Source organism: Micromonospora sp. DT229 (genome assembly GCF_049844505.1).
Taxonomy (GTDB): Bacteria; Actinomycetota; Actinomycetes; order Mycobacteriales; family Micromonosporaceae; genus Micromonospora.
The window spans coordinates 1-113,589 of sequence record NZ_JBNCLD010000010.1 but is presented as its reverse complement, the minus strand read 5'-3'; the positions used below and the strand labels follow the sequence as shown (position 1 = coordinate 113,589).

The window sequence follows — 113,589 nt, the reverse complement described above, 5'->3', positions numbered from 1 at the left end:
GTGGCGGCCATCCGGGCGCAGCTGGGCGAGGCCGGAGCGGGGGTCACGGTCGACACCGCCAACCGCCTCCAGGGCCGGGAGTACGACCTGACGATCGTGCTGCATCCGCTCTCCGGTCGACGCGACGCGACCGCCTTCCACCTGGAGTCGGGGCGGCTCTGCGTGCTCGCCTCCCGGCACCGGCAGGCCTGTGTGGTGGTGGCCCGCGCCGGCATCGGCGAGCTGCTGGACGCCCACCCCTCGACCGATGTGCCGCAACTGGATGTGCCGGTGAAGTTCCCGGACGGCTGGGAGGCCAACCAGGCCATCCTGGCCCAACTGCGGGAAACCGCGGTGCCGCACTAGAAGGCCGGCGGTCGGCTCGGTCTGCTCGACCCGACCGCCGGGCCGGAACTCTGTCGCCGGCTGTCCACCGACCCCGTGCCGTGGCGGCTGTGACCGGCCTGCCCGCCACGGCACGGGGTGTCTGATCAGCGGCGGTTATAGCGGTACATGGTCAGGGTGCCGAACACCGCGAGGAACAGGGCACTCCACACCACCATCCAGGTCATGCTCGACATGTCCGTCGTACCGCCCATCACGGCCCGCACCGACGACACCAGGTGGGTGATCGGGTTGGCCTTGACGAAGGCCTGGAGCCAGCCGGGCATGGTCGAGGGGTCGACGAAGACATTGCTGAGGAAGGTCAGCGGGAACAGCACCATCATGCTGGCCCCCATCACGGACTTCTCGCTGCGCAACACCAGCCCGAAGAAGGTCCACACCCAGGAGAACGCGAACGAGAAGACCACGAGCAGACCGATCCCGGCGAGTACCCCGAGCACACCCCCGTCGGGGCGGAAGCCCAGCACCAGCCCGACGGTCAGGATCACCACCGCGGCCAGTACGTAGCGCAGCACATCCCCGACGATCATGCCGACCAGGGCGGCGGGTCGCCATACCGGCAGGGTCCGGAACCGGTCGAAGACCCCCTTCTCGATGTCGGTGTTCAGCCCGACCCCGGTGTACATGGTGATCATCACGACGCTGGTCACCATGATGCCCGGCAGGAAGAACTGGAGGTAGTCACGCGGGCTGTCGGCGAGGGCCCCGCCGAACAGGTACGTGAACATCAGCACCATGATGATCGGGAAGGCCGTCACGTCGAACAGTTGCTCCGGCACATGCTTGATCTTCAGCAGGGCGCGCCAACTGAAGGCCAGGGAGGCGGCCAGTGGACTGGGCCGGGGCGGTCGCCCGCCCGGGGCTAGCACGGTCGCCAGCGCCTCGGTCGATGGCACGTAGACCGTCGGGGCCCGGCCGGTCGAGGTGGTGGCGTCGCTGCTCATCGGGCTACCTCCACGGGGTCGCGCTCGGCAGACGTCGATACGGCGGGTCGGTCGGTCAGGGCCAGGAAGACCTCGTCCAGGCTCGGCTGGCCCAGGGAGAAGTCGTCCACCACGATCCCGGCGCGGGCCAACTCACCGAGCGCCCGGGCCGCCTGAGCGCTGGCGTCCAGGTCACTGCCGTCCCCACCGACCCGGGCGGTGATCGCCACCGGGTCCGGCTCCAACTGCACCGGCACGCCGAGGGTGGTCTGCAACAGTTGTGCGGCCTCCGGCCGCTTCGCCGCGTCCCGCAGCCGCAGGTGGACCGTGCCGGAGCCGACCGACGACTTCAACTCGCCCGGGGTGCCCTCCGCGATCACCCGGCCGTGGTCGACCACCGCGATCCGGCTGGCCAGCTTGTCGGCTTCGTCGAGGTACTGGGTGGTCAGCAGGACGGTCGTGCCGTGGGCCACCACCGCCCGGACGATCTCCCACACCTGGTTGCGGCTGCGCGGGTCCAGCCCGGTCGTCGGCTCGTCGAGGAACAGCAGGTCGGGGGTGCTGAGGATGCTCGCCGCGATGTCGATGCGCCGCCGCATGCCGCCGGAATACTTCTTCACCTGCCGGCCGGCGGCCTCGGTGAGCCCGAAGGCGGCCAGCAGTTGCTCGGCCCGCTGACGGGCGGCCGTTCTGCTCAGGCCGATCAGTCGGCCCAGCAGGATCAGGTTCTCCGTGCCGGTCAGGTCCTCGTCGACGGAGGCGTACTGGCCGGTCAGGCTCACCCGGGCGCGGACCGCGTCGGCCTCGGCCACCACGTCGTGGCCGAACACCCGGGCCTGTCCGCCGTCCGGGCGCAGCAGGGTGGCCAGTACCCGGACCGCGGTGGTCTTGCCGGCACCGTTCGGCCCGAGCAGCCCGTACACGGCGCCGGCCGGCACGGTCAGGTCCAGTCCGGCCAGCGCTCGGGTCTCACCGAACGACCGGGTCAGCCCCTCGGCCTCGATGGCGAGGCCGGTGGCGCGTCTATTCATGATCTCGTTGTCCTTCCGTTCGGGATTCCTGTGGATCACAGGCACACCGGTGGTGTGCCTGTCCTCTCGACCCGGATGCTGCCCCACCCCAGCGCACCCGTACGACAATTCCGCGCGACGGCCGCCCGCCCCCTACAACAACGACGGCGGCCGGTGGTTGGTCAGCTTCGCCTTACCGGCGCGAGACGGGCCGGCCGGTGTTGATCATTTGTCGGCGATCACCCGCTTGCACCTGAACTCGGCGTCGTCCGGTGCTGTTATGGTTTGCGCACGTCGGCCGTGCTCTGTGGGGGAGGGAATGCGGCATGGTGGTGGCCTTCCGCGATGCGCTGACCCAGATGTTCAGGGCCCGGTTTCCGATTCTCTACGTCGAATCGCCCGAGGAACAGCGGGTCATCGCCGAGGTCTGCGCCATCGCCCAGGACGCCAACCTGGTGCGTACCCCGCGCGCCGTCTGGACCTGGTCGCTGACCACCGGGCTGGTGGCTCCGGACGGCACCTCCCGCCAGGGCACCACGGACTGCGAGGCCGCCCTGGACGCCGCCCTGCGGGTGGACCAGCCGAGCGTACTCATCTTCAAGGATCTGCATCCGGCCCTCGGCGCCGATGGTCGACCCGGCAGCCCCGGCCTGATCCGGCGGCTGCGGGACCTGGTGGCCGCGTTCAAATCCGGCCCGGTGCCGCGCACCCTCGTACTGGTCTCCCCGGTGCTGCACATCCCGGCGGAACTGGACAAGGAGGTGACGATCGTCGACTTCCCGCTGCCCACCGAGGCGGAGATCCGGCAGGTGCTGGACGGGATGATCGCCGCCAACTCCGCCAGCGGCCGCATCCAGATGGTGCTGGACGAGCGCGGCCGGGAACGGCTGGCCAAGGCGGCCCTGGGACTGACCCTGCACGAGGCGGAGAACGCCTTCGCCCGGGCCATGGTCAACGACGGGATGCTCGACGGCCACGACCTCGAGGTGGTGCACGAGGAGAAGCGGCAGACCGTACGCAAGTCGGGGCTGCTGGAGTTCGTCGACGCCGACGTCAACCTCGACGATGTCGGCGGGCTGGAGAACCTCAAGCGGTGGCTGGCCAAGCGGGACGGGTCCTGGCTGGCGGAGGCGGCCGCCTACGGGCTGCCCGCGCCACGAGGGGTGCTGATCACCGGGGTGCCGGGCTGCGGCAAGTCACTGACCGCCAAGGCGATCGCCGCCGCCTGGGGATTGCCGTTGCTGCGGCTGGACATCGGTCGGGTCTTCGCCGGGCTGGTCGGCTCCAGCGAGCAGAACATGCGGACCGCCCTCCGGACGGCCGAGGCCAGCGCCCCCTGCGTGCTCTGGATCGACGAGATCGAGAAGGGCTTCGCGGGTGGGACCGGCGACTCCGGCACCTCCACCCGGGTCTTCGGTTCCTTCCTGACCTGGATGCAGGAGAAGAAGCAGTCCGTCTTCGTCATCGCGACCGCCAACAACATCGAGGCGCTACCGGCGGAGTTGCTCCGCAAGGGGCGCTTCGACGAGATCTTCTTCGTGGACCTGCCGACCCGCGCCGAACGGGCCTCGATCTGGCGGGTGCACCTGGCCCGGCGGCTGCGCAACCCGGCCGTCGCCGGTGAGCTGACCCTGGACGACCCGCTGCTCGCCGAACTCGCCGGGCTGAGCGAGGGCTACTCGGGGGCGGAGATCGAACAGGCCGTCGTCGGTGGCCTCTTCGACGCCTTCTCCGAGCGGCGTCCCCTGCGCTCGGACGACCTGGTCCAGTCGGTGGCGAGCATGGTGCCCCTCAGTGTCACCCAGGCCGAGCGGATCGACGCCCTGCGGAGCTGGGCCGACACCCGGGCCGTCGCCGCCACGGCCGCCGAGGACTGGGATCGCGGGGCCCGCGACACCGTCCGACCGCCCACCATCCCACCCGCCTCGCGCGGGCAGGGTGGACGAGCGGTGGAGTTCTGAGTTCCGCCCGAGGGAGAACGGAAGACCGATCATGAGTATCTCGCTGGTACTGCTGCCGCTGGCCGTCGCGGCCGTGGCGGCGGCTCAGGGCGTCTCGGCCAGCCGTGACGGGCAGGGCCGGGTGGTCTGCCAGGTGCAGACTCGGATGCGGGACGAGAACCTGCTAGCCGCCGCCCTGCAGGACACCGCCGCGGTGGTCGGCGTCGACGGTGAGGTGATCACCGCGGACTGGGCCGGGGTACGGGCCAGGTTCCAGCGCGGTACGGACGGCATCTGGTCGGCCCACTTCGCCGGCGAGGTGGACGAGCAGCGGGCCGTCGAGGTGGTCCAGGCCATCGATGTCGCGTACGGACGGCAGGTGCAGCGGGCGGTGCTGGAGCGGCTGCGTCAGCAGGCCCCCGCCGCCGGTCTGCGGTTGGAGTCCGAACAGGTGGTCGAGGACGACAGTGTCCGACTGGTGTTCGCCGTGCAGGGGCGGTCCTGATGACCGAGCGACCCCGGATCGTGATCACGGTGAGCAGTTCGGGTGAGGTCAGCGCCGAGACCCACGACATCCTCGGCGACCAGTGTCTGGACTATGTCGCCGTGCTGGAGGATCTGCTGGCGGCCCGGGCGGTGCACAGCGCCTTCACCGCCGACCACGCCCGTACCCCCGCAGTTCTGCGCCAGGAGAACCACGATGTCGAGCGGGCATGACCCGCGAGGGTGGCCGCCCTCCGAGGGGTACGCGCCCTCCACCGGTTATCCGGCGGCTCGGCTCATGCCGGCCGGGGAGCCCTCGCCGGCGTCGAAGTTCAGTTGGCGTCTGCTGCACAGTTGGTGGCTGCTGCTGCCGATCCTCGGCCTCAGTTGTCTCGGCGGGTTCGGCTTCCTCTACGTGGGTCTGCGGGCCCGTCGACCGGCCTGGTGGCTAGCGGGCTGCTGCTATCTGGTGGTCGGCTGGGCGGCCTTCATTCTGACCGGGTCGTCCGACTCGGAGAGCGCCTTCTCCGACTGGATGGTCGGCCTGATGCTGGCCGTCTGGATCGCCGGCATCGTGCACGCCTGCCTGATCAACTCTGCCTGGCTGCGTCACCTGGCCGGTTACCGCCCCTGGTACGAGCAGCCGATCGGCGGGTACCCGCCCGGCACCCTGGCACCCCCACCGAGTCTTAGCCCGGGCACCCCGCCCACCTACCCGACCTACCCGTCGACCTCGCCCTCGTACCCCTCGGCCACGCCGGCCTACCCGTCGACCTCGCCGGCCTATCCGCCGACCACGCCGGTCGATCCGCCGACCACGCCGACCTACCCGACCTCCGGGTGGTATCCGCCGACGCAGTCGACCGGACCGGGGTATCCGGCCGCGGACCCGACCTTCGCGGCCTATCCGCCGCCCCTGCCGACGGACTACCTCGGACCGGCCGCAGGGTCGGTGCCGGACCAAGTGACCCCCGCCGGGCCGACGGATGCCAACACCGGGCCGCTGGAGGTGAACACCGCCGGCCTGAACGACTTCGCCGCCCTGCCCGGGTTCGATTCGCAGCGCGCCGGGCAGGTGCTGACCGAGCGGGACCGGCGGGGTGGCTTCGGCAGCCTTTCGGAGTTCGTCGCCGCCGCCGGACTGGCCCCGCACGAGTACGCCCGGCTGCGGGACCGGCTGGTCTGCGCGCCGCCGCCCCAACCGCCGTGGCAACCCCCGCAGGGACGCGTACTGGATGTCTGAACCTGCTCCGATTCCGCGCTCCGGCGCGCAGACGGTGGCCCTGGCCCGGTTCGTTGCGGCCACCCGAGCCGAGGGGCCGGGGGAGCGGACCGCCATCTGGGTGCAGGGCTGCGCCATCCGCTGCCCCGGCTGTTTCAACCCTCACCTGTGGGGGTTCCGCGGCGGCGAGCAGGTGGCCCCGCGGGAACTGGCCCGTCGGGTGCTCGACGCCGGCACCGAGGGGCTGACCCTGCTGGGTGGGGAACCCTTCGACCAGTCGGCCGCCCTGGCCGAGGTGGCCACCGAGGTGGGTGCGGCCGGACTGTCGGTGATGACCTTCACCGGCTACACCCGTACCCGGTTGACGGCGGCCGTCGAGGCCGGGCGTACGGATGTGGCCGCCCTGCTGGCGGCGACCGACCTGCTGGTGGCCGGCCCGTTCGAGGCGGACCGGATCGACACCGTCCGCCCCTGGGTGGGTTCCACCAACCAGGAGTTCGTGGTGCTCAGCGACCGGTTCCCGGGCCTGCTGGACGAACTGTCGGTCAATCCGGACCGGATCGAGATCACCGTCGACCCGGCCGGGCGGGTCGCGGTGAACGGGTGGGCCGACCCGGACTCCCTGGACGAGTTGCTGGCCGGCCTGCGGGGCCCGCGCCGCTGAACCCCCGTTGACCTGCCTCAATCGGTGCCATCGGGTGCCGTTGCTGTCAGCAAATCACCGAGGCAGATGGCGTACTGGAACGAACGTCTATGCGACTCGACTGAACAGATGCTTTGCCGTGTCCTGTTCGGTGCAGCAGGATTGCCACAAAACATCCGGCGCACGGGGGTGCGGGGAGCCGGATCTCCACAGAGGAAGGACGTGGCACATCGTGGTGCCTTTCTCAGGTAGGCGGGTGGTTGCCGCTATCGCGGCCAGCACTCTCCTGGGCACGATGGCGCTGGCCGGCCCGGCGCAGGCCAGCCCGAACAACAACACCGTCGCCAAGCTGACCAAGGCGGTGACGGTCAAGGAGGTGCTCAAGCACCTCGACAAGTTCCAGGACATCGCGAACGCCAACGACGGCACCCGCGCCTCCGGAACCCCGGGTTACGACGCGAGCGCGGACTATGTGGTTCGGCTGCTGAAGAAGGCCGGTTACCAGGTGACCCGGCAGCAGTTCGACTTCGCCTTCTTCGAGGAGTTCGGCTCCTCGTTCGCCCAGGTGGCGCCGACGGCCACGACCTATGTCGACGGGGTCGACTACCACCTGTTGGACTACTCCGGCGCCGGGGTCGCCGAGGGGCTCGTCGTCCCGGTCGACCTGGCCCTCGATCCGCCGCGGGCCTCGACCTCGGGTTGTGAGGCCAGCGACTTCGCCGGGGTGGACGTGGTCGGCAAGATCGCGTTGGTGCAGCGCGGTACCTGCTCGTTCGGTGACAAGGTCGCCAACGCGGAGGCCGCCGGTGCGATCGGCGCGATCATGATGAACCAGGGCAACGGTACTCCGGAGGCCAACCCGGACCGGTACGAGCTGATCGCCGCCACCCTGGGCGGTCCGGTCGGCATCCCGGCGGTCTCGGTGTCCTACTTCACCGGTGAGCAGTTGGCCACCACGCCGGGCGTGACCGTGCGGATCGAGGCCGACACCACCTCGGAGATCCGCAGCACCGAGAACGTCATCGCCCAGAGCAAGCACGGCCGCACCGACAACGTCGTCGTGGCCGGGGCGCACCTGGACTCGGACCCGGCCGGGCCGGGCTTCAGCGACAACGCCACCGGCAGCGCCGCGCTGCTGGAGGTGGCCCTGAAGATGGCGAAGGTCAAGCCGTACAACGCGGTCCGCTTCGCCTGGTGGGGCGCGGAGGAGGCGGGTCTGATCGGCTCGCAGTACTACGTGGACAGCCTCAGCCCGCAGCAGGTCGACGACATCGCCCTCTACCTGAACTTCGACATGATCGGCTCGCCGAACTACGTGTTCGGGGTGTACGACGGTGACGACTCGGCGCAGCAGGGCTCGGGCCCGGGCCCGGAGGGTTCGGCGGAGATCGAGAAGGTCTTCGAGAAGTTCTTCGCCTCCCGGAAGCTGCCCACGGTGGCCTCCGACTTCACCGGCCGGTCCGACTACGGCGCCTTCATCGACGTCCAGATCCCTGCCGGTGGTCTCTTCACCGGAGCGGACGGGGTCAAGACGGCCGAGGAGGCCGCCCTCTTCGGTGGCATCGCCGGGGTCACCTACGACCCCTGCTACCACCTGGCCTGCGACAGCCGTACGCCGGTCGCCGACGGGGCGGACCCGGCGTTGTACAAGTCGCTGGGCAAGAAGTACAAGCTCCACGGCAACGTCAACGTGTTCGCCCTCGACGTCAACTCCGACGCCGTCGCCGCCGCGGTGATCACCTTCGCCTTCGACACCTCGGCCGTCAACGGCGTGCCGGGCAAGGCCCCTGGCAAGGGCAAGGGCAAGGGCAAGGGGCACAAGCACCACCACAAGCACGGCCACAAGCACCACTGGAAGTAGGTCGGTCAGCCTGACACCGGGCCGGGTCCCTGCCAGGGGATCCGGCCCGGTGTCACCCGTTCCAGAGCGCCTACCGGGGCGAGTGGTCCGACCGGGTCAACCGCCAGTACTGGCGCTTGTCGTCGTCGCGGACCACCACGCCGTAGCGGCCGAGTTCCGCGCGCAACTCCCTGGCCTCCTCACCGCGATCGTCCGCCAGAGCCTCCTGCCGGGCCCGCAGCAGGGCCTCCGCGCCGGCCGGCAGGCCGGGCAGGTCCGGCACCCAGCGTCGGTACTCGTCCCGGTGCGGATCGGCGTCCGTCCAGGGCCAGCCGTGTTCCCGGAAGGCCGCGGTCAGTCGGTCGGCCGGCAGGTCGGAGCGCTGACGGGTCAGTTCCCTGGTCTCCCCGTCGAGCAGCACCAGGTCCTTGCCGTCGACGAACACCATCCGGGTCTGCGACCGGGCGATGTCCTGATCCTTGCCCTGGTGGCGCAACCGGACCCGGGTGCCGTCCACCGTGACCTGCACCCGGTCGGCGGTGCCCATCGCGGCGACCACCAGCCCGGCCAGCACCCCCAGCCCCACCCCGCCACCCAGGGCGTACCCGTCGGGCAGGCCGTCGATCAGTCGGAACAGCCCTTGCGCGGGTGCCCAGGCCAGGTCGGTCACCCAGCCCGCGCCGGCCGCCAGCAGCCATCCCGCGGCGGCCCCGACGATCGGGAACCCGCCCCAGAGGAGCACCAGTTCCGCGACACCGTCACCGACCACGGTCGGCTTCCCGTACGCCGTCACGTAACCTCCTGACGCATCGTGCGGACCAGACCGGCGACCAAGGGTACGACCAGCCACAGCAGCAGCGACACCGCCAGCCGCTGCCACTGGCCGCTGGTCATCTCGGCAGTGAACAACGGCTCCATCGTCCGGTTGGTGTCCAACCACTCCCCGGCGCGGTACAGCGGTTGGACCAGAGCGCCCAGGATGGACCACGCGATCGGCAGCACCAGGTAGGCCACGACGGCCAGTGGGGTGTGCAGCAACAGCAGGCCGAAGGCCACCCCGATCAGGGCGGTGGACACCTGGAGCACGACGGCGTGCACGATCAGCATCCCGTCGTGACGCCAGGTGCCCGCCCCGCCGGTCGCCTGGGCGATCAGTGTCGCCACGGCCGCCACGGCCAGGCAGACCAGCACCGAGGCCAGCGCCGCCAGCACCACGGCGACGAGCTTGGCGATGATCACCCGCTCCCGGCGGGGGACCAGCGCGAAGGTGGTCAGCGCGGTGCGCTGCGACCACTCGGTGGTGACCGACAGGATGCCCAGCACCGGCAGCAGCACCCCGACCGGGAACAGGGCGGAGACGAAGAAGTTGGCGAAGGTCTGCTCGTCGTCCGGCGCGTACACCAGTTGCAGGGTGATGATGGCGGCGGCGACCAGCCCGATGGCGATCAGCAGCCAGCGGCCGGCCCGGGTGTCGACGAGCTTGCGCAGCTCCACCCCGGTCAGCCGGGCCAGGGAGGGCTTCCGGACGGCGGCCGGGGCGGGCGAGTCGACGGACCGGGCGAGGGTGGTGGTCATCGGCGAGTCTCCTCGGTCGGTGCTACGGGGGCCAGCGGGCCGACGGGTCGGTCCGGTCCGGCGGTGAGGGTCAGGAACAGTTGCTCCAGGCCGCCGACGCTGGCCGGCCGCAGCTCGGTGAGCGGCACCCCGGCCTCGGCGGCGGCCAGCCCGACCGCCTCGCCGTCGGCGTCGACCAGCAGCCCGTCGGTGCGGTCGCTGACCGGCAGCCCGGCCCGTCGCAGTGCCTCGCGCAACGCCTCCCGGTCGCGGGCCCGCACCAGGGTGCCGCTGTCGGCCAGCAGTTCCTCCGTGCTGCCCTGTGCCACGATCCGGCCACCCCCGATCACCACCAGCCGGTCCGCGACCGCCTCCACCTCGCGGAGCAGGTGGGAGGAGAGCAGCACGGTGCCACCCCGGTCGGCGAAGTCGCGCAGCAGTCCGCGCATCCAGAAGATCCCCTCCGGATCCAGGCCGTTGGCCGGCTCGTCCAGCACCAGGACCTGGGGATCGCCGAGAAAGGCCTGGGCCAGGCCGAGCCGCTGCCGCATACCCAGGGAGTACTTCCCGACCCGGCGGCCGGCCGCCGCCCCGGTCAGCCCTACCCGGTCGAGCAACTCGTCCACCCGCCGCCGGTCGACCCCCATGGTGGCGGCGGCCAGGATCAGCGCCTCCCGGCCGGTCCGCCCGGCGTGCTGCGCGGAGGCGTCCAGCAGTACCCCGACCGTACGGCCGGGGTTGGGCAGGTGGCGGTAGGGGTGACCGGTCACGGTGGCGGTGCCGGAGGTCGGTGGGGTGAGTCCGCAGATCATTCGCATCGTGGTGGACTTGCCGGCCCCGTTGGGGCCCAGGAAGCCGGTCACCGTGCCCGGCTCGCAGTGGAACGACACGGCATCGACTGCGGTGTGCCGTCCGTATCGTTTGGTTAGCTGCTGTACCGCGATCATGCCGATCAGCCTGCCCAGGCCATCCGGTCGAGCACAGCGGCCGAGGGTCTGTCGTCGCCTCGACCAAGGTAGGCACCGAGGTGTCGACTTTGGTAGCTGGTCCGACTCTCCTGAGGCTGCCTACCATTGCGCCTGTGACCAGCGCCGTCATCCCCGAACATCCCGGGTTGCTACCGGGGGCGCTCGATCCCACCCGTCCGCGCTTTCGGCGTACCACCCGGGACTGGCTGGTCGACAGCCTCTGCTTCCTGGTGGCCATCGGCTGGGTGGTGGTGGCCACCCTGGACGCGGCCTCCCCGAGGCCGACCTACGCCGAGCGGCTGCCGTACCCCTGGGTGATCATCGCGGACGCGGTGATCGGGGTGGCCTTCGCGGTGGCCCTGTGGTTCCGTCGCCGCTGGCCGGTCGGGCTGGCCGTGGCCACGCTGCCGTTGTCGGCGTTCTCGATGACCGCGGTGGTCTCGCTGCTGGTCATCTACTTCACGGTCGTGGTGCACCGGCGTACCGCGGTGGCCCTGGCGGTCACCGCGGGTGGCCTGGTCGCGAACATGTTCTTCGGGCTGCTGCGTCCCGATCCCAACCTGACCTACTGGCCGACCACCATCTGGGGGGTGGTGATCACCCTGCTGGTGCTGGCCTGGGGGATGTTCGTCCGGGCCCGGCGGCAGCTGGTGCTGTCTCTGCGTGAGCGCGCCGAGCGGGCCGAGGCCGAGCAGCAACTGCGGGTGGCCCAGGCCCAGCAGGTGGAGCGCACCCGGATCGCCCGGGAGATGCACGACGTGCTGGCCCACCGGATCTCGTTGCTGAGCCTGCACGCCGGCGCCCTGGAGTTCCGTCCGGACGCCCCCGCCGAGGAGGTGGCCCGGGCCGCCGGGGTGATCCGCAGCAGTGCCCATGCCGCGTTGCAGGATCTGCGCGAGGTGATCGGGGTGCTGCGGACCGAGGGTTCGCTCGCCATCGAGCCGGAACGTCCCCAGCCCACCATCGCGGACCTGCCCACCCTGGTCGCCGAATCCCGGGCCGCCGGGGTCCGGGTCGATCTGCGGGACGAGGTGTCCGACGCGGCGGAACTGCCCGCCGCCACCGGTCGGACCGTGTACCGGATCGTGCAGGAGGGGTTGACCAACGTCCGTAAGCACGCCCGGGGGGCGGCCGTCACCGTGGGGCTGCGCGGCGCACCGGCCGAGGGGTTGAGCGTGGAGATCCGTAACCGATGGCCGGTGGGCGAGCCGATCGGGGAGTCCATTCCCGGCGCCGGCACCGGCCTGATCGGCATCGCCGAGCGGGTGCACCTGGCCGGCGGGCGGCTGGAACACGGCCGCGACGGCGGTGGTGACTTCCGCCTGGCCGCCTGGCTGCCCTGGCCGGCGACATGACCGCCGAACAGCAGCCCGGTTCGGGTACCCGACCGGTGCGGATCCTGATCGTGGACGACGACGCCCTGGTCCGGGCCGGGCTGTCGATGATCCTCGGGGGTACCCCCGACCTCACAGTCGTCGGGGAAGCGGCCGACGGCAGCGAGGTGCTGGCCGCGACCACGGCCTGCCGGCCGGACGTGGTGCTGATGGACATCCGGATGCCCCGGGTGGACGGGTTGGCCGCCACCGAGCTGTTGCGGGCCCTGCCCAAGCCGCCCGAGGTGCTCGTGCTGACCACCTTCGACGCGGACGAGCACGTGCTGCGGGCGCTGCGCGCCGGTGCCGGTGGCTTCCTGCTCAAGGACACCCCGCCGGCGGAGATCGTGCGGGCGGTACGCCGGGTGGCGGCGGGGGAGGCGACCCTGTCCCCGACGGTCACCCGCACCCTGATCGCGCACGTCACGGCCGGTACGGTCGCCGATCCGCGGCGGGATCGGGCGGCCCGGCTGCTGGCCGGGCTGACGGAACGGGAGCGTGCGGTGGCGGTGGCCCTGGGTCGGGGGCGCACCAACGCCGAGATCGCCGCGGAGCTGTTCATGAGTGTCGCCACCGTCAAGGCGTACGTCTCTCGGCTGCTGACCCGCCTGGGCCTCAACAACCGGGTGCAGGTGGCCCTGCTCGTGCACGACGCCGGACTGGTCTGACGCGAGAACTCGTCCGTGCGGGCGGTTGAACCATCCCGCTGCGGGGACCGTACCAATGATTGAGGTGCGCTGCTCAAGCGCACCGCCACCGGAGTTGCGGGAGGCCTGCCGTGCGAGTTGATGAGCAGTCGACGGATCCCATCGATCAGATTCTGGGTGAGTTGCCGGTGCCGACGCCGCTGACCCCCGAGGATGTCCGGCTGGCGGTCCGGGCGGTGGTGGTACACGCGGCCGAGGAGTGGCCCTCCGGGGCGCTGTGCCGCAACGACGGATCCCGGTTCCCCTGCCGCCTGCACCGATGGGGCCGGCAGGTGCTGTTGAACCACGGGCTCAACGAGCGGCAGCTCGACGCCCTCATCCGGCACGGCAACCCGTTCGTGCACGTACCGTTCCCGTTCCTGGTGAACGGGCCCAACCCGGGACGTACCCCGGCGGCGCGTCCGTCGGGCGGCGACCGGACCGTCTCCCACCCACCGCGGACCGACCGGGCCGCCGGGTATCCGCCACACCAGGGCCACGTCACCGGCTATCCGGTGCGTGGTCAGGTTCCCCGGGTGGCGGTTCCCCCAGTGCGGGCCGGTGCCCGCGCCGCCGGGACCGGCCGGCCGGTGGCACCCCCCGCCACCGCGCCGCGCTGGCCACGGGCGAGTTGAGCGGGCTCGCCCACCGGCGGTACGACGTCGGCCCGGGGCGCGGGTCGTTCCCCCCGCCTGGCCCCGGGCCGACGTCGATGCTTCAGCGGTTACCGGGTGCGATCCCGCAGTCCGGGGCGGCCCAGTAGGTGCTGTTCGTGGTGTTGTCCCGGTTGTTCTCCCGCCGTGAGTCGACATGGACGTGGGTGTCGTGTCCGGACACCCCGGGGCCGATGATGCCGCTGAACCCGTGGTTGCGGGCCGCGCGGGCGAGGTCGCACAGCGGTTGGTCCCGGGAGATGAGGTCGGCGGCGTTGCCGTAGAGGTGTTGGCTGTTCGAGGCGCCGCCCACCTGGTTGTTGCAGGTGCGGCTGCGGAAGCCGCTGGTGACGATGATCGGCTTGTCGCCGAGGCTCTTGCGCAGGGCCTCCAGCTTCCACATCGTGCGCAGGGCGTTCTGGCGGGTCTGTGCCGTGGTCAGCGGGCCCCCGGTCCAGCCGCCCCGGCCGCAGCCGTCGTCCATCTCGGCGTAGCTGAAGTGCCGGGGTGTGCAGTTGTCGTCCTGGATCTGGTACAGCTTGGCGAAGGTCTGCGGCCCGGCGATGCCGTCGGCGGTGAGGCCGTAGGCCGACTGGAACCGGCGGACCGCGGCGGCGGTCTTCGGACCGTACCGGCCGTCGAGTTCCACGATGTCGCGGTTGCCCGCCCAACCGGCCACCCGCAGTTGCAGCTCTCGTACGTCGCTGCCGGACCGCCCCTGGTAGAGGGTGCGGTCCCAGGTGTAACAGGCGTCGGCGTGCGCCGCCGGTGCGGCGACCACCGAGGCGATCGCGGCGCCCGGCAGTGCCAGGGCCAGGGCGACCAGAGCCCGTTTCACGTTGTGTACGCGCACAGAAGTCCTCCCGATAGAGCGACAGGGATGGTGTGCGGGAGTTTGGCCAGGGTGGTCCCGCACATTCACCCTCGCACCTGGGAGGCGGATTCGCGGCGGTTAACGCGAATTGTCCTCGGAAATCGGCTTACCTGACGAATCGCTGTGAATTGTCGCCGTTTCCGCAATCGGACAACCCGGCCTAGCGTCGCCCACCGGGAACTGTCGGTCCACAACCTCCCAGCCGGCCCCGGCCATTGTGCGGTTCCCTGGCAGTGGTGATCCCGGTAACGTCAGCGCGAGTTGCGACGGGAGGCGGCGTGGCGCGCGGTGGCATCTTCTGCGTCGAGGGTCAGTGGCACCGGGATCTCAACGAACGAGGGTCCGTGCTGCCCACCCTCGAACTGCTCGAACGGCTCGGGCGGATCCGCTTCATCCACAAGGACGCCGCCACCCGCGACGAACTGTTCTACTTCGTCGATCGCTGGCTGCTCAAGCAGTACGCCGACTACCGGCTGGGCTTCTTCGCCATGCACGGCGAGCCGAACCGGCTCTGTCTGACCGACTGGCACTCCGTCGAACTCACCGAGGTGGCTGAGCGGATGGCCGGGCGCTGCGAGGGGCGACGGCTCTACTTCGGCAGTTGCTCCGTGCTGCGCGCCCCCGAGTCGGTGCTGCGCGAGTTCCTGGCCGTCACCGGTGCGGCGTTGATCTGTGGCTTCACCCGCGAGGTGGACTGGGTGGAGTCGGCGGCGTTCGAGACCGTCCTGCTCGACGTGTTGGCCAACGGCCAGCGGCACAACGCCGCCGAGCTGCGGATGGGTTCGGCGCACTGGGCGCCGTTGGCGTCGTACCTGGGGTTCCGGGTCATCTACGCCAACGGGCGGGCCTGGCGGCCCTCGGTACGCCCTCGGGTGCCCAGCCAGTCCTCGGCCGGTCGGGTCGGCTGATCGGCGCAACTGCCCCCGAACGGGGGACGGGGTGCGGCCGACCGGCCGCACCCCGTCCGAGATGTTCCGAGAGATCAGGCCCGCGCGGTCGCGTACGCGGCGGTGCCGATCAGCTCCATCGACACCTGGAGACGCTCCAGGCTGATGTTCTTGGCGATGGTGTCCTCCGGGGTGTGGTACGGAGGCTCCAGCAGCGCCGGGGACTCCTCGCCACGCCAGGAGAAGTTGGCGCTGGCGATACCGACCTCCTGGAAGGACTGGTGGTCGCTGGAGCCGCGCTGGGTCACCGGGGAGATCTGCGGCTCGTAGCCGAGGCGGCGGGCCGAGGCGGTGACCTCGGAGGTGGCCCGGTTGTCCTGGCCGTCGAAGGAGAGCAGCCAGTACCTCGTCGCCGGGTCCCAGCTGGTGGCGACCATGTCGTTCTGGTAGACGGCGAGGATCCGGTCCCGCTCGGCCTGCGGCATCTGGCGGACGTAGTAGCGCGAGCCGATCAGGCCCTGCTCCTCCGAGCCCCACAGACCGAACCGGATGGTGGCGTTGGTCGGGATGGCCTTCAGCACCCGGCCCAGCTCCATGCAGAGCGCGGTGCCGGAACCGTCGTCGTTGGCGCCCGGGGCACCGATGACGGTGTCGTAGTGGGCGCTGATCATGACGATCGGGCCGTTCTTCCCCGACCGCCCGACGCGCTCGGCCAGCACGTTGTTGGAGGTCAGGTTGCGGTGCGCCGTGGTGGCGGCGGTGAGGGTGAGCGGACCGGCGGCCAGCAGCGCACGCAGCCGGTTCTTCTGGGACTGCGCGACGGCGAGCACCGGGATCGGCACCGGGTTGTTGGCCGACCCGGGCAGGGTGGGCGAGAAGGTCCCGGCCAGGCGCGGCGGCGCCGCGTCGGCGGCCATCAGGATCACACCGGCGGCACCGGCGGCGACGGCGGTGGCGACCACCTGCTCACGCCGGGCGGCGACGTAGTCCACCAGGACGATCTTGCCGCGCACGTCGGCCGGGTAGTCGCTGGCCGCGCCCGCGCGGACGTCGACCACGGAACCGGTGACGCTGGTGTTCAGGGCCGCGTGGGCGCTGGCCCCGGTCTGCCAGTTCAGGTCGGTCGGCAGGCCCGCCGGCGAGCTGAGCTGGCCGGTGAACTTGTCGGCCACCGTGAACGGCTGCAGGGTGGTGTCGTAGCCCAGCTTGTCGAAGTGGGCGGCGATGTAGTTGGCGGCCCGCCGCTCGGACTCGGTGCCGCCGATACGCGGCCCGATGCCCTCCGACAGCGCGACCAGGTGCTCCAGGGCCCGGCGCGAGGAGATCTGCGCGATGACCTTCCGGTCGTCCGAAGTGAGCTTCGGCGCCTGGTGTGAACCCGGCCGCTTGTCGTTGGCGGCCCACGCGGGCACGGGCAGTGCGACCGTGGCGGCGGCGCCACCGAGGGCGACGGTCAGCACCCGGCGACGATTGAGGAACCCGGACCCGATGGAGTTGGACGTTTCGTGTAGGGGTGTCACGGTGTCGTCGAATGAAGACAAGGCTGCGCCTCCTGAATTGCGGTAGAACCGGGCGCAGAGGGGGTGCCGCCCGGGTCATGGAGGCTTGAATCTAACTCGCGAGCTGCTGTTACTCAAGATCAGGGGGTCAGTAAGCGACAGTGAAACGGGAATCCCGGAATTGCGGATTCTCGATTTCATCAATGATCGCGACAGCCAGATCCTCATAGCTCAGTGCGCATCGGCCTTCAGCGTCGGTAACCGGGCTGTCGGTTCCGGTGCGATATCGCCCGGTACGTTCACCTGGATGGAACTCCAGCGGCGGCGGCGAGACATAAGTCCAGCTCACCCCGTCGGCATCGGAGCGGTAGAGCTCCAGCGCCTCCGCCTGACCGAGAGCTGCGTCACGATACTGCTCGGGAAAGTCGGGCTCGTCCAGCAGGCGACCCCCCGAGGGGGACAGCAGGGTGGCCCCGCCACCGATATGGATGACCCGGGGCGCGGCCGGCATCCCCCGCAACCCGTCGAGCAGGGCCCGGGCCGCGTCGGGCCAGAGGGTACGGTCGCCGCCGCCGATGGCCACCACCAGGGCATCCGCCATCGGTGCCAACTCCCGTACGCTGCGTTCGCTGGTGGCGTCGCCGGTGACCACGCGTACCCCGGCCGGCAGGTAGGTGGTGGCCTCCGGGCGGCGTACCGCGGCGACCACCCGGTGACCCCGGTCGAAGGCCTCGGTGACGATCCGCGAACCTGCGGTGCCGCCCGCACCGAACACGACGATCTCGCTCACGCCCCCAGGCTATGGAGCGAGCCGGGTCGCCGTCGGCGGAACGCCCGATCCCGGCGGCCCGGGTAGCTGCTCAGCCGACCAGCGCGGCGTAGACCAGTTGCCGCAGCTGGGGGCGGATCGGCCAGGTGCTCGACGGCATCAGCTGGGTGAAGAACATGGCCGTGACCTGCTCCACCGGGTCTACCCAGAAGGCCGTGCTGGCCACCCCGCCCCAGTAGTACTCCCCGACACTGCTCGGCACCCGGCTGGGGATGGGATCCTGCACCACCGCGAAGCCGAGACCGAAGCCGACCCCCTCCAGGTTCGTCTCGGCGAATCCCCCGGTGGACAGGGCGCCCAGGTCCCGGCCGCCGGGCAGGTGGTTGCTGGTCATGAAGCGCACCGTGCGGGGGGCGAGCAGACGCACCCCGTCCAGTTCGCCACCGCGCAGCAGCATCTGGGTGAAGCGGTGGTAGTCGGCGGCGGACGAGATCAGGCCACCGCCGCCGGAGAGCAGGGTGGGCTTCTCGTACGCCATCGCACCGAGGGCGTCGTGGCGCACCGCCCGGCCGGTCGCCGGGTCCGCCGCGTACAGCGCGGCCAGGCGGGCGGCGTCGGCCCCGTCGACGTACCAGCGGGTGTCCTCCATGCCCAGCGGGCGCAGGATGCGCTCGGTGAGGAAGGAGTCCAGGCTCTGCCCGGAGACCACCTCGATCAGCCGGCCCAGCACGTCCGTGGCGACTGAGTAACCCCAGGCGGTGCCGGGCTGGAACAGCAGCGGCAGCTCGCCGAAGGCCCGGCAGGCCCCGGCCAGGTCGACGTCCGAGGGCGGGTACAGGTCGTAGCCGGCGGCCCGGTAGAGGCCGTCGACCACCGAGGTCTGCATGAAGCCGTAGGTCAGACCGGCGGTGTGGGTGAGCAGGTGCCAGACCCGGATCGGTTCGACCGCCGGCACGGTGTACGGCTTGAGGGCCGACCCCTTGGAGTAGACCCGCATGTCGGCGAACTCCGGCAGCCACCGGCCGATCTCGTCGGTCAGCTCGAACCGACCCTCCTCCCAGAGGATCATCGCGGCCACCGAGGTGATCGGTTTGCTCATCGAGTAGATCCGCCACAGGGTGTCCGCCTGCACCGGGGCACCGGACTCGCGGTCGCGCAGCCCGTAGGTCGAGCAGTGCGCGACCTCGCCGCGGCGGGTGACCACCACCTGCCAGCCGGCCAACCGGCCGTCCTCGACGTACCTGCCGAAATGCTCGTCGATCCGGGCCAGCCGGGCCGGATCGAAGCCGACCTGGGCCGGGTCGGTGCTTCGTGCGATGCTCACCGGTCGAACCTACCGACCCGGTTGGTGCGTGCGGAAGATGGTTGTCGGTCGGGTTGGTTAACCTCCCGGTATGCCGGAACCGATCGAGGATGTCACCTTTCACGACGAGGACTGGTACGCCGAGGACCTGGCCGACCGGCACTACCTCGGCTGCGCCTTCCACCGGGTCGACCTGACCGAGGCGACCAGTCGGGGGGCCACCTTCTCCGGCTGCACCTTCGGTGACGTGCGGTTCAACATCTCCCGGCATGTCGACTCGGCCTTCACCCGCTGCACCTTCGTCCGGTGCAACCTGTTCGAGGCCGAGTTCACCGGCTGCAAGTTCGTCGGCAGCACCTTCGACCGGTGCGACCTGCGCCCCCTGACGGTCACCGGCGGCGACTGGTCGTTCGTCAATCTGGCCGGGGCCGACCTGCGCGGCACCCGGTTCACCGGGGTCCGGATGCGCGAGACCGATCTGGCCGGTGCCGACCTGACCGCAGCGACGATCACCGGCAGCGATCTGTCCGAGGTGAACTGGCGCAACGCCCGACTGTCCCGGGCCGACCTCCGGGGCAGCGACCTGACCGGCCTGGACCCCACGGCGGTGCAGCGCGCCGACACCCTGGTCGATGTCGGGCAGGCCATGGCCCTGGCCCAGGCCCTCGGCTTCGACGTCCGCGCCTGACCTTTCCGGCCGCCCCATCCATCGACTGGCGTCAAGGGTGTCCGTAATGTCAAGGTGAGTCGGCCCGTGTCCGGGTCGAGCAGACCGGTGCGAGTCCGGTCCGGCAGAAGTGGAGAGTCGGTGGCCGAGGAACCCGCCGCACCGACCGGCGCGAGATCCCCCTCGACCCGAGGGACGCGCCGCCGAGGCAGTGCCCGGCACCGCTCGTACCTGCGCCCCGAGCAGCCCTCCGGATCGCCGGCCACCAGCCGGGCCGCCAGGCGGTCGGCGCGGGCCGGTCGGCGACGCCGGTACGCGATGGAGGCCCTGGCCGCCTTCGCCGGTCTGCTGGCCCTGGTCGCCTTCGTCGGCTGGTGGTCCGAGCCCGCCCGGCAGGAGCCGCCGCAGCCCGGCGGTCTGCCGGCGGTGGTCGGTCGACCCAGCCTGCCCGGCCCGGTGCCCACGGCCCTGGCGGTACCCGGTCTCCGGCCCCGTGAACGGCCACCCAGCCCGAGCCCGAGCGCCGGCCCGCCGTCGCCGGCACCGGTGGCCGTGCCGACGACCCTGACGGTCAGCCAGGCGGACATCCCCGACACGGTGCACCTGACCGAGACGGGCCGGCGCGACTGGATGCACTGGGGGCTGGGCGGCGCCGGGGGCACGGTACGCAAGCGGGACGGCACCGGTGAGCTGCGGGACCTGGGCGGCCGGGGTGACCGCAGCGGCTGGGACGGCAATCAGGAGCTGTTCCGGTGGCGTGACGGCGCGCCGGTGAAGTCCGTCGAGGCCACCGCCGAGGGGGTCTACGTCTGCGGTACGGGCAACGGCTTCCAGTTGGCCGTCGCCGCCGATGGTCAGCCGCGTACCGCCACCGTCTATCTCGGCGTGTGGATGGCGCGGGGACGGCTGGACCTGCGGTCGTCCGACGGCGGCCCGAGTCGCACCGTACGCCTGGAGGAGCGGCACACCAGCAGGTCCGCGCAGGTCACCATCCGGTTCCAGGCACCTGAGGGGACCCGGCTGCTGCTCTCCTGGACGGTGGAGGAGACCTTCACCCCGCACTGTGGCAACGTCGGCCTCCAGGCGGTGGCGCTGCGGTGAACCTGGGTCCGGCCGCCGATCGGTCAGTAGCGTATGTCCGGTGATGACCATCATCCAGGAGGACCGATGAGCGCCAGTGAGCAGGTGTTGGACAGCCCGACGGGCTGGGTGGCCGAGCATATCGACCGGTATGTCGCCACCGACGGCAGGCAGGGACACGAGTGGCGTCCGGGTGTCTTCACGCTGCTGCTGACCACCCGCGGCAGGCGCAGTGGGGAACTGCGCCGTACCGCGTTGATCTACGGGCGGGACGGGGAGGCGTACGTGATCGTCGCTTCCCAGGGGGGAGATCCCCGGCATCCGGCGTGGTATCTCAACCTTGACGCCGACCCGACCGTCCAGGTGCAGGTCGGCCCGGAACGGTTTACCGCTCGGGCCCGGACCGCCACGGCCGAGGAGAAGGCCCGGCTCTGGCCGACCATGACCGACATCTGGCCGGCGTACGACGACTACCAGGCCAAGACGGAGCGGGACATCCCGGTGGTGCTGCTGGAACGGGCCTGACGCAACCCCCTCTGATACCCGCGATCACGGTGTCCACACCCGCAACCCCATTGGAATCAGCCGATTTGACGGATGGCTCGACGGGGGGCACCGTGGGCAGTGGAGGGGCCCTGAGCTGCCCCGATGCGACGGTGTCTGGCCGTCCTCCGGCGCCCGCGTCGGCCCTGGCCAGCACCGGCCGCCGCCACATCTCCGGCGGCGGATGGCGGGTTGTCCGCCCGTGAGCGACACATCCCGCGTCCGTGCCGGAGCCGAGTGAAAGCCACGAGGAGTTCCACCATGCTCACGATGACCGACAACGCTGTTCTGGTGATCCGTGACCTCGCCGCCCAGCAGGACGTGACCGAGGGCGGTGGGGTGCGCATCGCGGCCGACACCCAGGCCGGATCGCTCACCGTCGAGCTGGTCGCCGCGCCCGTCGAGGGCGACCAGGTGGTCGACACCCAGGGTGCCCGGATCTTCCTCGACTCCGACGCCGCCGACCTGCTCGGGGACGCCTCGGTCGACGCCTCCGTCGACGACGAGGGAATCGTGCAGTTCGGGTTCACCGAGAAGCAGTAGTCCCCAGATCATCCGACGCGGCGGGTCTGGCCGCCGCGCGGTGCCCGACTGCGCGGCGGCGGCGGGCCGGGTCGCCGGTCCCCGCCCCGGGTCGGTCGGCGCAGCGCCGCCAACACCTGGGCCAGGTGATGGGACGTGCTCCAGGCCAGCCAGTTCGCCGTCGAGCCGGCCCCGGCCACCCCTCGGGCCCGCCGGAGGATCTCGTGGTCGCCCCAGGAGAAGTCCGCCCCGGCCGGCGGCCAGTGCGGAGCCGACACCAGGGCCCGGCACAGGTCGGCCACCCGCTCGTCACCCCGCCCGCCCCGCCGGGACCAGCGGTAGATCCACCAGGCGTCCTCGTCGGTGTAGCGCAGGGTCGGCAGCCGGTCGCCGGGCAGCCGGTCGCCGGGCACCGCCGACATCACACCGTAGTCGCCGAAGCCGACGTCGAGGTCGGCCAACGCTTGCCAGAGCAGCCAGTCCCAGCGGCACACCCGCACCGGCTCGTCGGTGGGTAGCCGGGACAGGGCCGGTGGCATACCCCCGGCCGCCACGCTGACCGAGCACCAGGGATGCCGGCGGGCCCACTCCAGCGCCCGGCGGGCCCGGGGCTCGACGGCCCGTAGGTCCGCCCGGCAGACCACCTCCCCGCAGTCGACCAGCAGATCGCACTGCTCGGGAGCCAGCCGGGCGTACCGCCAGATCCGTTCCACGGTCGCGGTGGTGGCGTGCGGCCCCGCCCGGTCCTGGCCGATGCGCAGTCGTACCACCGCCCGCCCGGCGTACGCCCGGGCGGTGATCCCGTGCGCCGCCAGCCGCCGTTCACCGTCGCTCAGACAGATCACCGGCATCAGCGGTACGCCCCAGCGGGCCAGTTCGGTCTCCACCCCGTCGGGCAGGGCGCTCACGTCGATGGCCGGCACCAACCCGGCAGGGAGTCGGTGCAGCGGACCGGGCATCGATAGATCTGCTGTGGACAGTTGCAGGATCGGGACGACAACAGGGGTGTGGACGCCGTCGAGGTGACCGAGCGCTTCGAGTTCCCCGCGGGTGGCGGTGAGCAGGGGGCGATAGACTGGTTGCGTCACCCGTCCTGCGCGGGCGGGCATCATAATTCAATGTAGCCAGCTGATTACCCAGCTCACAGGGCAAACGGTAAGGAAATCCCGGGACCGTCGGCGGCTGCCGGGATTATCGTCACCGGGTGCCCGATTCGCCGACCCGCTACCGATCCGTCGATGAGGACAGCATCCGTTGGCGTGGATTCCCGCTGCGTCCCGGTGACATCGTGATCAGTACCCGCTCCAAGAGCGGCACGACCTGGATGCAGATGATCTGCGCGTTGCTGGTCCTGCGTACCCCGGACCTGCCGGCACCTCTGACTGTGCTCTCACCCTGGCTGGACTGGCTGGCAGAACCAGCAGACCAGGTGTACGCGCGGCTGGCCGCCCAGCGGCACCGCCGATTCATCAAGACCCACACCCCACTGGACGGTGTGCCGATCGATCCGCAGGTGCACTACGTCGTGGTGGCCCGTCATCCGCTGGACATGGCGGTCTCCCTGTTCCACCAGGGCGGAAACCTCGATCGGGCCCGGCTGGCCGAACTCACCGGCCAGCCCCGACCACCGGAACCGGACCAGCCTCGCCCCTCCATCGAGGAGGCGCTCGTACGCTGGATCGACGCGGACCCCGACCCGCGCGAGGAACTGGACTCGCTGCCCGGCGTGCTGTGGCATCTGCGCGACGCCTGGGCGCGACGCGACCAGCCCAACGTCCACCTGGTCCATTACGACGACCTGCGCGCCGACCTGGCCGGACAGATGCGTCGCCTCGCCGAACTGCTGGATCTCGACCCGCCGGGCCCGGAACTGGTGGTGGCCGCCACCTTCGACCGGATGCGCGCCCGAGCCGACCGGCTCGCCCCGGATCCGGCCGGAGTGTTGAAGGACCGGCAGGCATTTTTCCGTACCGGCCGCTCCGGCCAGGGCAGCGCCCTGCTCGGCGCGACCGACCGGGCCCGCTACCAGGCGCGGGCCGCCGCGCTGGCCCCGCCCGACCTGCTCACCTGGCTGCATCACGGTCGCTGACCGCGCCCCCCGGAGGCCGCACTCCGGTCGGGTCCTCCCCCCGAACCCCCGGCCCGATCCGGGCGGGGGCAGGGTCGTGCTCAGCCGGAAGACCGTGCGCAACCAGGCAGGGTCGGGCTGCGATGCCCCGCTGCTGCACCGCTGGGTGGCCCACTCGAAGGCGGGCTTCTGGCTGATGCCGCCGAAAAAGGGCCGCCCCGGCACGGCGGATGCCATGCCGGGGCGGCCCCGTCAACGCTGCGATCAGTCGTCGTCCTGGTCGTCGTCATCATCGTCGTCATCGTCATCGTCATCGTCGACCGGCTCCTGCTCGGCCTTGAGCACCTCACCGGTCTCCCGGTCGATCTCGATCTCGTGCTCGATGTCGCCGTTGACGAGCTCGACCTCCCAGACCGGTCGGTTGTTCTCCTGGTCCCGGTCGACCTCGGTGATCTGACCGCCGCCCACCTTGGCCAGGGCGATCTCACCGGCCCGCTCGGCGCTCACCGCGTCCTGCCCGCTGCCCGGGGTCGCCCCCTCGGTCGGCACCACCGGGCTGGTCTGGGGCGCGGCCGGGTCACTCGGGGCGGCCGGGACGGTGGCGGCCGGGTCGCTCGGCGCGGCCGGGGTGGCGTCGTCGTCCGGTACCCCTGCGGTCGTCGGGGCGCTGGTCGCGGCGGTCAGCTTCGTGGGCCCGGCCTGGTTGCCGTCGGCGGCGGTGATACCCAGGAACACTCCGGTCGCGGCGAGCACCGCCGCCGTACCGCCGACCGCCGCCAACAACAGGGGGTTGCGCTTCATCGTCTTCACCCTTCCTCGGTTCATGCCTTAGAGGATCGGTGCCGGCGTGATAGCCGCGCGCTGTGCGAACACTAAGGCCGGGTTAAGGACCCCGGTCTGCGCACCGTTTCGCCGAAATGGCGGTGTCCGAGGCGGTGGGACCCCGCCGTTACGGCGAAACGGAGTCGATCAAAGCGGCTGGCGGGCGTCAGGTCTTCGGGGGGCCCAGGTAGAGGGTGACCTCGGCGCCGCCGCCGGGGCGTTCACCCAGTTCGAGGTGGCCGCCGCTGGCCTGGGCGGCCCGGCGGGCGATGTCCAGTCCCAGGCCGGTGGAGCCGGCCTGGCTGGCGCCCCGGCGTACCGAGTCGGTCGCGATGCCCGGTCCCTCGTCGGCCACGGTCAGCGCGACCTGGTGGTCGGCGGGGGCCAGCCGTACCGCGAAGGCGGTGCCGTCCGGGGTGTGCGCGAAGACGTTGCCCAGCAGCGCGTCGACCGCCGCGGCCAGCTCGTCGGCGGGCACCCCGACCGGTAGGGGACCGGGGGCCAGGTCCAGCCCGATCGCCCGGCCGGTGTCCTCGGCGAGCACCGACCAGAAGGCCACCCGGTCGGTCACTGTCGCCACGGCGTCGGTGGCCACCGCCCCGTCGGCCGGGGTACGCCAGCGGGCCTGCCGGATCAGCCCGGTCACGGCCCGTTCCAGCCCGTCCACCGCCTCGGTGACCCGGGCGGCGTCCTGGGGGTCCCGCAGCGACTCCGCCTCCAGCCGCAGGGCGGTCAGCGGGGTCCGCAGCCGGTGGGACAGGTCCGCCACCTGCTCCCGCTCCTGCACCAGCAGTTCCTGGATCCGGCCGGCCAGATGGTTGAGCGCGCCGCCCACCTCGCGCAGTTCCGCCGGCCCGGCCGGTTGCACCCGGGCGTCCAGTTCGGCGTTGGCCAGCCGGTGGGACACCGCGGAGAGTTCGCCGATCGGCCGCACCAGGGTCCGGGCCAACCGGTCGGCCACCGCCAGGCCGATCAGCACCAGCACCACCCCGAGCAGGGCCAGCACCAGCCAGGCCCGACCCACTCCGGCGGTCATCTCGGCGGAGGGCACCACCGTGCGGATGACCGCCGTGCCGTCCGCTCGGCCCAGCACCGCGATCACCACCTCCCGGCCGTCGGCGGTCTCGGCGGTGAGGCTCTGCCCCCGGGCGGCCAACTGCACCGCCGGGGTGGGTTCGGCGGGCGAGCCGAGCACCGTGCCGTCGGGCAGGAACACGCTGACCGGTCGACCGGACTCGGCGACGAGCTGGTCGACGGTCAGCCGGATGGTGTCCGGGTCGGCGGTGCCGACCACGGTGGCGAGGCTCTGCGCGTCCCCGGTGGCGCGTACGGTGGCCCGTTCCTCCGCGGCGGTACGCAGCAGCAGGGCCAACGGCACCAGGAAGGCGATCACGATCAGTACGCTGACCGCCGCCACCAGCAGCGCCAGGCGGGCCCTCACCCGAGCACCTCCGGGGCGACCAGGCGCACCCCGACCCCCCGTACGGTGTGCAGGTAGCGCGGCTGCTGGGCGTTCTCACCGAGCTTGCGGCGCAGCCAGGACAGGTGCACGTCGACGGTCTTGTCCGCCCCGCCGTAGGGGATCTGCCACACCTCGGTCAGCAGTTCCCGCTTGGTCACCACCTCACCGGCCCGGCTGGCCAGGTGCCGCAGCAGGTCGAACTCGCGGGGGGTCAACTCGACCGGCGTCCCGTCCAGGCTGACCTGCCGGGCGCGGGGGTCGATCCGCAGGCCCCCGACGACCAGGGTGGGGTCCTCCTCGGCCGGTCCGCCGGGCCCCCGGCGCAGCACCGCCCGCACCCGGGCGTCGAGTTGGGCCGCGGTGAAGGGTTTGACCACGTAGTCGTCGGCCCCGGCGTCCAGCACCCGGACGATCTCCCGCTCGTCGTCGCGGGCGGTCGCCACGATGACCGGCACCGCGCTGACCGCTCGCAACATCCGCAGCAGCTCCCGGCCGTCCAGATCCGGCAGGCCGAGGTCGAGGACGACCAGGTCCGGCCGGTCGTCCAGGGCGTCGCGCAGGCCGGTCATCGCGGTGGAGGCGGCGGCCACCGCGTGGCCCCGCTCACGCAGCGCCCGCACCAGCGGGGTACGGATGGTCAGGTCGTCCTCGATCAACAGCAGGCGGGCCACAGCAGGCAGGGTATCTCCGCCGAGGCCGCGAAACCGGTGACGTTAACCCGTTCTTAGGGTTGGCTGAACCTCGGCCCAACCGGCGATCGGGGATAGTCGGGTCATGGGCCGTCGTACTCTCCTCGCCGTCGCCGGGTGGTTGGCCACCGCGGCCGTCGCCATGCTGATCGGGGTCGCCGCGATCCAACTGGTGGGGGAGAGCCTCACCGGCACCCCCGGCGGGGTCCGCAGCCAGGAGGAGGTGGCCCGGGCTCTGGCCGAGCCGCCGCCGGTGGCCCCCGGCGTCCCCACCTCCGCTGCACCGACCCCGGACCCGACGGCGTCGACCGGTACGCCCGGCTCCCCGGCCGACCCGAGCGCCGAGGCCGGTAGTCGGCGCAGCTTCACCGGGCCCGGCGGCAGCGCGGTGGCCGAATGCGTACCGGGCGGGGTGTACCTGGTGTCCTGGACCCCCCGGCAGGGCTATCGGGTCGACGACTACGACCGAGGGCCCGACGACGACGCCGAGGTGAGCTTCGTCGGCCCGAGCGGCGAACACGAGCTGTCGGTTCGCTGCGTGAACGGGGTCCCGGTCCTGGAAGCCGACAACGACTGACACCCGGTGGGAGGAATGAGCGCGCGGCGCCGTTCGATCCGAGGATCGCAACGTCGCCGCGCTCGGCCGTCTCCCACCACCGCAGCCGTACGGCGGTACGTCAGCGGGGACCTGGCTCGCCGGAGCTTGCCGGCCGAGATAGCGATCCCCGTTCGAGGGCGTGACAAACCCGGGATCCGTGCCCAATCGCACCATCTGCCAGTCCCGGCGTGGCGAGCCCCGCCAGGGGGTATGTGCCGGGCATGGAGCACTTCACTATCGCGACCGTCGCCGAGAAGAGTCCGGATTTCCGCCGCGTGCTGTGGACCGGAGAACACACCCAACTGGTGATCATGACGATCCCGGCGGGGGGTGAGATCGGCGAGGAGGTCCATGAGGACACCGATCAGATCCTCACCTTCGTCAGCGGTACCGGCGAGGCCCGGGTGGCCGGTGAGAAGCGGGAGGTCGCGCAGGGCGACCTGGTGGTCGTACCGGCCGGCACCAAGCACAACTTCGTCAACACCGGCCCCAACCCGCTGGTGCTCTACACGGTCTACGGCCCGCCGGAGCACGCCGATCAGGCGGTACACCGGACCAAGGAGGAGGCCGACGAGGCCGAGGCCGCCGGGGCCGACGAACCACCGACCTCCTGATCCGCCTGCGGCCGGGGCCACTGACCGGCCCGGCTGAGATGTGAGGTCCCCGGAAGACCGGGTACGCGCGTCGGATGCAGCGGCCCATCTCCGACTACGGCTTCCTGTCCGACCTGCGTACGAGCGCTCTGGTGGGCACGGACGGCGCGGTCGACTGGTGGTGCCCGCAGCGGTTCGACTCCCCGTCCGTCTTCGCCCGTCTGCTCGACCCCGACGGCGGCCACTGGCGCATCGCACCGGCCGCCGTCGGGTCCGCCGGGCACCGGGTGCAGCGGTCGTACCTGCCGGACACCCTGGTGCTGCGTACGGTGCACCACACCCCGGAGGGCAGTGTCGCCGTCACGGACGCACTGGCCGGGGAACCGGGGGCCAGGGCCCACGAACTCGGCATGAACTCGCCGGCCGTGCTGGTGCGGGTGGTGCAGGGGCTGTCCGGCCGGGTACCGATGACTGTCGACTTCCGACCCCGACCGGAGTACGGCCTGACCATGCCGTACCTGCGGGAACGGGCCGACGGGTCCGTACAGGTGGCGGCCGGCCCGGTCGATCTTGTGCTGCGCTGCACCGAGCTGCGCCTGCGCGCCGAGGACGACCGGGTACGACAGGACTTCGAGATCGCCGAGGGTCAGGTGGTCGGCTTCGACCTGGCCTATGCCGCCGCCTACGGTGGTTCCCCGGCCGAACTGGACCCGGTCGCGGCCGTTGCCGACACCGTGCAGGCCTGGCAGGCCTTCCGGGAGAGCCACCGGTACACGGGCCGCTATCCGGAGCTGGTCCGGCGCAGCGCGACCGTGCTCACCGGCCTGACGTACGCCCGCAGCGGCGCGGTCACCGCGGCGGCTACCACCTCCCTGCCGGAGGTGATCGGCGGTGACCGCAACTACGACTACCGCTACGCCTGGTTGCGGGACTTCGCGATGACCCTGCGGGCCCTGTGGGTGGCGGCCTGCCCGACGGAGTCCTCCCGACTGTTCGCCTGGGCCACCCGCTCGATCGGCCGCATCGGCGCCGAGCCGATCCCGGTGCTGTTCGGGCTGGAGGGCGAGCGCGACATCGCCGAGCACGTGTGTCCTCACCTCGCCGGGTACGCCGGCAGCACCCCGGTGCGGATCGGCAACGATGCCTGGCGGCAGCACCAGGCGGACGTGCCCGGTGAGATCGTCTCTGCGGTCTGGCTGTTGCGCAGCTACCTCGGTGAGGAGTTCGACGCCGAGCTACGCGAGTTGGTCCTCGGGCTGACCGAGCAGGTCGCGGCCACCTGGCGGCTGCCGGACCGGGGCATCTGGGAGCCACGTGACCGGGAACGGCACTACCTGTCGTCCAAGGTGATGTGCTGGGTGGCCTTGGACAAGGCGGTGCGGCTGGCCCCCCGACTCGGGGAACGCGCCGACGTGCGGCGGTGGGCGGCCGTGCGGGACGAGATCCGGTCCACGGTGCTGCGCGAGGGCTTCCACGAAGGCCGGGGGATCTACACCGGCGCCTTCGGCTCACCGGAGTTGGACGCCGCCGTGCTGTACCTGCCGGTGATGGGTTTCCTGCCGGCCGACGACCCGAGGATGCGGGCCACCATCGCGGCCGTGGAACGGGAGCTGGGCACCGCCGGTGGGCTGGTCCGCCGCTGGCGGGACGAGCCCAGCGGCTTCCTGCTCTGCTCGTACTGGTTGGTGGAGTGCCTGGCGATGGCCGGTGAACCCGAACGGGCCGCGCGGCTGTTCGAGCAGGCCACCGGGCACGCCAACGACCTGGGACTGCTCAGCGAGCAGATCGACCTGGACAGCGGGGCACACCTGGGCAACACCCCCCAGGCGCTGTCGCACATCGGTCTGATCAACGCCGCCTGGCGGTTGACCGAGCTGGCCGGGGGTTGACCGAGTCGCCCGCCGGTCGACCCAGGTTGACCGACGCTCGGCCAGGCGAGGCCAGGCGAGGCCAGGCGAGGCCAGGCGAGGCCAGGCGAGGCCAGGCGAGGCCGGTCAGGCGGGCAGCACCGGCACCCCGGAGACGTCCACCGTGTCTGGGTACTTCACCCCGGCCCCGGTGTTGAGCACCACCACCCGTTCCCCGGCGCGGATCCACCCACCGGCCCGCAACTTGCGGGCAGCGGTCAGGCAGGCGGCCCCCTCCGGGCAGAGCAGCAGGCCCTCCCGGGCGGCGAAGTCCCGCAGGTCGGCCAGGATCTCGGCATCGTCCACCGCGATCGCGGTGCCGGCGGTCGTCCGCAGGGCGGACAGGATCAGCTCGTCGCCCAGCGGCGCGGGCACGGTGATGCCGAAGGCCACCGTGTGCGCGTTCGACCAGGGCCGCGCCCGGTCCTCCCCGGCGGCGAAGGCCCGCACGATCGGCGCGCAGCCGGTGGACTGCACCGCCACCAGGCGGGGCAGCCGGTCCTCGATCCAGCCCAGCTCACGCAGCTCGCCGAGGGCCTTGTGGATGCCGATCAGCCCCACCCCGCCCCCGGTCGGGTAGACGATCACGTCGGGCACCTGCCAACCGAGCTGCTCGACGATCTCGTACCCCATGGTCTTCTTGCCTTCCAGGCGGTACGGCTCGCGCAGCGTACCGGCGTCGAAGACGGCACCGCCGGAGGCCGCGACCAGGGCGGCGATCTGGCGCCCGGCGTCGCCGATCAGCCCGTCGACCAGGCGTAGGTCCGCGCCGGCGGCTACGCACTCTCGGCGACAGATGGCCGGGGCGTCCACCGGCATCGCGATGGTGGCCCCCAGCCCGGCTCGGGCCGCGTAGGTGGCCCAGGCGGCACCGGCGTTGCCGTTGGTCGGCATGGCGATCCGGCGGATGCCCAGCTCGCGGGCGCGGCTGATCCCCACGGCGGCCCCGCGAGCCTTGAAGGACCCGGTAGGGATCAACCCCTCGTCCTTGACCAGCAGTTCGTCGACCCCGATCCGGGCACCGTAGGTCGGTGCGTGCAGCATCGGGGTCCACCCCTCGCCCAGGGTGGTGACGTGCCGGGGGTCGGCCACCGGCAGCAGCTCCCGGTAGCGCCACAGGTCGGCCGGGCGCAACCCGAACCGCTCCGGCTGGAGCATCCCGGCCACCCGGGCCAGGTCGTAGCGGGCCAGCAGGGGTGAGCCGCAGTCGCACAGGTTCTGCGGTACCCCGGCGTCGTGTTCCCGGCCGCAGCGCGGGCATTCCAGATGGGTCAGGTACACGATGCTCCTCGCCATCTCAGCTCGCCTCGATGCGACGCCAGGCCCGACTGCGCCGACCCGGCTCGTAGACCGAGTCCAACCGTTTCGCGATCACCCCGGGTAGGCCCTGCTCACGGGCCGCGTGTCGGGCCTCGGCGCCGGTGCCGGGAAACCACGGCGGAAGCTGCCAGTGCGCACCGGACAGGGCCAGACCTTCGAGCAGTTCCCGGCGCTGCCGATAGGGCAGTCGGCCGCTGGTGGCCCCCTCCAGCCAGAGCAGGTCGACCAGGAGGTACTGGGCGTCGGGGGTGCCGCGTCCGCCTCGGGCCGGCCGGACCCGTCCGGCGCGGTCGATGCGCACCAGCACCCCGTCGAGTACGGCCTCCGTGGGCGCCAGGGCCTCGGCCATCGGCCGCAGCCAGGGGTACTCGGTGGTGATGTCGGTACCGCTGTCGGAGACCAGCCGCAACCGGCCCCCGGAGACGTACGCCATCGCCCGGACCCCGTCCCAACGCAGCTCGTACCCCCAGTTCTCGGGGTCGCTGGGGAGCCGGGCGGCCGGTGTGGTGCGCATCGGGGCGACCAGGTCGGGCATGGCGGTCCAGCCCGGCGGCGCCGGATCGGTACGCCGCACCATCCAGTCCCGGCCGTCCCGGCCGTCCCGGCCGTCCCGGCCGCCGGTGGCGAACAGCACGTACCGGCCGGTCGTCCGGTCGCCGTGCAGGTGCACGACCACCTCACGGTCCTGCCACTTCTCGCAGTGGTACGTGCCCCGGTCATGAATGATCATCTGTCCGCCGCCGTACTCACCGGCCGGGATCTCCCCGGCGAAGTCGAGATACTCCATCGGGTGGTCCTCGGTGTGCACGGCCAGGTGGTTGCGGCCCGGCTCGCGGGGCAGGCCGCGCGGCACCGCCCAGGAGGCGAGCGCACCGTCGTGTTCCAGCCGCAGGTCCCAGTGCAGGCTGCGGGCGTGGTGCTGCTGGATGACGAACCGGCTCCGGTCGCGGTCGGCGCGGCGAGGGCGCTCCGGCGGCACCGGTTCCGGGGTACGCGTAGCGTCACGCTTGCGCCGGTACTCCTCCAGCCGGTCAGCCACACCCGCATTCTCCGGCAAACCGGGCGGTCGTGCCCGCCCACCGCCCGGGTCCACCGGGCGGAGGCGGCCCGGCGGGACCGTTCTCGGGCGTGGCAGGACCCCAACGGGGTACAACGGTCGGTATGGACCAAGCTGACCACCCCACCGCCCTTCTTCCCGGCGACGTCCGGATCCCCCTGCTCGGCTTCGGCACCTGGCAGGCCACCGGCGAAGCCGGCTACCAAGCCGTCCTCGCAGCCCTGGACACCGGCTACCGGCACATCGACACCGCCACCATGTACGGCAACGAGGAGGAGGTCGGCCGGGCCCTACGGGACAGCGGGCTGCCACGGGAGGAGGTCTTCCTCACCACCAAACTGCCGCCGGAGCGGGTCGGCCGGGAACGGGAGACCATCGAGCAGAGCCTGCGCGCTCTCGGGGTCGACCAGGTCGACCTGTGGCTGGTGCACTGGCCGCCGAGCGAGTCGGGCGACCTGATCCCGGTCTGGCGGGAGATGCTGGCCGCCCGGGACGCCGGGCTGGCCCGCGCGGTGGGGGTCAGCAACTTCAGCACCGGGCAGATCGACGAGCTGATCCAGGCCACCCAGGAGCCTCCGGCGGTCAACCAGATCAAGTGGAGCCCGCCGCTGTACGACCGGCAGCGCCACCTCGAACACCGCGACCGCGGGGTGGTCCTGGAGGGGTACAGCCCCTTCAAGGCCAGCAACCTGTCCGACCCGGTGCTGACCCGCATCGCCGCGGCGCACGAGGTGTCCCCGGCCCAGGTGGTGTTGCGCTGGCACCTGGACCACGAGATCGTGGTCATCCCGAAGTCGGTTACCCCGGAACGGATCCGCGCCAACTCGGACGTCTTCGGCTTCTCGCTGACCCCCGAGGAGATGCGCGACATCGACGCCCTCGGCAAGGTCTGACCGTAGGCGGCTGCCCGCTCGGCGCGGCGTTGAAAGGGCCCCTTCCTGTGCATGAGGCGACAGGAAGGGGCGCCTCCTTCATCGGCAGGCGGTGCCGTTCAGGGTGAAGCTGGTGGGGTTGGCGTACGCCCCGTTCAGGGTGCCCTGGTAGCCGAAGCTGGCCGTACCGCCGGGGGCGATCGTGCCGTTGTGGCCGACATTGCGGGCCGTCACCGACGATCCGCTCTGGGTCACGGTGGCGTTCCAGGAGTTGGTCACCTGCTGACCGGACGGCAGCGAGTACGCCAGGGTCCAGCCGTTGATGGTGCTCGACCCGGTGTTGGTGATCTGCACGTCGGCGGTGAACCCGTTGTTCCACGAGTTGGCGGTGTACTTCACCGCGCAGGCGGCGGGACCGGACGGCGGGGGAGTGGTGACGGGCGGCGGGTTGTTGTTGCCACCGCCGTTGACCGCTGCGGAGAAGTTGGTCACCGCCAGCCCGGCGCCGCCCTGCCAGGGCTCGAAACCGGCCTGGATGCTGGTCAGGTACCAGGAGTTGGTGATCGCGCCCCGGTTACGGGTGTCGTTGATGAAGGCCAGCAGGTTGAGGTTCGCGCTGCTGATCGCGGAGGGGGCGACGTAGGAGATGACGTTGTTGCCGCCGTTGTTGCCCCGCCAGACCTCCCAGTTGCGCCCGTCGATGTTGGCGTTGCCGACCGGGGAGCCGATGGGCTGGATGGAGCCCTGCCGGTTGAGCCAGATCATGATCTCCATCTGGTTCACCCCGTCCCGCTTGGGCGAGGGGTCCAACCAGATGTCGTACGAGGCGTTGTAGATGGCGTTGCTCACGTACCGGTAGTTGATGCTGCTGGTCGCACTGCTGATCTGGCTGACCTGGATGGGCAGGTTGGTGCCGGGGGAGCAGTTGGTGTAGTGGCAGCCGAGGAAGATCGAGGGGTACGCCGTCGGGGCCCCGTTGGTCGGGTTGCTGCCGTTCTGGGTGGTGATCTCGAAGCCGTTGCTGGTGACGTTGATGCACTGCTGGGCGGTGGTGCCCCACTTGTTGTTCTGCACCACGTAGCGGTTCTGGATCACGGTGCTGCCGTACTGCTCGCAGATGACCGTGTCGGCGGCGGCGGTGCCACCGAGAGCCACGGCGACGACCGCGCTCGCGGCGAGCAGGCCGGTGGCCATCAGGGCTCGCAGGGTACGTCTCATCGGTGCTCCTTGCGCTGCGGCGTCGGGTGGACGCCGGGACGGGAGGTGCGGACGGAAGCGGTCGGGAGCGTGGACGGTGGTGGGGTCCGGGAGCGCTCCCACATTCATCGTCACATTTACATCCTTCGAGCTGTTGGTGCAACTGGCGAGGGGAAATGCGGCAGAAGGTGAGGTGTGTCACCGCTCGTACGGGTGGCTGACGGCGATCGGTGGGCATCGAGGGCGATCGGATTGCCTCTGGCGTGCACCGATTGCGCCGAGTAGTGTCTTGCCTCCGACGCGTTCCGAACTCCCCTCCGGAGGCGTACACCCCCATGCGTGGCTCCCCCCTGCGCATCCTCGTCGTCGGTGCGGGCATCGCCGGCCTGTCCGTGGCCCGGGCCCTGCGCCTGGCGGGCTTCCGCCCGGATGTCACCGACAAGGCGTCGTCGAGTGAGCTCGACGACGCCGGTCTCTACCTTCCCGGCAACGCCGCCCGGGCGCTGCGACGACTGGACCTCGACGGACCGGTCCGGCCCTTCGGGCAGGTCATCCACCGGCAACGCTTCCTGGACGCGGCCGGGCTGCCGCTCTGCGAGGTGGACCTCGACGCCCTCTGGGCCGGGGTCGGCGAGTGCCGGGCCCTGTCCCGCGCCGACCTGCACCGGGTGCTGCTCAGCGGAGCCGGGGGTGCGGTCCGGCACGGCGCCGAGGTGAGCGGCATCGAGCTGCTGCCGGCCACCGTCGGCGTCACCTTCGTCGACGGCACCCGGACGGAGTATGACCTGGTGATCGGCGCGGACGGACCCCGTTCCTCGATCCGCTCCCTGGCCGCCCTCGGCGGCCCACCCCGCCCCGCCGGTCAGGTGGTGTACCGCAGCATCGTGCGCCACGGGCCGGTGGTCCAGGAGTGGACCGCCCTGCTCGGGCAGCGCAGCGGCCTCCTGGTGGTGCCGATCGGGGCCGGTCGGCTGTACTGCTACGCCGACGAGGCCGGCACCGAACCGCCCACGGACCCCCGGGCCCGGCTGGTGGAACTGTTCGGTGACTACGGCGGGCCGGTGCCGGAGGTGCTGGAGGCCCTGGACCGGGTGCAGGTCACCACCACCGACGAGGTCGAACTCGGGCGCTGGTACCGGGGCCGGGTACTGCTGGTGGGTGACGCCGCCCACGCCACCGCCCCGACCCTGGCCCAGGGAGCGGCGATGGCCCTGGAGGACGCGGTCGTGCTCGCCGAGTCGCTCCGGGCCGCGTCGAGCGTGGAGGCGGCGCTGGCCACGTACGAGAGTCGCCGCCGGCCGCGTACCCGATGGGTGCGTGACCGCACCCGGGACCGCAACCGGACCCGGGACGTGCCGCCCGCCCTGCGCGACCCCTTGCTGCGCGGTCGCGGTGACCGCATCTTCGGCGAGCATTACCGGCTGCTACTCGGCCCGCTGTGATCCACGGCCGGTAACCCCGCGCGGCGCTCTCACCTGCCGGGGACTATCCTCCTTGCGGATGACGGCCGCCCCGACAGCGTGCCGAGCGGGACAACCCAGAACCGGAGGCCACTCGTGACCACCGTCGCACCCAAGCCGGTCGTGACCCGGCCCTGGCCGGTCCGGGAGCCGGTCAAGGGGTCGGCCATCGCGCGGCTGCTGCGGACCACGGACGCGAAGCAGATCGGGATCATGTACATGGTCACCGCGTTCGTGTTCTTCATGATCGGTGGCCTGATGGCCCTGATCATGCGGGCCGAGCTGGCCCGGCCCGGGCTGCAGTTCCTGTCGCCTGAGCAGTACAACCAGCTGTTCACCATGCACGGCACGATCATGCTGCTGTTCTTCGCGACACCGATCGTGTTCGCGTTCGGCAACTACATCGTGCCGATCCAGATCGGCGCGCCGGACGTGTCGTTCCCGCGGCTGAACAGCTTCGCCTACTGGCTGTACCTGTTCGGCGGCACCCTGGCCACCGCTGGCTTCCTCACCCCGGGTGGTGCGGCCGACTTCGGCTGGACCGCGTACACCCCGCTGAGCACCACCGAGCACGCCCCTGGCGTCGGCGGGAACATGTGGGTGATGGGTCTGGCCATCTCCGGTCTGGGCACCATCCTCGGCGCGGTCAACCTGATCACCACCATCCTGACCCTGCGCGCACCGGGCATGACCATGTTCCGGATGCCGATCTTCACCTGGAACATGCTGGTCACCAGCCTCCTGGTGATCCTGGTCTTCCCGCTGCTGGCCGCCGCGCTGTTCGCGCTGGCCGCCGACCGTCTACTCGGGGCACAGGTATACAGCCCGGACACCGGCGGGCCGATGCTGTGGCAGCACCTGTTCTGGTTCTTCGGGCACCCCGAGGTCTACATCATCGCGCTGCCGTTCTTCGGCATCATCAGCGAGATCATCCCGGTCTTCTCCCGCAAGCCGATCTTCGGCTACAAGGGCCTGGTCGCCGCGACCATCGCCATCGCCGGTCTGTCGATGAGCGTGTGGGCGCACCACATGTTCGCCACCGGCCAGGTGCTGCTGCCGTTCTTCAGCTTCCTGAGCTACCTGATCGCCGTGCCGACCGGTATGAAGTTCTTCAACTGGATCGGCACCATGTGGCGGGGCCAGATCAGCTTCGAGTCGCCGATGCTGTTCTCCATCGGCTTCCTGGTGACCTTCCTCTTCGGTGGTCTGACCGGCGTGCTGCTGGCCGCCCCGCCGCTGGACTTCCACCTGCACGACTCGTACTTCGTGGTGGCGCACTTCCACTACGTGCTGTTCGGCACGATCGTGTTCGCGGTGTTCGCCGGCATCTACTTCTGGTTCCCGAAGATGTTCGGCCGGATGCTCGACGAGCGGCTCGCCAAGATTCACTTCTGGCTGACCATGATCGGCTTCCACACCACCTTCCTGGTGCAGCACTGGCTGGGCAACGAGGGCATGCCCCGGCGTTACGCCGACTACCAGGCCATCGACGGCTGGACGACGCTGAACATGATCTCCACGATCGGCGCGTTCATCACCGGTATCTCCACCCTGCCGTTCCTCTGGAACTGCTGGAAGGCCTACAAGGCCGGTCCGGTGGTGGAGGTCGACGACCCCTGGGGTCACGGCAACTCGCTGGAGTGGGCGACCAGCTCTCCGCCCCCGCTGCGCAACTTCGACCGGATGCCCCGGATCCGCTCCGAGCGCCCGGCCTTCGACGCGAAGTTCCCCGAGCTGGCGGCCGGTCAGTCCATCGCCGGCCCGCCCGAGGGCGGCTCCAAGCCGCTGACCCGGGAGTCCGACGGTGGCGCCAGCTACACCGAGGACGTCTCCAGCGACATCGACCGCCGCTGACCCATTCCGTACGCCACACGACGGGCGCCGCCCCCACCAGGGGCCGGCGCCCGTCGCCCTTTGGGCCGTGCCCATCCCGCACCGTTGATCGTCCCCAGCGAGGCGAGCTGTGTCGGCTGCAAGGGTGCGAGTCGCTCTGGGTGATTGCCGCCTAGCCCCTGCGGGCGTTGCAGGGTGTGACGAACCCTCCAGCCTTTCCCACTTCACCTGACGTCCTTTGCTCTGCTTCAACCCACGCAACGGGCTCTGAACTGCGCATTCATGTGCCGGTGCTCGGAAGGGTTGGCGAGCTGGTGTCAAACACGGTGAACCTGTGCGTCGGTTGAAGCAGAGCAAAGGGGGCGAGTGGAAGTTGGGTCGGGGGAGGGGTAGCAACAGAGGGCGTACCTGGTGCACGCCTGCGGGAGGGGGAGTGCGCCCCGGCCGAGGAGACGGGGGTGGGCTGGCTTTCAGGCGGACGTGGACGTGGAGGCGGGGGTTGGGGTGGTGTCGGGGAGCGCGGCTGCGTCGGCGCGGCGGTGGCGCAACTCGATGGGCAGTACCGCCAGGGCCACCAGGGCGCCGATCGCGCCGATCAGGGCGAAGCCCCACAGCGGGGCCGAGGCGTCGATGACCGCACCGGTCAGCGGAGCGCCGACGGCCATGCCGATGGTGACCGCGGAACCGTGCAGGCCCATCGCCTCCCCGCGCACGCTCGCCGGAGCCAGTCGGCTGACCGCGTCGGAGGTGGACGCGAGGGCCGGTGCGCAGACCATGCCGGCGGGGATCAGCGCCAGCCCGAGCAGCCACCAGTGTGATCCGCCCAGCCCGACCGGGATGGTGAGCAGGCCCAATGCGCTGATCAGCACGACCGGGGAGATCGAGCGGTGGGCCGCGCCGTAGGCGAAACCACCCACCAACGAGGCGATCGCCCAGACCGCGAGCACCACGCCGGTGAAGGCGGCGTCACCGTTCTCCCGCAGCGCGGCGATGACCGCCACGTCGGTGCCGCCCAGCACCAGGGTCGCCGCGGCGCTCACCGCGAACACGGCGACCATCCGGGAGTTGAGCCACTGCCGGCGGGCCAGCCTGGGCTGCGGGCTGGCGGTCGCCTCGCTGGCGCTGCGTACCGGCGGGTTGAGCAGCCACAGCACCACACCGGAGCCGACGATGCCGGCACCGACCAGGTAGAGGGTGAGCCGGGCCGAGATGGTGGTGACGCCGACCGTGGCGAGCGCCGGGCCGATCATGAAGGACAGCTCGACCGACATCGAGTCCAGGGCGTACGCCGGGCGTCGCTTCTCCAGCGGCACCAGCGCGGCGATGGACTGCCGGATCACCGAGAAGATCGGCAACGCCAGTAGGCCGGCCAGGAAGGCGGCCGGCAGCAGCAGGGCGTACGGGAGCATCGGTGCCGTGAACCAGAAGATCGCCTCGGCCACCACGGTGAGCACCAGTACGGGACGCAACCCTCCGCGGTCCACCAGCCGGCCCAGCAGTGGAGCACCGATCGCGGCGCCGACCGTGATCGCTCCGCCGACCAGCCCGGCCGCGCCGTAGCCGCGTCCCAGATCCTGCACGACGTAGAACGTCAGCGTGATCCCGGTAGCGGTCAACGGTATCCGGGCCAGGATCGCCACCAGCAGCAGCGACCGCAGACCGGGTAGGGCGAGTGCCTCCCGGTAAGGCTTCATGTTCACGTCGGTCCGTACCTCCGCCGGACATCCTCGACCGGGGAAGGGGTGACCGCCAACTGATTAAGCCCTCATGCGGTACCGATCACAGCAGTGCCGTGCAGGGTGATCCCGGCTCCCTCGAACGCCCGTAGCGCGACATCGAGGGTGTCCGGTGCCACGGCTGCGGTCAGGTCCAGCAGCACGGTGGTGGCGAAGCCCTCCCGCGCGGCGTCCAGGGCGGTGGCGCGTACGCAGTGGTCGGTGGCGATGCCGACCACCTCGACCCGGTCGACGTCATGCCGGCGCAGCCAGTCGGTCAGGGTCTGGCCGTCCTCGGCCTGGCCCTCGAAGCCGGAGTACGCGGCGGCGTACTCGCCCTTGTGAAAGATCGCCTCCACCCGATCGGTGGCCAGCTCGGGGTGGAACTCTGAGCCCGGGGTGCCGACCACGCAGTGCCGTGGCCAGGTGCTCACGAAGTCCGGCGGATCGCCGAAGTGCGCGCCGGGGTCGATGTGGTAATCCTTCGTCGCCACGACGTGATCCCACCGATCCGGCTCGGTGGCCAGCAGGCGGGAGATCCCGGCGGCCACCCCCGCGCCGCCGGCGACGGCCAGCGAACCGCCCTCACAGAAGTCCTTCTGCACGTCCACGATGATCAGGGCATTGGGCACGGAATCGCTCCTCTCACTGGGCCGGTACGACGGTGACCGGGATGGCGGGATCACCTGCGGAGAGCTTCAGGCCCTCCCACGGGATGGAGATCAGGCACTGCCGCAGGTGCTCCCGCGACTCGTCCAGGGTCGGCAGGGCCACCGTCTCGCCGCCGGTCACGTACGACCGTTGCAGCAACCGGTCGTGGGGCTGCCGATCCGGCACCCCCTGGGGAACGATGATCTCCTCGGTGGCGGTGCCGGTCGGCTTGTGCCGGCGGACGGCGACCTTGCGCCCGCCGATGGTGGCCTTCTGCTCGGACCGCTTCACCACCGGGCGTCCCTCGACCTCGACCAGCTTGTAGACCAGGCCGGCGGTCGGGGCGCCGGAACCGGTCACCACGGAGGTGCCGGCGCCGTACATGTCGACCGGCTCGGCGGCCAGCGCCGCGATGGCGTACTCGTCGAGATCACCCGAAACGATGATCTTGGTCTCGGTGGCGCCGAGGGAGTCCAGCAACTGCCGGGACTGCTGGGCGATCACCGCCAGGTCACCGGAGTCGATCCGGACCGCCCGCAGCTGCGACCCGGCCACCTCGATCGCGTTGCGGATGCCCTGGCTGATGTCGTACGTGTCGACCAGCAGGGTGGTCTGACTGCCCAGCGTGGCCACCTGCGAGGCGAAGGCCGCCCGCTCGTCGTCGTGCAGCAGGGTGAAGGCGTGCGCGGCGGTGCCGGCGGTGGGGATGCCGTACCGCTGCCCGGCGGCCAGGTTGGAGGTGAACTGGAACCCGGCCAGGTACGCCGAGCGGGCCGCCGCCACCGCGGCCTCCTCGTGTGCCCGCCGGGACCCCATCTCGATCAAGGTCCGACCCCGGGCCGCGGTCACCATCCGGGCCGCCGCGGCGGCCACCGCGCAGTCGTAGTTGAGCACCGACAACACCACCGTCTCCAACACCACACACTCGGCGAAGGTGCCCGAGACGGTGAGGATGGGTGACCCGGGGAAGAACAGCTCACCCTCGGCGTACCCGTCGATGTCGCCGGTGAAGCGGTAGTCCGCCAGCCAGGCGGCGGCCGGCTCGTCCACCACCCCGGTACGCCGCAGGAAGTCGATCTCGGCCGGGTCGAAGCGGAACTCGCGGATCAGGTCGATCAGCCGGGCGGTGCCGGCGACCACCCCGTACCGGCGCCCGCTGGGCAACCGGCGGCTGAACACCTCGAACACGCAGTGGCGGTGCGCGGTGCCGTCCCGTAGGGCGGCACTGACCATGGTCAGCTCGTAGTGGTCGGTCAACAACGCGGGACGAAGGGTGTGCACGACCTCAGCCTAGAGTTCAGGTGCTCGTCGTGCCGCCACGGCCCGGGATCGCCCGCAGGGCCGCCTTCAGCTCCGCGCGACCGGTCAGCCCGAGTTTGCCGTACAGCCGTTGCAGGTGGTTCTCCACCGTCCGGGCGGACAGGAAGAGTCGCTCGGCGATGGCCCTGCTGGTCTCCCCCTCCGCTGCCAGCCGGGCCACCTCCCACTCCCGTTCGCTGAGCGCCGGTGTGGCCGCCCGCAGGGCCGGGGTCTGCACCAGGTCGCAGCAGCCGAGCAGGACGGCCAGTCGCTCGCCGGCCTTGCCGGTCTCCGGCGAGCGCCGCTGCCGCAGCAGGTGTACGGCGCCGGCGGCGGCCTCCGCGCCCAGCAGGGCCAACCCCCGGTCCAGGAAGTTGTCGGCGACCGAGAGCAGCTGTTCGGGTGAGCCCTCGACGGCGGCCCGGGCATGCTGGGCCAGCAGCGGGGGCAGGTCCCCGTCGATGCGCTCCGACAGTTCCGTCAACCGCTGGGCTACCGTACGGCGGTTGGCGTCGGAACAGGTCGGCCCGGTCGCCGCCGGGGCCGCGCCGAGCCGCACCAGGTCGTGCAGGGCCAGGGCCTCGTGTCCGGCGAAACCGTCCGCGCGTAACCGGTCGACCAGTGCGTGCAGGTGGGCGACCGCACCGGGCAGGTCACCCGTGGCGGCGAGCGTGGCGGCCCTGGCCTGTTCCAGCCAGGGGTACAGCACCGCCATGCTCGGGGCATGGGTGCGGTCGGCCTCGGCCATCGCCTCGATCGCCTGTCGGGCGTCGCCGCGCAGGGCGGCGGCCTGCGCCCGCTCGGCCTGGGCCAGTCCGGCGTAGACCCGGCTGGTCGCCAGGATCGCGCAGGCGCCGAGGGCGGCGCGCAGGGCGGTCTCGCTGCGCCCGCGCAGCCGTGCCGCGTACGCCCGCAGGATCGCCAGGTAGCCGCTGCCGAGCCGGAAGTCGCCCGCGTCGGCCAGGTCGGCGAACTCGTCCGCCACCAGCCGGTCGATGCCGGCCAGGTCGCCGGAGAGGGCCAACCGGGTGCCCCGAGCCAGCTCCACGGCCAGTTGGAGGTACGGCATGTCGGCCCGCCAACTGGCCGCCTTCGCCTGGACCATGTCCACCGTGGTGGCGCTGCGGCACAGTTGGCCCTGCACGGCCTGGAGGTGGGCCATGGTGCACCGGGCCAGTTCCCGGGCGGCCGTGCCGGCCGCGGGCCGGTCCAGCACCCCCTGGGCGAGCCGCAGGGCGGCCGGGGCCTCCAGCCGGTGCAGGCGCATGATGGCCTCGAAGGCGTGGATCCGGGCCTGGGCGGCGAGATCGGTCAGGCGAACGCCGCGCCGGGCGATCTCCTCCACCGTGGACTCCTGGCTGAGCCCCCAGTAGCTGACCATGCCGCGGGCGGTCAGCCATCGGCTGAGTCGCTCCTCGTCGTCGTCCTCGGGGGCCACTGCGTCGAGCACCCCGAGCGCCTCGGCCGGTCGGTCGGCGAACATCAGGATGGTGGCCAGTAGTTCGGCCGCGTGGAAACCCCCGTCGGCCTTCAGCGCCGCGCGGGCCAGCCGGGTGGCCAGCGGTACGTCGTATCGGGCGAACGCCTGCTCGGCGGCGCTGACCAGCATCGACGGGTCCTGGGCGGTGTCGGAGTCCAGCCGCCACACCGCCACCCGGAGCAGATCCTCCCTGCGTCGTTTGCCGGCCCCCTCCAGCAGGGCGGCCAGCTCCGCGTGTAGGCGGCGGGTCCGGCTGACCGGGCACTGCCGGCGTACCACCTCGCCGTAGAGCGGGTGAGCGAGCCGGACGTCCAGCCGCCGGTCGGACCTGACCATGGTGATCAGTCCGCGTTCCTCGGCGGTCTCCACGGCGGTGTGGTCGGCGGCCGTGTCGAGCAACCGCAGTCCCAGTGGCTCCCCGAACGCGACCAACTCGACCACGGTCCGGACCTCGGGGCTGAGCCGGCCGATCCGGACGTCGATCAGATCGGTGAGGCTGGGCGCCAGTTCCAGGCGTCCGGTCCAGGTCCAGATGCCGTACCGCCTGGCGAGTTCCCTGCTGCCCTGGGCGGCGTGCACCAGCTCGCGCAGCAGCAGCGGATTTCCGGCGCTGAGTCGGCCCAGCCGGTCCGCCGAGCCGTCGTCGACCGGTCCACCGAGGATGGCGGCGAGCAGCCCGGCGGTCTCGGTCGGCGCCAGCGGGCTCAACTCGGCGTGCTCCACCAGGCCGTCGGTCCACAGTGCCCGGATCGGCACCGGGATCTGCTCGCCGTCGCGCAGGGTACCCACCACGCAGGCGTTCTCGGCGCGGGCCACCAGGTGCACCAGGGCGGCCGAGGGCGGATCCAACAGGTGGGCGTCGTCGACCGCGAGCACGATCCGTCGGCCGGCGGCCTCCTGTTGCAGCGTCTCGACCGCCCAGCGCAGGATCCCGGCCGGCGGCAGCCCTGGGGGCTGCTCGACGGAGAGGATCTGCACCAGGCCACCGAAGGGGATGGCCGCAGTGGTGGCGCCGGCCGCGATCCACCAGACCGCGTAGTCCTCGGCGGGCAGGGCGTCCACCCCCTCCCGCAGCAGCCGACTCTTGCCGATCCCGGCGCTGCCGGCGAAGAACACTCCCCGCCCCGGTGTACCGGTCACCGCGGCCCGTAGGCGGTCGAGTTCCATCGTGCGGCCCACGAACCTCCAGGGAGTCATCCGCGCAGCATATCGACGTAGCTGCCTGACGGCGGTGGCCGCAAAGGGCGAGGTCGGGCGGTCCGCACAGTTACCGTCGGGTACCGGAATTCCTCCCGTACCCGACCTCGGGCCCCGTGCTTCTGCGGCCTCCGGAGGGCCCCGAAGGGCTGTCCGGGTGGGCCGTCGAGACCCCCTCCGGCGTTCCGGTTCCTCGATTGCGCCGATCCGGTGGCACGATGGGGGGCATGGCGGCTCCGCAGGTTGCACCGGTCGAGACTCCGGACACCGATGAGGTGCCGGCTTCGGACCGGCCGTGGGTGACGATCGTGTGGGATGACCCGGTCAATCTGATGAGCTACGTGACCTGGGTGTTCCAGAAGCTTTTCGGCTACAGCCGGGAGAAGGCCGAGCAACTCATGCTGGACGTGCATCACAAGGGCAAGGCCGTGGTCTCCAGCGGCGCTCGGGAACGTATGGAACATGACGCTTCGCAGTTGCACGCCTACGGGCTCTGGGCGACGGTGGAGCGGTCGTGAGCATGTTCCGCCGCCGGGGGGACCGGTACGTCGCCACCTTCGCCGTCGACGAGGTACGGGTGCTGCGCAAGGTCGCCTCCGAGGTGGTCGGCCTGCTCACCGACGGGTTCGACCACTCCGATCCGGTGGTCTGTCGGCTTTTCCCCGATGCGTACCCGGATGACGCCGCCGGGACCGCGGAGTTCCGCCGCTACACCGAGGGTGACCTGAAGACCGCGAAGATCGACCAGGCCGGGGCGATCCTGGCCGCGCTGCCCGGTGAGGGCGGTGGCGAGGTGCGCCTGGACGCCGAGGCGGCCGAGGCCTGGCTGCGGGCCCTCAACGACGCCCGGCTGGCGATGGGGGTACGGCTGGAGATCAAGGACGGCACGGACCTGGGCGCCGAGCTGGACGACGCGGTGGCCGATGATCCCTCCTCCAGCCGGGTGTTCCAGCTTTCGGTCTACGCCTACCTGGGCTACCTCCAGGAATCCCTGCTCAACGCCTTGATCGAGTGACTGTGACCAGCGCCGCCTCGCAAAGCGTCAGCGGCGGGCGCTAGGCTTGGCGGCGTGCTGAGCATCGACCGGTCGATCGTTGACGCGATCGTCGCCCACGCTCGTCGGGATCACCCCGACGAGGCCTGTGGCGTGGTCGCCGGTCCGGTCGGCAGTGACACGCCGACCCGGCACATCCCGATGGAGAACGCCGCCCGCTCGATGACCTTCTACGAGTTCGACTCGATGGAGCAGCTGCGGGTCTGGCGGGAGATGGACGATCGGGACGAGGAGCCCGTTGTCATCTACCACTCGCACACCGCCACGGAGGCGTACCCGTCGCGGACGGACATCGCCTTCGCCGGTGAGCCGGGCGCTCACTACCTGCTCGTCTCCACCCGGGAACCGGACACCGAGGAGATCCGCTCCTTCCGCATCGTGGACGGGGTGGTGACCGAGGAGCCGGTGCGGATTCTCGACGCCGGGGTGGATCCGCACGCCGTGCAGTCCTACATGTTCGGGCAGAGCCCGGCGACGGTCGACTACGAGTGTTCGGGCAACTGATCCCCAGCCCCGTACACCCTTTTCCGGCACGTCACCGCGCACACCTGATCGAGGAGTAAGACATCATGGCCATCGAGGTTCGCATCCCCACCATCCTGCGCAGCTACACCGGCGGTGCGAAGGTCGTCGAGGGCAGTGGAGACACCCTGAGTGACCTGCTCGCCGACCTGGACTCCCGGCACGCCGGGCTGCGGGCGCGGCTGGTCACCGAGGCGGGTGCGCTACACCGCTTCGTCAACGTCTACGTCAACGACGAGGACGTACGCTTCCTCGGCGCTCTGGACGCCAAGCTCTCCGACGGCGACAGCGTCACCATTCTGCCCGCCGTGGCCGGCGGCGCCTTCGGCTTCGCCGCCGCCGCGGCGATCGCGCAGCACAGCCGTACCTCCGTCACCGCCGGCTGAGGCGAGCGGCGATGGCGCGGTACGACAGCCTGCTGGACGCCTGCGGCGGCACACCCCTGGTGGGCCTGCCCCGACTGTCGCCGACGGTGCCCGAGGGGGCACCGCCGGTGCGGCTGTGGGCCAAGCTGGAGGACCGCAACCCCACCGGCAGCGTCAAGGACCGGGCGGCGTTGTTCATGGTCCGGGCCGCCGAGGAGGCCGGTCGGCTCCGTCCGGGCGACACCATCCTGGAGCCGACCAGCGGCAACACCGGCATCTCCCTGGCCATGGTGGCCAAGCTGCGCGGTTACCGGCTGGTCTGTGTGATGCCGGAGAACGTCTCCACCGAGCGGGTGCAGTTGCTCCGGATGTACGGCGCGGAGATCATCTTCTCTCCGGCCGCCGGTGGCTCGAACCAGGCGGTGGCCACCGCCAAGCAGATCTCCGCGGAGCATCCGGACTGGGTGATGCTCTTCCAGTACGGCAACGAGGCCAACGCGCGGGCACACTACGAGACCACCGGCCCGGAGTTGCTGCGTGACCTGCCGACGATCACCCACTTCGTGGCCGGACTGGGCACCACCGGCACCCTGATGGGGACCGGGCGCTACCTGCGGGAGAAGGTCGAGGGCATCCAGATCGTGGCCGCCGAGCCGCGGTACGGGGAACTGGTCTACGGCCTGCGCAACATCGACGAGGGGTACGTCCCGGAGCTCTACGACGCCACCGTGCTCAGCCGACGGTTCTCGGTGGGTACCCGGGACGCGGTGCTGCGGACCCGGCAGTTGGTCGAGGTCGAGGGGTTGTTCGTCGGCTTCTCCACCGGTGCGGTGCTGCACGCGGCCCTGGCCGTCGCGCACGAGGCGGTCCGCGACGGCCGCCGCGCCGACGTGGCCTTCGTGGTCAGTGACGGCGGCTGGAAGTATCTGAGCACCGGGGCCTACGGCGGCACCCTCGCCGATGCCGAAGAGGCCCTGGAGGGGCAGCTCTGGGCCTGACCCGGTGCGGTTGGTGACGGATCCGAGGGCCATCGGCGACACGCCGGTGGCCCTCGTCGCGTCGGCCCTAGCTGACTGGCCACTCAGCCAACTCGGACTCGATCGGACGGCCCGAGCGGGTGTCACGTTGATGACAACTTCGAGCGGATCATTCTTGCCCTCGCATCAGCGGGCGTAGGCTGCGCAGCGTGGCGTACGCGTCGGTTGTGATCACCACCGGAGCGGTGGCCCGGAGAATCACCACCTACCGTGACAGCGAGACAACTCGATGCGACTGACCGTCCTGGGCTGTGCGGGCAGCTTCCCCGGACCCGAGTCCCCCTGTTCGGCCTACCTGATCGAGGCCGAGGACTTCCGGCTTCTGATCGATTTCGGCCCGGGCTCGCTGTCCACCTTGCAGCGTTACGCCGGGCTGCACGCCCCCGACGCGATCCTTCTGTCCCACCTGCACTGCGATCACATCCTCGACGCCGCCTCCTACGTGGTGGTCCGCCGGTACGCCCCGGACGGCCCCTACCCGCCGTTGCCGGTCTACGCCCCGGCCGGTGCCCCGGAGCGGCTGGCCGCCGCGTACGGGCAGGTGGACGGCGCGGTGGACGACGTCTACCAGTTCTACGCGCTGGAACCGGGCACCTTCCCGATCGGCCCGTTCACGGTCACCGTCGACCGGGTGCAGCACCCCATCGAGACCTACGGGGTGCGGCTGGAGCACGACGGCAAGGTGCTGTGCTACTCCGGGGACACCGCCCCCTGCGAGACCCTGGTGCGGCTGGCCCAGAACGCGGACACCTTCCTCTGCGAGGCCAGCTACCTCGACGGGGTGGACAACCCACCGGATCTGCACCTCACCGGCCGGGAGGCCGGCGAGGCGGCGGCCAAGGCGGGCGTCGGTCGGCTGCTGCTGACCCATCTGGTGGCCGCCTGGGGCAGCGAGGCGCACACCGTGGCCGCCGCCGCCGGCGCGTACTCCGGCCCGCTGGAAGTGGTCCGCCCGGGCGCCACGTACGACATCTGAGCCGTCGGGGCGGGCACCCGGGGACGGTTCGATCACGGCACCACATAGGGTGCAGGCATGGCGCGACCTGACGGGCGGCAGCCCGACCAACTTCGTCCGGTGACCCTCACCCGAGGCTGGAGTACCCACCCCGAGGGATCGGTGCTGGTGGAGTTCGGTGCCACCCGGGTGCTCTGCACGGCAAGCGTCACCGAGGGGGTGCCCCGCTGGCGCCGTGGTTCCGGGCTGGGCTGGGTCACCGCGGAGTACGCGATGCTGCCCCGGGCCACCAACACCCGCTCGGACCGGGAGAGCATCAAGGGCAAGGTCGGTGGGCGTACCCACGAGATCTCCCGACTGATCGGTCGCAGTCTGCGCGCGGCCATCGACCTCAAGGCCCTCGGCGAGAACTCGATCGTGCTCGACTGCGATGTGCTCCAGGCCGACGGCGGCACCCGGACCGCCGCGATCACCGGGGCGTACGTGGCCCTGCACGACGCGGTCAGTTGGCTGGCCGCGCGCAAGGCCCTGACCGGCACCCCGGAGAAGGTGATGCACCGCTCGGTGGCCGCGATCAGCGTCGGGATCATCGGCGGCGAGCCGCGCCTGGATCTGTGCTACGAGGAGGACGTGGCCGCCGAGGTCGACATGAACGTGGTCTGCACCGGCACCGGGGACTTCGTCGAGGTGCAGGGCACCGGTGAGGCCGGTGTGTTCGCCCGAGACCAGTTGGACGCCCTGCTCGACCTGGCCGTCCTCGGCTGCCTGGATCTGGCCGAAGCCCAGCGGAAGGCTCTTTCCTCCCTGTGAAGCGCGAGGAGTGAGCTTGCGAGCCCCGCAGTCGCGAACGAAAGGTAGCTGAGTATGAACAAGGTGCTGCTCGCCACCCGGAACCGTAAGAAGCTCATCGAGTTGCAGCGCATCCTCGACGGTGCCCTGGGCGCCCACCGGATCGCCCTGATCGGGCTGGACGACGTCGAGGCGTACCCGGAGTTGCCGGAGACCGGGCTGACCTTCGGTGAGAACGCGCTGATCAAGGCGAGGGAGGGTTGCCGCCGTACCGGACTGCCGACGATCGCGGACGACTCCGGGCTGGCGGTGGACGCCCTCAACGGGATGCCGGGGGTGTTCAGCGCCCGCTGGGCCGGTCGGCACGGCAACGACGAGGCCAACCTGCAACTGGTGCTGGACCAGGTCGCCGACGTGCCGGACGAGCACCGGGGGGCCTCCTTCGTGTGCACGGTGGCCCTGGTGCTGCCCGGTGGCAAGGAGCATCTGGTGGACGGCCGGCAGCAGGGTCGGCTGCTGCGTGCCCCGCGCGGCGACGGTGGCTTCGGCTACGACCCGATCTTCCTGGGCGACGGTCAGGACCGCACCAACGCCGAGCTGACCCCGCAGGAGAAGGACGCCATCAGCCACCGCGGCAAGGCCCTGCGCGAACTGGCCGCCCTGGTGGCCAAGGTCCTCTGACTCCGCCAAGGCCCGCTGCCCCGCGAAGTCTCGCTGAGCGTCGGGATCTTGGTACAAAATCGCCCCTCCAGGGGCGCTGCCGTACCAAGATCCCGACTCGCCAGGCTCCACGGAGCTAGTCGAGGTCGCCGATCGCCTGCTCGATGGTGGTGCGGAGGGCGGGGGTGGCTACCACCTCGCGGGCGGCCTCCATCACCGGCGCGAGGAAGACGTCCGGGCCGGGCTCGCCGGCGATCTCGCCGAGGGCGGCGATGGCGGCCCGGCCGGCGGGCGAGGGGGTCAGCGGGGCCCGCAGTTGCAGTCCGCGTACGGCGGCCAGCAGTTCCACCGCCAGCAGGCTGGTCAGGTTGTCCAGCACGGTACGCAGCTTCTTGGTCGCCGCCCAGCCCATCGAGACATGGTCCTCCTGCATGCCGCTGGTGGGCAGCGAGTCCACCGAGGCCGGTGCGGCCAGTCGACGGTTCTCCGCGACGATCCCGGCCGCGGTGTACTGGGCGATCATCAGCCCGGAGTTCACCCCGGCGTCGGGGGACAGGAAGGCCGGCAGGTCACGGGAGCGGGTCACATCGAGCAGCCGGTCCACCCGGCGCTCGGCGATCGCACCGACCTCGGCGGCGGCGATGGCCAGGAAGTCCGCGGCGAACCCCAGCGGGGCGCCGTGGAAGTTGCCGGTCGACTCGACCCGGCCGTCCGGCAGCACCACCGGGTTGTCCACCACCGACAGCAGTTCCCGCCCGGCCACCGTACGCACGAACTCCAGGGTGTCCCGGGCCGCGCCGGCCACCTGCGGGGCGCACCGCATCGAGTAGGCGTCCTGCACGGCGTGGTCCACGTCCTCGCGGTGCGAGTCCATCACCGCGGAGTCCTGCAACAGCCGGTGGATGTTGGCCGCCGAGCGGCCCTGCCCGGGGTGCGGGCGGATGGCGTGCAGTTCCGGCAGGAAGGGCCGGTCCGAGCCGAGCATGGCCTCGATGGCCAGGGCGGCGGTCACGTCGGCCATGGTGAACAGGTGGGCCGCGTCGTGGATGGCCAGCAGCAGCATGCCGAGCATGCCGTCGGTGCCGTTGATCAGCGCCAGCCCCTCCTTGGCGGCCAGCTCGATCGGGGCCAGCCCGGCCCGGTCAAGGGCCTCGGCGGCGGGTAGCCGCTGACCCTCCGGACCCAGCACCCAGCCCTCGCCGAGCAGCACCAGGGCGCAGTGCGCCAGGGGGGCCAGGTCACCGGAGGCGCCAAGCGAGCCGTGCTCCGGCACCCAGGGGGTGACCTCGTGGTTGAGCAGGTCCACCAGGGCCGAGGCGACCAGCGGGCGGACCCCGGAGTGCCCCAGGGCCAGCGAGCGGACCCGCAGCAGCATCATCGCCCGTACCACCTCCCGGGGCATGGGCGCGCCGATGCCGGCGGCGTGCGAGCGGATCAGGGCGTGCTGCAACTCGGCGCGGCGCTCGGGAGCCACGAAGGTGTTGGCCAGCGCCCCGAAGCCGGTGGAGACGCCGTACACCGGGCGGCCGGCGGCCTCGATGCCGTCCACGATGGACCGGCTGGTGGCCATGGCCTCCAGGGTGGCCGGGTCCAGGACGACCTTGGCGGTGCCCCGGGCCACGGCTAGCACGTCGGCGGGAGAGATCCCGGTGGGCGGAATGGTCACGGTCATCGCGGTACTCCGTTGTGCAGGACCTGGCGGATCAGGGGCACCCCCGGCCGGTAGGCCAGGTGCAGGTGGGACGGGGCGTCGAGGATGATCAGGTCGGCTCGGGCGCCGGGCCGCAGCACCCCGATGTCGTCGCGGCGCAGGGCCCGCGCGCCACCGGCGGTCGCCGCCCACACCGCCTCCGCCGGGGTCATCCCCATCTCGCGTACGGCCAGCGCGATGCAGAACGGCATCGAGGAGGTGTACGAGGAACCGGGGTTGCAGTCGGTGGCCAGGGCCACGGTGACACCGGCGTCGAGCAGTCGACGGGCCTGCGGGTAGGGCGACCGGGTGGAGAACTCGGCCCCGGGCAGCAGGGTGGCCACCGTGGCGGTCTGCCCGTCGGCCATCCTCGTCGAGGCCAGAGCCTCGATGTCGGCCTCGGTCAGGTGGGTGCAGTGGTCCACGCTGGCCGCGCCCAACTCCACCCCCAGCCGTACCCCCGGACCGGGGCCGAGCTGGTTGGCGTGCACCCGTACGCCGAGCCCCAGGGCCTGTCCACAGGCGAGGATCGTGCGGGCGTGGTCGGCGTCGAAGGCGCCCCGTTCGCAGAACACGTCGATCCAGCGGGCGTACGGCGCGGCGGCGGCCAGCATCGGCCCGCACACCAGCCCAACGTACTCGTCGGGGCGGTCGGCGTACTCGGTCGGCACCACGTGCGCGCCCAGGAAGGTGGTCTCCCGGCTGAACTCGGCGGCGATCCGCAGTGAGCGGGCCTCGTCGGCGACGGTCAGGCCGTACCCACTCTTGATCTCGATCGTGGTGGTGCCCTGCCGCAACGCCTCGGCGCGCAGCCGGCGCACGGTGGCGCGCAGTTCCTCGTCGGAGGCGGCGCGGGTGGCACCCACAGTGGTGCGGATGCCCCCGCCGGTGTACGGCTGCCCGGCCATCCGGGCGGCGAACTCGGCGGCCCGGTCCCCGGCGAAGACCAGGTGGGCGTGGCTGTCCACGAACCCGGGCAGCACGGCGGCACCCCCGGCGTCGATGCGCCGGTCGGCGGCCGGGGCGTCGCCGGTGGGCCCTACCCAGACCACCTCGCCCTGCTCGATGAGCACGGCCGCCCGTCGCCGGAGGCCCAGCGGCCCGCCCGCACCCGTGCCGGCCACGTTGGTGACCAGCTCACCGATGTTGTGGACCACCAAGCTCGCAAGCTCACTCCTCGCGCTCACGGTGTCACCTCCGCGATGGCGTCGGCCAGTTCCTGCGGTACGTCCACGGTCAGGTGGCGGCCGTCGCGGACCACTACCCGCCCCTCGACCACCACCTGGGTCACATCGGCCGCGCCGGCGGCGAACCAGACCCCGGCCGGAGCCACCCCGGCGGTGCGTACGCTGTCCAGTCGTACCGTGACCAGGTCGGCGCGGTCACCGACCGCGATCCGCCCGGCGTCGGTCCAGCCCAGCGCGGCATGTCCGGCCGCACTGGCCGCGTGCATCAGCTCCGCCGGAGCGAAATGCCCCCGCTTGCGGGTACGCAGCCGCTCGTCCAACTCGACCGCGCGGGCCTCCTCGAAGAGGTCGATCACGGCGTGGCTGTCGCTGCCCAGGCTCAGTGGGGTGCCGGCGTCCGCCATCCGGCGGGCCGGGCCGATGCCGTCGGCCAGGTCCCGTTCCGTGGTCGGGCAGAGGCAGACCCCGGTCCGGCTCTCCCCGAGCAGACTGACATCGCCGCTGGTCGGATGGGTGGCGTGCACCGCCGTGGTGGCCGGGCCGAGGATGCCGTGGTCGGCCAGCAACCCGGTCGGGGTACGCCCGTGCACCGCCCGGCAGGCGTCGTTCTCGGCCGGCTGCTCCGACAGGTGCACGTGCAGCGGCGCGTCCCGCCGGTGCGCCCACCCGGCCACGGTGGCGAGCTGCTCGGCGGGCACCGCGCGCACCGAATGGATCGCCGCGCCGAGCCGGGCGTGCTCCCCGTCGGGGGTGAAGGCGGTGACCCGGTCGGCCCAGCGCAGCGCGTCCCCGTCGCCGAAGCGCAACTGGGCCCCGATCAACGGCCGGCCGTCCACCGAGGCGGTCAGGTAGCAGGTGTCCAACAGGGTCAGCCGGATCCCGGCATGCGCCGCCGCCTCGACCAGTGCCGCGCTCATCGCGTTCGGGTCGTCGTACGGGGTGCCGCCGGGACCGTGGTGCAGGTAGTGGAACTCACCGACACAGGTGATCCCGGCCAGGGCCATCTCGGCGTAGACCGCCCGCGCCAACGCCAGGTAGGAGTCCGGGTTCAGGCGGGTGGTCACCGCGTACATCCGGTCGCGCCAGCCCCAGAAGTCGCCCCGCCCACCGTGGGTGTGCCCGCGCAGGGCCCGGTGAAAGGCGTGCGAGTGGGCGTTGGCCAGGCCGGGCAGGGTCAGCCCGGGCAGCCGTACCGCGTCGGTGAGTACGTCCACCCCGGCGTGCGGCGGGCCGTCCGGCGACAGCGGGGTGACCCCGGTGATCCGACCGTTCACGGTCTCGATCAGCACCTCCGGGGTGGGCTCGGCCTGCTCGGGCAGCCAGGCGTACTCCGCCAGCCAGCGCATCGAGGTCACCGGCCCTGCTCCCGGTCGAGCTGAACCAGCTGCGCCATCAGCCGATCATGGACCGGCCGGGCGATCCCCCGGGCCGGTTCGCCCATCCTGGTCAGCGACATGTCAGCTCCTTCAACACCCGGGCCAGGGCGACCACCCCGGCGGCACAGTCGGGGTCGGTGGCCGACTCGGCGGGGGAGTGCGAGACCCCGGTGGGATTGCGCACGAAGAGCATCGCGGTCGGCACCTGGGCCGCCAGCACCCCCGCGTCGTGGCCCGCCCCGGTGGGCAGCACCGGGGCCGCCAGCAGCCGGGCCAGCCGGTCGGTAAGCCCGTGGTCGAAGGCCACCAGGGGGGTCGCCGACTCCTCGGTCAGGGCCACCTCGGTTCCGTCGCGGCGGGCCCGCTCGACGGCCTTGGCCCGGACCGCCTCGACCAGACCGGTGAGGGTCTGCGGTTCGGCGGCGCGGGCATCCAGCCAGCCGGTCACCCGAGACGGGATGGCGTTGGTGGCGTTCGGCTCGACGGTCACCCGACCCACCGTGGCGTGGGCGTCGCGCAGCCGGGCCTCCTTGTTGGCGGCCAGCACCGTGAAGGCGTACGTGAGCATCGGGTCGCGGCGGTCGGCCATCCGCGTCGTACCGGCGTGGTTTCCCTCGCCGGTGAAGTCGAAGCGCCAGCGGCCGTGCGGCCAGATGGCGCTGGCCACCGCCACCGGGGCGTCCTGCTCGACCAGGGCCCGGCCCTGCTCCACATGCAGCTCCACGAAGGCCGCGAAGCGACCCACCAGGGCCGGGTCGGCGCCCGCCGGCCGGGCACCCAACGCCTCGGCGAAGCTCACCCCGGCCGCGTCCCGCAAGGCAGCCGCCCGATCCACGTCGATCTGCCCGGTGAGCAGGCGAGACCCCAAGCAGGGTACGCCGAACCGGGCCCCCTCCTCCTCGACGAAGGTGGCGACGACCAGCGGCCGGTCCGGGGTGACCCCGGCGGCCCGCAGCTCGTCCACGGCCAGCCAGGCGCTGACGATGCCGAGCGGCCCGTCGTACCCTCCGCCGTGCGGCACGGAGTCGAAGTGGCTGCCGGTCAGCACGGCCTCGCGGCCGTCCGGGTCACCCCACCAGGCGAACAGGTTGCCGTTGCCGTCCTCGGCGACCGGCATGCCCCGCTCGTCGGCCTGGGCCCGGAACCACTCCCGCAGCCGCAGCTCCGGCTCGGTCAGGGCGTAACGCAGGTAACCCCCGCTGCGCGCGTCGCGGCCGATCGGGGCGATCTCGTCCCAGAGCACGCGGAACCTGTTAAGAAGGGGCCCTTCCTCTACCGTATGCGTTAACAAGGGGCCCTTCCTTACTCCGCCATCGGGATGCGGACGTCGGTGTGCGGGGTGGGGTAGCCGGCGTCGACGTGCCGGATCACCCCCATCGCCGGATCGTTGGTCAGCACCCGCTCGATCTTCTGCCCGGCCAGGGCGCTGCCGTCGGCCACACAGACCTGACCGGCGTGGATGGAGCGGCCGATGCCCACCCCGCCGCCGTGGTGGATGGACACCCAGGAGGCGCCGCTGGCGGTGTTGACAAGCGCGTTGAGCAGGGGCCAGTCGGCGATCGCGTCCGAGCCGTCGGCCATCGCCTCGGTCTCCCGGTACGGGCTGGCCACGCTGCCGCAGTCCAGGTGGTCCCGGCCGATCACCACGGGCGCGCTCAGCTCACCCGAGGCGACCATCTCGTTGAACCGGACCCCGGCCTTGTCGCGCTCGCCGTAGCCGAGCCAGCAGATCCGGGCCGGCAGGCCCTGGAAGGCCACCCGTTCGCCGGCCATCCGGATCCACCGGGCCAGGGACTCGTTCTCCGGGAACAGGTCGAGGATGGCCCGGTCGGTGGCGGCGATGTCGGCCGGGTCGCCGGAGAGGGCCGCCCACCGGAACGGGCCCTTGCCCTCGCAGAACAACGGCCGGATGTACGCCGGCACGAAGCCGGGGAAGTCGAAGGCCCGCTCGTACCCGCCGAGACGGGCCTCGCCCCGGATGGAGTTGCCGTAGTCGAAGACCTCCGCACCGGCGTCCAGGAAGCCCACCATCGCCTCGACGTGCCGGGCCATCGACTCCCGGGCTCGGTCGGTGAACTCGGCCGGCTTGGCCGCCGCGTAGTCCCGCGCATCGGCCGGCTCCACCCCCACCGGCAGGTACGACAGGGGGTCGTGGGCGCTGGTCTGATCGGTGACGATGTCGATGGCCACCCCCCGGCGCAGCAGCTCGGGGAAGACCGTGGCGGCGTTGCCGACCACCCCGACGCTGCGCGCCCGGCGATCCCGCTTCGCGGCCAGGGCCCGCTCGATCGCGTCGTCCAGGTCGTCGGCGACCTCGTCCAGGTAGCGGTCGCGCACCCGGCGGTCCAGCCGGGTGCGGTCGGTGTCCACGATCAGGCAGGCGCCGCCGTTCATGGTCACCGCCAGGGGCTGCGCCCCGCCCATCCCGCCGCAGCCGCCGGTCAGGGTCAGGGTGCCGGCCAGGGTGCCCCCGAAACGCTTCTCCGCCACCGCGGCGAAGGTCTCGTAGGTGCCCTGGAGGATGCCCTGGGTGCCGATGTAGATCCACGATCCGGCGGTCATCTGCCCGTACATGGTCAGCCCGAGCTGCTCCAGCCGGCGGAACTCCGGCCAGGTGGCCCAGTCACCGACCAGGTTGGAGTTGGCCAGCAGCACCCGGGGGGCCCACTCGTGGGTGCGCATCACCCCGACCGGTCGACCCGACTGCACCAGCATGGTCTCGTCGTCACGCAGGTCGGTCAGGGTGCGCACCAGGGCGTGGTAGGAGGGCCAGTCCCGCGCGGCCTTCCCGGTGCCCCCGTAGACCACCAGGTCGTCCGGGCGTTCGGCGACCTCGGGGTCCAGGTTGTTCATCAGCATCCGCAGGGCCGCCTCCTGCGGCCACCCCCGGGCGGTACGCTCCGGGCCCCGGGCGGCCCGAACGGGGCCGGGGGCTGCCTGATCGGCGTGGGTCATGGTGAGCCTCCTCCTAACCGAGGAACAACTGGCGACGGGCGGCGGAGGCTTCGAAGGCCTCCAACCGCCGCTGGGTCTCGGCCGGGGCGGCGTCGCAGATCGCCTGGAGCAGCACCATGGCCAGGGTCATCGGAGCGGTGTGTAGATCGAACACGAGTTGGGTGCCGACCGCCGCCGGCAACACCACATCGGCCAGTTCGGCGGCCGGGCTGACCGGCGAGTCGGTGATCGCGACCACGGTGAGCCCGGCGGCACGGGCCTCCCGCAGCGCGTCCAGGGTCTCCCGGGGATAGCGGGGCAGCACCAGGGCCAGCAGCGCGGTGGCCCCGGCCTCGGCGGCCTGTTCCAGGCGGTCGGTGAGCAGGCTGCCCCCGTCGTCGAGCACCCGCACGTCCGGATGCACCTTCGCGGCGAAGTACGCGAAGTAGGCGGCCAGGGGAGCGGCGGCCCGCAGCCCCAGCACCGGCAGGGGGCGGCTGGCCGCCAGCAGTCGACCGGTCTCGGCCAACTGTTCCCGGTCGGTGAGCTGCTCGGCCAGCCGGTCCAGGTTGCCGATCTCGGCGCGTACCGCTTGTTGGAGTTCGTTGCCGGCGGTGGCCGGGCCGGGCGTGGCGGCGGTCAGTTCCCGCAGTCGCCGACGCAGCGCGGGATAACCGTCGTGGCCCAGGGCCACCGCGAAGCGGGTGACCGAGGGCTGGCTGACGCCGGCCAGTTCGGCGACCTCGGCGGCGGAGAGGTAACCCACGGCGGGGGCGTGCTGCACCAGGCAGTGCGCGATGCGCCGCTGGGTCGGGGTGAGCCGGACCCCGTCGAACAGGCCGACGACCCGTTCGATCGGCGCCTTGGTATCCCCGTCATTCATCCTGCGACTCTATGCATCAAAACTTTCAGCAGGCAAGTGGTCAACCTCATTGACCGTCCTGACCTGCGGCTTCACGAGGATGAGGCCGTGTGTGTCCACCGGCGGGCAGGGTGAGGTGCGGTGGCTCGGTAGGATCCGCACGGCGGTTGAGCAGAGGAGTTGCCATGCAGCCGGAAGGCCCCTACCGGTACACCCATCTGCTGGGGGGTTCACCGGTCGGCAAGGCATGGGCAGCCCTCGATCAGCAGGGCCGGTTCGTGACCGTGGCGGTGCTGGACGCCACTGTGGCCGCCGCCCCGGGCTGGCGGGAGGCCTTCGCCGGGATCGTCAACAACCTGGCCCAGGCGCCCGCCGGAACCCCCTTCGTGTACGCCGACTTCGCGGCGGCCGCCCCATGGGTCGCGTACGGCCCGGAGGCCGGCCCGGCAGCGGAGAAGCTGTTCCGGGCGCTCGGCGTGGAGTACCGACCCGTACCCACCGCGGCCCCGCCGATGGCGTCCCCACCCGTCTCCGGCCCACCCCAGCCCGTCTCCGGGATGCCGCAACCGGTATCGGGGATGCCGCAACCGGTATCGGGGATGCCCCAGCCGGTGTCGGGCATGCCCCAGCCGGTGTCGGGCATGCCGCAACCGGTTTCCGGGATGCCGCAGTCGGTTTCCGGGGCGGCGCAGTCGGCGGGGCCGGTACCCGCCCAGCCGGTCTACCCGGATCCGGTCTCGGGCACCCCGGCCTCGCCCGGCTTCGGCCCGGCCTCGGTCGATCCGCTGCAGCATGACCCGTTCAGCTCGCCGGCCCGGCGGATCCAACCCTCCACCGCGCCGAAAAAGCAGGGTGGCCTGTGGGTGGCGATCGCCGCGCTGCTGCTGGTCGCCGCCGTCGGTGGGGGCGCCGGCATCTGGGCCATCGCGGCCGGTGACGGTCAGACCTCACCGGTGGTCACCGCACCAACCGCGGCCCCGCCCGCACCGGGGCTCAAGCCCTGGGCGGAGGCCGCGCCGCGCAGCCCGCAGGAGCACGCCCTGGCCAAGGTGGCACCGGCGATGGTCTTCCTGGAGGCCATCTACACCGGGTACGTCCGCAACAAGCAGGACGGTGCCCTGCTGCACCCCGATCCCTTCACCTTCAGCCGCCGCTGCACCGGGATCGTGGTCAACCACGACGGGCATCTGCTCACCAACGGGCAGTGCGTCGCGCCCACCTCGGAGATCCTGCTCGAACACGCGCTCGGCTCGCTGGCCGACACCCTCGTGGCGGGGGGCACCCTCAAGGCCGGGGAGGTCGGCGGCTACGTCAAGGGTCGACTGGCCAGCAGTGCCTTCACCGGCCCCGAGCGGGACACCGACCCGGCGGTCGTGCTGCACGGTCAGATGAACGTGGCCAAGGGTGACCTCAAGGCCAGCCCGGCGATCCCCGGCACGGTGGTCAAGGTGCTCCCCCTGGAGGAGGGCAACCTGGCGCTGGTCAAGCTCGACCAGGCCAACCTGCCCACCGCCGAACTGAACACCTCCGCCACGATCGCCCCGGGAACGACACTGAATGTCCTCGGCTACGCCACCACCGATGCGGAGTACCGCTCCGCCACCTACACGGTGAGCACCAAGGCCGCCGAGGTGACCGAAGTGGACCCGGAGACCTCGTTCTACCGGGTCAGCGAGGACGTCGGCGCCTACTCCCGGGGCGGGATCGCGATCGACCCGCAGGGCCAGGTGGTCGGGATGCTGGACAACGACCTGTTGGCCCCCAAGCGACCGAACCGACTCGTGGTACCGGTGCCCCGGCTGACCGGGTTGCTCGACTCCGCCGGGGTCGAGAACAAACTCGGCGAGACGGACGCGCTCTACCGCAGCGCCCTCGACGCGTACTTCACCGGCGACGAGGGGAAGGCCGCCGCACAGTTCGCCCAGGTCGCCGAGCAGGCACCCGCGAACGCCCTGGCCCTGGCGTACCGCGACACGGCGGTCGCCTTCGGCGGTAACCCGGAACCGGACCGGCCCGCCTGGGCGGTGCCGGTGCTCGTCGGCGCCGGTGTCGCCCTGATGGCCGGGCTCGGTGTGCTGCTCTGGTCTCGGCTACGCCGGACCAGGTAGTCGCCGGTAGCTGCCGGCCGGTCAGGGGCCGGCCGACTGGCGTGTCGGTTCAGTCCGAGGGGCTGCGGAGGACCGGTGCCAGGGCCTCGTCGAACATCGGGGCCAGCTTGCGGGCGTACTCGGCCGTGACATGGTTGCCGTCGCGGCGGACGATGACCCCACCGACGAAGATCGGGCATTGTCCGGCCTGGCAGAACCAGTCCGTGGTGGCCACGTGCCAGGCCCGCTTACCACTCCAGACCCGCCCGTCCACCTCGGCGTAGGAGCGGTACTCGTCGTCGAGCCGGGAGACGCAGTCCTGCGGGCTGGAGAAGCGGGTGATGCAGCTTTTCGGGTCCGGGCCCAGGGGCGGGGGTTGCAGGGCGACGATCTTCCCGGCGGTGGCCAGCCAGTTCTCCCGGGCGGTGCGGGCGGCCCGCTCCCATTCCGCCAGCGCCGACCGGCCGCCGGTGTCGGTGAACCGCTGACGGTAGGCGTTGCTCACGATCACCAGGTCCGGCCGGTGCTCCTCGATGATGCGCCGGACGGTCTGCTGGTGACCCGGGCAGGACCGGGTGATGGCGTTGATCGGCGAGGTCGTGCCCGAGGCCAGGAAAGGACAGCCGGCATAGGTCAGGTCCCGCACCGCCCAGCCCTGGGGCTCCAGGACCCCGCGTACCAACGGCAGCCAGGCGGTGGCGATGGAGTCCCCGACGACCACGGCCAGCCGGGTGGGGCGGGGTGTCCCGACGACACAGTCGTTGCCGTCCGGGATCGCCGGCCGGCAACCCTGTCCGTGCCCCTGAGTGAAGCCCCGGCGGCCCAGTTCACCGGGGGCCGGGGTCAACACCGGCCAGTCCTTCGCCGCCAGCGCCGTACCGATCTGGGCGCTCAGGTCGCTCTGCGAGGTGACCGCCGCCGTCTCGGCCGGGGCCTGCGGCGGCGGGATCAGCACCGCCACCGTGGCCGCGACCACCGTGGTGGCCACCGCCGCCACGGTGGCGTACCGGCTGATCCGGGCGATTCTGCTCTCCGGCGGCCTCCCCGGCCCGCGGGGCTCCAACCAGGAGGATCGGCGGATCGGATCCTCCACCAGGTGGTAGCTGAGCATCGAGAGCAGCACCGTACCGACCAGGGTGAGCACCACTACGGTGGGTCCACTGTCGGGCAACGCCGCGCCGAGCAGGATCAGCAGCGGGAAGTGCCACAGGTAGAGCGAGTACGAGATGTCGCCGAGGTACCGGACGGCCCGGTTGGTCAGGGGCAGCATCAGGTGCTGTCCGCCGACCCCTCCGGCGATGACCAGGGCGGTCGAGATCACCGCCAGGAAGGCACCGGGAACCGGGAAGGGTGACTGGGCGGTGATGGCCAGCACCGAGACCAGCAGACCGATCAGACCCGCCCACTGGTACGCCGGACGGGCCGGAGCCGGTATCCGGGCCAGCAGGGGTGCCGCCAGGGCGAGCAGGGCACCCACACCCAGCTCCCAGGCCCGGGAGAAGGTCGAGAAGTAGGCGACCGTGGGGCGATGGCCGACCTCCCAGAGGGCGAACAGGATCGACCCCGCCACGACCACACCGAGGACCAGCCCCACCGCCCATCGGGCGCTGCCGCCGTACCGGCCCCGACGGGCGGCGAGACTCAGCACGACCACCAGTAGCACCGGCCAGACCAGATAGAACTGCTCCTCGACGGCGAGGGACCAGTAGTGCTGCAACGGGGAGACCGGGCCGTCGGTCTGCCAGTAGTCCGTGCCGGTGAAGGCGAACCGCCAGTTGGCGCCGAACAGGGCGGCCCACAGGGTGTCCCAGGCCGTCGATCGCGCCCGATCCCCGAGGAAGAGCAGCGAGGAGGCCAGGTAGGTGATCACCAGCACCAGGATCGCCAGCGGCAGGATGCGTCGGGCCCGGCGGCGGTAGAAGTCCGCGAAGGAGATCCGGCCCCGCCGGTCGTACTCGTTGAGCAGCAGGCCGGTGATCAGGAAGCCGGAGATGACGAAGAAGACGTCGACCCCGACGAATCCGCCCGCCGGCCAGCCGAGGACGTGGTCGAGGATGACCACCACGACGGCGAAGGCGCGCAGGCCCTGGATGTCCGGGCGGAACCCGAGACCCGGGGGCGGTGGTCGCCGGACGGTGGCACGGTCAACCGGCATCGTGAGGGAGCCTGACGACATCACCGGTGGTCACCGAGGTGTCCGCCGGGTTGCCATCGGTCGATCCTAGCGTGCACCCGGTCACCACCAGCAGAGCGAAGATCCAGGTCAACCCGTCGGCCGAGAGGGGGTTCCAGACCACCTCGGTGAAGGAGTAGATCATGAACAGGGCCACCGGCGCCTTGGCGGAGAAGGCCCGGCCGTCGACCACCGGTGCCCGCAGCAGGGTGGCGATCAGCAGGCCCCACAGGGTCAACGCGATGAACCCGCCGGAGAAGATGGCCAGCACGTAGCCGGAGTGGAAGAAATGGTGCGGGGCCTCGCCCTGGTCCCGCAGGAGATACCACTTCGAGACGCCGACCCCGGTGGCCTCCGAACCCGCGATGTACTCCCGGGCATGGATCCAGATGTTGCCCCGGTTGCTCAGGGTGTTCTTCGAGGCGCTCCAGGTCAGATAGGTCGCCGTAGCCACCGCCCCGATGACCAGGGACACGCAGAGGGCGAAATTGATCTGCTGGTACGGCCGACGCCACTGGAGCAGCATGGCCCCGAGCACCCAGCAGGCCACCGCGGCCAACGCCAGGTAACTGGTCCGGGAGCCGGTCGCCACGATGACCAGCAGACCGAAGGCCACCACCGCCCACCGTTGCGCCCCACGCAGCGCGCAGACCGCGGCCACCAGGGTGAAGGAGGTGATCAGGGCGATGTAGTTCTCGGAATCGTAGAAGCTCTTGAACAGCCCACCCGCCAGCGAACACTTCTCCAGTTGCCCGCCGGTGCAGGCCCGCCAGGCCTGTCCGTAGAAGGCGGTCGGGATGGTCAGCAGGGACAGCACGGCCAGCCCGGTGTAGGCCATCGCGGCCAGGCTCATCGGGGCGCCGGCCCCCAGCAACCACACCGCCACCAGCAGCAGACCCGCGGCGGCGTACGCCGGCATCCGGGACCCGTACACCCCTTCGCCGGTGAGCAGGTCGACCCCGACGCACCAGAGGAGCAGGGCAGCGGCCAGGCACAGGCAGATCCGACGCCAGATGTCCGCAGGACCGGCCAGACCACCACGGCGTACGAAGAACAACCAGGCGACCAGGGCGAACACCAGCAGGCCGATGAGCGCGGAGGAGTTGTCTCCGGCGAGCACCGGCGCGGCGTTGGCCAGGACGGCGAATCCGATCAGCCCGATCGCGATCTTCCCACCGCCGAAGGCGGCGGCCACCGTTCGGCGCTGGTGGATCAGCCACCCGGCTACCGCGACACCACCCGCAGTCAGCAGGACACCGAAGAGTGTGGTCACCTCAGACCCTTTCCATGGAACGTGGCTGTGCGGGTGCGTCGCCCGGGTCGCGGCGGACGGCGGCGGCCAGGCTTCCCCAGAGCAGTGCGGCCAGCAGCGCGTCGCAGAACAGACTGGAGGCGATGGCCCCCTGCCAACCGTAGGTCGGGATGAGCCACAGGTTGAGTAGCACGTTGAGCACCCCGACGCCGATCTGGCAGACCGTCCGGCGCCCCTGCATCCGGGCACCGGAGAGCGCGTCGGCGGCCAGGTAGTGCAGCGACTTGAGCACCAGCAGGACGCTGAGCCCCTGCAAGGCCGGAATGGCCGCCTCGAAGTCGGCCCCGAACACCAGCGGCATCATCCAGGCGAACGCCACCAGCAGCAGGCTCACCGGCACACTGAAGGCCAGGAAGCGCGGCAGCAGGCCACGGGCCATCCGCATGGCCTGGCGTGGACCGTGCCGTCCCGCCTCGAAGAACCGGGGGTAGGCGATCGCGCTCATCGACCGGGCCGGGGTGTACGCGAGGTCGACCACCCGGTAGGCCGCGGCGTAGATGGCGGCGCCCTCCGGGGTGCCGAGCCGGGACAACATCACCTTGTCGACGTCGTTGTAGATCGACTGGGCCGCCAGCCCCACGGCGAAGAGCATCCCGGTACGGGCCTGCCGGACCGCGCCCCGGAGACTGACTCCGCCCCGGCCGCCACCGAGCAGGCCACCGGCGATCACGGGCAGGCAGACCAGGGTGGACAGCACCGCCGAGGTCACCGCCCAGTCGTGCAGGGTGACCGGCCCCTCCCCGGCGGCCAGCACGACCGCACCGGCCAACCGGCAGAGGTGCAGCAGGGCGGGGATCAACGCGGCGAGCATGATCCGACCACGGACCTGGATGGACGCCGCCACTGCCTCGATGAGTCGCCAGGCGACCAGGTCGGCGAAGGCCAGACAGAGCAGGTCGACCAGCGGGACGTCGGCGCCCCAGATGGCCAGGCCGGCGGCGGTCACCAGGACGGTGGCGGCGGTGCCGAAGATGGTGGAGAGGAACAGCCCGCGGACGAGGTGCCGGAGCCAGTCGCCCGGGGCGTCCGCGTAGTTCTGCATGATCAGGCTGGGTGCGCCCGCCGACGCGAAGGGGGAGATCACCGCGATCAGGGCGGTGACACCGACGAACAGTCCGTAGGTGCTGAGCGGCATCTCCCGCGCCAGCAGCACGAACAACGCCCCCTGGGCGAGGGTACGCAGCAGGGTGCCGGCGAAGAACTTGCCGGACTTGCGGAGGAAGCCGTCACCTCGCCCGACACCGGCCGACGAGCCGCCAGCCAGCTGCTCGGCCACCCGCCGTTCGGGGCCGTCGGGGACCGCCGTCATGTCAACGCCTCCACCCACCGGGCGCTGACCGTGGCCGGGGCCAGTTCGGTGCAGCGGGCGTGCCAGGCCTTCTCGAAGTCCGCCACACCGGGGCGTCCCTCGCCGGTCAGGGCCACGATCGCCTGGGCCAGGGCCGCCGGGGAGGTGTCCGTCGCCAGGGTGCCCGGCACGAAGGTCGGGATCATCTCGTCCAGGGCGGGGACCGGCAGGGCGGCCACCGGCAGGCCGGCTTCGGCGGCCTCCACGAGACTGAAACCGAAGGTCTCGGCGCGGGAGGGATGCACCAGCACGTCGGACTCCGCCAGCAGCCGCGCCACCCCGGGCACCCGGCCCAGGAAGGTCACCCGGTCGGTGAGCCCCAGCTGGCGGGTCCGCTCGTGCAGCAGGTCCCGCTCCTCGCCGTCCCCGGCCAGGGTCAGGTGATGGTTCGGCGGCAGCAGGGCCAGCGCCTCCAGCGCGCCGGAGTGGTTCTTGTAGGGGCGGAAGGCCGCCGTGGTGAGCAGTCTGATCCGCTGCCGGTCGGCCACCGGACGCGGGGCTACGAAGGCCCTGGGCGGCATCGGGTTGGTGATCGTCACCACCGGCTGGCCGGGGGCGAGCTGCCGGACGGTGCGGGCCACCCCCTCGGAGACGGCGACGACCAGGCCGGGGCGCAGCCCGCGGACCCGGGCCAGCCGGGCCAGGGTGCGGACCCGGCGGTCGATGCGTAGCCGCTCCGGCAGCAGCGAGTGCTCCCAGGCGACGTAATCGCGACCGGTGCCGGCCAGGGCGGTACCGACCGGCACGCTGCCCCACAGCCCGCTGGCCACGATCCGTACCTCCGCTGGCAGCCGGTGCAGTCGGCGTCGCAGCGGCGGCACCGCCTCCGCCAGCCGGGTGATCCGGGTGCCCAGCCCCAGGGTGTCGACGGCCAGGTCACTCAGGGTAGGGGGAACCTTCCCGGACAGCACCGTCGCGGAGACCTCGACCCCCTGGTCGTGCAGACCCCGCAGGAGCAGCGCCGCGGCCAGTTCCATGCCGTACAGCGGATCCAGTTGGGGGAGTACGAAGTGCAGCCGCATCAGCGGCCCCCGCCCGTGGGCAGGGCACCGTTGTCACCGGTGCTGCGGGAGCCGCGCATCGCCACCCGCTCAAGGGCCGACCGGGGCACCAGCCCCAGGGCCGCGAGGACGGCGTTGCGGGCCGAGGGGGCCCGGTTGCGGCGGATGGCGCGCACCATCTCGCGTACCCCCTCGCGGTCGCGGGCCTGCACGGCGTACCGCAGGGTCTGGGCGGCGATGAAGTCGGAGAAGGTCTCCGGGGCCCACACCCCCTCCCAGCGTCGGGCCCAGTCCCAGGAGGTACGCCAGTCGGCGCCGGCCGAGATCGATCCCGGGCTGCCGACGGTGTAGACGGCGGTGGCCTCCTCGATCTGCACGATCTTCGCCCGCGGGAGCCGCGCCGCCCGCACCAGCCAGTCCCAGTCCTGGTGCCGGGGCAGGGACTCGTCCCACGGGCACTGGCGGGCCAGTTCGGCCGTGGTCAACAGGGTCGAGGTGGGCAGGGACTGCCGACCCACCCCGAGGTGCCGTCGCCGGAAGAGGTAGTCCTCCGGCAGGGTGCCGTCGGTGATCAGGGTGGTCGGTACGGGGGTCGGCAGCGCGGCGCCCCCCGCCTTGCGTTGCAGGGTGCGGGAGGAGACCACCGGCAGCCAGCCCTGGCCGGCCAGGCGTTCCAGGACGGGCAGTTGAGCGGCGAGTTTGCCGGGCAGCCAGGCGTCGTCGTCGTCCAGGAAGGCGATGTGGCTGCCCGGGGCGGCATGGCGTACCCCCAGGTTGCGGGCGAAGGAGCCGCGCCGTCCCCCGCCGGTGCAGACGATCTCGTCGATCTGGTCCCGCAGTCCGGCGACGCCGGGCGGCACCTCGGCCAGGTCACACACGACGACCACGTGTACGGAGACGCCCTGCTGGTCGCGGGCGGTGGCGACCGCCTCCGCGAGGCTGGGCCGGCCCGTGGTCGGGATGACTACCGAAACATCCGGCATCGGTTACTCCAAGCAGTTCGGCTGAGGGTCCCCCGGGCGAGCCGGCGGTGCGGGGGAACGGCGGTGAGGGCGGGACCGGACCACGGTCCGCCCCGGTGACGGACCTGACGCAGGTCGCTCAGCGACCACCACCACGGAACACCTCGGCCACGGTCCGCAGGAGCACCTTGGCGTCCAACCACAGTGACCAGTTCTCGATGTAGTAGTTGTCGAATCGGGCCCGATCGGAGATCGGGGTGTCTCCGCGTAGGCCGCTGACCTGGGCCAGCCCGGTGAGCCCGACCGGCACCCGGTGCCGCCTGGCGTAGCTCGGGTACTCGGCGGAGAACTTCTCGACGAAGTACGGCCGCTCGGGGCGGGGGCCGACCACACTCATGTCGCCCCGCAGGATGTTCCAGAGTTGGGGCAGCTCGTCCAGGGAGGTCCGGCGCAGGAACCGACCGATGGGCGACACCCGCCGGTCGTGCGCGATGGACCAGTTGGTCTGGGACTCGTGCTCGTTGACCGGGCGCATGGTGCGGAACTTGATGATGTCGAAGGGCTTGCCGTGTCGGCCGATGCGTTCCTGCCGGAAGAAGATGCCCCGGCCTCCGTCGAGGAAGGTGAGCCCCGCGCAGAGCAGCAGGAGCGGGCTGAGCAGCAGCAGGGCCACCGCGGCGAAGACCACGTCGGAGGCGCGCTTGAGGGCCCAGTGCGGCCCGGACAGGGTGGTGTCGCCGACCTTGACGATCGGAATGGCGCCGATGTGGTCGCCGTGCGACCTGGAGCCCCAGAGCCTGGGGGCGGCCCACAGGTCGCAGGTGGCGACCTTCGGCTGGCGGAGGATCTCCATCAGCACCACTTCGGGGCACTCCGGGTCGGCGATGATCAGCACGTCGCACTCGCTCAGCCGGACCAGGTATTCGAGCTGGTCCAGGGTGCCGATCAGGGGGGTGGTGGCCGAGGCCGTCGGCGGGGGAGTGTCCACGTGCCCGACGAACCGCAGCCCGTACCGGGGATAGCGGCGCAGGAGCCGGGCCAGTTCCACTGCGGTCGGACCGCTGCCGATGATGATGGCGTTGTGTTCCACCCACCGTTGCCGCCGGGCCAGGGTGGCGATCTCCCGGGTCAGCAGGCGACCGGCGAGCACCAGGATCGCGGCGATGGCCAGGCCGCGGATGAACTCGATCAGGTATTCCGCGGAGTCGTGGCGCAGGGCGGCGATGATGACCACGATCGCGGAGGAGGCCAGTAGTCGGCCGCAGAGGCTGGGCAGCTCATCGAGGATGCTCACGTGCCGGCGAGCCTGATAGAGCCCGCCGGCGGCGAAGACGGCTACCGTCAGGACCGTCATGACCAGGGTGCCGCGCCAGTACCGATGATCCAGCAGCAGGGGGGAGAGCAGCGCGGCCACATCGACCGGCGCGGTCAACATCCAGGCGCGCAGCCCTCGGGTACGGCTGGAGGTGCGGGAACCGGGGTAGGGCAGGACCGCGGTGGCGTCCAGACCCGGGCGGGTGTCCTCGGCGCCGGTCGGGGTCGACTCCGCCCCGGCTGGGGTCCGCGGGTTCGGAGGTTCGGCCTCCTCCTCGGACTCCGCTGCCCGGGAACGCTGTGCCGGAACCGATGCCTCACCCTCGTCGGGCATGTTGGTGGCCGGGTAACCCATGACAGGTTGCCTCGACATGTGTGGATCCTCCCCCGTGGAGTGACATCCAGCGACGCTGCTAAAGCCACCGGAGCGAACGCAGGATACGGTGGCCCTGGCGACAGCCGCCAGAGCCATCGGGACAATTCATGCCCTACTTTCCTGCGCTGAGCACTTCCTTGACCGCGTCCCGGCGAAGGGCGTCGTAGAACTTCGAGGCCTTCTCCGGGTCGTCGAAGACGACACTCTCGCTGCCCACCCGGCCGGTGCCCTTGGTCGGATTGGTCATGAAGGTCAGGTCGTTGCCGCGCAGGCTGCGCAGTTCCATCGCCGTGTCCACCAGAGACATCTTTTTGTCGACTGATACGGCATTCGAGGTGGCTCGGACGAAGGAATTGAGCTTGGTGGGATTTGTCAGAATTCCGCCGGAGGCGGCTTTGTCCAGAATCGCCTTGATGACCTGCTGCTGATGTTTGATCCGGGTGAAGTCGCCGTCGGCGAACTGCTTGCGTTGCCGCGAGAAGTCCAATGCGGTGGCCCCGTCCATCTTCTGCCTGCCCCGCTCGAAGGTACGGAAGGGGGGATGGATCGAGGTGAACCGCTTCTCCGAGTTGATCTCGATGCCGCCGAGAGCGTCGATGATCTCGGTGAACCCGGCGAAGTCCACCATCAGCACATGGTCGATCCGGATCTTGGTGTACTGCTCCACGGTCTGCACCATCAGGGGCAGGCCACCCCAGGCGTACGCCGCGTTGATCTTCGCCTCGCGGCCCCCGCGGCCCTCCTTGGTGCGGGGGATCGCCACCCAGGTGTCCCGGGGTATCGAGACGAGCTGCGCGCCGGAGCGGTCCTTCGACACATGCGCCAGGATGATGGTGTCCGCCCGCGAACCGCCGGTGCTCTCCGGATCCCGCGAGTCACTGCCGAGGATCAGCATGTTCAGCGCGCCCTTGGCGACGACCTCCGGTCGGGTCTCCTCGGGTATGCCCTCGAAAGCGTCGAAGCGCTCGATGTCGGACTCGACCGACCTGAGATAGAAACCGGCGGCTACCGCGCCGCCCGCCCCGATCAACGCCAACACCAACACGCTGATCAGCGTGATCCGCAGCCACCGTCGGCGTGGTCTTCCCGCCGGGGCCGCCGTTGTCTCCGACCCGTCGGTGTCCCCCGCCGGCAGTGTCTGCTCCGGAACGGTCGCCCCGGCCTGCTCTCCACTCGACATGGGCGCGATGCTACTGAACCCCACCCACGAGCAGGTTCCCGGCGGGCCGGGAACCGACCAGATCAACCTGCATCGTGTTTCCCCAATGTTTCGGTCCGTCTGATACAACCCACGGGTGGACGCCGTCAAGCTGCGTCGGGCCATCGCCCGCACCCGCCTAGCCCCCGTCGCCGCCTTCCCCAAGCGGCTGGCAGCGGTGGCCCGCCATGACGTCAAGGTGCTGCGCATCTCGGCCCGATGGCTGCTTGCCTCCCGCGAACACCACAACTACACCTACGAGCTGACCAAGCTCAGCCGCAGCCACCTGGCCTGGTTCGTCAGCGTGGTGTGTGACCTGCCGGTGGCGCAGGTCCGCGGCTATCTGGACGAGATCGAGTCGGACGACGCGCTGCGCCGGCACATCGCCTCGGCCACCGGCAGCGCCGCCCGCCGGGGCCTGGCCGACAAGCAGGTCCGCTACGCCCGGCGCATCGGGTGGTACGCCATCGTGCGGGCCCGCCGACCCGGCCACATCGTGGAGACCGGTGTCGACAAGGGGCTGGGCAGCTGCGTACTGGCCGCCGCCCTGTTGCGCAACGCCGCCGAGGGCCACCCCGGCCGGGTCAGCTCAATCGACATCAACCCCGAGGCCGGTTACCTGGCCCGGACGGCCCCCTGGTCCGAGGTGATCGACCTGGTCATCGGTGACTCGGTCGAGTCGATAGCCGCCCTGGACCGGCCGGTCGACCTGTTCCTGCACGACAGCGACCACAGCCGAGCGTACGAGAAACGTGAGTTCGAGGCCGTCGAGCCGAAGCTGGCACCCGGGGCGATGCTGCTCACCGACAACGTCACCCACACCAACGTGCTGGCCCGGCACGCCGAGCGCACCGGCCGCAAGTTCCTCGCCTACCGGGAGACCCCGGCGAACCACTGGTACCCCGGGGACGGCATCGGCGTGGCATGGTGACCGGGTGCGGATCAGTGAGATCAACACCTATCCGGTCAAGGGTTGTCGCGGCCTGAACCACTCCGAGGCCGAGGTACGACCGTGGGGGCTGGACGGCGACCGGCGGTGGATGCTCGTCGACCCCGAGGGGGTCGGCATCACCCAGCGGGACACCACCGCCCTGGTCCGGGTACACGCCCACCCCGACGTCGGTGGCCTGTGGCTACGCGCCGCCGACCGACCCGACCTGTGGGTACCGGACCCGGCCGAGGGCGGCGCGGTCCAGGTGCGTACCTTCCGCCGCCGGGCACTGCGGGTGCCGGCCCTGCCCGCCGGGCCGGCCGCGGACACCTGGCTCAGCCACCTGCTCGACCGGCCGGTGCGCCTGGTCTGGCTGGCCGAGCCGGCCCGGCACATCGAGGCGGGCCGCAAGAAGCACGACCCGGGCGATCAGGTCAGCTTCGCCGACGCGTACCCCGTCCTGCTGACCAGCACCGCCTCACTGGCCGCCCTCGGTGACTGGCTCACCGAGGCCGGTGCGGACCCGGTCCCGATGAGCCGGTTCCGGCCCAACCTGGTGGTCGAGGGGGCGCCCGCCTGGGCCGAGGACGACTGGGAAGGGCGCAGGATGCGCATCGGCGGGGTGGCATTCCGGGCCGCCGGGCCCTCGGCCCGCTGCCTGGTCACCACCACGGACCAACAGACCGGGGTACGCGGCCGGGAGCCGCTGCGCACCCTGGCCCGGCACCGCAATGTCGACCGGCAGCTGCTGTTCGGGCTGAACCTCGTACCGCTGGAGTCCGGTCGGGTACGCCTCGGCGACCCCGTCTTAGCTTTGGCTTAGGTCGCTTGTCCGGCTCGACCCTCGTCCGGCAGCATCGGTGCGCGTGACCGACGGAACCGACGGCCCCGCCACACGGACAACAGCCCGGCGTCCCCGCAGGGGTCGCTGGCTGGCTGGCGGGGCCGTGGTCGTCGTCGCCACGGTCCTCGGGCTGACCCTGGCGCTGCGCTCCGGTGCCGCCCCCGCCTGCGCGGCCCCGCCGCGACCACAGAGCGCCGGGCTGCTGGCCCCACCCGCCGCCGGCACCCTCCACCAGGGCAAGGCCACCTTCTACGACTCGACCGGTACGGGCGGCAACTGCTCCTACCCCACCGCCCCCGCGGACCGGCTCTTCGTCGCCCTCGGCCCGGACGAGTACGCAGGCGGTGCGGCCTGCGGCGGGTACCTGGAGGTGACCGGGCCCAAGGGGAAGGTGCGGGTCATGGTCGCGGACCGGTGTCCGGAGTGCGTCCCCGGACATCTCGACCTGTCCCGGGAGGCCTTCGCCCGGATCGCCGACCCGGTCCAGGGCGTCGTCGGAGTCCGCTACCGCCTGCTGGTAGACCCGCCGCTGGCCGGTCCGCTCACCTTCCGGATCAAGGAGGGCGCCTCCCAGTGGTGGTTCGCCGTCCTGGTCGCCGGGCACGGCAACCCGCTGCGCGCCGTCGAGATCCGCTCGGGCGGTTCGGGTGCCTGGCGGGCGGCCACCCGGGAAAGCTACAACTACTGGCTGATCGACTCCGGGGCGGGTCCCGGCCCCTACCAGATCCGGGTCACCGACACCCGGGGCCACCGGGTCACCGCCACCGGCATCCGGATGGCCCCCGGCCAGGTCCAGCGCAGCACCGTCCGGATGTACGGCGGCAGCTCCGGCGGTTCCTCCACCGCTCCCGCCTCTCCCAGTGCGACCACCACCCCCGGGGTACCCTCGTCCAGCCCGAAGGCGACCGCCCGCGCGTCGGCGCGCCCGAGTCCGTCCCCGTCGACCCTGGCACCGGTGGACACCTCAGCCTCACCGGCGGTGATCGAGGCTCCGGTGGACGGGGAGGCGGTGGGGCTCGCATCGACGCGGCCCGACGCGGACCGGCGAGGTTGCACCTGACCGCGCCCGTATCCGCGGTGACCCCCGTCTGAATCCGCGGTCGACCCGTCCCTGGCTACGGCGGCCTGCCCGTGCGCGGTCAGGTCCCGGCCAGGCCGGGTGACCAGATCAGGAGGCCGAGCCTGACGTGGCCTGCTCGGGCCGGTCCTCGGTGAGGCCGAGCCACATCAGGATCTCGTCCCGGTCGTCGCCGGGGGCCACCCGGACGGCGCCGGGCCAGCGGCCCACCTCGCGGTATCCGAGTCGCCGGTAGAACCGGTCCAGCCCCTGCCCGTCGCGCACGGTCACGTGCAGCGCCGTCAGTCCCAGGTCCCGCCCGATCTGTGTGGCCGTACGCATCAGCGCCTCACCGACGCCGCGCCCCTGGGTGTCCGGGTGGACCATCACCCGGGTGAGGGTCCGCAAGTGCGGCTTCAGGTGGAACCGGGGATCGGTGAAGATCGCCATGGCGACCAGTCGGTCGTCGTCGTAGCCGAGCAGCAGTCGGTCGGGGCCGTCGGCGATGCCGGCCAGGGTCGGGTCGGCGATCGTCCGCACCTTCTCGGCTGTTACCGGTGCCACGAAGCCGACCGCGCCGCCGGCGTTGGTGACCTCCACCCAGAGGGTGACGATGTCGGCGCGCAGCTCAGGGGTCAGTTCGGGATCGAGGAGGAAGCGCAGGGTCACCCGCACATCCTGCGCCGGGCCGCCTGCCCGATGCCCGTGATCGTGACGGGCCCGACAGGGGACAGGGTGTTGGTGCGGGAGGGGGGATTCGAACCCCCACGTCCTTTCGGACAATAGGACCTAAACCTACCGCGGCTGCCATTACGCCACTCCCGCCGGCCCTGAAGAGTCTAGGGTGTCGCCCCGGCCCGCTGTCGAGGCCTCCGACTAGGTGATCGACACCGTTTCGGAGAAGTGGCGGCATCGGCCCGACCCGGAGACCGCCACTTCGCCGAAACGGAGTCGATCACACCTGCTCAGTCCAGGCCCAGGTCCCGGCGCAGCTTGGCGACGTGGCCGGTGGCCTTGACGTTGTAGAGCGCCCGCTCGATCTTGCCGTTCTCGTCGATCACGAAGGTCGAACGGATCACCCCGGTGACCGTGCGCCCGTACGACTGCTTCTCGCCGTACGCCCCGTAGGCGGTCAGCACCGCCTTGTCGGTGTCGGCGACCAGCGGAAAGGTGATCGCGTCGCGCTCGCGGAACTTGGCCAGCTTCTCCGGCTTGTCCGGGGAGATGCCGATCACCTCGTAGCCGGCGGCCTGGAGGGAGGCGAGCGAGTCGCGGAAGTCGCAGGCCTGCTTGGTGCAGCCGGGGGTCATCGCCGCCGGGTAGGCGTACAGGATGACCTTGCGGCCACGTAGGTCGGCCAGGGTGACCTGCCCACCGGTGTCGGTGGGGAGGGTGAACTCGGGCGCCGGGTCACCGGGGGAGAGGCGAGCGGGTGCGGTCATGGGCCGACCATACCGTCGCGCCGGCCACCACGACGGCGGGCTCCGGAGGGTGTCCGATGTGTCGGTAGGCGACAGGAAATTTGCTGTTGCCAGATATTGGCAACAGCAGGGGCCGGGAAATACGCTCACCCTGCCGGCGAGCGCGGGCCCGCCGTCACGTGGGAGGTCACGTGGAAAACCTGGCCATGCACATCTCCAACGGAATCATCGACGGTCCCGTCGCCGCGATCTTCGCGGTGATCGCTCTGGCGGCTCTGGCGCTCGCCGTCCGACGCGCCCGGCAGGACCTGGACGACCGACTCGCCCCGATGGCCGGCCTGGTCGCCGCCTTCATCTTCGCCGTGCAGATGCTCAACTTCCCGATCTTCACCGCCGGGGTCAGCGGTCACCTGCTCGGTGGGGCCCTGGCCGCCATGCTGGTCGGCCCCTGGGTCGGCGCGCTGTGCATCGCGGTGGTGCTGGTGGTGCAGGCCCTCGTCTTCGGCGACGGCGGGGTGGCCATGCTCGGGCTCAGCATCACCAACATGGGTGTGATCGCGGTCGGGGTGGCGTACCTGCTGATCGCGTTGCTGCTGCGGGTGCTGCCGCGTACCCCTGCCGGGTTGGCCGTCACCGCCTTCCTCGCCGCGCTGGTCAGCGTGGTGGTCGCGGCGATGGGCTTCGTGTTGCAGTACTGGCTGGGCGGCACCGCCGACCTCGGCGGCAACCTGGCCGGGCTGGCCGGGACGATGGCGGTGTCCCACCTGTTCATCGGCATCGGCGAGGGCCTGATCACCGCCACCACGGTGGTCACCGTGGCGAAGGTCAGACCCGATCTGGTGTACGCGCTACGCGCCGGAAAGCCGGTCACCCCGGCGACCGTCGCCACCCTCGGGGGTGTCCGGTGAAGCGTTTCTGGGGTTTCCTGGCCGGTGGTCTGCTGGTGGCCCTGCTGCTGGCCGGTGTGGTCAGCAACTTCGCCTCGCCCCACCCCGACGGGCTGGACTCCTCGCTGCGCGAGGGCTGCACCGTCGACGCCGACGGCGAGATCACCGGGGGCAGTTGCCCGGCCCAGCAGGAGAGGGACCACGAGATCGGTGGACCCCTGGCCGACTACGGCATCGCCGGCATCGACAACGACTTCCTCTCCACCGGACTGTCCGGGGTGCTGGGTGTCCTGCTGACCTTCGCGGTCGCCGGCGGGGTGTTCTGGCTGACCCGGCGGCGTGACGCGGGACCGACCCCACAAGCCGACCAGTCGGACACACCCGCACCCAACCAGGAGGCCGACCGGTCGGACACAACCGCGCCGAGCCAGGGGTAGCCGGGTGGGTGCCGGGCACGCCCATGTGCTCTACCGGGAGTCCGACTCACCGGTGCACCGGCTGCCGCCGGAGGTGAAGATCGCGGCGATGGTGGCGTTCACGGTCGCCGTGGTCGCCACCCCCCGGACGGCCTTCTGGGCCTTCGGCGCGTACGCCCTGTTGGTGGCGGGGGTGGCGGCGCTGGCCCGGGTGAGCCCCGGCTGGCTGCTCACCCGCACGGTGATCGAGGTGCCCTTCGTGCTGTTCGCCTTCGCCTTGCCGGTCATCGGCGCGGGCGAGCGGGTCGAGGTGCTCGGGCTGGGCCTGTCCGTCGAGGGGCTGCACGGCGCCTGGAACATCCTGGCCAAGGGCACCCTGGGGGTCTGGGCGTCGCTGCTGCTGGCCGCGACGACCACCACCCGTGACCTGATCGTCGGGCTGGACCGGCTGCGCTGCCCCCAGGTCATCACCCAGATCGCCACCTTCATGCTGCGCTACCTCGACGTGCTGGTCGGCGAGGCCCGCCGGATGCGGGTGGCTCGGATCTCCCGAGGCGACGACCCTCGCTTCCTGTGGCAGTTGCGGGGCTTCGCCGCCGGGGTCGGGACGCTGTTCCTGCGCGCCTTCGAGCGCGGGGAACGGGTCTACCTGGCGATGCTGTCGCGGGGCTACACCGGCCGACTGCCGACGGTGTGGCAGGGCGCCGGTTCGGCCGCCACCACCGGGCAGTGGTTGATCGCGGCGACCCTGCCGCTGCTGGCCGGCACGGTCGCCGCCACCGCCGTCCTGCTGGCATGATGCACCTCGTGCACCCCACCGCACCCAGCCTGGAGGTCCGGGGCGTCCGGTACGCCTACCCCGACGGCCACCTCGCCCTGCACGGGGTGGACCTGACGGTGGCCCGGGGCGAACGGGTGGCCCTGCTCGGCCCCAACGGTGCCGGCAAGACCACCCTGGTGCTGCACCTCAACGGCATCCTCACCGCCGCCGAGGGCAGCATCAGCGTGGGTGGGCTGCCGGTGACCACCGACCGGACCCGGCTGGCCGAGATCCGGCGGCGGGTCGGCATCGTCTTCCAGGACCCGGACGATCAACTCTTCCTGCCCACGGTCGCCGAGGATGTCGCCTTCGGACCGGCCAACCTGGGGCTGCGCGGCGCGGAACTGGCCGCCCGGGTGGACGAGGCGCTGGCCGCGGTGGGCATGTCCGAGCATCGCGACCGGGCCCCGCACCACCTGTCCTTCGGTCAGCGGCGCCGGGTGGCGGTCGCCACCGTGCTGGCCATGCACCCGGAGATCCTGGTGCTCGACGAGCCGTCGTCGAACCTCGACCCGGCCGCCCGCCGGGAACTGGCCACCATCCTGCGGGCCCTGCCGGTGACCCTGCTGATGGTCACCCACGACCTGCCGTACGCCTTCGAACTCTGCGACCGGTCGGTGATCCTGGACGGTGGGCGGATCGTGGCCGACGGGTCCACCGCCGACCTGCTCGCCGACACCGACCTGCTCGCCCGGCACCGCCTGGAACTGCCGTTCCCGTTCAGTCCCGCTCGGAAGTGACCGCATCCGCCGATGCGGCAGCGGCCCCACCGGCGGTAGCCCCACCGGCGGTAGCCCCACCGGCGGTAGCCCGGCCGGAGGTAGCCCGGCCGGAGGTAGCCGTGGTGCGTCCGGCGGCGTGCAGTCGCAGCACGGCGGCGGCCAGGGCCCCCGCCCCGGCCCCCACGGCCAGCACCACCAGCACCCGGGCGAGCGTCGGTGGCCACGGCACCGGCACGACGGACCGGGCCAGCAGGGCCGCGTTGGTCACCCCGGCGAACAAGGCCAGGCAGGCCCCGGCCAGGGCCACCGGAAAGTCGACCCCGGCCCTACGGCGCACCGTCCACCAGGCGGCGGCGATCGCGCCGAGCCCGGCCAGCAGGGTCCACACCGGCCCGGTCAGCAACCCGATCAGCACCGCGCCTACCCCGGTCGCCCCGGCGTCCAGCACTCGACCGACCGCGAGCAGCACGGCCGCCAGCCCACCGAGGGCCAGCACTCCACCGACCCCGGCCAGGGCCCGACGACCCAGGACCGTGGCCGCCGGGAGCAGCCCCAGGGCGCCCACCGCCAGGGTGCCGAGGACGGCCGCCACCCACCAGGGGTACGCGTCCGGCGGCGGCACCCAGTGCAGGGTGCCCCGGATCTCCGCCGACCCGTTCGGGTCACGCAGCGGCACCACCCAGTCGCGTACCCGATGCTCCCGGTCGGGCGCGGCGCGGACCTGGGCGGGCGGACCGGCCTCCCGCCACAGGGCCCGCTGGTCGTGCCAGCGGGCGGTCGAACCGGACTCGACCCGACGCCACTGCGGGGCGGCGGCCGGATCCGCCTCCGGCGGCAGAAGGGTCTCCCCGAGGATGGTGCGGTTCAGGTACGTCGCCGGGGAGCGGGTGTTCTCGTAGACCCCGTCCGGCCCGATCCGCAGGTACGGCTCACCCGAGTAGCCGATCACCTCCACCGGCTGGTCGCCGGTGTTGGTCAACTCCAACCGGGCACCCGCCTCGATCACCCGTACCCGAAGCTGCGGGCGGTCCGGGGTCACGGTGGCGACCTCCACCCGGTAGTCGGTCCCGTTCGGGGCGTCGGCGCCGTGCGCCACCGCCGGGGCGGCGGTGGCCAGCAGGGCGGTGACCACGCCGGTGAGCAGCAGCCCGGCCCGGGTCAGCAGGGCACGGCTCACCGCCCGGCCGCCTCCACCGCGGCGGTGATGTTCTCCGGGGTCCACTCCCGCACCTGCTCACCGTCGACCAGGACGGTCGGGGTGCCGGTGACGTTGGCCTTGGTCGCCTCCTGGCTGACGTGCGAGGTCCACGGCTTGTACTTGCCGTCGCGCACGCAACTGCCGAAGCTGTCGCGGTTCAGGCCGACCTCGGCCCCGATGTCGATCAGCTCGTCGTTGCTCAACTGGGCGCCGTTCTCCGGCGGCTGCCTGTCGAACAGGGCCTTGCTGAACTCGGTGAACTTGCCCCCCTCGGCGGCGCAGCCGGCGGCGGCCGAGGACCGGGTCGAGTACTCCGTGCTGGAGAAACGGTTCAGGAAGGCCACCGGGTGGTACACCACCCGGGCCTTGCCGTCACTGACCAGTTGCTCCAGGGTGGGGCCACTGGTCTGCTCGAACTGCTTGCAGGCCGGGCAGAGGTAGTCCTCGTACACGTCGATGGTCACCGGCCCGCTGCCGACCGCGATGCCGGCGCCGTCCTGGGTCGCGCCCGGCGGGGCGATGAAGTCCCCGGAATCCTGGCTGGACCAGACACCCCAGCCGATCAGACCCGCGATCACCAGCACGGACACCGCGCCGATCGAGGTCCAGAGGGTCCGCTTGCGCCGCCGTTCCCGGGCCAACTGCTCCCGGACCACGCGGGCCGCGTCCTTGCGCCCCTTGCGACTACTCATCTTCGTCCTCCACCGGTTCGCCCGCCAGCGCGCCGTCCACCGAGACGGCCGTGCGGGGCCAGATCAGTAGGAACCCGGCCAGTGCCAGGAAACCCAGATCCCGGAGGATCTCCGGGAAATAGCTCGGGCTCTCCCCGGCCGGCAGCTCACCGCCGGTGCCGAAGCAGCCGCAGTCGATCGCCAGACCCCGCGACCAGGCCGAGATGATGCCGGCGATGAAGACCACCAGCAGCGCCGCGGAGACCCCGGCGGAGAGCCGGGTGGCCAACCCGAGCACCAGCAGTACGCCGAGGGCCAGCTCGACGAAGGGCAGCACCGCCCCGACGACCATGGAGACCTCGTACGGCAGCACCTGGTAGGCGTGTACCGCCCGGCCGGAGCCGGCCAGGTCACCGACCTTCGTGGCGCCCGCGTACAGCCAGACGGCGGCCAGTCCGAGCCGGACGGCCAGCCCCAGCCAGGGCAGCAGTTTCCTGTTCACCCGGCTTGCGCCTGTCCGACGGCGTCGACCAGTTCGCTGCGCGCCCGGGCCACCCGGGAGCGGATGGTGCCCACCGGCACCCCCTCCACGGCGGCTGCCTCCGCGTACGACAGGCCCAGCAGTTGGGTGAGCACGAAGGCGCCGCGCCGCTCGGTCGGCAGCCGGCGGACCAGGTCGGCCGCGCCGAACTGCCCGGCCGGGTCGGGGTGCGGCACATCGGTGTACGCGTCCGCGGTGAGCCGCTGGGCCAGCCGGCGGCGCCGGACCACCGTGCGCAGATGGTCGGCGCAGGTCCGCCGGGCGATGCCGAGCAGCCAGGTACGGGCGGTGGAACGCCCCTCGAAGGCCGGCAGGGCCCGGAACGCCCGAAGATAGGTCTCCTGGGTCAGGTCGTCGGCACTGTCCGGATCGACCAGGGCCGCCGCGAACCGCCACACCTCGGCCTGGGTGGCGCGGACGAAGTCGGCCTGGGCGGTCGGGTCGCCGTCCCGTGCGGCCATTGCGGCGAGGGTGGCGGGATCGGCCGGCGCCGGGCAGTCTTGACCACGGTCGTCGGCCGCTTGGGGGTGAGCGGCGGCGATGTCGCGCGGGGCGGGGATCACGACAACCCAGGTTACGCGGCGGCGTGCTGAGCAGCAGGGTCCTTCGGCCCTTCCAATGCAGTGCGCCACGCCGGGAACTTTTTCACCTCGGCATCCGACTACCCGAGCATGACTCCCGGCCCCGAATCGGCGAGCATGGCCTGCATGACTGCCGCCCCTCGCCGCCGATTCGCGCGGCTGACCGCCGCCGCCGGTCTGCTGGTGACCGTCGTCGCGCTGCTGCTCGCCCCGGCGAGCCCGGCCGCAGCGCACGCCGTGCTCTCCAGTTCCAGCCCCGCCGCCTCCTCCGTGGTGCCGAACGCACCGACCGAGGTGGTGCTCACCTTCAGCGAGCCGGTCCGCAAGGTGCCGGACAAGATCCGAGTGATCGCTCCGGACGGCTCACGGGTCGACCGGGGTGAACCCACCTTCGCCGACAGCCTGGTGAGCATCCCGGTCGACACCTCCGGGGGCAACGGCACCTACCTGGTCACCTACCGGGTGATCTCCGCCGACAGCCACCCGGTCTCCGGCGCGTTCACCTACTCCGTCGGCGCCCCCTCCGAGCCGCCGGTGGACACCGGCGACGACAGCCGGGCCGACCCGGTGGTCAGCAACGCGGTCAAGGTCAGCAAGTTCGTCGGGTACGCCGGGCTGCTGCTCCTGGTCGGCGCGAGCCTGGTGCTGGCCGTGCTCTGGCCGCGTCGCCTGCCCCGGACCGGGCCGACCAGGCTGGCCTGGATCGGTCTCGGACTGGTCGCCCTGTCCACGGTCGCGACGACCCTGTTGCAGGTGCCCTACACCAATGGTGGTGGCCCCTTCGACATCACCGGCGCCGGCCTGGGCCTGGTCCTGGGCAGCACCTTCGGCGCCGCTCACCTGGTCCGGCTGGGGCTGCTGGCCGCCGCAGCCGTCCTGCTCCGGCCCCTGTTCGCCGGGGCGGCGGGCCGTACCGACCTGATCATCCTCGGTGTGCTCGGTGGGGCGGCACTGCTCACCTGGCCGTTGGCCGGGCACCCGGCGGCCTCCCCCGCCCCGGCCGTGTCGGTGCTCGTCGACGCGGTGCACCTGGGCAGCATGGCCGTCTGGCTGGGCGGCCTGGTGATGCTCGTGGTGTTCCTGCTGCCCCGGGCCGACGAGCGGGAGTTGGGGGCGATCCTGCCGATCTGGTCGCGGTGGGCGGCTCTGGCGGTCTCCGCGCTGCTGCTCGCCGGCATCGTCCAGGCCCTGATCGAGGTGGCCACCCCGACGGCCCTGGTGAACACCACCTACGGCCGGCTGGTGCTGGCCAAGGTCGGGCTGTTCGCGCTGGTGATCGGGGTGGCCGCGTACTCACGGCACCTGGTCCGCAAGCGGATCGCGGCCAGCCGCCCGGCACCGATGCGCCGGGCGGTCTGGGTCGAGTTGGTCGTCACCGCGGTCGTGCTGGCGGTGACCTCGGTGCTGGTGCAGACCCCGCCGGCCCGTACCGCCGGGGCCGATGTGGCCGGTGCCCAGAGCGGCTACTTCACCACCACCGTGCAGAGCAGCCTGTTCTCCATGCAGATCGAGATGGCACCCGCCCAGCGGGGCAACAACTCGGTCCACTTCTACGCCTACACCCTGGACAACCAGCCGTTGCCGATCAAGGAGTGGAAGGCCACGGTCGCGCTGCCGTCGGCCGGCATCGAGGCGATCGACGTACCCCTGCTGCCGTTGACCGACAACCACGCCACCGGTGAGATCAACCTGCCGTCGGCGGGGGAGTGGGAACTGCGGGTGACCGCTCGTACCACCGAGATCGACCAGGCCACGGTGACCGCCACCGTGGAAATCCGATAGAGAGGGTTCCATCGATGATCCGTCACCGGCGTACCGTGGGTGCCGTCCTGGCCCTGATGCTCGGCACCGTGGCCACGGCCGTTTTCGGTTTCGCGGCTCCCGCGTCGGCGCACGTGTCGATCAGCCCCAGCGAGGCGAAGCAGGGCGGCTACGGTCGCTTCGCCTTCCGGGTGCCGAACGAGAGTGATGAGGCCTCGACCACCAAACTGGAGATCTTCCTGCCGGAGAACGCCCCGGTCGGTTCGGTGTCGACCATGCCGGTGCCGGGTTGGCAGGTGGCGGTGGAGAAGCGTCGGGTGGACCCGCCGGTGCAGGTGCACGGCGCCGAGATCTCCGAGGTGATCGCCAAGATCACCTGGACGGCGGACGGCGCCGCGGCGGCCATCGCCCCGGGCACCTTCCAGGAGTTCCCGGTCTCCATGGGCCCGCTGCCCGAGGTGGACCAGATGATCTTCAAGGCCCTCCAGACCTACTCCGACGGCGGCGTGGTGCGCTGGATCGACGAGCCGCAGCCCGGTGGCGAGGAGCCGGCCACCCCGGCCCCGGTGCTCACCCTCACCGCGGCCACCGACACTCCGACCGGGGCGCCGGCCGAATCACCCGCCGCCGAATCACCCGCCGCCGAGGCACCCGGCACGGCCGCCGGGGCGACCGAGGACGACGACGAGGACGGCAACGGGCTGGCGGTCGGGCTCGGGGTCGCCGGGCTGGTGGCAGGGCTGGCCGGACTGGTGCTGGGTGGCCTGGCGTTCGCCCGTACCGGACGGGTTGCCGCAGGCCGAAGCGGCGAGGCGACGCCGACCTCCTGACCCTCGATCACCACGAGACCCGCCGGGGCCACTCCGGCGGGTCTCACCCTTTTCCGAGGCGGGTCCGGCTGCCGCCTGCGCCCGTTGCTCGCGGCCGGTGCCGCCGGTGTGTCGGCCGGATCTTGTCCGGGTGCCTGCCGGATATCCGCTGATCGGCCCGGTGTCCTCGGTAAGGTCGGCCGGGTGTCTGGCTACGGAGAGGGATGCTGCGGATGCGTTTAGTGCACAGGTTGGCCGGGATGCTGTTGCTGGCCGTCGGCATGACCGCGCTGATCGGCGCCGCCGCACTGGGTCTGCTGACCGGCCGGGCCGATCCGGGCGGTGGATACGCGGCCCGCTTGGAGACGGTGCAGACCGACGGGCACGCGGTGGTGGTGACCGACCTCGCGGCCCTGGTACGCAAGGAGGTGCCCCTGGTTCACTTGGGCGAGACCCGGATGCGGCTGGAGGCCCACACCCCGGAGGGTCCGGCCTTCATCGGACTGGCCCCGGTCGGCGAGGTGCGCCAGTGGCTGGCGACTGCGCCGTACTCCGCCGTCGAGCGGATGGCGTTGACCCGGGGGCCGTTGCCGGTCCGACTGGCGCAGGTCACCCCGCCCGACGGACAGGCGGCGAGCCTGCCGGCCGGACCGGGCGCGCAGACCTTCTGGACCCGCGCCGGCATCGGAACCCTGGAGTGGACTCCGGAGGAGCTGGTCGGCCGACAACTCAGCCTGGTGCTGATGGGTACGGACGGCCGGGACGACCTGACCTTGCAACTGCGGGCCGAACTGCGGCCCGGCTGGCTCGCCCCGGCCACCTGGGGCTCGCTGACCGCCGGCACCCTGCTGGTGACCGTCGCAGGGGTGCTCCTGTTGCGCCCGCTCCACCCCCGCGAGGTGGTCTTCGTGGTCGAGCCGGATCAGGTCCCGGTACTCGCCGGCCGCCTGGGCATCAGCTCCCTCACCAACCTGGGCACCCCCACCCCACGCCGCTCCCCGCAACGCCAACTACTAGCCATCGCCCCCACCCCACCCACCCACCCACCCCACTAGCCCCGTTGATCATGAGGTTGGCGGCGGCCGTTGATCTTCAGACTGCCGCCAACCTCATGATCAACGGAAGGAAGAGGGGGTGGAGAGGGGGAGGGGTGGGTGGGGGTCAGGGAGGGGGCGGTGGGGGTCAGGGTGGGGGTGCGGATGGGGAGGGTGGACAGGAGGAGCAGGCAGAGTAGGACGTAGGCGTTGCGGCCCAGGAACTCCCAGGGGGTGTCCGTCGGTACGGGGGCGATGCCCCAGTCGTAGAAGGACACCACGCCGTACACGATGATCATGCAGGTGCCGAGGGCTACGGCTCCCAGCCGACGGCGGCGGCGGGCCCCCTCGGCGGTGTACGGGTCGGCGCGCAGGATCGCGTCGACCAGGAGCACCACCGCCGGAATGAACCAGTAGATGTGGTGGGTCCAGGTGATCGGGCTGATCAACGCCGCGACCAGGCCGGTCAGGGTCAGGCCGGTCAGGGCGTCACCGGCCTGGGAGGCGCGCACCGCCCGCCACAGTCCGTACCCGACGATCGCCGCGACCAACGGCAGCCAGATCAGTCGGCTCGGGTCCTCCGGTGCGGTGAGTCGGCTCAGCAGCCCGAACAGGGACTGGTTGCCGGTGTAGTCGGTGCGGCCTACCCGGTCGGTGGCCCACAGCTCGTGGGTCCAGAACCGCCACGAGTCCGCCGGTGCCACCGCGGCGGCCAGCAGGGTGGCCCCGGCGGCCGTCGCGGTCGCCACCGCCGCCGCCCGCCACCGCCGGGTCGCCAGCAGGTAGACCACGAAGATGCCGGGGAACAGCTTGAGCGCCGCGGCCAGCCCGATGCCCACTCCGGCCCACCGGCTGTCCCGGGGTACGGCGAACAGCAGGTCGGCCAGGATCAGCACCACCAGCAGCATGTTGATCTGACCGAAGGTGATGGTCTCCCGGGTGCTCTCCACCCCGAGCACGAACAGCGCCCCCACCGCCAGGGTGAACAGGTACGGCAGCCGGTGCCGGCGGATCACCGGATCGAGCAGCCACTTCGTGGTGACCAGCACCCCCAACAGGGTCAGCCCGGTGAAGATCGCCACGGTGGCGCCGAGCTTGAGGTGACCGAAGGGCAGCAGCAGGAGGGCGGCGAACGGGGGATAGGTGAAGTACAACTCACCCTGCACCCGATCGGGCTGCACGTAGTCGTAGAGGGGGTTGCCGGCGGCCCACCACTCCATTGCCGACATGTAGATCTTCAGATCGAAGAAGTTGTGCGTCCTGCCGGGCAGGTAAAGCGCAGGTAGCGCCGCCGCCAGTACCAGCGCCCCGAGGACCCGGCGGGCCCGGCGGGCACCAGGGTCGGTCACATCGACGGTACGGGGTTCGGCGGGATCGGCGGGCACGGGGAAACCCTAGCGGTCGGTGGCCGCGACGGCGTGCAGCCACGAGGCTTGGGCTGCGCGTAGGCTGTGCCGGTGGCTGATCTTCTCGTCTGGATTGACTGTGAGATGACCGGGCTGGACCTCGGCAGCGACAAGCTGATCGAGGTCGCCGCGTTGGTCACCGATCCCGATCTCAACGTGCTCGGTGACGGTGTGGACGTGGTGATCCACGCCGACGACGAGGCGCTGGCGGCGATGCCGGAGATCGTTCGGAGGATGCACGCCAAGTCCGGGCTCACCGAGGAGGTACGCCGCTCCACGGTCACCCTGGCCGAGGCCGAGGACATGGTGCTCGACTATGTCAGCCGGTACGTCAAGGATCCGCGTACCGCGCCGCTGTGCGGCAACTCGATCGCCACCGACCGGGGCTTCATCGCCCGGGACATGCAGCGCCTCGACGCCCACCTGCACTACCGCATGATCGACGTGTCCTCGATCAAGGAGCTGTGCCGGCGCTGGTACCCCCGGGTGTACTTCGGTCAGCCGCAGAAGGGTCTGGCCCACCGGGCCCTGGCCGACATCCGGGAGAGCATCCGGGAGTTGGAGTACTACCGGCGGACCATCTTCGTGCCGCTGCCCGGCCCGGACGTGGACACCGCCAAGGGCATCGCGGCCGGCCTCTGAACCACCGCACAACCCGCTGGACGCGTTCAGCGGTGGTGGGGGTATGATTTCCTCGCACCGCCCGCAGGCCGGGCGAGGCGCATGGTGGCTGTAGCTCAGTTGGCAGAGCACCGGGTTGTGGTCCCGGTTGTCGTGGGTTCAATTCCCATCAGTCACCCCACCAAAAGTAGGCCCCCTCTCGCAGGGGGCCTACTTTTTTGTGCCACCCCATCCGAATTGGTCTGACCACCTACCTTCGGGTGGCGGTCCGGTGGGCCAGTTCCGCTGTTCGTCCAGCCGGGCTCAGGTGTTCGGTGTCGGGGTGGCTCAGCCGACCGTACAACCGTCCTGACCTGCGGGAATGTTGGCGTTTCCGGATAACGAACAGGTCACGGGGTCTTACCTGACGCGAGTTTTCCTCGGTATGTTGCCGCAAGGCATGAGGTCGGACCTCATTCCTCGTGCCGCTTAACTGACGAGGTGAGTTGACGAGTGCAGGAACCCGCCCCCCGGTACGCCGGATACCAGTCCTTCGACTACTTGACGCCGCACGTCGACTACAAGGTCTTCGAGCTGGCTCCGCAGCTCGGCCGTGTGCCGGAGCACGATCTGGGTCTCAACGCCGAGCAGTACGCCCGGGTGGCCCGGCTGCTGCGCGAGCACATGGCCATCTCGCTGCACGAGCACCCGAAGATCCTGCCGGCCGACGTGACGCAGCTGCGCGACTACAACCGCACCGGCCGCAACTCGTTCGGCTTCGAGGGCCTGGCCCGCTCCGGCATGACCGCAGTCTTCGACAACTTCATGAACGGCACCGGCTGCGTGACCAGTGAGCACGCCTGGAAGTGGGACGACGTCATCTACGACATCGGCCTGCGCTTCGCCGACATCGCCAAGCAGGACCACGTGGTGGTGGCGACCACGTTGGAACAGATCTTCGAGGCCAAGCGCAACGGCCAGATCGCCCTGGTGGCGGGTCTGGAAGCGGCCACGATGATCGAGAACGAGCTGGACCGGATCGACATCCTCTACGGCTTCGGCGTACGCCAGATGGGCATCGCCTACAGCCAGGCGAACATGCTCGGATCCGGCCTGTCCGAGGACCGTGACGGCGGGCTGACCCACTTCGGGCGGCGCGCGGTGGACCGGATGAACAAGCTCGGTATCGCCATCGACATCTCGCACTCCGGCGACCAGACCTCGCTGGATGTGATCGAGGCCAGTCGGGTGCCGGTGTTCATCACCCACGCCGGTGCCCGTTCGGTCTGGAACACCCCTCGGATGAAGCCGGACGAGGTGATCCGGGCCTGCGCCGAACGGGGTGGCGTGATCGGCATCGAGGCCGCTCCGCACACCACCCTCTCGGCGGGCCACCCACACCATTCCATCGAGTCGGTGATGGACCACTTCACCTACTGCGTGGAGTTGGTCGGCATCGACCACGTCGCGTTCGGCCCGGACACCAACTTCGGTGACCACGTCGGCCTGCACGACAGCTTTACCCAGCACCTGGCGATCGGTAAGGCCCACGGGGTGGTGGACCACCCGCGGGTTCCGTACGTGAGCGGCATGGAGAACCCGGCGGAGTGCTTCAGCAACATCGTCGGGTGGCTGGTCACACACGGTTACTCCGACGACGAGATCGCCAAGGTCATCGGCGGCAACATCATCCGGGTTCTTCAGGAGGTTTGGTGAAAATGGCAGTGAAGGGTCGTTGGCGGCTCGCTGTCGCGCTCGGCGTGGTGGCCACGCTGGGTGTTTCCGGCTGCGGCCTGAACGAGGACAACAACTCGTCCTCCAGCAACTCGTCCTCGGAGGCGGTGCTGCGTATCGGCACCACCACCGACGTGAGCAACTTCAACCCGCTCCAGTCGCTCAGCAAGACCGACTCGTGGATTCTCAACGCGATGTACCCGCACCTGCTGCGGATCGACGAGAACGCGAAGAAGTCGCCGGAGCTGGCCAAGGAGTACCGCTACGAGGATGACGGCAAGACCGCCGTCTTCGTGCTGCGGGACGACTTCAAGTGGTCCGACGGCAAGCCGGTCGTCGCCGACGACGTGAAGTTCAGCGCCGAGAAGATCATGGAGTACAAGCTCGGCAACGTCGCGGCCAAGCTGACCTGGGTCGAGTCGATCGAGGCCCCGGACGCGACCACTGTCAAGTTCAAGCTCTCCCAGCCGTACGCGCCGTTCGCCGAGGGTGTCGGCTTCTGGATGTCCGTCGTGCCGAAGCACATCTTCGAGCCAGCCGGCGACCTCTCCAAGTTCGCCAACGACTCGAACTGGGTCGGTGCCGGACCGTTCGTGCTGGACAGCGTGACCAAGGGCCAGCGCTACGTGATGAAGCGCAACGAGCACTACCCCCTCGCGCCGGGCGGTAAGGCCGCGGTCAGCCAGGTCGAGTACCGGGTCTACCCGGACGTCAACACGATGATGCTGGCGCTGCGCAACGGCGACATCGACCTCATGGGTACCCCGGTGCCGATCTCGGCGGCGAAGACCTTCGAGGGCGACGACAAGATCAAGCTGGAGAAGGTCGGGGCGCTCGGCTTCGCCCACCTGACCTACAACATGAAGAACAAGTACCTCGCCGACCAGCAGGTCCGGCAGGCGCTGTCGATGGCGGTGGACACCAAGGCGATCATCGCCGCGGTGCTGCAGGGTGACGGCCAGCAGATGGCCGGTCCGATCTCGCCGATCTTCTCGGAGTACGACAACACCGAGCTCCAGCCGTACCCCTTCGACCCGGAGGGCGCGAAGGCCAAGCTGAGCGCGGCGGGTTACCAGGACGGCAACAACGACGGCTTCTTCGACGAGCTGTCCTTCGGCGTGGCCTGCGACCAGTCCAACGCCAACATCACCCGGGTGGTGCAGCTCTTCCGGGAGAGCGCGGCCAAGGCCGGCATCAAGCTGGAGAACGAGTGCGTCGAGCGCAACACCTTCCTCACCCGCACCAAGAACGGTGAGTACGACATCGACGCCTCCCAGTGGGGTGTGTTCGACAACCCGATGGACCAGCTGCGCAGCACCTACCTGTCCAGCAACCCGGGTGGCATCAACTACAACCTGCTCGAGTCGGCCGAGATGGACGCGCTGATCAACGACGCGGCCGGCACCACCGACCCCGAAGAGTTCAAGACCAAGATCAAGAACATCGACAAGGTCGTGCACGAGCAGGCGTACCTGACCCCGCTGTACGTGGAGAACTTCCAGTTCGCCTACAACTCCAGCAAGTTCACCGGCTTCGTTCCGTCGCCGTCTGACCTGCTCGGCATGGTCACCGCGTACTCGCTGGCCCAGGTCACTCCGGTCAAGTAACCCCCAACCAGAGGGAAAGGAGGGGTCCCCCGTGCTGCGTTTCGTGCTCAGCCGAGCACTGAAGGCCGTCCTGACCGTGTGGATCGCGATCACCTCGACGTTCTTCCTGCTCCGGCTGCTGCCGGGGGACCCCACGACCCTCATGGTCGAGGGCGACATGACCCCGGAGATGCAGGCGGCACTGCTCAAGACGTACGGCCTGGACCGTCCGTTGTGGGAGCAGTACGTGTCGTACCTGCGCGAGTTGGTCCAGGGCAACCTGGGCATCTCGTTCCGACAGATCCAACCGGTCACCGACATCATCGTCGACCGGCTGCCCTGGACCCTGCTGCTGGCCGGGTGCGCCTTCGTGCTGACCGTCGCGGTGGGCATCCCGATCGGGGTGACCGCCGCGGTCAACCGGGGCAAGTGGCTCGACCGGGCCCTGCAGGGCTTCGGCATCAGTGCCAACGCCCTCTTCGTGCCCAGCGTCGCGATCCTGCTGCTGGTCTTCTTCGGGGCCCAGCTCGGCTGGTTCCCGATCGGTGGGGCGATCGACCCGGACACCCGGGGGGTGGGCGCCTACCTGAGCCTGGCCCACCACCTGGTGCTGCCGGTGCTCTCCCTGGTCCTGGTGCAGCTCGGCCCGTACGCGCTGACCCTGCGGACCAACATGATCGAGGTCCTCGGTGAGGACTACATCCGGGCCGCCCAGGCCCGGGGCCTGTCGGCTCGGCGCCGGGTCTGGAAGCACGGCCTGCGCAACGCCATCCTGCCGGCACTGACCCTGATGGGCCTGCAACTGGGCACCCTGGTCGGCGGCGCGGTGCTGACCGAGACGGTCTTCGCCTATCCCGGGGTCGGCCGCCTGATCTACGAGGCGGTGGGTCAGCAGGACTACCCGGTGATCCAGGGAGCGTTCATCATGCTCGCCGTCACGGTGGTGTTCGCCAACGCCCTGACCGACATGCTCTACGCCGTCCTAAACCCCCGGATCCGCCTGTGAACCCCGCAGCCGTGCGCGTCCCCGCCACCGTGAACGAAGGGAGGGTGCCGTGAGTGCCCCTGTGCTGACCGAGCCGGCACCGCCGTCGGCGCCGACGGCGTCCAAGCGGTCCTCCTGGCTGGGTTACCTGCGGCAGCCCACCGTGGCGCTGTCGGTGCTGGTGCTGCTGGTGATGGTGGTGATGGCGGTCTTCGCGCCGCTGATCGCCGACGAGCCCAGCGGCGCCGGGCCGGATGTGCTTCAGCCGCCCTCCGGGGCGCACTGGTTCGGCACCGACGACCTGGGTCAGGACGTCTTCGCCCAGGTGGTCTGGGGCACCCGGACCAGTCTGGTGATCGGGCTGGCCGCCTCGCTGATCGCGCTCGTGCTGGGCACCACGATCGGTCTGGCGGCGGCGTACTTCCGTCCGATCGACGCGGTCGCCACGGTGATCACCGACGTGATGCTGGCGCTGCCCACCCTGCCCCTGATGATCATGCTGGCGGCGGTGGTCAGCCCCAGCGTGGTGACCCTGACCCTGATCATCGGGTTCTTCGCCTGGCCCGAGGTGGCCCGGCTGATCCGCTCGCAGGGGCTGGTGATCAGCGCGATGCCCTACATCGACGGGGCCCGGGTACTCGGCGCCACCGGCTGGCGGATCGTCACCCGCGAGATCCTGCCCGCGGTCGTCTCCCTGATGGTCGTCAGCGTGCTGCTCACCGCCTCCCGGGCGGTGATCTCCGAGGCCGGCCTGAGCTTCCTGGGCCTCGGCGACCCGGACGCCTGGTCCTGGGGGCGGATCCTGCTCAACGCCCAGCGCAGCGGCACCATCGCGATCGCCTGGTGGCAGACCCTCTTCCCGTCCCTGGCGATCCTGCTGCTGGTGCTCGCCGCGACCCTCGCCGGAATGCGGTTCAACGACTCCCGTGACCCCCGCCGCAACGGAGGCTGACCAGTGCGACTTCCCGACAGCTTCTACACCAGCGTCCGTACCCGACTCAGCGAGGCGCTCGACGAGCGCGGCCTGGACGGCTACCTGGCCACCTCGCCGCCGGAGGTCGCCTTCCTCAGCGGCTTCTTCTACATCGCCACCGAGCGACCGGTCTACCTGTGGATGCCCCGCGAGGGGGAGCCCCTGCTGGTCATCCCCCGCCTGGACGAGGAGTACGCCGCGCAGCAGGGGGTGACCCTGCCGACGGTCAGCTACTTCGAGTACCCCGGGGTGGTCAGCGCCGAGGAGACCCTGGCCGCCGCCCTGTCCCGGCCCGGCGGGGCGGGCCGCCGCATCGGGGTGAGCGCCGGGGTGTCCGTGGCCGCCTTCCGGGCCCTGTCCGGGGCCATCGGCGGCGCGGAACTGGTCACCACGGACGCGGTGGCGAAGCTGCGCCTGTGCAAGTTCCCCGAGGAGATTCCCTTCCACGAGGCCGCCGCCCGGATCTGCGACGAGATGCTCGCCGCCGGGCGCGGACTGATCGAGGAGGCGCTGGCCTCCGGGGGCCCGCTGCCCCGGGAGGACGAGATCGCCCGGCATGTGATCGGTTACGGCACCGATCAGATGTACGCCAACTACGACCTGGTCGTCTACACCACCAAGCTGGCCGGGGGCCTGGTCTACGCCGGCCCCAACTCGGCGCTGCCGCACGGCCTGCCGACCCGTCGGCGGGTACAGCCGGGGGACACCCTGATCCTCTCCCTGGGGGCGGCGGTGGCCAGCCGCTTCGTGGAGAGCGAGCGGACCTTCATCATCGGTGAGCCCACCGCCGAGCAGGTGCGCTACTACGAGGCCGACCGGCTGGCGCAGGAGATCGGCACCCAGGCGATGGTCGTCGGCCGGACCTGCGCCGAGGTCAACAAGATCTGCCTGGACGTGCTGCGGGACCAGGGGCTGGGTGACTACATCCGGCACCGGCAGGGGCACGGCATCGGGTTGCAGAACCACGAGGCGCCGTGGGTCGAGGACGGCGATCACACCGTGCTGGCCCCCGGGATGCTGCTCTCCAGCGAACCCGGTGTCTACGTGCCCGGCCACGCCGGCTACCGCATCTCCGACACGGTCCTGGTGCAGCAGGACGGTCCGCGCCGGCTCACCGGCTACCCGCGCGACCTGGCGTTCAACATCATCGAGGGGGTCCGATGAAAATCAATGGAGCGGAACTTGTCGTCGAGGCCTTCGGCCCCGAGGACGGCCCGGCGATGATCGTGCACCACGGCGCGCCGGGTCTGGGTTCGCGCAGCGAGCCGAAGCGTTCCTTCGGCCCCTTCTCGGACCAGTTGCGGGTCATCGTCTTCGACGCCCGGGGCTCCGGGGAGTCCAGCGACGACGAGCCCTTCACCCACGAGCAGTGGGTGGCCGACGTGGACGCCATCCGGGAGCACTTCGGCTACGAGAAGATCGTCATGGCCGGCGGGTCGTACGGCGGGTTCATCGCCATGGAGTACGCCATCGCCCACCCCGACCGGGTCTCCGCCCTGGTGCTGCGGGACACCGCGGCGGACACCTCGCACGACTACCTCGCGGTGGAGCGGGCCCGCAACACCGACCGCTCGGTGATCCCGGAGTGGGTCATCGACCGCATCGGCACCGGCCGGTTCGAGAGCAACGAGCAGTTGCGCGAGTACTGGCGGGCCATCCTGCCGCTCTACGACCACCAGCACGACCCGGCCAAGGACGAGGCGCGGCTTAACGCCACCCGGTTCCACTACCGGACCCACAACGCGGCCTTCGGGCAGAACATGCCCCGGTACGACCTGAAGCCGAAGCTGCCCACGATCACCTGCCCGACCCTGGTGACCGTGGGCCGGCACGACTGGCGTACCCCGGTGGAGGCCTCCCAGGTCATCGCGGACCTGGTGCCCAACGGGGAACTGGTGGTCTTCGAGAACTCCGGCCACTCCCCGCAGTTGGAGGAGCCGGAGCTGTTCCAGCAGGTCGTGCGGGACTTCCTGCGCCGAGCCGGGGTGCTGCGATGACCCTGTTGGAGATCGCCGACCTGCGGGTCGCGTTCCCCGGCCACAGCGGGCCGGTCAACGCGGTCAACGGGGTGTCGCTGGAGGTCGACTCCGGACGGACCCTGGCCATCCTCGGCGAGTCCGGCTCCGGCAAGAGCGTCACCGCCCAGGCGGTGATGGGCATCCTCGACACGCCGCCGGCCACCGTCAGCGGGTCGGTCCGGTTGCAGGGCCGGGAGCTGCTCGGCCTGCCCCGCAAGCAGCGGGAGCGGATCAGCGGCGAGGAGATCGGCATGGTGTTCCAGGACGCCATGGCCGCCCTCAACCCGGTCTTCACCATCGGCCACCAGATCATGGAGGTGCTGCGGGTACGCCGGGGCATGTCCCGCGCCGACGCCCGCCGCCGGGCCATCGAACTGATCGACCGGGTACGCATCCCGGCCGCCAAGGACCGGCTGCGCGACTACCCGCACCAGTTCTCCGGGGGTATGCGCCAGCGCATCATGATCGCCCTGGCCATCTCCCTGGAACCGGACCTGCTGATCGCCGACGAACCCACCACCGCCCTGGACGTAACCGTGCAGGCCCAGGTGATGGAGCTGCTGGCGGAGATCCAGCGGGACAGCGGCATGGGCCTGCTGCTGATCACCCACGACCTGGGTGTGGTGGCCGAGGTCGCCGACGAGGTGGCGGTGATGTACGCCGGCCGGATCGTCGAACGCGGCACGGTCGAGCAGATCTTCGCCGGGCCGGCGCACCCGTACACCGAAGGGCTGCTCGCCTCGATGCCCCGGGTGGACCGGCGCGACGAGCAGCTCTACGCCATCCCGGGCGCCCCGCCCAACCCGGCCCGGCTGCCCACCGGATGCCCCTTCCACCTGCGTTGCCCCCGGGCCACCGAGGAGTGCCTGGTGACCCTGCCGCCGCTGCAGGTGCTGCCCGCCCAGCGGGCCAGCGCCTGCCACCACCACGAGGAGGTGCTCGGTGCCACCCAGCGATGACGTGGTGCTACGGGTCGAGAACCTGGTCAAGCACTTCCCCGTCAAGGGACGGGTCCCCTTCGTCTCCGGCGGGGTGGTCAAGGCCGTCGACGGGGTCTCCTTCGACCTGCGCCGGGGCGAGACCCTCGGTGTGGTGGGGGAGTCCGGCTGCGGCAAGAGCACCCTGGCCCGGATGCTCGTCGGGCTGGAACAGCCCACCTCCGGGGCGGTGCGTTTCGGCAAGTCCGTGGTGCACCAGGCCAAGGGGCGGGAGCTGCGCGCCCTGCGCCGCCGGATCCAGATCGTGCTCCAGGACCCGTACACCTCGCTGAACCCCCGGCGCACCATCCGGGAGATCCTGCTCCAGCCCTTCGAGATCCACCCCGACGTGCTGGACCGGCGTCGCCGCATCGAGCGGATCAAGGAGCTGCTGGAGCTGGTCGGTCTGGACGCCAGCCTGCACCTGGACCGCTACCCGCACCAGTTCTCCGGCGGGCAGCGTCAACGCATCGGCATCGCCCGGGCCCTGGCCCTGAACCCGGACGTGATCGTCTGCGACGAGCCGGTCTCCGCACTGGACGTCTCCGTCCAGGCCCAGGTGGTCAACCTGCTGGAACGCATCCAGGAGGAACTGGGTGTGGCGTACGTCTTCATCGCCCACGACCTGTCGGTGGTGCGGCACATCTCCGACCGGGTGGCCGTCATGTACCTCGGCAAGCTGGTGGAGACCGGTCCGGAGATCGACCTGTACGACTCGCCCCGGCACCCGTACACCCGGGCCCTGCTCTCCGCGGTGCCGGTGCCCGACCCGGCCGGTCGTCAGCAGCGCCAGCGGATCCTGCTGGCCGGGGACCCGCCCAGCCCGGTCAACCCGCCCTCGGGTTGCCGGTTCCGGACCCGCTGCTGGCAGGCCACCGACACCTGCGCCACCACCGAACCCCCGCTGGCCGCCGGTAACCACCCGGTCGCCTGTCACTATCCGCTGGCCGCGTGACGGCCGGCCATCCGTCCTGACAAGGAGAAGGTCTTGCTGCTAGATCCCGCCCCCCGATACCAGGGCCACAGGTCGTACTCCTACCTGGAGCCGCACTCGGACTACCGGGTGTTCGCACTGGCCAAGGAAGTCGGTCGGGTGCCGGAGCACGACCTCGGCCTGACCGACGCCCAGCGTGCCCGGGTGACCCGGCTGCTCACCGAGCACACCGCCATCTCGCTGCACGAGCACCCGGTGATCCTGCCCGAGGACGTCCGCGAACTGCGGGCCTACAACCGGACCGCCCGCCAGCGCACCGGCTACGAGGGTCTGGCCCGATCCGGCCTGACCGCGGTCTTCGACAACTTCATGGCCGGCGCCTCCTGCGTGACCAGCGAGAACGGCTGGAAGTGGAACGACCTCATCTACGCCCTCGGGATGCGGATGAGTGACCTCTACAAGCAGGACCACGTCTTCCTGGCCACCTCGCTGGCCGACATTCACGCGGCCAAGCGGGACGGCCGGCTGGCCCTGGTCGCCGGCCTGGAGTGCAGCAGCCCGATCGAGAACGAACTGGACCGCATCGACATCCTGTACGGCTTCGGGGTCCGCCAGCTCGGCATCGCCTACAGCCAGGCGAACATGCTCGGCGGGGGCCTGTCGGAGAAGCACGACGGCGGGCTCACCCACTTCGGGCGGCGCGCGGTGGACCGGATGAACAAGCTCGGCATCGCCATCGACATCTCGCACTCCGGCGACCAGACCTGCCTGGACGTCATCGAGGCCAGCCGGGTGCCGGTGTTCATCACCCACGCGGGTGCCCGCGCGGTGTGGGACACCTCCCGGATGAAGCCGGACGAGGTGATCCGGGCCTGCGCCGAGCGCGGTGGGGTGATCGGCATCGAGGCCGCCCCGCACACCACCCTCTCCGAGGCGCACAAGCACCACTCGATCGAGTCCGTGATGGACCACTTCACCTACTGCGTCGAGCTGGTCGGCATCGACCATGTCACCTTCGGCCCGGACACCATGTTCGGTGACCACGTAGGGGTGCACAACACCTACGCCGGCAACTACGCCCACGACGCCGGCAACCGGCCGGAACACCCGCGGGTGGAGTACGTGTCCGGCGTGGAGAACCCCGGCGAGGCCTTCGGCAACATCGTCGGCTGGCTGGTCAAGCACGACTACTCCGACGACGAGATCGCCAAGGTCATCGGTGGCAACACCATGCGGGTGCTCGAACAGGTCTGGTGACCTGTCGGCCGATCGGCCCGGCGGGCCCGGACGAACTACACTCCCTAGGCCGTTGACGGCGAAACGATGAGGTGAGGGCGGATGGCTCGGCGCGAGACCGCGCTACAGGCTGCGCACGGCCGACTCCGGGAGTTGATCGGCAGCGAGTTCCACTCGGGCGACAAACTGCCCAACGAGCGGGACCTGGCCGAACGGTTGGAGGTCAGCCGGGCCACCGTGCGCGAGGTGCTGGGCCAACTCGCCGCTGAGGGAGTGGTGACCCGGACCTGGGGGATCGGCACCTTCGTGCACGACGGTGCCGACCGGGTGCCGGTGTCCATCAGCGACGTCACCGCCCTGCGGGACCGGATCACCGCCTCCGGCCACCGACCCACCCTGCAAGATGCCGCAGTCAGCCGGGCCACCTGCCCGGCTGACTGCGCCAAGGTGCTCGGGTTGGCGCCGGACGCGCCGGTGTGGCGGGTCGACCGTCTCTTCGCGGTGGACGGCGCATCCGCCGCCTGGATCCGCGACCATCTGCCGCTGACCTTCGACGGCCGGGACCTGGACCCCTCCGGCCTGGTCAGCATCGACCTGGACATGTTCGAGTTCCTGGCCAGTGCCACCGGCATGCCGGTGTGCCGGGCCGAGATCGAACTCGCCGCCGTCCTCGCCGACGAGGAGGCGACCGCCCGGCTCGGCGTGGCGGTCGGCCATCCGCTGATCACCGCCACCCAGATCGGGTACGGCAGTAACGGCGCCGCCCTCTTCCACGGGCACTTCACGGTCCGCACCGACGTGCTGACCCTCAAGATCAGCCGGGGCGGAGGCCCGCAGCCCACCCGGTGAGCAGGCGGCTCTCCATGACGGCCCGACGCCCGGGGACCGGTGGTTGACCGGTATCCCGGGCGTCGGCTCGATGCGGCGCGGCGGCTGATTCAGCGCGGCAGGCTCAGGGGGCGGTGCTGGCTGAGGTCTCCGGGTCGGGCTCCTCGGTCGGCTCGTCCGCGGTCGGCTCGTACGGCAGGGCACTGCCCTTGACGTACTCCTCCCAGCTCAGGTTCCAGTCCGTCCAGCCGTTGCCGAGCTGAAGCTTGCGCTCGGTGCCCTTGACGACGATCGGGTCACCGACCTTGGTGTTGTTGAACAGCCAGGCGCCGTTGGACATCGAGACGTTCACGCAGCCGTGGGAGACGTTCGTGGTGCCCTGCTGCCCCTCCGACCAGGGGGCGGCGTGGATGAACTCGCCACCCCAGGTCAACCGCTGGGCGTAGTCGATCTTCGTGCGGTAGCCGTCCTCCGGACCCAACTCGTCGAAGGTGTCGAAGACCGTCTTACGCAGCTTCTCCATCACCACCATCGTGCCGCTGGACGACGGGGTGCTCTTCTTGCCCAGGCTGACCGGGATCGTCTTGATCTTCTCGCCGTCGCGGGTCACCACCATCCGCTTGGTGCTGTTGTCCACAGCCATCACCAGCTTGGGGCCGATCTTGATGTCGACGGTCAGGTCCGCCCGGCCGTACCAGCCGTCGCCCAGCGGCAGCCCACCGGCCTGCACCCGGTACGACACCTTGCTCCCGGCCTGCCAGAACTCCTTCGGTCGGTAGCGGACCTCGGTGGGGCTGACCCAGTGCCAGATGCCCTCCTGGGCCGGCGAGGAGGTCACCGTCATCCGCCGCTGCAACTCGGCCCGGTGCTCCTCCGGAATGGCCCGACCGAACTTCACGATCAGGGGCATGGCCACCCCGACGGTCTGGTCGTCGCCGAGGAAACTGGTGATCCGGACCTGCTTGCTCGGCTGCTTCATCACGGTGAAGGCGCTGGTGGCGGTCACCGGAAGACCGTCGTCCCCGGTAGCGGTGACGGTGGCGGTGTACGACTCGCCGTACGACAACGCCTTCGACGGCAGCCAGCTCTTACCGTCCTCGGCCAGGGTGCCCTTGACCTTCTTCCCGGCGGAGTCGGTCAACTCCACCGAGGTCTCCTCGGCCTGCTCGGTGGCGAAGGTGATGGCCGTCGAGGCCGGCACGTTCTTCGCCTCGGCGGCCGGCTCGCTGATGGTCACCGACGCCTTGGCGGCCGGCTGATCGGCCCCGCCCTGCCAGCCCGGCGCCGTGCCGCCGCCCTTACCGCCGCCCGTGCAGGCGGAGGTCAGCGCCAACGCCACGGCGAGCACCCCCGCAGCGAGGCTTGCCCGTCGCCGGTTGCGTTGGTCCCGAACTCGCATGGTGTCCCTCACAGTCGTGGTCCGCTGCCGTCCCCTTCACTGACGCATCAGCTCACGTACCCGTTGCAGAGGGTGAACCGAAACACGTGAGGCGGGATGTCCGGATAGTGACACATCTAACCCGGTCACACCGCCGGGCCAGCACCACCCTCCGGCACCGGCAGGGCACTGCCCTTGACGAACTCCGCCCAGCTCAGGTCCCACGCGGTCCACCCGTTGCCGGGCGCCAACTGACGCTCCGTGCCGGTGACGGTGATCGGATCGCCGATCTTCGTACGCTCGAAAAGCCACCTGGCGTTCGCCATGGAGACGTTCACGCAGCCGTGGGACACATTCTGCCGCCCCTGCACGTGCTCCGACCAGGGGGCGGCGTGGATGTACTCGCCACCCCAGGTGAGGCGCTGGGCGAACTGGATGTCGGTGACGTACCGGTTTGCCGGATCGGGGTCGTCCATGGTGTCGAAGACCGTGGCCTCCTGCTTCTCCATCACCACCAGGGTGCCGCTGGAGGAAGGGGTCTTCTTCTTGCCGAGGCTCACCGGCAGGGTCTTGACCAGCTTGCCGTTCTCGTACACCCGCATCTGCTTGTCGGAGTTCGTCACCTTCATCTCGAAGGCGGAGCCGATCTTGGCGGTGGCGGTCCGGTCGACATTTCCGTACCGGCCGTTGCTCAGCGGGATGCCGGCCAGGGCGATGCGTACGGAGATCTTCGTGCCCGGCTTCCAGAACTCCGGGGCCCGGTAGTACGCCTGGGTGCCGTTGCCCACCCAGTGCCAGGCACCCGGCTGCGGCGGATCCGTCTGCACGAACATCCGCTTCTGCACCTTCGCCCGGTCCTTCTTGGCGATGCCCGGGTGGAACTCCGCCACCACCGGCATCGCCACCCCGTAGGTCCGATCGTCGAACAGGTACAACCCGGAATTGATCACCGAGGCGGGCTTGGCCATCGTGGTGAAGGTGCTGGTGCCCTCGCTGACCGACCCGTCCGGCTGGGTGGCGGTGACCGTGGCGGTGTAGCGGGTGGACCACTTCAACGGCGCCGACGGCACCCAGGAGGAGCCGTCCGTACGCACCTTGCCCTTGACCTTCTTGCCGTTCTCCGTGGTCAAGGTCACCTGTGTGACCTTGCCGCCGTCCGGCAGCTTGGCCCCGATCTCCGCGCTGACCGGGCGGTCCTTCGCACCGTCGGCCGGGCTCACCGTCAACGGCGGCCCACTCGACACCTCCGGGGTGCCCGGCGTCGCCGAACCGGTCGCTGTCGGCTGACTGCCCTCCACGAACTGGGCACCACTGGAATCGCCACTGCAACCCGACAGCGCCAGCGACGCCACCAGGCCAAGAGCACCCAGTAACCCCCCGGCCCGCGCGAACCTGCCCATCCCCACCCCTGTCTCACGCACCTGGCGGACATCGTGCCGTACCCGAGCCATCCGGCATCAGCCCGTCCCAAGCCTTGTGCGTGGTTGGCACCAAATGCCCCCGGAAGGTCGACCGAAGGGACGACCCGGGGATCGGATTGGAACCCCGCTCACGGGCCATGCTAATGTTCTCCCCGTTGCCAACGAGCGCCGCTAGCTCAACTGGCAGAGCAGCGGACTCTTAATCCGCGGGTTCGGGGTTCGAGTCCCTGGCGGCGCACCACCTCTGATCAGGCCGCATAGCCAACTGGCTATGCGGCCTTGATCATGAGTGGGGCCCGGATGGGACCCCACCAGCGCGGATCGTCGGGTGGAAGACCTCCGACCGCTGCGACACGACCTGATCCTCGCCGCCGTCGACTACGGCGCTGGTACAACAGCTGACGCTACGCCGTCCGGGGCTCGACATCGTGGGCGGCGCGCGCTGCGCGCGTGACAGTGGTGTTCATAGTCAGCCTCCTTTGTCCGGCGGAGCACCAAAATCGGCCCGCAGAGCGTGTGCTCTGCGGGCCGATCGCGTCGCCTTATCGGGAATAAGGCAGGGAAAGGCCCCCTGTCGAACAAGGGGGACCCCGGGTAGGGGCCTCGTCTGTGAGTCGGAACGGATAGCCGGTGACCATGGCTCGCAGCTCCGCCCAGGGTGACATTTCAAACTTCATTGACACCATTGCATGAAATCTGGCGACTCGGCCGGAAGGGTTGTGAACCCGCAGCCTTCCCGCCTTCGCTGCCGAGGAACCTGCCCCGCCTGCTGCGGGTCGAGGCGGAGTTCGGTCAAAGTGGCGGTGTTGCGGGTGCGCCGACAGCGTTGAGGTATTGACATTGATCACGCTGTCCGGCAAGCTTTCCGCAGTCGCCTCGGTGCAGGCGCTGGACCCCTTGTTGCAAGTTTGTTTCCGAGTAGTAAACGTAGACGGGTCCGCGTCCCCACAATGATGGAGGGGATTGCGTAGATCCTCGTAACAGTTTTGGACGTCGATGGTTCCGTCGCACTGCCGGGGTTCTCGCGTGCCTGCGGGCGGATTTATGCCGCTCGTACGTCGCGGTGCCGACTCGTCTTCGAAGGCCGGGTGTCGTAATCGTGCCCAATACGGTCGATCCCGGCCCAGATCTGAGTCGGCTTGTTCGTTTTCCCATGGATCGGAGACCTAGTGCGCATCGTCTTTCTCACCACCACTCAGCATGGTCACCTCAACCCGTACATTCCGGTGGTCAATGCGCTCCAAGCCACCGGCAATGAGGTTGTGCTGCTGTTGTTGTCAGCGGACGGTGGCGCGCTCGGCGAACAGCGTCGCCAGGCCCTGGGTCCGGCGGAGGTCCACATGGTCGGGCAGGTCCAGATGGCGCCGTGGAGCGACGATCCGGCAAAGATCGGTCCGATGCTCGAATCGTCACCGCTGGCGGACCAGGTGGCTGATGCGCTGCGGGCGACGGCGCCGGACTTCGCGCTGCTCGATTCGCTGCCGGTATTGGCGGCGGCGATGGCCGGGGCGCAGGCGTCCGGTGTGCCATACGGGATGATCTGGGCAAACCTAGGCGGAGTATGCCCAAAGGAACGTCGGCGAGGTCGCTGGCTGTACGACGAACAGGTTGGCGACTATCTGACCAGGCACGGGGTGTTGTGGTCGACCCGGACTCATTCGGCGCGTTCGCCCATTCTCAATCTGATGCCGACGATTCCCTCGCTCGTCGGGGATGAAGCGGTCACCGACGACGGTGTGCAACTGGTCGGGTTGCCGGGAGCGGCCGGAAAGCGCGGCGACGAGGTCGCCTTTCCCGGCCTGGAGGAGATCGACCCCGGTCGTCCGCTGGTGTTCGTCTCCTTCGGCACGATCTTCTTCCGGCGGCCCGACCTCCTCCGCACGGTGATCATGGGGGCGGTGAAGACCGGTGCACAGGTGATCGCCGCGGTGGGAGATCTCGCTGAGGAACTCGCGCTGCCCGCCGACGTGCTCACCGCCCCGTACGTGCCACAACGTGAGGTCCTTGCGCGCGCCGATGTGTTCATCACCCATGGCGGCTACAACTCGGTGGCGGAGTCGATCCGGGCGGCGACACCGATGCTGGTGATCCCGCTGGCGGTGGATCAGCCTATCCAGGCGTACTTCGTGGAAACCGCGGGCTTCGGGACGGCAATTGAGCCGGCCGACGTCACAGAACGGGCGGTCGCTGACGCGGTCACCGAGCTGCTTGATCCCGGCCGGGACTACCGGGCGCGGCTGCGCGCGGCGCAGCCCGAGTGCGGCGATTCCGCCGCGCGCACGGCGGAAATGGTTCTCAGCATGGGCGAGAAGCTACCGCGAAAGGGGGAGCAGTGACGATAGAACTGCAGCGGCCGGTGGGCGACCGGATCGTGCTCGATGATCTTGAGAATTTCTCATTCCGGGTCGACCACCGGGCCTACACCGACGAGGACGTGGCCGCACAGGAGATGACCAAGATCTTCGATCGCTGCTGGTTGTACGTCGGGCACGAGTCGGAGGTGCCCGCGCCGGGCTCCTACGTGTCACGAGACGTCGGAGGGCGCCCGGTGGTCATGGCGCGCGGCTCCGACGGGGTGATTCGAGTGTTCGCCAACAGCTGCCCGCACCGGGGGGCCCTGATCTGCTCGCAGCCAGCCGGGCAGGCCAGATCGTTCCGGTGCCCGTACCACGACTGGACATTCTCCAACCAGGGTGACCTGGTCGGAGTTCCGCTCCCGGACGGGTACGGTCCAGGCTTCCGCAAATCCGACTTCGGCCTGGCGCGGCACCGCAGCGACAGTTACCGGGGTTTCGTGTTCGCGACCTTCGATCCTGAGCAGCCACGCACCTTGACCGAGTATCTGGCGGGCGCGACGGAGTACCTCGATCTGATCGCCGACCAGTCCGAAGTGGGAATGGAGGTGATCCAAGGTGCGCAATTGCACGGGGCCCGGGCCAACTGGAAGCTCATGATGGAGAACAGCGTCGACATCTACCACTTCCGCGCCCTGCACAAGCGTTACGTCAGCTACATCGAGTCGCTCGGCACAATGGCACCGCGACGACGAGGCGGCTTCGCCCGCGCTCTCGGGCGGGGGCATGGCGCCAACGAACTGGTACCGGCGGCAGCCCGACCGCTCGCCTACTGGACGCCGATGTTCCCCCCCGAGGTCAGGTCACGGATGGAGGCGACGGCCGCACGGTTCGTCGAACGGTTCGGCGCCGAACGCGCCCAACGGATCACCGGTGCCAATCGGGCGTTGATGATCTTCCCCAACCTGATGATCATCGACGCGATCGGGATCACCATCCGCAAGATCGACCCGGTCAGCGCCGGCCAGATGTCCATCACCTCGGTCGCGCTGGCCCCCAAGGACGAGGATCCGGACATCCGGGAACTGCGTAAGAGTCACTACCTGACCTTCCTCGGTCCCGCCGGTTTCGCCACCCCCGACGACATCGAGATCGTCGAGTCCTGTCAACGGGGCTACCTCAATCGCACGCTCCGCTTCTCGGACCTGTCACGCGGAATGGCCAAAGAGGTCCCCGAGACCACCGACGAGCTCCCCGCCCGCGAGTTCTGGCGGCAGTGGGACCGGCTGATGCACGACGGCGACGACGACCACGAGGAAGCTCAAGACGTCACTCAGCGGGCCGAGAGGCAAGGGGCGCAACGGCGATGACCACCGACACGATAAACACCGATCCGGCGGTCGACGAGACGGCCCAGCTGCGGTTGTGGCACCGGGTGAGCCAGTTCCTCTTCCGTGAGGCGCGACTGCTCGACGAGTGGCGCCTGCGCGAGTGGTACGACGAGATGCTGACCGACGACATCCGCTACCTGGTGCCGGCCACCGACGTCCGGGGCGAGTCGGCCACCGCGCTCGGGCTGATCGACGACAACGCCGCCCGGCTGCGCCAGCGGATCGAGCAACTCCTCAACGGCGAGGTGTGGTGCGAGAATCCCCTGTCGCGAACGAATCGGATGATCACCAACGTGGAGATCCTGGCTGATCGGGGCACGCACATCGAGGTGGCGGCGAATGTCGTCGTGTACCGGTTCGGACACGGGCGCTCTGACTCATACGTCGGAAAATATCGGCTCGAACTCGCCGTCGAGGGCGAGTCGTTCCGGGTCCGGAGACGTCTCGTGGTGCTCGACCACGAGAGTCTTCGCGAACACGGAAAGCTCAGCATCATCCTCTGAGATCTGACCGAGACACGGCCCTCCGCACAGCTCCGGCGCAGGGGTGGGTCTGGTTCAGGCTGCCCCGCGCCGCTGCTCGCCGCCTTCGTGGCGTCGTAGGAATTCACCACTGTCCGACAGGCCACCTGGCAACACGAAGGAGTGATCGATGAACCAGCCGCTTGCCCGACATGAGCGGGGTGAGGCCATGTTCAAGCACGTCTTCGGCCGCGAACCCCGCCCAGGCTCCTACCCCGATTTCCTCCAGCTCACCATCGACCACTTGTTCGGTGAGATCTGGACCCGCCCGCACCTGAGCGTCGAGGAGCGCGAATTGATCGCGCTGACCGCGGTCACCCTGGCCCGGACCGACTGGGAGCTGCGTGGCCACATCGGCGCCGCCCTGCACCTGGGGATGTCACAAGAGAAGATCGTCGAAATCATCATCCAGCTCGCCTACTACGGGGGATGGCCGGTCGCCAACAACGGGCTGCGCATCGCCCAGGAGGTATTCGCCGAGCTCGCCACCGGCAAGGACGCCGACCATGACCAATGACCCTGCTGCCCTCGACCCCGCCGTCAAGGTCGATCTCTGGCGCCAGCGGTTCTTCGAGGCCCAGGCGGCGGCCGAAGAGTTCATTCTGGGCGTGCACGGCGATGAGGGCGTGTCCGCGTGGATCCAGGCGAACTCACGCATCACCGCGGACCTGCTGCAGTCGCAGCGACCCGCCGGAGAGTCAGCCACCGTGCACTTCATGAATCGGCTGCAGCGCCAACTGCTGCTTTACGACTCGGCGGTGACCAGCACGCCCCAGCCTTCTGGCACCGTCCTGCGCAACGCGGAGTGCGGGATCCTGCGGTACCGCAAACAGGCCGCCGGTGCCGGCGTCAAACTGACTTTCGCGTCACCATGCCCGTACTGTCAGGAACTCAACACGGCCATCGCCGCCCGCTACGTCGAATCGGACGTCACGGTGTCGTGCGAACAGGCAGGCGACGGATGCACCTGGCGCGCGGAATCCCGTCACGCCTCAGAGGGCGATGCGGCCGGGCCACCTGACCGCGGCGGAACCGTAGATTAACCGACAGTGGGGCGTCGGTCGTCGGCTGTCGGTTCGACATCGAACTTGCAAGAACGTGATGCGGGGCTTCCCACGTCGGGAACCCGGTTTCTGCTCTGGAACGGAGACCGTCCGTCGATGAAGGCATCAGTGGTTGTGCCGACATTCAACTCGTTCGTGTTGCTGGACAGATGCCTTCGCACGTTCCGTGCACAGAATCTGGCTGTCTCCGATTCTCTCGAAGTGCTCGTCGTCGATGATGGATCGACCGACCCGACAGCAGAGACCGTGCGGCGTCACGTGATGGCGGACTCCCGGTTCCGCTACCTGCATCTGCCTCGGTCTGCAACGTCGTCCAGAAGCGCCGCAAGAAATCGCGGTGCAGAAGAAGCGACCGGCGACATCCTGATCTTCGTCGATGGTGATCAACTGGTTCCGCCCACTTTTGTCGAACAGCATCTTCGGCACTACCAAGGCATTTCCGCGAAGAAGGCCGTCATCGGCTTCAGAAAATATCTGCGGACTCCGGAGGCGTTCGACGACCGCTTCATGGAGTACGGCGGCGAGGAATTCCTCGGCGGCGTGATCAAGAGCGACATCAGGCTGGACCTGCTGAGTCGCCTGAGCGATATCGGCGGTGATCTGAAGACGTCGTGGCATCTGTTCTTCACCTGCAACGTCTCTGTTCCACGCGTCGACTTCACGCGCGTCGGTGGATTCAACGAGGAATTCCGGGGATGGGGCCTGGAGGATTCCGAGTTGGGGTACAGACTGGAGCGCTCCGGCACGCAGCTCGTCTTCGACGAAGATAGCTTCGCCTATCATCAAGGGCCGCCGCTGAGCCCCAACAAGACTGTCTACGAGGGCTGGCTGAAGAACCTGAGCCTATTCATCGCGCTACACGAGGAAGCTCCCGAGGTGATCCTGCAGGCCATGCTTGCGCCGATATTCAACCCTGCGGTCGGCGCCAACTGGGTCGCTCTCTACGAGCAGTTCGAAATGTGCGCAAGGTCCACCCCCACGGCCTCTCCTGGGTCACCTGCCGAGGTTGAGGAAAGCGGATTTTCCGTTCCTGCCGCGTAGGCAGAGTTGGGGGACGGCACGCCCATATCTCCCTACCTCATTCACGGCCGCACGGGAGGCGCCTGGTGGTGACGACGCACGAAAGGTCTGTGTGGGCGGAACTTGTTCGCGGCCACAGATCGCGCCTCGACGGGCGAATGAGAATCCTGCACCTGGTGCCCAACGCCGGCTGGTCGCTGGTTTCGTCCGCCGTGATGATCCAGATCGCCGCGGGGATCCTGCCGGTCGCGTTCATCCTCGCCACCTCAGCCGTGGTCGCCCGAGTGCCGGACGCGGTAGCCGGCGGGCTCGGGTCGGCGGCCTGGAGCGACCTTCGGACCAACTTGATCCTCGCGGCGGCCGCGTTCTTCGGAGTGCAGCTGCTGCTGCCGGTACAGGAACTGCTCGGCAACCTGATCCGCCGTCGCCTCGACGATCTCGTCCGTGACCGGTTGATGGCGGCCTCCCAAGCGAGCGGCGGCGTGGCCGTGATGGAGGATCCGGAGCTGCTCGATCACGTCGCCGACGCCAAGGACCGGCTGCGGACCGAGATGTGGTCGCCTGGTGCCGCGGGTGCCGGTCAGATCGCGCTGATCTCGCGGTACCTGCAGACCGTTCTCGCTGCCGGGGTCACGTCGGTTGCCTTCGTGTGGTGGGCGGGGCCGGCTCTGCTCCTCGCGGCCCTGACGATCCGCTTCGGCTACCGGCTCGGCCTGTCGGTGTTCACCGAGGTCTTTCGCAGCACCGCCCGGCTGCGGCGCCGCAGCGAATATCTCCGCACCATGCTGCTCCAGCCCGCGGCGGCGAAGGAGTTGCGGGTCTTCGGCCTTCTACCTTGGTTGAAGCAGGAGTACACGACGGCCGCCATGGACGCCGTGCTCCCGGTCTGGCGGGCCCGACGCAGGCTGTTCTACGGCCCCTACATACTCTATGTTCTTGTCGCCTTCGTGCTGCTGGGCGCACTGCTGACGGGAGCGGCTCAGGCAACGGCGTCCGGACTGCTCGGCTTGGGCGGGTTGATACTCGTATTCCAGGCGTCCCTGGCCGCCATGAGGATCGGCGGTTTCATCGCCGAGTCCGATGTGGCGACCGAGCAGGGCCTCAATGCCTACCGGTCGGTGGAGCGGATCGAGAGGATGAGCGAAGCCGACGCCCGCACCACCGAGAACGGCAGGGGCGATCCGGCGGGACTGCCCAGGACGGTGTTGCGATTCGACAAGGTGTCCTTCGCCTACCCGGGCGGGCTACCGGTGCTGAACGACCTCGACCTCACCATCGAGGCGGGCCGGTCGCTGGCGATCGTCGGCCTTAACGGCGCAGGCAAGACGACCCTGGTGAAACTGCTGGCCCGGCTCTACGAACCGACGGCCGGGACGATCACCGCTGACGGCGTCGACATTCGGACCTTCCCGGCCACGGCGTGGCAGCGCCGGGTTGCCGCCATCTTCCAGGACTTCACCCACTTCGAGCTGCCGGTGCGCGACAACGTCGCTTTCGGCGCGATCGAGTTGCTCGCCGAGCCGGAGCGTGCCGACAAGGTGGTCCGGGCCGCCCTGGAAAAGGCCGGCGCGGCGGATTTCGTCAACCAGCTCCCCCGCGGCCTGGAGACTCCACTGTCACGGCGATACGCCGGCGGCGCCGAACTGTCCGGTGGGCAGTGGCAGCGCATCGCGATCGCCCGTGCTCTGGTCGCCGTCGAGGGTGGCGCGAGCATTCTCGTCCTCGACGAGCCGACCGCCAACCTGGACGTGCGGTCGGAGGTGGCGTTCTTCGAGCGGTTCCTCGACCTCACTCGAGGAGTCACCAGCGTGGTCATCTCGCACCGGTTCTCCACGGTGCGCCGTGCCGACCGGATCGTCGTGTTGGAACACGGTCGCGTCGTCGAGGAGGGCACCCACGAAGAGCTGCTCGCCCTCGACGGCCGCTATGCGGAGCTGTTTCGGCTGCAGGCCGCGCGGTTCACCGAGGAAGAGGTGGAAGGCTGTGCATAGAGTCCTGCGCAGTGTCCGCGCGACGTTGGCGTCGGCGTGGCGGCTCAGCCCGGGAAGGCTGATCACCGCCGCCCTGTTGATGATGCTCGGCGCGGTGAGTGGACCCCTGCTGGCGCTCTTTCTGGGTGTGGCGGTCGATGCGGCCCTCGACCGGCGGACCGATGTCGCGGTCTGGACGGCGACGGCCGCCGCCGTGAGTATCCTGCTCAGCTTGACGATGGAGCACTTCGCCCACATCTTCTTCTTCGAGCTCGGTGATCTGCACAAGCAGGACACCGAACGCCAACTCGGCGACCTGGCGCACGGGCCGGTCGGACTGGCGCTGCACGAACGGGGGGACGCCGCGGATCGCTTCGAGCTGCTCCGACAGCAGTCGTGGACGCTGGGTCAGAGCGTGCAGACCGTCCTGACGATCGGGGTGCTGGTCACCCAGTTCACCCTGACCGCCGTGCTCCTCGCCCGCATCGAGCCGTGGCTGCTCCTGTTGCCGATCTTCGGTGTCCCCCCGTTGATCGCCGGGCGGCTGGCCGAGAAGCGGCTGGAACGTGCCGAACTCGTGACCGCCGAGTCGACCCGCATGAGCTGGCACCTGTTCGATCTGGCCCTCAGCTCGATCGCCGCCAAGGAGATTCGGCTCTTCGGGCTCGGCGGAGAGCTCCGCCGCCGCCATGGGACGGTCCGCCGCGAGGTGGACAGCCGATTGCGCCGGGCTGAATGTGCTGGCGCGGCCCTGCGGTTCACCGGTCAGCTGATCTTCGCGCTCGGATACATCGGCTCCATCGTCCTGGTCGTCCGCGCCGCCATCGGCGGCGAGCGCACCGTCGGCGACGTTGTCCTCGCCATCACGCTGGCCGTGCAAACCAACGCGCAGGCCGCCGGAGCCGTCGCGCTCGCTCAGGCGCTGCAACGCAACGCCCGCGCCATCGGCTGGTTGAGCTGGATCCGCGACGCCACGCCGTCGGAACCCGGTCCGCCGGCTGACCAGGCGCCGCCCGCCGTCCTCGCCGACGGCATCGAGCTGCGTGACGTCGCGTTCCGCTACCCGGGCACCGATACCGACGTGCTGCAAGGCCTCAGCCTGCGCATCCCTTCCGGAACGATCGTCGCCATCGTCGGCGACAACGGCTCCGGCAAGTCCACCCTGGTCAAGCTGCTCTGCCAGTTCTACCGGCCCACCGCGGGTGAGATCACCATCGATGGTGCCGACCTGCGGCGGCTCGATCCGCTGGGATGGCGCCAGCGGATCTCCGCCAGCTTCCAGGACTACCTCCGGCTGGAACTGCGGGCCAGAAGCAGTATCGGCCTCGGTGACCTGCCGCGACTCGATGCACCGGGCGCGGTGGAGCGGGCAATCCGGCGTGCAGACGCTGAGGAGGTGATCGACCGGCTGCCGATCGGCCTGGAGACCTACCTTGGCAAGTCCTACGACAACGGCGCTGAACTGTCGGGCGGGCAGTGGCAGCGCATCGCGTTGAGCCGGTCGATGATGCGCGACGATCCGCTGCTGCTGTTGCTCGACGAGCCCGCCGCCGCCTTGGACCCGCTGACCGAGCACGCCTTGTTCGACCGGTACTCCGACGCGGCGCGTGACGTGGGGATCCGTACCGGCGGCGTCACCGTCTTCGTGTCACACCGGTTCTCGACCGTCCGGATGGCGGACTTGATCCTGGTCGTGTCGGACGGGCGGATCGCAGAGTCCGGCAGCCACGAAGAGCTTCTGGCGCTCAACGGGATGTACGCCGAGTTCTTCAGCCTGCAGGCGGCCGCGTATCGCTGATCACCAGGGCAATGAGCAAGGCCTGACCTGGTGGTCACCACCGGTCGGGCCTTTTCGCGTACGCGGGTTGGAACTTCCTCGCGGCAGGGCGTCGGATCCGGGCCGAGTCGTTCGTAGAACGGGCGAGAGGTGAAGACGTCAGCCCGACCCGTGATGCTTCGTTGAGCCAGCGGGCCAGAGGTCACATCCCGTGGGTCCTACGTGCGCCGGAAGGTAGAGGTACGGCAAAGCTGATCTACGTCAATCACGTGTCGCTTGACGGCTATATGGAGGATGAAAGTGGAGGTTTCGCTTGGTTTCCGCCCGACGACGAGGTGTTCGCGTTCATCACCGGCCTCGTGCGGTCGGTGGGATCCTTCCTATACGGGCGGCGTCTGCACGAGATGATGGCCGTCTGGGAAACCGACGCTGCTCTGCCCGCGCAGTCCGACCTCATGGCTGACTTCGCAACCGCCTGGCAAGCGGCGAACAAGGTCGTCTACTCCACGACTCTCACCGAAGTGTCAACGGCCGTCACCAGCTTGGAGCGCCGTTTCGACCCCGCGGCCGTACGCCAGTTGAAGGCCACGGCCGACCGCGACATCACCATTGGCGGCGCCAACCTGGCGGCGCAAGCCATCCGAGCCGGACTGGTTGACGAGCCAGTTGTTCGTCTGGCCCAAGGCCGTCGGCGGCGGCAAGTCGGGGCTGCCTACCGGCGGGCGCACCGACTTCGCGCTGCTTGGCGAACGCCGATTCCACAACGGCGTCGTTCACCTCCGTTACCGCCCACTCGGCCACTGAGGCGTGGTGGAGACGGGGTGGTGGCCGGTGCGGGTCGCGCCGTGGCGGTGATCGACAGCTGAAGAAGCCGCCGGTGAACGGGCCAGCGACCACGCGCGAACGTCATACCGGAGAGCTCGTGGCACCTGCAGAAAGAGCCGCCCGGGGGCGTGCCCGACGAACCCGCGACCACGGCCCCGGGACGATCTCGCGGCGGCCTGACCGCCGGGCGCGGGGGCGGTGGCCGCTCCAAGGGCTGCCTGACCCACGTCACCGGAGCCACCGGATGCGTTCTTCGACCCCGCGAAGCGCCCGCCGCCATACGGTGCTGGCCTGTGCTCCTGGCAGGGACGCCAGTTGGCGACGCGCGCTCCGCCCGGCGATCGGTCTGTCGACGACCCTCAGCAGATCGTCCAAGTGATCCAAGGGTGAACCTGCGGCCAGCAGTCTCAGCACGTCGTCAAGGCTGAACGCCTCCGCGATCTCGCCGATGACATCGCGGGTGGTGACGAAGAGTTGCGGGACCCACTGTGCCGGGGAGAACCGCAGGCTGTGCTGGATGAGGTCGAATCCGTAGCAGTGGTCCTCGTCCGGCCCGACCGCGCCGCCGGTGGTCCGATCCAGCAGGTCTTTCCAGCCCGGGACGTCAGCCAACTCGTGCCCTCCGGACCGGGCGAGGTACTGACGCATCGACGCCAGGGATCGAAACAGGAGCAGGTGGCCTTCGGCGCCGACGAAAGCCGCTTCGGTTCGTTGCTCGTCCACGTACGCGCGAAGGCTGTAACCCGTTTCGCCGGACCGAAGCGTGATCGCGATCGGATGAGCGGTCGGAGTCGTGGCCCACGACGTGCCCAGCGGATTACTGCCCGCCAATCTCGGGTGTGTCCACCGCGCTCTGGGGTGCTCGCGTTCGCGGGTCTCGCGCTCGCGTTCCTGGCGCTCTTTGCGCAGGCGTTCACGATCCGGAGGCTCCCGCTCCTGGCGTTTCCTGTCGTGACGTGCCTGATCCTGGTGCCCGTGGGCCTGCCGTGCCCGCTCGTGACGGGCCCGCTCCTGCCGCTCGCGGTCTTGTCCCGCACGGGCCGCACGCTCATGGGTATCCGTCAGGTGCTGGTACGCCGCGTTGATCCGCTGCATCTGGCGGTTGACCTCTTCGCGCACGCTTGCCGGGCTGGACTGATGCCTGTCCGGGTGCCAGATCTGCACGAGAACGAGGTAGCGCTGCCGAATCTCCGCAACCGACGATTCACGGGTCACGCCGAGAAGGGTGTACGGATCCTGTCCGTCGGAGGGCATGATCCTCACCGGGTCTCGTGAACAATCGGGTCGCGCGCCGCGGCGATGGTAACATCATCATCGATGCGTACCTCGGCACAGGCCGCGGGGGAACCACCCCCATGCCGGCCGTGCCGCCGGTCGTCGGACCGGCAGCCCGGTCGTCGGGGGGACGAGGGCGAACCGGTACGGCGCTTCCGTTACCGACGAGCGCCGCTAGCTCAACTGGCAGAGCAGCGGACTCTTAATCCGCGGGTTCGGGGTTCGAGTCCCTGGCGGCGCACCAACGATCAAGGCCCTGGCCTGGTGGTTAACACCGGGTCGGGGTCTTTTTCGGGTACGCGGGTGGTGGGTGGTCGCTCGATGGGTGCTCGGGAGCCGTTGGACCGGGCCGGCGTTGCGGGGGACGTCTGGTTGTTCCGTGGACGCCTGCGCTCATGGCCATCTCTGAGGTGGCCAGTCTGCATCGGGCCTTCGGGGTCATTGGGGCATCCGCCAGTCCGGGCGTCGACGCGCTTCCTTCGAGCATCCACGCGGGGGCGATCATTGGCGATTACGCTGGCGGCGTGGGGGGACAGCCTCGGGTTCGTGTGCAGGGGGATCTCTATCACCCGGTGGTGCCGCCGGGTGCCGTGTACGTGGGGCGGCAGGGGTTCGGGTTGCGGCGTTCTCCTTGGGCCAATCCATTCAGCCTGCGGAAGCATGATCGGGCGGAGGCGTTACGCCTCTATCGGCAGTGGCTTGTGGGGCAGCCGGCCCTTGTTGACCGGGCGCGTCGGGAACTCACGGGGAAGCAGTTGGCGTGCTGGTGTCGGGTCGAGGATGCGTGCCATGCCGACGTGCTGGCCGACATCATCGGTTGACGCGCGTCCGGTACCGGGCGGTGGGCCGTCTCGGTGCGTATACGCCGCCGATGCTGAAGGACTGCGGTCTTGCCGCTTGGTTGCCTACGTAGAAGGCGACGTCGCGGTCGGCGGCGCAGAGCTGGGTGAGGAACTTGTTTCTCAGCTGCTCCTCGGCCTCCGCGTCGGTGAGCTGGTCTAGACGACGTTGTAGGGCGACGAACTCCCAGTCCCAGAGTGTCTGTTGGTGACCGCGGCAATGACGGTCTGCGCAGCGATAGCGGTAGGCGCCGGTGAAGCGTGGTGCTTGAAGCGGGCTGCGTTTGGCCGGTTCCAGTAGGTCGAGCTGGTTGAGGTACCCAGCGATCTTCTTGCGATCCTCCGCCGACCAGCCGGGATGTCGCTTGACCTGCAGAGCCGAGATGTCGGCCACGCGAATCAGCGCGATCGATCGTGCGCTCGGGTCGTTTCGGGCCTGTTTGTTGAGCCGGCACATGGAGTCTTCGACGAGTGGGTCGAGGAGGTTTCGACGGGACTGCCGACTGGCGAGGTGCCGCTCGGTGGTGATGGTGTCCACGATCGGCTTCCAGCTCTCGCGTCGCTGGTCTTGCCTGGCTGGCAGTGCGTTGACGTGGATGATGTCGTACTTGTGGAACTTGCCGTCGTCGTCGAGGTCTCGATAGTGGACCGGGTAGAGGCGAATCCAGCCCGTCCAGGGTGGGTCCATGCCCAGTGCCCCGACGCAGACCGTCTCGCCGTACCGCGCGGAGGGGTTGGGTGCCGCCTTCACTGTGATCAAGAGACGCAGCTTTGCTGGTCGTGGCAGAAATGGCTTCGGTCTCGGATCTTCGTCGGTGCTCGGTCCCCACAACGGGAGCTGTTCCAACAGAACCACCCACATCGCTAAATGCAGCTGCCCAGGCACATTTAGTTACATAGGCAGTCTCACATCTGAGTGGAGCGATCGCTAGCTGGCAGGGGCGAGGGGCAGCCTCGCAGCCGAACACCGGCGCGCAGAACTCATCTGACTTATCACTTTCAGTAACCGCCGACTCGGCGAGTGGCGCGCCATCGCCGGGCCGGGAAGGCGCGTGTCTGGCATTTCTGGAGATCGGTGCCCGGTGCGGTGCTCTCCGTGAAGATCAACTATGGCTGCCCGGTTTGACTGCTTCGCTTCTTCTGTCCTCAGCTCTTTGGCTGATTCACTGAACAGTGATCTCCAAGATCGGCCCCAAACCCACGGTTTGGGTATGTGGGTGCTCGCAGGGCCTGCCGACGCCTCGCTCAATGGCCCACGGCGGGCGTTGTCTCCGCTCACGGCGGTCCCGGCTTCCGATCTTCCGGCCGGGGCATTGACCACTCTCTGTTACGGCTGTGGGAAACAGGATGTCGGACTGCCGGTGCGCGGAGGGATCATCGGGGGATGGTTAACCAGGGTGCCACGCGGCGGTTGTCTCCGCGGCGGTGGCGGATCCTGTCGTACCTGGCACAGCATGGTGCCGCGTCGACGCTGGACGCGGCGCTTGTCTGTGCGGTGTCGCGGTTGACCGCTCACCGGGACTGGGGTTGACCCGGCTTGACGGACAGGGTCGATAAGTTGATCTCACGCTACCTTGCTGGTTGACCTGCGGGAATAGG

General features: G+C 70.5%; 104 protein-coding genes, 4 tRNA genes and 2 pseudogenes (1 of these 110 only partly in view). 65 read left to right on the top strand and 45 right to left on the bottom strand.

Translation table 11 applies throughout. The annotated features are described in order from the left end of the window. Nucleotides 1–345, top strand: partial view of an AAA domain-containing protein gene (locus tag ACLQ2T_RS17890; protein ID WP_425767488.1) — the end only. 981 nt of this gene lie to the left of the window's left edge; only the last 345 of its 1,326 coding nucleotides appear in the window; its start codon lies off the left edge, out of view; the stop codon is at nt 343–345. Between the two features lie 125 nt (nt 346–470). On the opposite strand, the gene ACLQ2T_RS17885 is transcribed toward ACLQ2T_RS17890, so the two are convergent. Both ACLQ2T_RS17885 and ACLQ2T_RS17880 read right to left on the bottom strand, forming a co-directional pair. Beyond that, nucleotides 471–1,328, bottom strand: coding sequence for an ABC transporter permease (locus ACLQ2T_RS17885; protein WP_425767487.1), 858 nt, complete (start codon nt 1,326–1,328; stop codon nt 471–473). After that, nucleotides 1,325–2,338, bottom strand: a complete 1,014-nt coding sequence (locus tag ACLQ2T_RS17880; protein ID WP_425767486.1) for an ATP-binding cassette domain-containing protein — start codon at nt 2,336–2,338, stop codon at nt 1,325–1,327. The genes ACLQ2T_RS17885 and ACLQ2T_RS17880 overlap by 4 nt, the downstream gene beginning before the upstream one ends. 305 nt (nt 2,339–2,643) lie before the next feature. Between ACLQ2T_RS17880 and ACLQ2T_RS17875 the strand changes: the two genes are divergently transcribed. The 6 genes from ACLQ2T_RS17875 (at nt 2,644) to ACLQ2T_RS17850 (ending at nt 8,466) form a co-directional block, all read left to right on the top strand. Further along, the gene (locus tag ACLQ2T_RS17875) at nt 2,644–4,278 is read left to right on the top strand and encodes an AAA family ATPase (protein WP_425767485.1); all 1,635 of its coding nucleotides are present in this window, start codon (nt 2,644–2,646) and stop codon (nt 4,276–4,278) included. Between the two features lie 31 nt (nt 4,279–4,309). After that, nucleotides 4,310–4,762 carry a hypothetical protein gene (locus ACLQ2T_RS17870; protein WP_425767484.1) on the top strand — a complete coding sequence of 151 codons (453 nt, stop codon included), beginning with the start codon at nt 4,310–4,312 and terminating at the stop codon, nt 4,760–4,762. Next, a complete protein-coding gene (locus tag ACLQ2T_RS17865) occupies nt 4,762–4,974 on the top strand; it encodes a DUF2997 domain-containing protein (protein WP_425767483.1) in 213 nt (70 codons plus the stop codon). Before ACLQ2T_RS17870 ends, ACLQ2T_RS17865 begins: the two co-directional genes overlap by 1 nt. Beyond that, nucleotides 4,958–5,983, top strand: a complete 1,026-nt coding sequence (locus ACLQ2T_RS17860; RefSeq protein ID WP_425767482.1) for a helix-hairpin-helix domain-containing protein — start codon at nt 4,958–4,960, stop codon at nt 5,981–5,983. The genes ACLQ2T_RS17865 and ACLQ2T_RS17860 overlap by 17 nt, the downstream gene beginning before the upstream one ends. Further along, complete coding sequence (locus ACLQ2T_RS17855) at nt 5,976–6,626, top strand: 4Fe-4S single cluster domain-containing protein (protein ID WP_425767481.1); 651 nt, start codon at nt 5,976–5,978, stop codon at nt 6,624–6,626. The genes ACLQ2T_RS17860 and ACLQ2T_RS17855 overlap by 8 nt, the downstream gene beginning before the upstream one ends. 235 nt (nt 6,627–6,861) lie before the next feature. Beyond that, nucleotides 6,862–8,466 carry a M28 family metallopeptidase gene (locus ACLQ2T_RS17850; RefSeq protein ID WP_425767480.1) on the top strand — a complete coding sequence of 535 codons (1,605 nt, stop codon included), beginning with the start codon at nt 6,862–6,864 and terminating at the stop codon, nt 8,464–8,466. A gap of 70 nt (nt 8,467–8,536) precedes the next feature. Here ACLQ2T_RS17850 and ACLQ2T_RS17845 read toward each other — a convergent pair whose 3' ends face one another. Genes ACLQ2T_RS17845 through ACLQ2T_RS17835 form a run of 3 tightly spaced genes read right to left on the bottom strand, consistent with a single transcriptional unit; the run spans nt 8,537 to nt 10,946 of the window. After that, nucleotides 8,537–9,238, bottom strand: coding sequence for a YqeB family protein (locus ACLQ2T_RS17845; protein WP_425767479.1), 702 nt, complete (start codon nt 9,236–9,238; stop codon nt 8,537–8,539). Further along, nucleotides 9,235–10,020, bottom strand: coding sequence for an ABC transporter permease (locus tag ACLQ2T_RS17840; protein WP_425767478.1), 786 nt, complete (start codon nt 10,018–10,020; stop codon nt 9,235–9,237). The genes ACLQ2T_RS17845 and ACLQ2T_RS17840 overlap by 4 nt, the downstream gene beginning before the upstream one ends. Further along, nucleotides 10,017–10,946, bottom strand: a complete 930-nt coding sequence (locus tag ACLQ2T_RS17835; RefSeq protein ID WP_425767477.1) for an ABC transporter ATP-binding protein — start codon at nt 10,944–10,946, stop codon at nt 10,017–10,019. Before ACLQ2T_RS17835 ends, ACLQ2T_RS17840 begins: the two co-directional genes overlap by 4 nt. Before the next feature lie 134 nt (nt 10,947–11,080). Between ACLQ2T_RS17835 and ACLQ2T_RS17830 the strand changes: the two genes are divergently transcribed. The 3 genes from ACLQ2T_RS17830 (at nt 11,081) to ACLQ2T_RS17820 (ending at nt 13,661) form a co-directional block, all read left to right on the top strand. Beyond that, on the top strand, nt 11,081–12,322 hold the full coding sequence (locus ACLQ2T_RS17830) for a sensor histidine kinase (RefSeq protein ID WP_425767476.1): 1,242 nt from the start codon (nt 11,081–11,083) through the stop codon (nt 12,320–12,322). Further along, on the top strand, nt 12,319–13,008 hold the full coding sequence (locus ACLQ2T_RS17825) for a response regulator (RefSeq protein ID WP_425767475.1): 690 nt from the start codon (nt 12,319–12,321) through the stop codon (nt 13,006–13,008). Before ACLQ2T_RS17830 ends, ACLQ2T_RS17825 begins: the two co-directional genes overlap by 4 nt. A gap of 110 nt (nt 13,009–13,118) precedes the next feature. Beyond that, nucleotides 13,119–13,661, top strand: a complete 543-nt coding sequence (locus ACLQ2T_RS17820) for a hypothetical protein (protein ID WP_425767474.1) — start codon at nt 13,119–13,121, stop codon at nt 13,659–13,661. 82 nt (nt 13,662–13,743) lie between these two features. Here ACLQ2T_RS17820 and ACLQ2T_RS17815 read toward each other — a convergent pair whose 3' ends face one another. Continuing rightward, entirely contained in the window at nt 13,744–14,532 is a 789-nt protein-coding gene (locus ACLQ2T_RS17815) for a D-Ala-D-Ala carboxypeptidase family metallohydrolase (RefSeq protein ID WP_425767473.1), read from the bottom strand. 299 nt (nt 14,533–14,831) lie between these two features. Between ACLQ2T_RS17815 and ACLQ2T_RS17810 the strand changes: the two genes are divergently transcribed. After that, nucleotides 14,832–15,461 (top strand): DUF6642 family protein, encoded by a 630-nt coding sequence (locus tag ACLQ2T_RS17810; RefSeq protein ID WP_425767472.1) that lies wholly within the window; start codon nt 14,832–14,834, stop codon nt 15,459–15,461. A gap of 74 nt (nt 15,462–15,535) precedes the next feature. Here ACLQ2T_RS17810 and ACLQ2T_RS17805 read toward each other — a convergent pair whose 3' ends face one another. The 3 genes from ACLQ2T_RS17805 to ACLQ2T_RS17795 all read right to left on the bottom strand — a co-directional run bounded on the left by ACLQ2T_RS17805 (nt 15,536) and on the right by ACLQ2T_RS17795 (nt 19,032). Further along, nucleotides 15,536–16,981: a M28 family peptidase gene (locus ACLQ2T_RS17805; protein WP_425767471.1), complete on the bottom strand. Its 1,446-nt coding sequence runs from the start codon at nt 16,979–16,981 to the stop codon at nt 15,536–15,538. Between the two features lie 106 nt (nt 16,982–17,087). Then, nucleotides 17,088–17,729: an NAD(P)-dependent oxidoreductase gene (locus ACLQ2T_RS17800; protein WP_425767470.1), complete on the bottom strand. Its 642-nt coding sequence runs from the start codon at nt 17,727–17,729 to the stop codon at nt 17,088–17,090. A gap of 70 nt (nt 17,730–17,799) precedes the next feature. Then, nucleotides 17,800–19,032 carry a serine hydrolase domain-containing protein gene (locus ACLQ2T_RS17795; protein ID WP_425767469.1) on the bottom strand — a complete coding sequence of 411 codons (1,233 nt, stop codon included), beginning with the start codon at nt 19,030–19,032 and terminating at the stop codon, nt 17,800–17,802. Between the two features lie 70 nt (nt 19,033–19,102). Between ACLQ2T_RS17795 and ACLQ2T_RS17790 the strand changes: the two genes are divergently transcribed. From ACLQ2T_RS17790 to ACLQ2T_RS17775, 4 genes are all read left to right on the top strand, one after another. Further along, nucleotides 19,103–19,699 (top strand): pentapeptide repeat-containing protein, encoded by a 597-nt coding sequence (locus ACLQ2T_RS17790; RefSeq protein WP_425767468.1) that lies wholly within the window; start codon nt 19,103–19,105, stop codon nt 19,697–19,699. Nucleotides 19,700–19,819: 120 nt separating this feature from the next. Next, on the top strand, nt 19,820–20,779 hold the full coding sequence (locus ACLQ2T_RS17785) for a hypothetical protein (protein WP_425767467.1): 960 nt from the start codon (nt 19,820–19,822) through the stop codon (nt 20,777–20,779). 66 nt (nt 20,780–20,845) lie between these two features. Then, on the top strand, nt 20,846–21,283 hold the full coding sequence (locus ACLQ2T_RS17780; RefSeq protein ID WP_425767466.1) for a nitroreductase family deazaflavin-dependent oxidoreductase: 438 nt from the start codon (nt 20,846–20,848) through the stop codon (nt 21,281–21,283). Nucleotides 21,284–21,562: 279 nt separating this feature from the next. Next, the gene (locus ACLQ2T_RS17775; RefSeq protein WP_425767465.1) at nt 21,563–21,844 is read left to right on the top strand and encodes an adhesin; all 282 of its coding nucleotides are present in this window, start codon (nt 21,563–21,565) and stop codon (nt 21,842–21,844) included. Between the two features lie 8 nt (nt 21,845–21,852). Here ACLQ2T_RS17775 and ACLQ2T_RS17770 read toward each other — a convergent pair whose 3' ends face one another. Beyond that, nucleotides 21,853–22,911 carry a beta family protein gene (locus tag ACLQ2T_RS17770; protein WP_425767464.1) on the bottom strand — a complete coding sequence of 353 codons (1,059 nt, stop codon included), beginning with the start codon at nt 22,909–22,911 and terminating at the stop codon, nt 21,853–21,855. 116 nt (nt 22,912–23,027) lie between these two features. Between ACLQ2T_RS17770 and ACLQ2T_RS17765 the strand changes: the two genes are divergently transcribed. Continuing rightward, on the top strand, nt 23,028–23,912 hold the full coding sequence (locus ACLQ2T_RS17765; protein WP_425767463.1) for a sulfotransferase domain-containing protein: 885 nt from the start codon (nt 23,028–23,030) through the stop codon (nt 23,910–23,912). 243 nt (nt 23,913–24,155) lie between these two features. On the opposite strand, the gene ACLQ2T_RS17760 is transcribed toward ACLQ2T_RS17765, so the two are convergent. From ACLQ2T_RS17760 to ACLQ2T_RS17750, 3 genes are all read right to left on the bottom strand, one after another. Beyond that, on the bottom strand, nt 24,156–24,692 hold the full coding sequence (locus tag ACLQ2T_RS17760) for a PepSY domain-containing protein (protein ID WP_425767462.1): 537 nt from the start codon (nt 24,690–24,692) through the stop codon (nt 24,156–24,158). Nucleotides 24,693–24,879: 187 nt separating this feature from the next. Beyond that, nucleotides 24,880–26,154 carry a sensor histidine kinase gene (locus tag ACLQ2T_RS17755; protein ID WP_425767461.1) on the bottom strand — a complete coding sequence of 425 codons (1,275 nt, stop codon included), beginning with the start codon at nt 26,152–26,154 and terminating at the stop codon, nt 24,880–24,882. Next, nucleotides 26,151–26,846: a response regulator transcription factor gene (locus ACLQ2T_RS17750; RefSeq protein ID WP_327022496.1), complete on the bottom strand. Its 696-nt coding sequence runs from the start codon at nt 26,844–26,846 to the stop codon at nt 26,151–26,153. The genes ACLQ2T_RS17755 and ACLQ2T_RS17750 overlap by 4 nt, the downstream gene beginning before the upstream one ends. 103 nt (nt 26,847–26,949) lie before the next feature. Here ACLQ2T_RS17750 and ACLQ2T_RS17745 point away from each other — a divergent pair, with 103 nt between their 5' ends. The 3 genes from ACLQ2T_RS17745 (at nt 26,950) to ACLQ2T_RS17735 (ending at nt 29,944) form a co-directional block, all read left to right on the top strand. Further along, nucleotides 26,950–27,441: a septum formation initiator gene (locus ACLQ2T_RS17745; protein WP_425767460.1), complete on the top strand. Its 492-nt coding sequence runs from the start codon at nt 26,950–26,952 to the stop codon at nt 27,439–27,441. Between the two features lie 242 nt (nt 27,442–27,683). Beyond that, nucleotides 27,684–28,076 carry a cupin domain-containing protein gene (locus ACLQ2T_RS17740; protein WP_425767459.1) on the top strand — a complete coding sequence of 131 codons (393 nt, stop codon included), beginning with the start codon at nt 27,684–27,686 and terminating at the stop codon, nt 28,074–28,076. Nucleotides 28,077–28,150: 74 nt separating this feature from the next. Next, a complete protein-coding gene (locus ACLQ2T_RS17735) occupies nt 28,151–29,944 on the top strand; it encodes a glycoside hydrolase family 15 protein (RefSeq protein ID WP_425767458.1) in 1,794 nt (597 codons plus the stop codon). 105 nt (nt 29,945–30,049) lie between these two features. Here ACLQ2T_RS17735 and ACLQ2T_RS17730 read toward each other — a convergent pair whose 3' ends face one another. Both ACLQ2T_RS17730 and ACLQ2T_RS17725 read right to left on the bottom strand, forming a co-directional pair. Further along, entirely contained in the window at nt 30,050–31,243 is a 1,194-nt protein-coding gene (locus ACLQ2T_RS17730) for a threonine synthase (protein WP_425767568.1), read from the bottom strand. Nucleotides 31,244–31,259: 16 nt separating this feature from the next. Then, complete coding sequence (locus tag ACLQ2T_RS17725) at nt 31,260–32,321, bottom strand: DNA polymerase ligase N-terminal domain-containing protein (protein ID WP_425767457.1); 1,062 nt, start codon at nt 32,319–32,321, stop codon at nt 31,260–31,262. Between the two features lie 122 nt (nt 32,322–32,443). On the opposite strand from ACLQ2T_RS17725, the gene ACLQ2T_RS17720 reads away from it, so the two are divergent. Beyond that, entirely contained in the window at nt 32,444–33,232 is a 789-nt protein-coding gene (locus ACLQ2T_RS17720) for an aldo/keto reductase (protein WP_425767456.1), read from the top strand. Between the two features lie 78 nt (nt 33,233–33,310). On the opposite strand, the gene ACLQ2T_RS17715 is transcribed toward ACLQ2T_RS17720, so the two are convergent. Further along, nucleotides 33,311–34,429, bottom strand: a complete 1,119-nt coding sequence (locus ACLQ2T_RS17715; RefSeq protein ID WP_425767455.1) for a GH12 family glycosyl hydrolase domain-containing protein — start codon at nt 34,427–34,429, stop codon at nt 33,311–33,313. Between the two features lie 314 nt (nt 34,430–34,743). Here ACLQ2T_RS17715 and ACLQ2T_RS17710 point away from each other — a divergent pair, with 314 nt between their 5' ends. Next, nucleotides 34,744–35,850, top strand: coding sequence for an FAD-dependent monooxygenase (locus ACLQ2T_RS17710; RefSeq protein ID WP_425767454.1), 1,107 nt, complete (start codon nt 34,744–34,746; stop codon nt 35,848–35,850). Nucleotides 35,851–35,964: 114 nt separating this feature from the next. Continuing rightward, complete coding sequence (ctaD, locus tag ACLQ2T_RS17705; protein ID WP_425767453.1) at nt 35,965–37,722, top strand: cytochrome c oxidase subunit I; 1,758 nt, start codon at nt 35,965–35,967, stop codon at nt 37,720–37,722. A gap of 449 nt (nt 37,723–38,171) precedes the next feature. Here the strand turns inward: ctaD and ACLQ2T_RS17700 are convergent, their stop codons facing one another. The 4 genes from ACLQ2T_RS17700 to ACLQ2T_RS17685 form a co-directional block, all read right to left on the bottom strand. Then, the gene (locus ACLQ2T_RS17700; RefSeq protein WP_425767567.1) at nt 38,172–39,395 is read right to left on the bottom strand and encodes an MFS transporter; all 1,224 of its coding nucleotides are present in this window, start codon (nt 39,393–39,395) and stop codon (nt 38,172–38,174) included. Nucleotides 39,396–39,466: 71 nt separating this feature from the next. Continuing rightward, nucleotides 39,467–40,048 carry an isochorismatase family protein gene (locus ACLQ2T_RS17695; RefSeq protein WP_425767452.1) on the bottom strand — a complete coding sequence of 194 codons (582 nt, stop codon included), beginning with the start codon at nt 40,046–40,048 and terminating at the stop codon, nt 39,467–39,469. Between the two features lie 13 nt (nt 40,049–40,061). Continuing rightward, nucleotides 40,062–41,348 (bottom strand): nicotinate phosphoribosyltransferase, encoded by a 1,287-nt coding sequence (locus tag ACLQ2T_RS17690; RefSeq protein ID WP_425767451.1) that lies wholly within the window; start codon nt 41,346–41,348, stop codon nt 40,062–40,064. A 16-nt stretch (nt 41,349–41,364) separates the two neighbouring features. Next, the gene (locus ACLQ2T_RS17685; RefSeq protein ID WP_425767450.1) at nt 41,365–44,043 is read right to left on the bottom strand and encodes a LuxR C-terminal-related transcriptional regulator; all 2,679 of its coding nucleotides are present in this window, start codon (nt 44,041–44,043) and stop codon (nt 41,365–41,367) included. A gap of 227 nt (nt 44,044–44,270) precedes the next feature. Here ACLQ2T_RS17685 and clpS point away from each other — a divergent pair, with 227 nt between their 5' ends. From clpS to rdgB, 8 genes are all read left to right on the top strand, one after another. Continuing rightward, nucleotides 44,271–44,561, top strand: coding sequence for an ATP-dependent Clp protease adapter ClpS (clpS, locus tag ACLQ2T_RS17680; protein ID WP_327022476.1), 291 nt, complete (start codon nt 44,271–44,273; stop codon nt 44,559–44,561). A 2-nt stretch (nt 44,562–44,563) separates the two neighbouring features. Next, nucleotides 44,564–45,058 (top strand): DUF2017 domain-containing protein, encoded by a 495-nt coding sequence (locus ACLQ2T_RS17675; protein ID WP_425767566.1) that lies wholly within the window; start codon nt 44,564–44,566, stop codon nt 45,056–45,058. A gap of 54 nt (nt 45,059–45,112) precedes the next feature. Then, nucleotides 45,113–45,601 carry a M67 family metallopeptidase gene (locus tag ACLQ2T_RS17670; RefSeq protein WP_357528708.1) on the top strand — a complete coding sequence of 163 codons (489 nt, stop codon included), beginning with the start codon at nt 45,113–45,115 and terminating at the stop codon, nt 45,599–45,601. Nucleotides 45,602–45,666: 65 nt separating this feature from the next. After that, on the top strand, nt 45,667–46,005 hold the full coding sequence (locus ACLQ2T_RS17665) for a MoaD family protein (protein ID WP_425767449.1): 339 nt from the start codon (nt 45,667–45,669) through the stop codon (nt 46,003–46,005). Nucleotides 46,006–46,016: 11 nt separating this feature from the next. After that, nucleotides 46,017–46,982 carry a PLP-dependent cysteine synthase family protein gene (locus ACLQ2T_RS17660; RefSeq protein WP_425767448.1) on the top strand — a complete coding sequence of 322 codons (966 nt, stop codon included), beginning with the start codon at nt 46,017–46,019 and terminating at the stop codon, nt 46,980–46,982. Between the two features lie 268 nt (nt 46,983–47,250). Next, a complete protein-coding gene (locus ACLQ2T_RS17655) occupies nt 47,251–47,997 on the top strand; it encodes an MBL fold metallo-hydrolase (protein ID WP_425767447.1) in 747 nt (248 codons plus the stop codon). Between the two features lie 57 nt (nt 47,998–48,054). Further along, on the top strand, nt 48,055–48,786 hold the full coding sequence (rph, locus tag ACLQ2T_RS17650) for a ribonuclease PH (RefSeq protein WP_425767446.1): 732 nt from the start codon (nt 48,055–48,057) through the stop codon (nt 48,784–48,786). Between the two features lie 54 nt (nt 48,787–48,840). Beyond that, entirely contained in the window at nt 48,841–49,446 is a 606-nt protein-coding gene (gene rdgB / locus ACLQ2T_RS17645; RefSeq protein ID WP_327022469.1) for an RdgB/HAM1 family non-canonical purine NTP pyrophosphatase, read from the top strand. 115 nt (nt 49,447–49,561) lie between these two features. On the opposite strand, the gene hutH is transcribed toward rdgB, so the two are convergent. The 6 genes from hutH to ACLQ2T_RS17615 all read right to left on the bottom strand — a co-directional run bounded on the left by hutH (nt 49,562) and on the right by ACLQ2T_RS17615 (nt 57,495). Next, nucleotides 49,562–51,097, bottom strand: coding sequence for a histidine ammonia-lyase (gene hutH, locus ACLQ2T_RS17640; protein WP_425767445.1), 1,536 nt, complete (start codon nt 51,095–51,097; stop codon nt 49,562–49,564). Continuing rightward, the gene (gene hutI, locus ACLQ2T_RS17635) at nt 51,094–52,302 is read right to left on the bottom strand and encodes an imidazolonepropionase (protein ID WP_425767444.1); all 1,209 of its coding nucleotides are present in this window, start codon (nt 52,300–52,302) and stop codon (nt 51,094–51,096) included. The genes hutH and hutI overlap by 4 nt, the downstream gene beginning before the upstream one ends. Next, a complete protein-coding gene (locus ACLQ2T_RS17630; RefSeq protein WP_425767565.1) occupies nt 52,299–53,648 on the bottom strand; it encodes a formimidoylglutamate deiminase in 1,350 nt (449 codons plus the stop codon). Before ACLQ2T_RS17630 ends, hutI begins: the two co-directional genes overlap by 4 nt. Before the next feature lie 100 nt (nt 53,649–53,748). Next, nucleotides 53,749–54,969, bottom strand: coding sequence for an allantoate amidohydrolase (locus ACLQ2T_RS17625; RefSeq protein WP_425767443.1), 1,221 nt, complete (start codon nt 54,967–54,969; stop codon nt 53,749–53,751). Nucleotides 54,970–54,980: 11 nt separating this feature from the next. Beyond that, the gene (gene hutU / locus ACLQ2T_RS17620) at nt 54,981–56,633 is read right to left on the bottom strand and encodes a urocanate hydratase (RefSeq protein WP_425767442.1); all 1,653 of its coding nucleotides are present in this window, start codon (nt 56,631–56,633) and stop codon (nt 54,981–54,983) included. A gap of 13 nt (nt 56,634–56,646) precedes the next feature. Further along, complete coding sequence (locus ACLQ2T_RS17615) at nt 56,647–57,495, bottom strand: MurR/RpiR family transcriptional regulator (RefSeq protein WP_425767441.1); 849 nt, start codon at nt 57,493–57,495, stop codon at nt 56,647–56,649. Between the two features lie 164 nt (nt 57,496–57,659). Here ACLQ2T_RS17615 and ACLQ2T_RS17610 point away from each other — a divergent pair, with 164 nt between their 5' ends. After that, nucleotides 57,660–59,582 carry a trypsin-like peptidase domain-containing protein gene (locus ACLQ2T_RS17610; protein WP_425767440.1) on the top strand — a complete coding sequence of 641 codons (1,923 nt, stop codon included), beginning with the start codon at nt 57,660–57,662 and terminating at the stop codon, nt 59,580–59,582. Nucleotides 59,583–59,631: 49 nt separating this feature from the next. Here the strand turns inward: ACLQ2T_RS17610 and ACLQ2T_RS17605 are convergent, their stop codons facing one another. From ACLQ2T_RS17605 to ACLQ2T_RS17575, 7 genes are all read right to left on the bottom strand, one after another. Beyond that, nucleotides 59,632–61,716 carry an acyltransferase family protein gene (locus ACLQ2T_RS17605; RefSeq protein WP_425767439.1) on the bottom strand — a complete coding sequence of 695 codons (2,085 nt, stop codon included), beginning with the start codon at nt 61,714–61,716 and terminating at the stop codon, nt 59,632–59,634. Beyond that, on the bottom strand, nt 61,706–63,007 hold the full coding sequence (locus ACLQ2T_RS17600) for an O-antigen ligase family protein (protein WP_425767438.1): 1,302 nt from the start codon (nt 63,005–63,007) through the stop codon (nt 61,706–61,708). Before ACLQ2T_RS17600 ends, ACLQ2T_RS17605 begins: the two co-directional genes overlap by 11 nt. Before the next feature lies 1 nt (nt 63,008). Continuing rightward, nucleotides 63,009–64,355: a lipopolysaccharide biosynthesis protein gene (locus ACLQ2T_RS17595; protein WP_425767437.1), complete on the bottom strand. Its 1,347-nt coding sequence runs from the start codon at nt 64,353–64,355 to the stop codon at nt 63,009–63,011. Beyond that, nucleotides 64,352–65,416, bottom strand: a complete 1,065-nt coding sequence (locus ACLQ2T_RS17590) for a glycosyltransferase (protein ID WP_425767436.1) — start codon at nt 65,414–65,416, stop codon at nt 64,352–64,354. Before ACLQ2T_RS17590 ends, ACLQ2T_RS17595 begins: the two co-directional genes overlap by 4 nt. Next, a complete protein-coding gene (locus ACLQ2T_RS17585) occupies nt 65,416–66,378 on the bottom strand; it encodes a glycosyltransferase (RefSeq protein WP_425767435.1) in 963 nt (320 codons plus the stop codon). The genes ACLQ2T_RS17590 and ACLQ2T_RS17585 overlap by 1 nt, the downstream gene beginning before the upstream one ends. A 118-nt stretch (nt 66,379–66,496) precedes the next feature. Further along, nucleotides 66,497–68,044: a sugar transferase gene (locus ACLQ2T_RS17580; protein WP_425767434.1), complete on the bottom strand. Its 1,548-nt coding sequence runs from the start codon at nt 68,042–68,044 to the stop codon at nt 66,497–66,499. 115 nt (nt 68,045–68,159) lie between these two features. Then, nucleotides 68,160–69,227 carry an LCP family protein gene (locus ACLQ2T_RS17575; protein WP_425767433.1) on the bottom strand — a complete coding sequence of 356 codons (1,068 nt, stop codon included), beginning with the start codon at nt 69,225–69,227 and terminating at the stop codon, nt 68,160–68,162. Nucleotides 69,228–69,342: 115 nt separating this feature from the next. Here ACLQ2T_RS17575 and ACLQ2T_RS17570 point away from each other — a divergent pair, with 115 nt between their 5' ends. The 3 genes from ACLQ2T_RS17570 to ACLQ2T_RS17560 are packed head-to-tail and all read left to right on the top strand — an operon-like array spanning nt 69,343 to nt 72,080. Then, entirely contained in the window at nt 69,343–70,176 is an 834-nt protein-coding gene (locus ACLQ2T_RS17570; RefSeq protein ID WP_425767432.1) for an O-methyltransferase, read from the top strand. 4 nt (nt 70,177–70,180) lie between these two features. Next, nucleotides 70,181–70,999, top strand: a complete 819-nt coding sequence (locus ACLQ2T_RS17565; RefSeq protein WP_425767431.1) for an MOSC domain-containing protein — start codon at nt 70,181–70,183, stop codon at nt 70,997–70,999. Between the two features lie 43 nt (nt 71,000–71,042). Then, nucleotides 71,043–72,080, top strand: coding sequence for an expansin EXLX1 family cellulose-binding protein (locus tag ACLQ2T_RS17560; RefSeq protein WP_425767430.1), 1,038 nt, complete (start codon nt 71,043–71,045; stop codon nt 72,078–72,080). Between the two features lie 108 nt (nt 72,081–72,188). Here ACLQ2T_RS17560 and ACLQ2T_RS17555 read toward each other — a convergent pair whose 3' ends face one another. The 3 genes from ACLQ2T_RS17555 to bcp form a co-directional block, all read right to left on the bottom strand. Next, nucleotides 72,189–72,746, bottom strand: a complete 558-nt coding sequence (locus tag ACLQ2T_RS17555; RefSeq protein WP_425767429.1) for a GNAT family N-acetyltransferase — start codon at nt 72,744–72,746, stop codon at nt 72,189–72,191. 70 nt (nt 72,747–72,816) lie between these two features. Continuing rightward, a tRNA-Leu gene (locus tag ACLQ2T_RS17550) sits at nt 72,817–72,902 on the bottom strand. Between the two features lie 140 nt (nt 72,903–73,042). Next, entirely contained in the window at nt 73,043–73,519 is a 477-nt protein-coding gene (bcp, locus tag ACLQ2T_RS17545) for a thioredoxin-dependent thiol peroxidase (protein ID WP_425767428.1), read from the bottom strand. 170 nt (nt 73,520–73,689) lie between these two features. Here bcp and ACLQ2T_RS17540 point away from each other — a divergent pair, with 170 nt between their 5' ends. The 4 genes from ACLQ2T_RS17540 to ACLQ2T_RS17525 are packed head-to-tail and all read left to right on the top strand — an operon-like array spanning nt 73,690 to nt 76,361. Next, nucleotides 73,690–74,406, top strand: a complete 717-nt coding sequence (locus tag ACLQ2T_RS17540) for an energy-coupling factor ABC transporter permease (protein WP_425767427.1) — start codon at nt 73,690–73,692, stop codon at nt 74,404–74,406. Next, entirely contained in the window at nt 74,403–74,822 is a 420-nt protein-coding gene (locus tag ACLQ2T_RS17535) for a PDGLE domain-containing protein (RefSeq protein WP_425767426.1), read from the top strand. Before ACLQ2T_RS17540 ends, ACLQ2T_RS17535 begins: the two co-directional genes overlap by 4 nt. Before the next feature lie 4 nt (nt 74,823–74,826). Next, the gene (cbiQ, locus tag ACLQ2T_RS17530; RefSeq protein WP_425767425.1) at nt 74,827–75,600 is read left to right on the top strand and encodes a cobalt ECF transporter T component CbiQ; all 774 of its coding nucleotides are present in this window, start codon (nt 74,827–74,829) and stop codon (nt 75,598–75,600) included. Continuing rightward, nucleotides 75,597–76,361, top strand: a complete 765-nt coding sequence (locus tag ACLQ2T_RS17525) for an energy-coupling factor ABC transporter ATP-binding protein (protein WP_425767423.1) — start codon at nt 75,597–75,599, stop codon at nt 76,359–76,361. Before cbiQ ends, ACLQ2T_RS17525 begins: the two co-directional genes overlap by 4 nt. Here ACLQ2T_RS17525 and ACLQ2T_RS17520 read toward each other — a convergent pair. The 4 genes from ACLQ2T_RS17520 to ACLQ2T_RS17505 are packed head-to-tail and all read right to left on the bottom strand — an operon-like array spanning nt 76,342 to nt 79,316. After that, on the bottom strand, nt 76,342–77,520 hold the full coding sequence (locus tag ACLQ2T_RS17520) for a hypothetical protein (RefSeq protein ID WP_425767421.1): 1,179 nt from the start codon (nt 77,518–77,520) through the stop codon (nt 76,342–76,344). The two genes, ACLQ2T_RS17525 and ACLQ2T_RS17520, sit on opposite strands and share 20 nt — an antisense overlap. Further along, on the bottom strand, nt 77,517–78,233 hold the full coding sequence (locus ACLQ2T_RS17515) for a DsbA family protein (protein WP_425767419.1): 717 nt from the start codon (nt 78,231–78,233) through the stop codon (nt 77,517–77,519). The genes ACLQ2T_RS17520 and ACLQ2T_RS17515 overlap by 4 nt, the downstream gene beginning before the upstream one ends. After that, nucleotides 78,226–78,714: a MauE/DoxX family redox-associated membrane protein gene (locus ACLQ2T_RS17510; protein WP_425767417.1), complete on the bottom strand. Its 489-nt coding sequence runs from the start codon at nt 78,712–78,714 to the stop codon at nt 78,226–78,228. Before ACLQ2T_RS17510 ends, ACLQ2T_RS17515 begins: the two co-directional genes overlap by 8 nt. Beyond that, nucleotides 78,711–79,316 (bottom strand): sigma-70 family RNA polymerase sigma factor, encoded by a 606-nt coding sequence (locus tag ACLQ2T_RS17505; protein WP_425767415.1) that lies wholly within the window; start codon nt 79,314–79,316, stop codon nt 78,711–78,713. The genes ACLQ2T_RS17510 and ACLQ2T_RS17505 overlap by 4 nt, the downstream gene beginning before the upstream one ends. 144 nt (nt 79,317–79,460) lie before the next feature. On the opposite strand from ACLQ2T_RS17505, the gene ACLQ2T_RS17500 reads away from it, so the two are divergent. The 3 genes and pseudogenes from ACLQ2T_RS17500 to ACLQ2T_RS17490 form a co-directional block, all read left to right on the top strand. Continuing rightward, a complete protein-coding gene (locus tag ACLQ2T_RS17500) occupies nt 79,461–81,116 on the top strand; it encodes a copper resistance CopC/CopD family protein (protein WP_425767413.1) in 1,656 nt (551 codons plus the stop codon). Nucleotides 81,117–81,130: 14 nt separating this feature from the next. Beyond that, a complete protein-coding gene (locus ACLQ2T_RS17495) occupies nt 81,131–81,925 on the top strand; it encodes a YcnI family protein (RefSeq protein ID WP_425767411.1) in 795 nt (264 codons plus the stop codon). A 743-nt stretch (nt 81,926–82,668) separates the two neighbouring features. Continuing rightward, nucleotides 82,669–82,950 (top strand): annotated as a pseudogene (locus ACLQ2T_RS17490) (hypothetical protein); the annotation flags it as partial. Between the two features lie 101 nt (nt 82,951–83,051). On the opposite strand, the pseudogene ACLQ2T_RS17485 reads toward ACLQ2T_RS17490, so the two are convergent. Next, nucleotides 83,052–84,323: pseudogene (locus ACLQ2T_RS17485) on the bottom strand (glycosyltransferase family 87 protein); the annotation flags it as partial. A 66-nt stretch (nt 84,324–84,389) separates the two neighbouring features. Here ACLQ2T_RS17485 and orn point away from each other — a divergent pair. The 12 genes from orn (at nt 84,390) to ACLQ2T_RS17425 (ending at nt 96,236) form a co-directional block, all read left to right on the top strand. Beyond that, on the top strand, nt 84,390–84,986 hold the full coding sequence (gene orn, locus ACLQ2T_RS17480; protein WP_425767409.1) for an oligoribonuclease: 597 nt from the start codon (nt 84,390–84,392) through the stop codon (nt 84,984–84,986). 84 nt (nt 84,987–85,070) lie between these two features. Beyond that, a tRNA-His gene (locus ACLQ2T_RS17475) sits at nt 85,071–85,146 on the top strand. A gap of 311 nt (nt 85,147–85,457) precedes the next feature. After that, nucleotides 85,458–86,660, top strand: a complete 1,203-nt coding sequence (locus ACLQ2T_RS17470) for a dipeptidase (RefSeq protein WP_425767407.1) — start codon at nt 85,458–85,460, stop codon at nt 86,658–86,660. 2 nt (nt 86,661–86,662) lie between these two features. After that, nucleotides 86,663–88,285, top strand: a complete 1,623-nt coding sequence (locus ACLQ2T_RS17465; RefSeq protein WP_425767564.1) for an ABC transporter substrate-binding protein — start codon at nt 86,663–86,665, stop codon at nt 88,283–88,285. Nucleotides 88,286–88,316: 31 nt separating this feature from the next. Then, entirely contained in the window at nt 88,317–89,270 is a 954-nt protein-coding gene (locus ACLQ2T_RS17460; protein WP_327022440.1) for an ABC transporter permease, read from the top strand. A 49-nt stretch (nt 89,271–89,319) separates the two neighbouring features. Continuing rightward, a complete protein-coding gene (locus ACLQ2T_RS17455; protein WP_425767404.1) occupies nt 89,320–90,201 on the top strand; it encodes an ABC transporter permease in 882 nt (293 codons plus the stop codon). A gap of 3 nt (nt 90,202–90,204) precedes the next feature. After that, nucleotides 90,205–91,386, top strand: a complete 1,182-nt coding sequence (locus ACLQ2T_RS17450) for a M24 family metallopeptidase (protein ID WP_425767402.1) — start codon at nt 90,205–90,207, stop codon at nt 91,384–91,386. Continuing rightward, a complete protein-coding gene (locus ACLQ2T_RS17445; RefSeq protein ID WP_425767400.1) occupies nt 91,383–92,219 on the top strand; it encodes an alpha/beta fold hydrolase in 837 nt (278 codons plus the stop codon). The genes ACLQ2T_RS17450 and ACLQ2T_RS17445 overlap by 4 nt, the downstream gene beginning before the upstream one ends. After that, the gene (locus tag ACLQ2T_RS17440) at nt 92,216–93,199 is read left to right on the top strand and encodes an ABC transporter ATP-binding protein (protein WP_425767398.1); all 984 of its coding nucleotides are present in this window, start codon (nt 92,216–92,218) and stop codon (nt 93,197–93,199) included. Before ACLQ2T_RS17445 ends, ACLQ2T_RS17440 begins: the two co-directional genes overlap by 4 nt. Further along, nucleotides 93,183–94,172, top strand: coding sequence for an ABC transporter ATP-binding protein (locus ACLQ2T_RS17435; RefSeq protein ID WP_327022435.1), 990 nt, complete (start codon nt 93,183–93,185; stop codon nt 94,170–94,172). Before ACLQ2T_RS17440 ends, ACLQ2T_RS17435 begins: the two co-directional genes overlap by 17 nt. Nucleotides 94,173–94,205: 33 nt before the next feature. Continuing rightward, nucleotides 94,206–95,408, top strand: coding sequence for a dipeptidase (locus ACLQ2T_RS17430; protein ID WP_425767395.1), 1,203 nt, complete (start codon nt 94,206–94,208; stop codon nt 95,406–95,408). A gap of 81 nt (nt 95,409–95,489) precedes the next feature. Beyond that, on the top strand, nt 95,490–96,236 hold the full coding sequence (locus ACLQ2T_RS17425) for a GntR family transcriptional regulator (protein ID WP_425767393.1): 747 nt from the start codon (nt 95,490–95,492) through the stop codon (nt 96,234–96,236). 103 nt (nt 96,237–96,339) lie between these two features. Here the strand turns inward: ACLQ2T_RS17425 and ACLQ2T_RS17420 are convergent, their stop codons facing one another. After that, a complete protein-coding gene (locus ACLQ2T_RS17420) occupies nt 96,340–97,614 on the bottom strand; it encodes an Ig-like domain-containing protein (RefSeq protein WP_425767391.1) in 1,275 nt (424 codons plus the stop codon). Between the two features lie 125 nt (nt 97,615–97,739). Next, on the bottom strand, nt 97,740–98,993 hold the full coding sequence (locus ACLQ2T_RS17415) for an Ig-like domain-containing protein (RefSeq protein WP_425767389.1): 1,254 nt from the start codon (nt 98,991–98,993) through the stop codon (nt 97,740–97,742). A gap of 186 nt (nt 98,994–99,179) precedes the next feature. Between ACLQ2T_RS17415 and ACLQ2T_RS17410 the strand changes: the two genes are divergently transcribed. The 10 genes from ACLQ2T_RS17410 (at nt 99,180) to ACLQ2T_RS17365 (ending at nt 109,917) form a co-directional block, all read left to right on the top strand. After that, a tRNA-Lys gene (locus tag ACLQ2T_RS17410) sits at nt 99,180–99,255 on the top strand. Between the two features lie 928 nt (nt 99,256–100,183). After that, nucleotides 100,184–101,350: a nucleotide disphospho-sugar-binding domain-containing protein gene (locus tag ACLQ2T_RS17405; RefSeq protein ID WP_425767387.1), complete on the top strand. Its 1,167-nt coding sequence runs from the start codon at nt 100,184–100,186 to the stop codon at nt 101,348–101,350. Further along, on the top strand, nt 101,347–102,678 hold the full coding sequence (locus ACLQ2T_RS17400; protein WP_425767385.1) for an aromatic ring-hydroxylating oxygenase subunit alpha: 1,332 nt from the start codon (nt 101,347–101,349) through the stop codon (nt 102,676–102,678). The genes ACLQ2T_RS17405 and ACLQ2T_RS17400 overlap by 4 nt, the downstream gene beginning before the upstream one ends. Continuing rightward, on the top strand, nt 102,675–103,202 hold the full coding sequence (locus tag ACLQ2T_RS17395) for an aromatic-ring-hydroxylating dioxygenase subunit beta (protein ID WP_013731916.1): 528 nt from the start codon (nt 102,675–102,677) through the stop codon (nt 103,200–103,202). Before ACLQ2T_RS17400 ends, ACLQ2T_RS17395 begins: the two co-directional genes overlap by 4 nt. Before the next feature lie 148 nt (nt 103,203–103,350). Continuing rightward, on the top strand, nt 103,351–103,737 hold the full coding sequence (locus ACLQ2T_RS17390) for a carboxymuconolactone decarboxylase family protein (protein ID WP_013731917.1): 387 nt from the start codon (nt 103,351–103,353) through the stop codon (nt 103,735–103,737). Next, entirely contained in the window at nt 103,727–104,263 is a 537-nt protein-coding gene (locus tag ACLQ2T_RS17385) for a hypothetical protein (RefSeq protein WP_425767382.1), read from the top strand. The genes ACLQ2T_RS17390 and ACLQ2T_RS17385 overlap by 11 nt, the downstream gene beginning before the upstream one ends. 117 nt (nt 104,264–104,380) lie before the next feature. After that, entirely contained in the window at nt 104,381–105,325 is a 945-nt protein-coding gene (locus tag ACLQ2T_RS17380; protein WP_425767380.1) for a glycosyltransferase family 2 protein, read from the top strand. Nucleotides 105,326–105,480: 155 nt separating this feature from the next. Further along, entirely contained in the window at nt 105,481–107,295 is a 1,815-nt protein-coding gene (locus tag ACLQ2T_RS17375; protein WP_425767378.1) for an ABC transporter ATP-binding protein, read from the top strand. Further along, nucleotides 107,288–109,072 carry an ABC transporter ATP-binding protein gene (locus ACLQ2T_RS17370; RefSeq protein ID WP_425767376.1) on the top strand — a complete coding sequence of 595 codons (1,785 nt, stop codon included), beginning with the start codon at nt 107,288–107,290 and terminating at the stop codon, nt 109,070–109,072. Before ACLQ2T_RS17375 ends, ACLQ2T_RS17370 begins: the two co-directional genes overlap by 8 nt. A gap of 248 nt (nt 109,073–109,320) precedes the next feature. Then, the gene (locus tag ACLQ2T_RS17365) at nt 109,321–109,917 is read left to right on the top strand and encodes a dihydrofolate reductase family protein (RefSeq protein WP_425767374.1); all 597 of its coding nucleotides are present in this window, start codon (nt 109,321–109,323) and stop codon (nt 109,915–109,917) included. A gap of 187 nt (nt 109,918–110,104) precedes the next feature. Here ACLQ2T_RS17365 and ACLQ2T_RS17360 read toward each other — a convergent pair whose 3' ends face one another. Continuing rightward, nucleotides 110,105–111,130, bottom strand: coding sequence for a J domain-containing protein (locus tag ACLQ2T_RS17360; protein ID WP_425767563.1), 1,026 nt, complete (start codon nt 111,128–111,130; stop codon nt 110,105–110,107). 189 nt (nt 111,131–111,319) lie between these two features. Here ACLQ2T_RS17360 and ACLQ2T_RS17355 point away from each other — a divergent pair. Continuing rightward, nucleotides 111,320–111,395 (top strand) — tRNA-Lys (locus ACLQ2T_RS17355). 151 nt (nt 111,396–111,546) lie between these two features. After that, nucleotides 111,547–111,972, top strand: coding sequence for a DUF4326 domain-containing protein (locus ACLQ2T_RS17350; protein WP_425767372.1), 426 nt, complete (start codon nt 111,547–111,549; stop codon nt 111,970–111,972). On the opposite strand, the gene ACLQ2T_RS17345 is transcribed toward ACLQ2T_RS17350, so the two are convergent. Beyond that, the gene (locus ACLQ2T_RS17345) at nt 111,962–112,852 is read right to left on the bottom strand and encodes a hypothetical protein (protein WP_425767370.1); all 891 of its coding nucleotides are present in this window, start codon (nt 112,850–112,852) and stop codon (nt 111,962–111,964) included. The two genes, ACLQ2T_RS17350 and ACLQ2T_RS17345, sit on opposite strands and share 11 nt — an antisense overlap. Nucleotides 112,853–113,589 lie beyond the last annotated feature (737 nt).

Excerpts from the sequence above, each read along its gene's own strand:
- ACLQ2T_RS17885 (WP_425767487.1), bottom strand. The coding sequence starts at position 1,328 with ATGAGCAGCGACGCCACCACCTCGACCGGCCGGGCCCCGACGGTCTAC.
- ACLQ2T_RS17880 (WP_425767486.1), bottom strand. The coding sequence starts at position 2,338 with ATGAATAGACGCGCCACCGGCCTCGCCATCGAGGCCGAGGGGCTGACC.
- ACLQ2T_RS17875 (WP_425767485.1), top strand. The coding sequence starts at position 2,644 with ATGGTGGTGGCCTTCCGCGATGCGCTGACCCAGATGTTCAGGGCCCGG.
- ACLQ2T_RS17870 (WP_425767484.1), top strand. The coding sequence starts at position 4,310 with ATGAGTATCTCGCTGGTACTGCTGCCGCTGGCCGTCGCGGCCGTGGCG.
- ACLQ2T_RS17865 (WP_425767483.1), top strand. The coding sequence starts at position 4,762 with ATGACCGAGCGACCCCGGATCGTGATCACGGTGAGCAGTTCGGGTGAG.
- ACLQ2T_RS17860 (WP_425767482.1), top strand. The coding sequence starts at position 4,958 with ATGTCGAGCGGGCATGACCCGCGAGGGTGGCCGCCCTCCGAGGGGTAC.
- ACLQ2T_RS17855 (WP_425767481.1), top strand. The coding sequence starts at position 5,976 with ATGTCTGAACCTGCTCCGATTCCGCGCTCCGGCGCGCAGACGGTGGCC.
- ACLQ2T_RS17840 (WP_425767478.1), bottom strand. The coding sequence starts at position 10,020 with ATGACCACCACCCTCGCCCGGTCCGTCGACTCGCCCGCCCCGGCCGCC.
- ACLQ2T_RS17835 (WP_425767477.1), bottom strand. The coding sequence starts at position 10,946 with ATGATCGCGGTACAGCAGCTAACCAAACGATACGGACGGCACACCGCA.
- ACLQ2T_RS17825 (WP_425767475.1), top strand. The coding sequence starts at position 12,319 with ATGACCGCCGAACAGCAGCCCGGTTCGGGTACCCGACCGGTGCGGATC.
- ACLQ2T_RS17790 (WP_425767468.1), top strand. The coding sequence starts at position 19,103 with ATGCCGGAACCGATCGAGGATGTCACCTTTCACGACGAGGACTGGTAC.
- ACLQ2T_RS17780 (WP_425767466.1), top strand. The coding sequence starts at position 20,846 with ATGAGCGCCAGTGAGCAGGTGTTGGACAGCCCGACGGGCTGGGTGGCC.
- ACLQ2T_RS17775 (WP_425767465.1), top strand. The coding sequence starts at position 21,563 with ATGCTCACGATGACCGACAACGCTGTTCTGGTGATCCGTGACCTCGCC.
- ACLQ2T_RS17760 (WP_425767462.1), bottom strand. The coding sequence starts at position 24,692 with ATGAAGCGCAACCCCCTGTTGTTGGCGGCGGTCGGCGGTACGGCGGCG.
- ACLQ2T_RS17745 (WP_425767460.1), top strand. The coding sequence starts at position 26,950 with ATGGGCCGTCGTACTCTCCTCGCCGTCGCCGGGTGGTTGGCCACCGCG.
- ACLQ2T_RS17740 (WP_425767459.1), top strand. The coding sequence starts at position 27,684 with ATGGAGCACTTCACTATCGCGACCGTCGCCGAGAAGAGTCCGGATTTC.
- ACLQ2T_RS17735 (WP_425767458.1), top strand. The coding sequence starts at position 28,151 with ATGCAGCGGCCCATCTCCGACTACGGCTTCCTGTCCGACCTGCGTACG.
- ACLQ2T_RS17720 (WP_425767456.1), top strand. The coding sequence starts at position 32,444 with ATGGACCAAGCTGACCACCCCACCGCCCTTCTTCCCGGCGACGTCCGG.
- ACLQ2T_RS17715 (WP_425767455.1), bottom strand. The coding sequence starts at position 34,429 with ATGAGACGTACCCTGCGAGCCCTGATGGCCACCGGCCTGCTCGCCGCG.
- ACLQ2T_RS17710 (WP_425767454.1), top strand. The coding sequence starts at position 34,744 with ATGCGTGGCTCCCCCCTGCGCATCCTCGTCGTCGGTGCGGGCATCGCC.
- ACLQ2T_RS17700 (WP_425767567.1), bottom strand. The coding sequence starts at position 39,395 with ATGAAGCCTTACCGGGAGGCACTCGCCCTACCCGGTCTGCGGTCGCTG.
- ACLQ2T_RS17685 (WP_425767450.1), bottom strand. The coding sequence starts at position 44,043 with ATGACTCCCTGGAGGTTCGTGGGCCGCACGATGGAACTCGACCGCCTA.
- clpS (WP_327022476.1), top strand. The coding sequence starts at position 44,271 with ATGGCGGCTCCGCAGGTTGCACCGGTCGAGACTCCGGACACCGATGAG.
- ACLQ2T_RS17675 (WP_425767566.1), top strand. The coding sequence starts at position 44,564 with ATGTTCCGCCGCCGGGGGGACCGGTACGTCGCCACCTTCGCCGTCGAC.
- ACLQ2T_RS17665 (WP_425767449.1), top strand. The coding sequence starts at position 45,667 with ATGGCCATCGAGGTTCGCATCCCCACCATCCTGCGCAGCTACACCGGC.
- ACLQ2T_RS17660 (WP_425767448.1), top strand. The coding sequence starts at position 46,017 with ATGGCGCGGTACGACAGCCTGCTGGACGCCTGCGGCGGCACACCCCTG.
- ACLQ2T_RS17655 (WP_425767447.1), top strand. The coding sequence starts at position 47,251 with ATGCGACTGACCGTCCTGGGCTGTGCGGGCAGCTTCCCCGGACCCGAG.
- rph (WP_425767446.1), top strand. The coding sequence starts at position 48,055 with ATGGCGCGACCTGACGGGCGGCAGCCCGACCAACTTCGTCCGGTGACC.
- rdgB (WP_327022469.1), top strand. The coding sequence starts at position 48,841 with ATGAACAAGGTGCTGCTCGCCACCCGGAACCGTAAGAAGCTCATCGAG.
- hutH (WP_425767445.1), bottom strand. The coding sequence starts at position 51,097 with ATGACCGTGACCATTCCGCCCACCGGGATCTCTCCCGCCGACGTGCTA.
- ACLQ2T_RS17630 (WP_425767565.1), bottom strand. The coding sequence starts at position 53,648 with ATGCGCTGGCTGGCGGAGTACGCCTGGCTGCCCGAGCAGGCCGAGCCC.
- hutU (WP_425767442.1), bottom strand. The coding sequence starts at position 56,633 with ATGACCCACGCCGATCAGGCAGCCCCCGGCCCCGTTCGGGCCGCCCGG.
- ACLQ2T_RS17615 (WP_425767441.1), bottom strand. The coding sequence starts at position 57,495 with ATGAATGACGGGGATACCAAGGCGCCGATCGAACGGGTCGTCGGCCTG.
- ACLQ2T_RS17610 (WP_425767440.1), top strand. The coding sequence starts at position 57,660 with ATGCAGCCGGAAGGCCCCTACCGGTACACCCATCTGCTGGGGGGTTCA.
- ACLQ2T_RS17605 (WP_425767439.1), bottom strand. The coding sequence starts at position 61,716 with ATGCCGGTTGACCGTGCCACCGTCCGGCGACCACCGCCCCCGGGTCTC.
- ACLQ2T_RS17595 (WP_425767437.1), bottom strand. The coding sequence starts at position 64,355 with ATGACGGCGGTCCCCGACGGCCCCGAACGGCGGGTGGCCGAGCAGCTG.
- ACLQ2T_RS17590 (WP_425767436.1), bottom strand. The coding sequence starts at position 65,416 with ATGCGGCTGCACTTCGTACTCCCCCAACTGGATCCGCTGTACGGCATG.
- ACLQ2T_RS17585 (WP_425767435.1), bottom strand. The coding sequence starts at position 66,378 with ATGCCGGATGTTTCGGTAGTCATCCCGACCACGGGCCGGCCCAGCCTC.
- ACLQ2T_RS17580 (WP_425767434.1), bottom strand. The coding sequence starts at position 68,044 with ATGTCGAGGCAACCTGTCATGGGTTACCCGGCCACCAACATGCCCGAC.
- ACLQ2T_RS17575 (WP_425767433.1), bottom strand. The coding sequence starts at position 69,227 with ATGTCGAGTGGAGAGCAGGCCGGGGCGACCGTTCCGGAGCAGACACTG.
- bcp (WP_425767428.1), bottom strand. The coding sequence starts at position 73,519 with ATGACCGCACCCGCTCGCCTCTCCCCCGGTGACCCGGCGCCCGAGTTC.
- ACLQ2T_RS17525 (WP_425767423.1), top strand. The coding sequence starts at position 75,597 with ATGATGCACCTCGTGCACCCCACCGCACCCAGCCTGGAGGTCCGGGGC.
- ACLQ2T_RS17515 (WP_425767419.1), bottom strand. The coding sequence starts at position 78,233 with ATGAGTAGTCGCAAGGGGCGCAAGGACGCGGCCCGCGTGGTCCGGGAG.
- ACLQ2T_RS17500 (WP_425767413.1), top strand. The coding sequence starts at position 79,461 with ATGACTGCCGCCCCTCGCCGCCGATTCGCGCGGCTGACCGCCGCCGCC.
- ACLQ2T_RS17495 (WP_425767411.1), top strand. The coding sequence starts at position 81,131 with ATGATCCGTCACCGGCGTACCGTGGGTGCCGTCCTGGCCCTGATGCTC.
- ACLQ2T_RS17465 (WP_425767564.1), top strand. The coding sequence starts at position 86,663 with ATGGCAGTGAAGGGTCGTTGGCGGCTCGCTGTCGCGCTCGGCGTGGTG.
- ACLQ2T_RS17445 (WP_425767400.1), top strand. The coding sequence starts at position 91,383 with ATGAAAATCAATGGAGCGGAACTTGTCGTCGAGGCCTTCGGCCCCGAG.
- ACLQ2T_RS17440 (WP_425767398.1), top strand. The coding sequence starts at position 92,216 with ATGACCCTGTTGGAGATCGCCGACCTGCGGGTCGCGTTCCCCGGCCAC.
- ACLQ2T_RS17425 (WP_425767393.1), top strand. The coding sequence starts at position 95,490 with ATGGCTCGGCGCGAGACCGCGCTACAGGCTGCGCACGGCCGACTCCGG.
- ACLQ2T_RS17420 (WP_425767391.1), bottom strand. The coding sequence starts at position 97,614 with ATGCGAGTTCGGGACCAACGCAACCGGCGACGGGCAAGCCTCGCTGCG.
- ACLQ2T_RS17415 (WP_425767389.1), bottom strand. The coding sequence starts at position 98,993 with ATGGGCAGGTTCGCGCGGGCCGGGGGGTTACTGGGTGCTCTTGGCCTG.
- ACLQ2T_RS17395 (WP_013731916.1), top strand. The coding sequence starts at position 102,675 with ATGACCACCGACACGATAAACACCGATCCGGCGGTCGACGAGACGGCC.
- ACLQ2T_RS17390 (WP_013731917.1), top strand. The coding sequence starts at position 103,351 with ATGAACCAGCCGCTTGCCCGACATGAGCGGGGTGAGGCCATGTTCAAG.
- ACLQ2T_RS17385 (WP_425767382.1), top strand. The coding sequence starts at position 103,727 with ATGACCAATGACCCTGCTGCCCTCGACCCCGCCGTCAAGGTCGATCTC.
- ACLQ2T_RS17380 (WP_425767380.1), top strand. The coding sequence starts at position 104,381 with ATGAAGGCATCAGTGGTTGTGCCGACATTCAACTCGTTCGTGTTGCTG.
- ACLQ2T_RS17360 (WP_425767563.1), bottom strand. The coding sequence starts at position 111,130 with ATGCCCTCCGACGGACAGGATCCGTACACCCTTCTCGGCGTGACCCGT.
- ACLQ2T_RS17350 (WP_425767372.1), top strand. The coding sequence starts at position 111,547 with ATGGCCATCTCTGAGGTGGCCAGTCTGCATCGGGCCTTCGGGGTCATT.
- ACLQ2T_RS17345 (WP_425767370.1), bottom strand. The coding sequence starts at position 112,852 with ATGTGGGTGGTTCTGTTGGAACAGCTCCCGTTGTGGGGACCGAGCACC.